The 115343-nt window shown below is 59.2% G+C and carries 98 protein-coding genes and 1 tRNA gene (1 of these 99 only partly in view); 50 read left to right on the plus strand and 49 right to left on the minus strand.

Annotation, left to right across the window (positions count from 1 at the left end; genetic code table 11):
• Positions 1-73: 73 nt before the first annotated feature.
• The 15 genes from BMZ66_RS12885 to BMZ66_RS12950 all read right to left on the minus strand — a co-directional run bounded on the left by BMZ66_RS12885 (position 74) and on the right by BMZ66_RS12950 (position 15940).
• Positions 74-1951 carry a VapE domain-containing protein gene (locus tag BMZ66_RS12885; protein WP_177204713.1) on the minus strand — a complete coding sequence of 626 codons (1878 nt, stop codon included), beginning with the start codon at positions 1949-1951 and terminating at the stop codon, positions 74-76.
• A gap of 5 nt (positions 1952-1956) precedes the next feature.
• Positions 1957-2583 (minus strand): BT4734/BF3469 family protein, encoded by a 627-nt coding sequence (locus BMZ66_RS12890; RefSeq protein WP_177204714.1) that lies wholly within the window; start codon positions 2581-2583, stop codon positions 1957-1959.
• Positions 2576-2797 (minus strand): hypothetical protein, encoded by a 222-nt coding sequence (locus BMZ66_RS25555; RefSeq protein ID WP_177204715.1) that lies wholly within the window; start codon positions 2795-2797, stop codon positions 2576-2578. The genes BMZ66_RS12890 and BMZ66_RS25555 overlap by 8 nt, the downstream gene beginning before the upstream one ends.
• A gap of 4 nt (positions 2798-2801) precedes the next feature.
• On the minus strand, positions 2802-3098 hold the full coding sequence (locus tag BMZ66_RS12895) for a helix-turn-helix domain-containing protein (RefSeq protein WP_092673774.1): 297 nt from the start codon (positions 3096-3098) through the stop codon (positions 2802-2804).
• A gap of 138 nt (positions 3099-3236) precedes the next feature.
• Positions 3237-4079 (minus strand): hypothetical protein, encoded by an 843-nt coding sequence (locus tag BMZ66_RS12900; protein ID WP_092673777.1) that lies wholly within the window; start codon positions 4077-4079, stop codon positions 3237-3239.
• Complete coding sequence (locus BMZ66_RS12905; RefSeq protein ID WP_092673780.1) at positions 4076-4594, minus strand: tyrosine-type recombinase/integrase; 519 nt, start codon at positions 4592-4594, stop codon at positions 4076-4078. Before BMZ66_RS12905 ends, BMZ66_RS12900 begins: the two co-directional genes overlap by 4 nt.
• Before the next feature lie 3 nt (positions 4595-4597).
• A complete protein-coding gene (locus BMZ66_RS12910) occupies positions 4598-5332 on the minus strand; it encodes a phage integrase SAM-like domain and Arm DNA-binding domain-containing protein (RefSeq protein WP_092673783.1) in 735 nt (244 codons plus the stop codon).
• A 442-nt stretch (positions 5333-5774) separates the two neighbouring features.
• The gene (locus BMZ66_RS12915) at positions 5775-6719 is read right to left on the minus strand and encodes a Rossmann-fold NAD(P)-binding domain-containing protein (RefSeq protein WP_092673786.1); all 945 of its coding nucleotides are present in this window, start codon (positions 6717-6719) and stop codon (positions 5775-5777) included.
• A gap of 27 nt (positions 6720-6746) precedes the next feature.
• Positions 6747-7214 carry a hypothetical protein gene (locus BMZ66_RS12920; protein WP_143080191.1) on the minus strand — a complete coding sequence of 156 codons (468 nt, stop codon included), beginning with the start codon at positions 7212-7214 and terminating at the stop codon, positions 6747-6749.
• A gap of 55 nt (positions 7215-7269) precedes the next feature.
• Positions 7270-10500 (minus strand): carbamoyl-phosphate synthase (glutamine-hydrolyzing) large subunit, encoded by a 3231-nt coding sequence (gene carB, locus BMZ66_RS12925; protein ID WP_092673792.1) that lies wholly within the window; start codon positions 10498-10500, stop codon positions 7270-7272.
• 159 nt (positions 10501-10659) lie between these two features.
• Positions 10660-11745: a glutamine-hydrolyzing carbamoyl-phosphate synthase small subunit gene (carA, locus tag BMZ66_RS12930; protein ID WP_092673795.1), complete on the minus strand. Its 1086-nt coding sequence runs from the start codon at positions 11743-11745 to the stop codon at positions 10660-10662.
• A 138-nt stretch (positions 11746-11883) separates the two neighbouring features.
• Complete coding sequence (locus tag BMZ66_RS12935) at positions 11884-13026, minus strand: aspartate aminotransferase family protein (protein WP_092673798.1); 1143 nt, start codon at positions 13024-13026, stop codon at positions 11884-11886.
• Between the two features lie 154 nt (positions 13027-13180).
• A complete protein-coding gene (gene argC / locus BMZ66_RS12940) occupies positions 13181-14161 on the minus strand; it encodes an N-acetyl-gamma-glutamyl-phosphate reductase (RefSeq protein WP_092673801.1) in 981 nt (326 codons plus the stop codon).
• A complete protein-coding gene (gene argG, locus BMZ66_RS12945; protein WP_092673804.1) occupies positions 14151-15341 on the minus strand; it encodes an argininosuccinate synthase in 1191 nt (396 codons plus the stop codon). The genes argC and argG overlap by 11 nt, the downstream gene beginning before the upstream one ends.
• Positions 15338-15940 (minus strand): GNAT family N-acetyltransferase, encoded by a 603-nt coding sequence (locus BMZ66_RS12950; RefSeq protein ID WP_214606996.1) that lies wholly within the window; start codon positions 15938-15940, stop codon positions 15338-15340. Before BMZ66_RS12950 ends, argG begins: the two co-directional genes overlap by 4 nt.
• Before the next feature lie 372 nt (positions 15941-16312).
• On the opposite strand from BMZ66_RS12950, the gene argB reads away from it, so the two are divergent.
• The 3 genes from argB to argH all read left to right on the plus strand — a co-directional run bounded on the left by argB (position 16313) and on the right by argH (position 19653).
• Positions 16313-17143, plus strand: coding sequence for an acetylglutamate kinase (gene argB / locus BMZ66_RS12955; protein ID WP_234795083.1), 831 nt, complete (start codon positions 16313-16315; stop codon positions 17141-17143).
• Positions 17131-18240: a M20 family metallo-hydrolase gene (locus BMZ66_RS12960; protein ID WP_092673806.1), complete on the plus strand. Its 1110-nt coding sequence runs from the start codon at positions 17131-17133 to the stop codon at positions 18238-18240. Before argB ends, BMZ66_RS12960 begins: the two co-directional genes overlap by 13 nt.
• 99 nt (positions 18241-18339) lie before the next feature.
• Entirely contained in the window at positions 18340-19653 is a 1314-nt protein-coding gene (gene argH, locus BMZ66_RS12965; protein ID WP_092673809.1) for an argininosuccinate lyase, read from the plus strand.
• 80 nt (positions 19654-19733) lie between these two features.
• Here argH and BMZ66_RS12970 read toward each other — a convergent pair whose 3' ends face one another.
• Complete coding sequence (locus BMZ66_RS12970) at positions 19734-20156, minus strand: EamA family transporter (RefSeq protein ID WP_092673812.1); 423 nt, start codon at positions 20154-20156, stop codon at positions 19734-19736.
• 138 nt (positions 20157-20294) lie between these two features.
• Here BMZ66_RS12970 and BMZ66_RS12975 point away from each other — a divergent pair, with 138 nt between their 5' ends.
• From BMZ66_RS12975 to BMZ66_RS12985, 3 genes are all read left to right on the plus strand, one after another.
• The gene (locus BMZ66_RS12975; protein WP_092673815.1) at positions 20295-21017 is read left to right on the plus strand and encodes a PD-(D/E)XK nuclease-like domain-containing protein; all 723 of its coding nucleotides are present in this window, start codon (positions 20295-20297) and stop codon (positions 21015-21017) included.
• A 111-nt stretch (positions 21018-21128) separates the two neighbouring features.
• Positions 21129-21722 carry a TetR/AcrR family transcriptional regulator gene (locus BMZ66_RS12980; protein ID WP_092673818.1) on the plus strand — a complete coding sequence of 198 codons (594 nt, stop codon included), beginning with the start codon at positions 21129-21131 and terminating at the stop codon, positions 21720-21722.
• A gap of 45 nt (positions 21723-21767) precedes the next feature.
• Positions 21768-22694 (plus strand): alpha/beta fold hydrolase, encoded by a 927-nt coding sequence (locus BMZ66_RS12985; protein WP_092673821.1) that lies wholly within the window; start codon positions 21768-21770, stop codon positions 22692-22694.
• Positions 22695-22879: 185 nt separating this feature from the next.
• On the opposite strand, the gene BMZ66_RS12990 is transcribed toward BMZ66_RS12985, so the two are convergent.
• Positions 22880-23896 carry a J domain-containing protein gene (locus tag BMZ66_RS12990; RefSeq protein WP_092673824.1) on the minus strand — a complete coding sequence of 339 codons (1017 nt, stop codon included), beginning with the start codon at positions 23894-23896 and terminating at the stop codon, positions 22880-22882.
• 25 nt (positions 23897-23921) lie between these two features.
• Positions 23922-24824 (minus strand): histone deacetylase family protein, encoded by a 903-nt coding sequence (locus tag BMZ66_RS12995; protein ID WP_092673827.1) that lies wholly within the window; start codon positions 24822-24824, stop codon positions 23922-23924.
• Between the two features lie 908 nt (positions 24825-25732).
• On the opposite strand from BMZ66_RS12995, the gene BMZ66_RS13000 reads away from it, so the two are divergent.
• The 3 genes from BMZ66_RS13000 to BMZ66_RS13010 all read left to right on the plus strand — a co-directional run bounded on the left by BMZ66_RS13000 (position 25733) and on the right by BMZ66_RS13010 (position 30951).
• Positions 25733-27256 (plus strand): TROVE domain-containing protein, encoded by a 1524-nt coding sequence (locus BMZ66_RS13000; RefSeq protein ID WP_092673830.1) that lies wholly within the window; start codon positions 25733-25735, stop codon positions 27254-27256.
• 1250 nt (positions 27257-28506) lie between these two features.
• Positions 28507-29907, plus strand: a complete 1401-nt coding sequence (locus tag BMZ66_RS13005) for an RtcB family protein (RefSeq protein ID WP_092673833.1) — start codon at positions 28507-28509, stop codon at positions 29905-29907.
• 789 nt (positions 29908-30696) lie between these two features.
• Positions 30697-30951 carry a hypothetical protein gene (locus BMZ66_RS13010; protein WP_092673836.1) on the plus strand — a complete coding sequence of 85 codons (255 nt, stop codon included), beginning with the start codon at positions 30697-30699 and terminating at the stop codon, positions 30949-30951.
• An 88-nt stretch (positions 30952-31039) separates the two neighbouring features.
• Here BMZ66_RS13010 and BMZ66_RS13015 read toward each other — a convergent pair whose 3' ends face one another.
• Positions 31040-31315, minus strand: coding sequence for a hypothetical protein (locus tag BMZ66_RS13015; RefSeq protein WP_092673839.1), 276 nt, complete (start codon positions 31313-31315; stop codon positions 31040-31042).
• A gap of 321 nt (positions 31316-31636) precedes the next feature.
• Positions 31637-31996, minus strand: a complete 360-nt coding sequence (locus tag BMZ66_RS13020; RefSeq protein ID WP_177204716.1) for a substrate-binding domain-containing protein — start codon at positions 31994-31996, stop codon at positions 31637-31639.
• Between the two features lie 33 nt (positions 31997-32029).
• Between BMZ66_RS13020 and BMZ66_RS25560 the strand changes: the two genes are divergently transcribed.
• Together BMZ66_RS25560 and BMZ66_RS13025 are read left to right on the plus strand one after the other, a co-directional pair.
• A complete protein-coding gene (locus tag BMZ66_RS25560) occupies positions 32030-32242 on the plus strand; it encodes a hypothetical protein (protein ID WP_262507586.1) in 213 nt (70 codons plus the stop codon).
• A gap of 93 nt (positions 32243-32335) precedes the next feature.
• Positions 32336-33736: an RtcB family protein gene (locus BMZ66_RS13025; RefSeq protein WP_092673845.1), complete on the plus strand. Its 1401-nt coding sequence runs from the start codon at positions 32336-32338 to the stop codon at positions 33734-33736.
• Between the two features lie 341 nt (positions 33737-34077).
• Here the strand turns inward: BMZ66_RS13025 and BMZ66_RS13030 are convergent, their stop codons facing one another.
• From BMZ66_RS13030 to BMZ66_RS13045, 4 genes are all read right to left on the minus strand, one after another.
• The gene (locus tag BMZ66_RS13030; RefSeq protein WP_092673848.1) at positions 34078-37794 is read right to left on the minus strand and encodes a DUF4394 domain-containing protein; all 3717 of its coding nucleotides are present in this window, start codon (positions 37792-37794) and stop codon (positions 34078-34080) included.
• A 260-nt stretch (positions 37795-38054) separates the two neighbouring features.
• Positions 38055-42344: a choice-of-anchor Z repeating domain-containing protein gene (locus BMZ66_RS13035; RefSeq protein ID WP_092673851.1), complete on the minus strand. Its 4290-nt coding sequence runs from the start codon at positions 42342-42344 to the stop codon at positions 38055-38057.
• A 145-nt stretch (positions 42345-42489) separates the two neighbouring features.
• The gene (locus tag BMZ66_RS13040; RefSeq protein ID WP_092673854.1) at positions 42490-43026 is read right to left on the minus strand and encodes an MOSC domain-containing protein; all 537 of its coding nucleotides are present in this window, start codon (positions 43024-43026) and stop codon (positions 42490-42492) included.
• 101 nt (positions 43027-43127) lie between these two features.
• Entirely contained in the window at positions 43128-43592 is a 465-nt protein-coding gene (locus BMZ66_RS13045) for a hypothetical protein (protein WP_092673857.1), read from the minus strand.
• 378 nt (positions 43593-43970) lie between these two features.
• Here BMZ66_RS13045 and BMZ66_RS13050 point away from each other — a divergent pair, with 378 nt between their 5' ends.
• The 3 genes from BMZ66_RS13050 to mutM all read left to right on the plus strand — a co-directional run bounded on the left by BMZ66_RS13050 (position 43971) and on the right by mutM (position 47257).
• Positions 43971-44921 carry a M48 family metalloprotease gene (locus BMZ66_RS13050; RefSeq protein ID WP_092673860.1) on the plus strand — a complete coding sequence of 317 codons (951 nt, stop codon included), beginning with the start codon at positions 43971-43973 and terminating at the stop codon, positions 44919-44921.
• 299 nt (positions 44922-45220) lie between these two features.
• On the plus strand, positions 45221-46135 hold the full coding sequence (locus tag BMZ66_RS13055; protein ID WP_092673863.1) for a PhzF family phenazine biosynthesis protein: 915 nt from the start codon (positions 45221-45223) through the stop codon (positions 46133-46135).
• Positions 46136-46417: 282 nt separating this feature from the next.
• The gene (gene mutM, locus BMZ66_RS13060) at positions 46418-47257 is read left to right on the plus strand and encodes a DNA-formamidopyrimidine glycosylase (protein WP_092673866.1); all 840 of its coding nucleotides are present in this window, start codon (positions 46418-46420) and stop codon (positions 47255-47257) included.
• A 103-nt stretch (positions 47258-47360) separates the two neighbouring features.
• On the opposite strand, the gene BMZ66_RS13065 is transcribed toward mutM, so the two are convergent.
• The 4 genes from BMZ66_RS13065 to BMZ66_RS13080 all read right to left on the minus strand — a co-directional run bounded on the left by BMZ66_RS13065 (position 47361) and on the right by BMZ66_RS13080 (position 50040).
• Entirely contained in the window at positions 47361-48227 is an 867-nt protein-coding gene (locus BMZ66_RS13065; protein ID WP_092673869.1) for a tetratricopeptide repeat protein, read from the minus strand.
• Positions 48199-48714 (minus strand): hypothetical protein, encoded by a 516-nt coding sequence (locus BMZ66_RS13070; RefSeq protein ID WP_092673871.1) that lies wholly within the window; start codon positions 48712-48714, stop codon positions 48199-48201. The genes BMZ66_RS13065 and BMZ66_RS13070 overlap by 29 nt, the downstream gene beginning before the upstream one ends.
• Positions 48715-48947: 233 nt before the next feature.
• On the minus strand, positions 48948-49685 hold the full coding sequence (locus BMZ66_RS13075; RefSeq protein ID WP_092673874.1) for a hypothetical protein: 738 nt from the start codon (positions 49683-49685) through the stop codon (positions 48948-48950).
• A 58-nt stretch (positions 49686-49743) separates the two neighbouring features.
• The gene (locus BMZ66_RS13080) at positions 49744-50040 is read right to left on the minus strand and encodes a hypothetical protein (RefSeq protein ID WP_143080192.1); all 297 of its coding nucleotides are present in this window, start codon (positions 50038-50040) and stop codon (positions 49744-49746) included.
• Positions 50041-50390: 350 nt separating this feature from the next.
• Between BMZ66_RS13080 and BMZ66_RS13085 the strand changes: the two genes are divergently transcribed.
• The 3 genes from BMZ66_RS13085 to BMZ66_RS25135 all read left to right on the plus strand — a co-directional run bounded on the left by BMZ66_RS13085 (position 50391) and on the right by BMZ66_RS25135 (position 54061).
• Complete coding sequence (locus BMZ66_RS13085) at positions 50391-52085, plus strand: hypothetical protein (RefSeq protein ID WP_143080193.1); 1695 nt, start codon at positions 50391-50393, stop codon at positions 52083-52085.
• Positions 52086-52090: 5 nt separating this feature from the next.
• Complete coding sequence (locus BMZ66_RS13090; protein ID WP_092673883.1) at positions 52091-53317, plus strand: radical SAM protein; 1227 nt, start codon at positions 52091-52093, stop codon at positions 53315-53317.
• Positions 53318-53809: 492 nt separating this feature from the next.
• Positions 53810-54061 carry a hypothetical protein gene (locus BMZ66_RS25135; RefSeq protein ID WP_143080194.1) on the plus strand — a complete coding sequence of 84 codons (252 nt, stop codon included), beginning with the start codon at positions 53810-53812 and terminating at the stop codon, positions 54059-54061.
• An 82-nt stretch (positions 54062-54143) separates the two neighbouring features.
• Here the strand turns inward: BMZ66_RS25135 and BMZ66_RS13095 are convergent, their stop codons facing one another.
• Positions 54144-55187 (minus strand): SDR family NAD(P)-dependent oxidoreductase, encoded by a 1044-nt coding sequence (locus BMZ66_RS13095; RefSeq protein ID WP_092673886.1) that lies wholly within the window; start codon positions 55185-55187, stop codon positions 54144-54146.
• 188 nt (positions 55188-55375) lie between these two features.
• Here BMZ66_RS13095 and BMZ66_RS13100 point away from each other — a divergent pair, with 188 nt between their 5' ends.
• Together BMZ66_RS13100 and BMZ66_RS13105 are read left to right on the plus strand one after the other, a co-directional pair.
• Positions 55376-55885 carry a hypothetical protein gene (locus tag BMZ66_RS13100; RefSeq protein WP_092673889.1) on the plus strand — a complete coding sequence of 170 codons (510 nt, stop codon included), beginning with the start codon at positions 55376-55378 and terminating at the stop codon, positions 55883-55885.
• 155 nt (positions 55886-56040) lie between these two features.
• Complete coding sequence (locus BMZ66_RS13105; RefSeq protein ID WP_092673892.1) at positions 56041-57078, plus strand: bile acid:sodium symporter family protein; 1038 nt, start codon at positions 56041-56043, stop codon at positions 57076-57078.
• A gap of 256 nt (positions 57079-57334) precedes the next feature.
• Here the strand turns inward: BMZ66_RS13105 and BMZ66_RS13110 are convergent, their stop codons facing one another.
• Positions 57335-58042 carry a dienelactone hydrolase family protein gene (locus BMZ66_RS13110; RefSeq protein ID WP_092673895.1) on the minus strand — a complete coding sequence of 236 codons (708 nt, stop codon included), beginning with the start codon at positions 58040-58042 and terminating at the stop codon, positions 57335-57337.
• Between the two features lie 141 nt (positions 58043-58183).
• Between BMZ66_RS13110 and BMZ66_RS13115 the strand changes: the two genes are divergently transcribed.
• The 7 genes from BMZ66_RS13115 (at position 58184) to BMZ66_RS13145 (ending at position 67463) form a co-directional block, all read left to right on the plus strand.
• Complete coding sequence (locus tag BMZ66_RS13115; protein WP_092673898.1) at positions 58184-59242, plus strand: LLM class flavin-dependent oxidoreductase; 1059 nt, start codon at positions 58184-58186, stop codon at positions 59240-59242.
• A gap of 155 nt (positions 59243-59397) precedes the next feature.
• Positions 59398-60567 (plus strand): DUF4856 domain-containing protein, encoded by a 1170-nt coding sequence (locus BMZ66_RS13120; RefSeq protein ID WP_092673901.1) that lies wholly within the window; start codon positions 59398-59400, stop codon positions 60565-60567.
• A gap of 142 nt (positions 60568-60709) precedes the next feature.
• Positions 60710-61831: an imelysin family protein gene (locus BMZ66_RS13125; RefSeq protein WP_092673904.1), complete on the plus strand. Its 1122-nt coding sequence runs from the start codon at positions 60710-60712 to the stop codon at positions 61829-61831.
• On the plus strand, positions 61831-63186 hold the full coding sequence (locus BMZ66_RS13130) for an HTTM domain-containing protein (protein ID WP_092673907.1): 1356 nt from the start codon (positions 61831-61833) through the stop codon (positions 63184-63186). Before BMZ66_RS13125 ends, BMZ66_RS13130 begins: the two co-directional genes overlap by 1 nt.
• A gap of 1 nt (position 63187) precedes the next feature.
• Positions 63188-65617, plus strand: coding sequence for a TonB-dependent receptor (locus BMZ66_RS13135; RefSeq protein WP_234795085.1), 2430 nt, complete (start codon positions 63188-63190; stop codon positions 65615-65617).
• Positions 65618-65869: 252 nt separating this feature from the next.
• Entirely contained in the window at positions 65870-66052 is a 183-nt protein-coding gene (locus BMZ66_RS13140; protein WP_092673913.1) for a hypothetical protein, read from the plus strand.
• A gap of 166 nt (positions 66053-66218) precedes the next feature.
• Positions 66219-67463: a PepSY-associated TM helix domain-containing protein gene (locus tag BMZ66_RS13145; RefSeq protein WP_092673916.1), complete on the plus strand. Its 1245-nt coding sequence runs from the start codon at positions 66219-66221 to the stop codon at positions 67461-67463.
• Positions 67464-67612: 149 nt separating this feature from the next.
• Here BMZ66_RS13145 and BMZ66_RS13150 read toward each other — a convergent pair whose 3' ends face one another.
• The 3 genes from BMZ66_RS13150 to dnaB all read right to left on the minus strand — a co-directional run bounded on the left by BMZ66_RS13150 (position 67613) and on the right by dnaB (position 73299).
• Positions 67613-68383: a sulfite exporter TauE/SafE family protein gene (locus BMZ66_RS13150; protein ID WP_092673919.1), complete on the minus strand. Its 771-nt coding sequence runs from the start codon at positions 68381-68383 to the stop codon at positions 67613-67615.
• Positions 68384-68689: 306 nt separating this feature from the next.
• Entirely contained in the window at positions 68690-71509 is a 2820-nt protein-coding gene (locus BMZ66_RS13155) for a S9 family peptidase (RefSeq protein WP_092673921.1), read from the minus strand.
• A gap of 257 nt (positions 71510-71766) precedes the next feature.
• Positions 71767-73299, minus strand: a complete 1533-nt coding sequence (dnaB, locus tag BMZ66_RS13160; RefSeq protein WP_177204731.1) for a replicative DNA helicase — start codon at positions 73297-73299, stop codon at positions 71767-71769.
• Positions 73300-73659: 360 nt separating this feature from the next.
• Between dnaB and BMZ66_RS13165 the strand changes: the two genes are divergently transcribed.
• Entirely contained in the window at positions 73660-75051 is a 1392-nt protein-coding gene (locus BMZ66_RS13165) for a UDP-N-acetylmuramate--L-alanine ligase (RefSeq protein WP_262507578.1), read from the plus strand.
• Positions 75051-75752: an alpha/beta fold hydrolase gene (locus BMZ66_RS13170; protein WP_092673927.1), complete on the plus strand. Its 702-nt coding sequence runs from the start codon at positions 75051-75053 to the stop codon at positions 75750-75752. Before BMZ66_RS13165 ends, BMZ66_RS13170 begins: the two co-directional genes overlap by 1 nt.
• Before the next feature lie 132 nt (positions 75753-75884).
• On the opposite strand, the gene BMZ66_RS26260 is transcribed toward BMZ66_RS13170, so the two are convergent.
• From BMZ66_RS26260 to BMZ66_RS13180, 3 genes are all read right to left on the minus strand, one after another.
• Positions 75885-76007 (minus strand): hypothetical protein, encoded by a 123-nt coding sequence (locus tag BMZ66_RS26260; protein WP_262507579.1) that lies wholly within the window; start codon positions 76005-76007, stop codon positions 75885-75887.
• Complete coding sequence (locus BMZ66_RS13175) at positions 76004-76558, minus strand: hypothetical protein (protein ID WP_092673930.1); 555 nt, start codon at positions 76556-76558, stop codon at positions 76004-76006. Before BMZ66_RS13175 ends, BMZ66_RS26260 begins: the two co-directional genes overlap by 4 nt.
• A 92-nt stretch (positions 76559-76650) precedes the next feature.
• Entirely contained in the window at positions 76651-77445 is a 795-nt protein-coding gene (locus tag BMZ66_RS13180; RefSeq protein WP_092673933.1) for a M48 family metallopeptidase, read from the minus strand.
• Positions 77446-77665: 220 nt separating this feature from the next.
• On the opposite strand from BMZ66_RS13180, the gene BMZ66_RS13185 reads away from it, so the two are divergent.
• The 7 genes from BMZ66_RS13185 to BMZ66_RS13215 all read left to right on the plus strand — a co-directional run bounded on the left by BMZ66_RS13185 (position 77666) and on the right by BMZ66_RS13215 (position 85148).
• Positions 77666-78280 carry a fumarylacetoacetate hydrolase family protein gene (locus BMZ66_RS13185; RefSeq protein WP_092673936.1) on the plus strand — a complete coding sequence of 205 codons (615 nt, stop codon included), beginning with the start codon at positions 77666-77668 and terminating at the stop codon, positions 78278-78280.
• 201 nt (positions 78281-78481) lie between these two features.
• A complete protein-coding gene (locus tag BMZ66_RS13190; protein ID WP_092673939.1) occupies positions 78482-80503 on the plus strand; it encodes a M23 family metallopeptidase in 2022 nt (673 codons plus the stop codon).
• Between the two features lie 104 nt (positions 80504-80607).
• Complete coding sequence (gene bcp / locus BMZ66_RS13195; protein WP_092673942.1) at positions 80608-81054, plus strand: thioredoxin-dependent thiol peroxidase; 447 nt, start codon at positions 80608-80610, stop codon at positions 81052-81054.
• A gap of 202 nt (positions 81055-81256) precedes the next feature.
• Complete coding sequence (locus tag BMZ66_RS13200; protein ID WP_092673945.1) at positions 81257-82120, plus strand: transketolase; 864 nt, start codon at positions 81257-81259, stop codon at positions 82118-82120.
• Between the two features lie 135 nt (positions 82121-82255).
• Positions 82256-83623 (plus strand): vWA domain-containing protein, encoded by a 1368-nt coding sequence (locus BMZ66_RS13205; protein WP_234795086.1) that lies wholly within the window; start codon positions 82256-82258, stop codon positions 83621-83623.
• Positions 83624-83721: 98 nt separating this feature from the next.
• On the plus strand, positions 83722-84084 hold the full coding sequence (locus BMZ66_RS13210; protein WP_092673951.1) for an endonuclease domain-containing protein: 363 nt from the start codon (positions 83722-83724) through the stop codon (positions 84082-84084).
• A gap of 107 nt (positions 84085-84191) precedes the next feature.
• Positions 84192-85148 (plus strand): transketolase family protein, encoded by a 957-nt coding sequence (locus BMZ66_RS13215; protein ID WP_092673955.1) that lies wholly within the window; start codon positions 84192-84194, stop codon positions 85146-85148.
• A gap of 73 nt (positions 85149-85221) precedes the next feature.
• On the opposite strand, the gene BMZ66_RS13220 is transcribed toward BMZ66_RS13215, so the two are convergent.
• The 4 genes from BMZ66_RS13220 to BMZ66_RS13235 form a co-directional block, all read right to left on the minus strand.
• Positions 85222-85869 (minus strand): hypothetical protein, encoded by a 648-nt coding sequence (locus BMZ66_RS13220; RefSeq protein WP_092673958.1) that lies wholly within the window; start codon positions 85867-85869, stop codon positions 85222-85224.
• Positions 85870-86134: 265 nt separating this feature from the next.
• Positions 86135-86431 carry an HPF/RaiA family ribosome-associated protein gene (locus tag BMZ66_RS13225; protein WP_092673961.1) on the minus strand — a complete coding sequence of 99 codons (297 nt, stop codon included), beginning with the start codon at positions 86429-86431 and terminating at the stop codon, positions 86135-86137.
• Between the two features lie 355 nt (positions 86432-86786).
• A complete protein-coding gene (locus BMZ66_RS13230; RefSeq protein ID WP_092673964.1) occupies positions 86787-87152 on the minus strand; it encodes a DoxX family protein in 366 nt (121 codons plus the stop codon).
• 2 nt (positions 87153-87154) lie between these two features.
• On the minus strand, positions 87155-87499 hold the full coding sequence (locus BMZ66_RS13235; protein ID WP_092673967.1) for a DoxX family protein: 345 nt from the start codon (positions 87497-87499) through the stop codon (positions 87155-87157).
• A gap of 240 nt (positions 87500-87739) precedes the next feature.
• On the opposite strand from BMZ66_RS13235, the gene BMZ66_RS13240 reads away from it, so the two are divergent.
• From BMZ66_RS13240 to BMZ66_RS13255, 4 genes are all read left to right on the plus strand, one after another.
• Positions 87740-88288, plus strand: a complete 549-nt coding sequence (locus tag BMZ66_RS13240) for an RNA polymerase sigma factor (RefSeq protein WP_092673970.1) — start codon at positions 87740-87742, stop codon at positions 88286-88288.
• Between the two features lie 63 nt (positions 88289-88351).
• Positions 88352-88819, plus strand: coding sequence for a hypothetical protein (locus BMZ66_RS13245; protein ID WP_092673973.1), 468 nt, complete (start codon positions 88352-88354; stop codon positions 88817-88819).
• Positions 88820-88850: 31 nt separating this feature from the next.
• Positions 88851-89321, plus strand: coding sequence for a hypothetical protein (locus BMZ66_RS13250; protein ID WP_143080197.1), 471 nt, complete (start codon positions 88851-88853; stop codon positions 89319-89321).
• A 221-nt stretch (positions 89322-89542) separates the two neighbouring features.
• Positions 89543-90751: an aspartate aminotransferase family protein gene (locus BMZ66_RS13255; protein ID WP_092674838.1), complete on the plus strand. Its 1209-nt coding sequence runs from the start codon at positions 89543-89545 to the stop codon at positions 90749-90751.
• 86 nt (positions 90752-90837) lie between these two features.
• On the opposite strand, the gene BMZ66_RS13260 is transcribed toward BMZ66_RS13255, so the two are convergent.
• Positions 90838-91296 carry a tellurite resistance TerB family protein gene (locus BMZ66_RS13260; RefSeq protein ID WP_092673979.1) on the minus strand — a complete coding sequence of 153 codons (459 nt, stop codon included), beginning with the start codon at positions 91294-91296 and terminating at the stop codon, positions 90838-90840.
• Positions 91297-91529: 233 nt separating this feature from the next.
• On the opposite strand from BMZ66_RS13260, the gene pfkA reads away from it, so the two are divergent.
• Positions 91530-92501, plus strand: a complete 972-nt coding sequence (pfkA, locus tag BMZ66_RS13265; RefSeq protein ID WP_092674841.1) for a 6-phosphofructokinase — start codon at positions 91530-91532, stop codon at positions 92499-92501.
• A gap of 93 nt (positions 92502-92594) precedes the next feature.
• Here the strand turns inward: pfkA and miaA are convergent, their stop codons facing one another.
• The 3 genes from miaA to BMZ66_RS13280 form a co-directional block, all read right to left on the minus strand.
• Positions 92595-93509: a tRNA (adenosine(37)-N6)-dimethylallyltransferase MiaA gene (gene miaA, locus BMZ66_RS13270; RefSeq protein ID WP_234795087.1), complete on the minus strand. Its 915-nt coding sequence runs from the start codon at positions 93507-93509 to the stop codon at positions 92595-92597.
• 234 nt (positions 93510-93743) lie between these two features.
• On the minus strand, positions 93744-95420 hold the full coding sequence (locus BMZ66_RS13275) for an amidase (RefSeq protein WP_092673983.1): 1677 nt from the start codon (positions 95418-95420) through the stop codon (positions 93744-93746).
• 31 nt (positions 95421-95451) lie between these two features.
• On the minus strand, positions 95452-96600 hold the full coding sequence (locus BMZ66_RS13280) for a glycosyltransferase (RefSeq protein WP_092673986.1): 1149 nt from the start codon (positions 96598-96600) through the stop codon (positions 95452-95454).
• A 122-nt stretch (positions 96601-96722) separates the two neighbouring features.
• On the opposite strand from BMZ66_RS13280, the gene BMZ66_RS13285 reads away from it, so the two are divergent.
• From BMZ66_RS13285 to BMZ66_RS13305, 5 genes are all read left to right on the plus strand, one after another.
• Entirely contained in the window at positions 96723-100430 is a 3708-nt protein-coding gene (locus tag BMZ66_RS13285) for a PAS domain S-box protein (RefSeq protein ID WP_092673989.1), read from the plus strand.
• A 57-nt stretch (positions 100431-100487) separates the two neighbouring features.
• Complete coding sequence (locus BMZ66_RS13290; RefSeq protein WP_092673992.1) at positions 100488-100874, plus strand: response regulator; 387 nt, start codon at positions 100488-100490, stop codon at positions 100872-100874.
• Positions 100875-100963: 89 nt separating this feature from the next.
• A complete protein-coding gene (locus BMZ66_RS13295; protein ID WP_092673995.1) occupies positions 100964-101731 on the plus strand; it encodes an MBL fold metallo-hydrolase in 768 nt (255 codons plus the stop codon).
• A 38-nt stretch (positions 101732-101769) separates the two neighbouring features.
• A complete protein-coding gene (locus tag BMZ66_RS13300) occupies positions 101770-102129 on the plus strand; it encodes a cupin domain-containing protein (protein WP_092673998.1) in 360 nt (119 codons plus the stop codon).
• A gap of 9 nt (positions 102130-102138) precedes the next feature.
• Positions 102139-103734 (plus strand): NFACT RNA binding domain-containing protein, encoded by a 1596-nt coding sequence (locus BMZ66_RS13305; RefSeq protein WP_092674001.1) that lies wholly within the window; start codon positions 102139-102141, stop codon positions 103732-103734.
• Between the two features lie 176 nt (positions 103735-103910).
• Here the strand turns inward: BMZ66_RS13305 and BMZ66_RS13310 are convergent.
• Both BMZ66_RS13310 and BMZ66_RS13315 read right to left on the minus strand, forming a co-directional pair.
• Positions 103911-103992: transfer RNA gene (locus BMZ66_RS13310), tRNA-Leu, on the minus strand.
• Between the two features lie 184 nt (positions 103993-104176).
• Entirely contained in the window at positions 104177-104875 is a 699-nt protein-coding gene (locus BMZ66_RS13315; protein WP_214606997.1) for a Dps family protein, read from the minus strand.
• 334 nt (positions 104876-105209) lie between these two features.
• Between BMZ66_RS13315 and BMZ66_RS13320 the strand changes: the two genes are divergently transcribed.
• Positions 105210-106040: a polyphosphate kinase 2 family protein gene (locus tag BMZ66_RS13320; protein ID WP_092674004.1), complete on the plus strand. Its 831-nt coding sequence runs from the start codon at positions 105210-105212 to the stop codon at positions 106038-106040.
• Positions 106041-106087: 47 nt separating this feature from the next.
• Here the strand turns inward: BMZ66_RS13320 and BMZ66_RS13325 are convergent, their stop codons facing one another.
• On the minus strand, positions 106088-107878 hold the full coding sequence (locus BMZ66_RS13325; RefSeq protein ID WP_092674008.1) for an ABC transporter ATP-binding protein: 1791 nt from the start codon (positions 107876-107878) through the stop codon (positions 106088-106090).
• Positions 107879-108285: 407 nt separating this feature from the next.
• Here BMZ66_RS13325 and BMZ66_RS13330 point away from each other — a divergent pair, with 407 nt between their 5' ends.
• A complete protein-coding gene (locus BMZ66_RS13330; RefSeq protein ID WP_092674011.1) occupies positions 108286-110436 on the plus strand; it encodes a T9SS type A sorting domain-containing protein in 2151 nt (716 codons plus the stop codon).
• A gap of 134 nt (positions 110437-110570) precedes the next feature.
• On the opposite strand, the gene BMZ66_RS13335 is transcribed toward BMZ66_RS13330, so the two are convergent.
• Complete coding sequence (locus BMZ66_RS13335; RefSeq protein ID WP_092674014.1) at positions 110571-110942, minus strand: DoxX family protein; 372 nt, start codon at positions 110940-110942, stop codon at positions 110571-110573.
• A 748-nt stretch (positions 110943-111690) separates the two neighbouring features.
• Between BMZ66_RS13335 and BMZ66_RS13340 the strand changes: the two genes are divergently transcribed.
• Positions 111691-112047, plus strand: a complete 357-nt coding sequence (locus BMZ66_RS13340; RefSeq protein WP_092674017.1) for a hypothetical protein — start codon at positions 111691-111693, stop codon at positions 112045-112047.
• Between the two features lie 50 nt (positions 112048-112097).
• Complete coding sequence (locus tag BMZ66_RS13345) at positions 112098-112364, plus strand: antitoxin VbhA family protein (RefSeq protein ID WP_143080198.1); 267 nt, start codon at positions 112098-112100, stop codon at positions 112362-112364.
• A gap of 115 nt (positions 112365-112479) precedes the next feature.
• On the opposite strand, the gene BMZ66_RS13350 is transcribed toward BMZ66_RS13345, so the two are convergent.
• On the minus strand, positions 112480-113511 hold the full coding sequence (locus BMZ66_RS13350; RefSeq protein ID WP_143080199.1) for a chemotaxis protein CheB: 1032 nt from the start codon (positions 113509-113511) through the stop codon (positions 112480-112482).
• 329 nt (positions 113512-113840) lie between these two features.
• On the opposite strand from BMZ66_RS13350, the gene BMZ66_RS13355 reads away from it, so the two are divergent.
• Positions 113841-115343 carry the 5' portion of a CheR family methyltransferase gene (locus tag BMZ66_RS13355; RefSeq protein ID WP_177204718.1) on the plus strand. Its footprint extends 1530 nt past the window's final position, so 1503 of the gene's 3033 nt are visible here — the first part of the coding sequence; it begins with the start codon at positions 113841-113843; its stop codon lies beyond the right edge, outside the window.

The raw sequence follows: 115343 nt of genomic DNA on the forward strand, positions 1-115343 counted from the left end.
CTGCCCCACGTGCTGGAAAAGGCGTTTTGCCCGTTCCAACGGTGGGGAGAGCCGGTGGAACACCCCTGCTAGCCTACATCATGCCCCACTTCAGCTGAACCCCTGCCAATCCGTTCAGCGGCTTGGCTCCCGCTATGCGCCTTTTATCGCGCTTCACACCCGGCATTTGCAGGAGCTTTTTGCGCACTTCTTCCATGCGGTAGAACCCTTGGCCCTTGCGATGGTCTTTGTACTTGTCCAGTTCCAGGGATATCTCGACCGTGGTCACAAAGTGCTGGGCATTGCCTGTAATTCGTAGGCACTCGGCGATGAACGCATCCTCGGGAGTGTCGGCGGTGAACTGTTCGTCGTTGCGGGCGTTGAAGTTTGTTTTTTCTTCGTCGGTAAAGCGGTAGTCGGCGCCGGTCTTGTACTCGGCTACCACTTGGCCCCATAGCTGGGCTTTGACCACTGCGTCGTAGGCTGCGAAGTTCAGCGGTTCCAGCATGGTAAAGGGCAGGAAACGGCGGCTGCCGGTGGCATCCTTTAAAAATTCGTCGGTGTTCGTGCTCCCACAAAAAGAAGCCGTGCGGGGGTATTGGGCCGTGTTTTGGAACTTCTTATCGGCCTTAATCACGCTTTGGCTCAGCGATGCCTTCATCACGTCCATCTCGGCTTTGCGGTACTGCCCCATCTCATCAAAACATATCAGCAGGTTCTCGCTCATCATCAGCAAGTGCTCCTTGTTGGCAAAGTCAAAGTTTGGCGGCGCGGCAAAGAACTGGTCGTCCCACAGCAGGTTCTGAAAAAAGAAGGTTTTGCCAATCCCCTGCTGGGGCGACACCAGGATAAGGGCATTCTCATTGCGGCAGGTTGAAGAATTGCAATAGGCTTGCGCGACGGTGTTCAGGAGCCACTTCTTGAAGGCAACGGCAAATAGGGGGTCGTTATCGGTCTTTATGCATTTCAGCAGGGCGGCAATGTGGTCCTCCCCATCCTCTTTTTTGTACTGGCTTTCAAGGTAGTCTAGGTGGGTAGTGAGGTAGTTAATTTCGGTATAGCAGTGCGGATTGAATACCGCCTCTATCAGCTTGCGCTTGTCCGTCTTTGTCCCGCCTCGTTCTAAGTCGGACAGGAGCCGGTTCAGGAAAGTCGAACGCTCGTCAAACTCCTTGAGGTCTTTTGGGTCGTCGCTGCCCACCGGGCGGTAATAGTAGGTCCGTTTGCCGGGGTCGTGATAGAAATTCCAGTCCATCGATAAGGCGTCCCGAATATCGTCTTGGGTGGCAGTGCGGCGGTCGTCCTGAATTACCATATTGGAGTTGCCCTGCACGTGGTCCACCACCGTGCGGGCTACCTCTGGGTATTGGGCCAACGGGCCGCTGGGGTGGGTCAGGTTGCTTAATCCTCCGTCCTTTCGTGAGGGGTCTTTCTTGGCTTGCATTACCACCACTGCGGCATTCTCTAGCGCTTCGGTTGGTACGTTGTGCCCCTTGGCCGCTAGCGTCTCCTGTAGCGCTTTAAACCCCTCTTGCCGCCCCTTCTTGCTGGGGCGTCCCCGTTTGGGTTTCGCGGGCAGGGTTATCCCGGCGTCTTTGCACAGTTTGAAGAACGAGGCAATGGTAACGCTGCCGTTCTTCGTTTTTAGGGCGTTCGTGAACTTCTTATCGGCTTCGGCTGGGTCATAGGTGGGATAGCCGCTGCTCATGCGGTGGAAAAGGTCCCGACCGGCTTCCCCCTGGGTAGCTAGGGCAAGGGCCATTTTAAGCCAATCAGGATAAGCTACGGCAATCCGGTGGGGTGTTGCTTCAGCAGCGACAACCAGTTGCTGCACGTCGTCCAGCACGTCGGTAGCAGGGGCGGGGGCTGAAGGTGCAGCAGAGCGTGGCGCAGTGGCCAGCGTGGGAGCCGGGGAGGCCTGTTGAGGTGTAAGGGCGGCAGTTGCGGCCTGTATTTTAGCTAGCTTTCCCATAATCGTTATTGAGTAATCCAGGCGCTCGTGTAGGAAGGATGCAGGTAGGCGGTCGGGTCGTAGGGGATGAAGCATAGCCGGGCCAGATTCTTGCCGGATTCGTCGGCTACCAATCCTAGAACTGGGTACTTGCTGGACAGGTAGTCAGCGTAGATGCGGAAGTTGGTCAGGTAGTCTCCATCGGGGTCAGTCCGTAGAAATGCCTTCACCCCGTTGCCAGTAGGGCTGGTAAACATTAGCATCACATCGTCTCCTATTACCTCATCGGCCGGTAGGGCAGCGCGGGCTTCTCGGACGCTTGGCACCTTGTCGAAGTCCAGCACCACCAAGCCCGAGGGGGCGATTAGGTCGGCATCCCGGCGCGGGTAGTTGAAGCAGCCGACCGGGGTCACGAAGGGCAGCCCGGCTTTGAGCTTTTTCCGTTCGGTTGGGTCGGTGGTAGTGCGTAGGCGTTCGGTCAAAGGGCGGTGCTGCTCCGACGTTATTTCGTCCCACAGTTCGGCCAGCTCCACCGTCTTCGCGGGGCGCGTGTTGGTGATGGGCGGGTTGAAGTAGCTCAGCAGGTGTTCCGGTTGAGCCTGCTGCTGGGCAGTCAAGAACCCTCGGATATCGGCGGGGGTCGCGCTATTCACGGCCGGCCTCCTTCCCGTGGCGTGCGCGGTATTCTGCCAAGGCGTCCGCAATGGCCTTATCAATCAGGGGGAGCGCCCACGGGTGGTGCTCCTTCAGCCAAGCGTTTTGCTCTTCCTCCGTAGGGCCTTTCAGCAAGCCCCTGAAGTAGTTGTATGTATCTTTGGCGTAGCGTCCTGCCACACGCAAAGCGTGGGGCCGTTGGTCTGTTTGCATCAGACTAGCGGCCCTTTTTTGTGCGCTGGAACCCCTGTAGGGCGGTCATCACGTCGGACCGCTTCACGTAGGAGCGGCCCCCCAGCTTGTGGTACTTCAGCAGCCCCAGGCGCTTCCATTCGTGTACCGTTTGCACGGTAACCCCCAGCATGGAGGCAGCTTCCCGAATACTCAGGGGGTCGTCGGTCGGGGGCGCGGCGGCGGGGGTAGGGGCGTTAAGCAGTTCGTGCCGGATTACGGCCCGCACATCGTCAAGCAATTGGGCGTAGGCGACGCCAATCGGAATAATGGCACTATCCATTGTTGTGCAAGTGTGCCAAACCTAAGAGGCCCGGTGCGTTCCGGTCTCTTGTTCAGCATCTTGCACAACGTTACGGAAGGGTGTAGCCCATAGCCAGCGCGGGGCTCTAACTGATGCTATTGGGCTGTAACTGATGCCCTAATGGGTCGGGGCTGCGTCTTTCAGGGCGCGATTGGTGAGCGTATAGAAGTGCTCGGCTATGTCTGTGCTCGTTTTACGAACCTTCGTAACCACTCCGAAATGCAAGGCGACAACGGACACAACCGCTTCCAGCCCCCCTGCCGCCTTAGGTATTGTCTTATCCTGTAACGCTCGGCAAAAACCTGCAAAGGCTCCTTTATCGCCAGCGCAGAACTTTCCGGCAGCGTCAGTCAGTCCCACGGCGCGAGCAAGGACGTTCAGGTTTTCGACGGTAAAGCCCTCGCCTAACACTTGCTCCAACGGGCTCAGGGCGGTAATCTTAACAGGCTTCACGGCCGGGGCTACGGCGCGGCCCTCAAACGCTGCTAAGCAATGCTGGAACCAGTCAATCATTCCCAGCACCCTGCCCACATGGGCCGGAGTGCGGTCTCCGCCGGTTATAACCTCTTCTACAGTCCAATCGAGTTCCCACTTGGTTTCCCCGCCAATAGTGCTGCCGAAGTGTCTATATGAGCCCAACACCTGGCTAATGAGGCCGAGACGTTGCGCTTTGTAGGCGCGGGGGCTAATGGCTTTGGGTTCTTGTACTGCATCTTGCTGGGCGTAGCAGTTATACACAAAGCGACGCATCCACTCTAACTCCAGCAGGGCGCGGCGGGCGCGCCTTTCCCGATTGGCTACAGGACGGTTCGCCCCTCTCAGGCGGTGAAATTTCCTAGCCACATCGGCAACCTGTTGCGTGATGCGGTCCAAATGCTGGTCTTCTAGTTTGTCAATTAGCGGGGCTACGTAAGCATCCCATTGGGCCAGGGTCCGGTATTGGTCGCTCTGATTGCTCATAGGGGCATGGTGTTAAACTTGGCAAATTCTTCCATTACCCGTCCTGCCGACAGGTTCACGTACCGTTGAAAGGATTGGGCCGTGCGGTGGCCGGTAATCATCATCACAAAGCGTTCGGACATGCCCCGGCTCAGGCTGAGGGTAACGAAGGTGCGGCGGGCGGTATGGACGCTCAGCCGCTCGTATTTGGGTGCCGTGGTAACGTCGGCAATGCCGCCCCGGTAGCGTACCACCTCAACCGGGCTATCAATCCCGGCTAGCTGCCCCAGTTCTTTCAGGAAGCGGTTCAGGACCGGATTGGAAATGGGCTGCCCCTTGATGCTGGACAGTTCCCCGGCCAGCACTCGGTTCACCAGGCCCAGGGCGGCGGCGCTCAGCGGTACGTTCACCACGTCGCGGGTCTTCTGGGAGGTAAGGCGCAAATGGGCCGGAACCTTGGCCGTAGCGGGACGCAAATGCCGGGGGTTGATACTGGTTAGGTCGGAGTAGCGCAGGCCCGTGTAGCAAGCCAGCAGGAACTAGGCGCGGGCCTTTTCCAGCCGGGAGCCCACGGGAAGGGGCAACGATTCCAAGGCCAGTAGTTCGGCCTCGCTCAGGGTCAGCACGTCGGGTGGGCGCTGCTTCCACGTTACCTGCCCCAGCGCCGTGCTGGTGGTGTAGCCGCGCTTGGTGGCCCACTTCATAAAAGACTTAAGGCGGGCTAAGTTCTTATTGATGGTGTTGTCCGTTAGCCCGACCTTGTTTAGCAGGTAGTCGGTCCAGCGGTCCCCCACGGTGGGCGTCAGGGTGTCGAAGTCGATGGCGTACCCACTCAAATCGGCAAAGTCCCGCAGGTGCCGGCCGGTAGTGGCGTAGGTACGAGCCGTGCCGGGAACCCCTGACGCTTTGGTATAGGCTACCCATTCGGCGTAGCGGTCCCAGAACGTGGGAACTAGACTGGGGCCTGGCTCGGCTCCGGTTTCCGGCACCGCTAGTGCCCGTAGTTCGTCGGGCGTGGGCAGCGTCCCGGCTCCGGCGTGGGTGTCGTAGCAGGCTTCCAGCCGCTTCGCCAGCAGGTCCAGCCAATCGTTGATTGCCCCGTTACGGGGGTAGCCCCTTGTTAATGCCCGCTGTTCAGTCTTGTCCCATTGCCGGGGGTGAATGGAACGGCCAGCGTAGACCTTCACGCGCTTGCCGGCGAAGCTGAGAAAGGCGAAAATGGGGGTGGGCTTATCAGCAGCCGGGGCCGATAGCAGGAAGGAGGTTTTGGCCATTGGGGAGTGTCCTAAGTAGGACGCAATCTAGGACAAAAAACCCGATTAATCCCGATTGGTCCCGTAGCTATGTTGGCTGGTTAGGGAATTAATAGCCGTTTGGAGGCCATTAAGCGTATATTTGTATCGGAGTGCATACTGTACTTAATAGTAGGTTCGAATCCCAGCGGGATCACAGCAAAAAGCCCCAATCTGGAAACAGGTTGGGGCTTTTTCTTTGGCTTGCGTGGGCTCCAGTTCCGCCTATTAGCGGAAAAAAGCAAAACGTTTTATCATTACTCTTCCTTAGGACTTGCCACTTGATTTTGTATCTGGAAGTATTTGTAGAAGCTACTTGAGGACTTCTGAGCCTGATGATGCCAACCACAGCCCCATACCAACGCACCGCGGCCCTGCAGAAGCTAATTCTGCAGGGCCGCGGTGTTCTATTTAAGAAGCGGTGTTACTTCAGCAGTTCGTGCAACACGGTCTGCATGGATGTGGTACGGTTGCCAGCTTCTTGGATGATGAGCGAACCCGGCGCGTCGAGCACGGCATCTGACACTTCCACGTTGCGGCGTACGGGCAGGCAGTGCAAGAACTTGGCGCCATCCGTCAAAGCCATGTGCTCGGGGGTGAGCATCCAAGTCGGGTCATTGGCTAGCACCTGGCCGTAGTTGCGGTAGCTGCTCCAGTTTTTGGCTTGCACGTAGTCGGCACCTTCCAAAGCCTTTTTCTGGTCGTACTCGATGCGGGCGCCCTTCGTGAATTTGGGGTCCAGTTCATAGCCCTCGGGGTGGGTGATGACGAAGTCGACCCAGTCGATTTCCGAAAACCAATCGCAAAACGAATTGGGCACGCACTGGGGCAGGGCGCGCACGTGCGGGGCCCAGGTGAGCACCACTTTCACCCGTTCTTTCTGCTTGGTCTCGGCTACTGTAATCAGGTCAGCAAATGACTGCAGGGGGTGCAGGGTAGCGCTTTCCAAGCTGATGACAGGCACGGTGGCATATTGCAGAATCTTGTTGAATACCACCTCCTCGTAGTCTTCAGCTTTATCCTTGAGGGTAGGGAAGGTCCTCACGCCCAGCACGTCGCAATACTGGCTCATCACCGCGATGGCGTCTTTGATGTGCTCTTGGGTACCGCCGTTCATCACTGCGCCATCGGCCATTTCCAGGGTCCAGGAATCGGCGCCGGCGTTGAGCACCCAGGCTTGCGCGCCCAGGTTGTAAGCCGCTTTCACGGAGCTGAGGCGGGTTCGCAGGCTGGGGTTAAAAAAGATGAGGCCGACGGTTTTATTGCGCCCGATGTGCTGGTAGCCGTAAGGGTTGGCTTTGATTTCCAACGCTTGTTGGAGCAGGGCTTTGTAATCGCCGGCATCGGCGAAGGAGGTGAAGTTTTTCATTAAATGAATTTTGACAGTTACAGACGGTCAGTGCTGTTCAACCCAGTACTCTCCAACTGTGCCATTGCCAGTCAGCTTAACGACCAAGAAATTGGGGTCAATTGTAGACCAACCAACAGGATACAGCATAATTGTATCTGGTTGGGAATACAAGCGATAAAACTCATTGATACCATCAACAGCTTTCTGTTGATTCTCTCGCTTAAGGTTATCAGAATTAGTAAATGACAGCGAATCTGGAATTACAACGCCTTTGGGAAGCCTTTTCTCGATTCCATCTTTATAAGGTTTGCCGAGCAGGTTTAGAACAGCTTCACGCGACATGCCGGTCTTAAGATGATTTTGCATCAAATCTCCCACCATCTTAGCTCGTGGGTTTCTGGTATCACTCATTTCAGGATTGTCAATCCATACTTCTTGGTTAAACGAAGAGGAGTAATGACAAGCAGTTGTAAAGCACAATATCAGATAGAGAGAGTAGGTAAGTCCGCGCATGAGGTAGATTTTTATTGAGTACTGGAAAATCATACGCGGACTCACAGAGTCCGCGCTACATGGCCTTGTACTCGTTCCAGCTCTTAATTTTCAGGTCCTGCAGCTCCAGGGTGCAGAAGGCTTGAATGAAGGCCTTGGCCAGCCGCGCATTGGTCAGCAGCCCGACGCCGAAATCCACGGCCGTGCGCCGGATTCGGTAGTCGTTATCCAACTCGCCTTTCGAGAGGTTCTTGGGGATGTTGATGACCAGGTCGATTTTCTTCTCCTTCAGGTACGTGAGCACGTTGGGCTCCTGCAGCTCGTCGGGCCAGAACACGAGGCGGCTGGGCAGGCCGTTGTCGGCGAAGAAGCGGTGCGTGCCCTGCGTGGCGTAAATGGTGTAGCCCTTCTTGACCAGCAGCGCGGCGGGCGCGAGCAGCGCCACCTTGGAGAGAATGGGGCCGCCGGAAATCAGCACCGACTGCTGCGGGATTTTATAGCCCACGCTCAGCATCGCTTTCAGCAGCGCTTCCTCGGCCGTGTCGCCCAGGCAGCCGACTTCGCCGGTGCTCACCATGTCCACGCGCAGCACCGGGTCGGCGCCGGGCAGGCGGGTGAAGGAGAACTGCGGGGCCTTCACCCCCACGAAGGGCAGGTCGTAGACCCGCTCGCTCTCGTCGCGCGCCACCAGCTTGCCAAGCAGCACCTGCGTGGCCTTCTGGACGAGGTTGTGGCCCGAGACCTTCGAGACGAAGGGGAAGCTGCGCGAGGCCCGGATGTTGCACTCAATCACGCGGATGACGCCGTTCTTTTCCAGGAACTGGATATTGAACGGGCCGCTGATGGCAAAGCGCCGGGCAATCTGCTCGGCGATGATTTTCAGCTTGCGGATGGTGCCCACGTACACCCGCTGGGGCGGGTAGTACATGGTGGCGTCGCCGGAGTGCACGCCGGCAAACTCCACGTGCTCGGAAATGGCGTAGCTCACGATGTCCCCCTTGTTGGCCACGGCGTCGAGTTCGATTTCCTTGGCTTCCTGGATGAACTCGGACACGACCACGGGGTAGTCGTCGCTCACGCGCACGGCGGTTTGCAGGAAGGCTTCCAGCTCGGCCTCGTTGGACACCACGTTCATGGCGGCGCCCGAGAGCACGTAGCTCGGGCGGATGAGCACGGGGAACCCGACGTCCTGGACAAAGGCGAACATGGCCTCGAGCGAGGTCAATTCTTTCCAGCGCGGCTGGGCGATGCCCAGCTCGTCGAGGATGCGGGAGAACTTGTGGCGGTTTTCGGCCTCGTCGATGCGGGCCGGGGCGGTGCCCAGGACGGGGGCCTGGGCGGCGGCCAGGCGCGTGGCCAGGTTGTTGGGAATCTGCCCGCCGGTGGAGAGCACCACGCCGGTGGGCTGCTCGAACTCGAGGATGTCCAGCACCCGCTCGAAGCTCAGCTCCTCGAAATACAAGCGGTCCGAGACGTCGTAGTCGGTCGAGACGGTTTCGGGGTTGTAGTTGATGATAATCGTTTTGTAGCCTTCGGCGGCGGCCGTCTGCACGGCCTGCACGCCGCACCAGTCGAACTCGACCGAGGAGCCGATGCGGTACACGCCCGAGCCGAGCACCACCACCGACTGGGCGGGTTCGGGCGCCAGGTCGTGCTCGGTGCCGTGGTAGGTGGTGTAGAGGTAGTTGGTCTGGGCCGGAAACTCGGCCGCCAGCGTGTCGATTTGCTTGACGACGGGCACGACGCCCAGGGCCTGGCGGCGGGCGCGCACGAGCAGCTCGTCGGCCTTCACGTCGCCCTCGCCGAGCAGCTTCACCGCAATTTGCTGGTCCGAGAAGCCAGCTTTCTTGGCCTCGCGCAGCAGGGCCGTTTCCAACCCGGCCAAGCCATTGGGGCGGCCGGTGGCGAGCTGATTGCCCAGTTGAAAAATGGTGTACAGGCGCTGCAAAAACCAGTGGTCGATGCGCGTGAGGGCGTGCACTTGCTGGATGGTGTAGCCCGCTTCGAACGCGTCGTTGATGGCGAAGATGCGCTCCTCGTTGGGCTCGTTGAGCAACTGGTCGAGGGTGGCGGCGTCGACGGGTTCGGGCCGGTTGGCCACGAAGCCGCGCTTGCCGGTGTCGAGCATGCGCAGGCCCTTTTGCAGGGCTTCCTCGAAGGACTTGCCGATGGCCATCACCTCGCCCACGCTCTTCATGGCCGAGCCAATTTGCCGGTTCACGCCCGCGAACTTGCCCAGGTCCCAGCGCGGCAGCTTGACCACGACGTAGTCCAGGGCCGGCTCGAAAAAGGCCGAGGTGGTCTGCGTGACGCTGTTTTTCAGCTCCGACAACGCGTAGCCCAAACTCAGCTTGGCGGCCACGAAGGCCAGCGGGTAGCCCGTGGCCTTCGAGGCCAGGGCCGAGGAGCGCGAGAGGCGCGCGTTGACCTCAATCACGCGGTAGTCCTCGGAGTGCGGGTCGAGCGCGTACTGGATGTTGCACTCGCCGACGATGCCCAGGTGGCGGATGGTCTCGATGCCGAGGCGGCGCAGCTTATGGTACTCGCGGTTGCTCAGCGTCTGCGAGGGGGCCACCACGATGCTCTCGCCGGTGTGGATGCCGATGGGGTCGAAGTTCTCCATGTTGCAGACCGTGATGCAGTTGTCGTACTGGTCGCGCACCACCTCGTACTCCACTTCCTTCCAGCCCTTGAGCGACTCTTCCACCAGAATCTGGTCGGAGGTCGTGAAGGACTGCTGGGCCAGGGCCCGCAGCTCCTCCCGGTTATTGGCGAAGCCGCTGCCCAGCCCGCCGAGGGCAAACGCGGCCCGCACGATGATGGGGAAGCCGATGGTCTCGCCCGCGGCCAGGGCGGCGTCCAGCGTCGTCACGGCCACGCTGCGGGCCGTGAGCACGCCAATCTGGGCGAGCTTGTCCTTGAAGATGTCCCGGTCCTCGGTGTCGATGATGCTCTGCACGGGCGTGCCGAGCACCCGCACCCCGTATTGCTCAAAGACGCCGGCGCGGAACAGGGCCACGGCGCAGTTCAGGGCCGTCTGCCCGCCGAAGGCCACCAGGATGCCGTCGGGCCGCTCCTTTTTGATGACTTCCTCCACGAAGTAGGGCGTCACGGGCAGGAAGTACACCTCGTCGGCCAGGCCCTCCGAGGTCTGCACGGTGGCGATGTTGGGGTTGATGAGGACGGTGCGGATGCCTTCCTCTTTCAGGGCCTTGAGCGCTTGGGAGCCGGAGTAGTCGAACTCGCCGGCTTCGCCGATTTTCAGGGCCCCGGAACCGAGGACGAGCACGTTGGTGGGTTTGGTCATGCTAAGGATTGGGTAACCGGCCGGTTGGGCCGTGTTCAAAAGCGAGTTGGTTCAATCACCTGTCCTGCAGGGCGCCGCGCCGCGCGTGCTGCTACTATTCCAGCAGAGGGAGGCCGCATTGCCCGCGCGAGGCGGCGCGGCGCCCTGCAGGACCGTTGTTTACTTCGAATGAGTGGCTTTGTACTGAGCCACCGCCGCCAAAAAATCATCGAAGAGAAACTCCGTGTCCTGCGGCCCGCCGGCGGCCTCGGGGTGAAATTGCGTCGAAAAGAACGGCTTGGTCTGGTGCTTAATACCCTCACAAGTGCCGTCATTTAAATTCTCAAAGAGCACGGTCCACTCGGCGGGCAGCGTGGCCGGGTCCACCGCGAAGCCGTGGTTCTGGCTGGTGATGTAGCAGCGCGGGGTGCCGGTGAGCCGCACGGGCTGGTTGTGGCTGCGGTGGCCGTACTTGAGCTTGAACGTGTCGCCGCCCGCCGCCAGGCCCATGAGCTGGGAGCCGAGGCAGATGCCGAAGATGGGCTTGTCCTGCTGCAAGGCCGTTTGCAGGTGGCCGATGGTGGCCGCGCACCGCTTCGGGTCGCCGGGGCCGTTGCTCAAAAACAGGCCGTCGTAGTCCAGGGTGTTAAAATCGTAGTCCCAGGGCACGCGGATGAGTTCGACGTCGCGCTCCAGGAAGCAGCGGATGATATTGGTTTTGGTGCCGCAGTCCACCAGCACGATTTTGTGCTGGCCGGTGCCGTAGTGCCGCACGCCGGGCGGGCTAACCTGCGCCACCAGGTTGTCCTGGTTGGGGTCGTGGAAAGGCACGTCGTCGGCGGCCACGATTTTGCCCAGCAGGGCGCCTTTTTCGCGCAGCTTCTTGGTGAGCAGGCGGGTATCGACGTTGAAAATGCCGGGGATGTTGTACTCCTTGAGCCAGTCGCCGAGGCTTTTGGCCGCGTTCCAGTGGCTGTGCTCCTCGGAATAGTACGTGACGACGAGGCCGGCAATGTGCACCTGGTCGGACTCGAAAATCTTGGAAATCGACTCGTAGAGCTCCTCGCCGGGCACGCCGTAGTTGCCCACCATGGGGGTGGTGAGCACCAGAATCTGGCCGGCGAAGGACGGGTCCGTCAGGTTTTCGGGGTAGCCGGTCATGGCCGTGCTGAACACGACTTCGCCCGCGACCGAAGTATAGGCCCCGAAGGAAGTGCCCTCGATTTCGGTGCCGTCTTCGAGGATGAGTTTTGCTGTTTGGGTCATGTTCTGTTTCTGTTAGGATGTAGAGACGCGACACTTGGCTACGCCGACCTGCGGTTCGCGTCTGAATCGTTGCTGACGTTGTTTTGACCCCGTTTTCTGGTAGGGTCGTTCAACGTAGAGACGCGAGGTGTCGCGTCTCTACACCGTTCTGGCTTCGGTGGCTACCAGTGCATACAGCGCCTGCAAAAACCGGTCGACTTCGGCCCGCGTGATATTCAGCGGTGGCAGTAGCCGGAGCACCGTAGGGTCGGAGGCATTGCCCACGAAAATATGGTGCTCGTTCAGCAGCTTGTCGCGGATTTCCTTGATGGGAAAGTCGTATTTGATGCCCACCATCAGTCCACGGCCGCGAATTTCTTCAGCGCCGGCGTTGGCTTCCAGTTCGGTGCGGAGGTACTGGCCCAGCTCGGTAGCATGCGTCAGCAGGCTCTCGTGTTCAATAACCTCCAGCACTGCCAAGGCTGCGGCGCAGGCCAGGTGGTTGCCGCCAAAGGTGGTGCCCAAGAGGCCATAAGAGGCTTTTAAAGCCGGCGAAATCAGGATGCCGCCAATTGGGAAGCCATTGCCCATGCCTTTGGCCACTGAGATGACATCGGGCCGGATGCCGGCGTGCTGGTGCGCGAAGAACTTGCCGCTCCGGCCGTAGCCGCTCTGCACTTCATCGGCAATCAGGAGCACGTTGTGGGCCCCGCACAGCAGGGATAGGCCCACCAGAAAATCATCGGAGGGCATAATGATGCCGCCCACGCCCTGAATCGGCTCCACAATAACGGCGCACACGTCGCCGCCCTGCAGGATTTTGGCTACCGCTTTCAGGTCGTAATCGACGAAAGAGATGGCGTGGCCGGCATTAAAGGGAGCTACAATTTTGGGGTTGTCCGTGGCTGCTACTGCGCCGGAGGTACGGCCGTGAAAAGCGCCTCTGAACGCCACCACCCGGGTTTTGCCGGTGTGGAAGGAAGCCAGCTTCAGCGCATTTTCGTTGGCCTCGGCACCCGAGTTGCACAGAAACAAAGTGTAGTCCTCGTAGCCCGAAACCTGGCCCAGCTTGTGCGCCAGCTCCTGCTGAATCGGAATTTGCACCGAGTTGGAGTAGAAGCCGATGTTCTGCAGCTGCTCGGTGAGGCGATGCACGTAGTGCGGGTGGCTGTGGCCGATGGAAATAACGGCGTGGCCGCCGTAGAAGTCCAGGTATTCCTGGCCCTGGTCGTCCCACAGCTTGGCGCCAAGGGCCTTTACCGGCGTGATGTTGACGAGCGGATAAACGTTGAAAAGCTCCATTGTTTTTTTGAGCTACTTAAGCTGAAGTAAAACGTCATGCCGAGCGCAGCCGAGGCATCTCGCGTGCATTACTAAATCAATTGTTGAAACGAGTTTGATTGCTACCACAAGCGAGATGCCTCGGCTACGCTCGGCATGACGGTCAGATAGTGGATTACAAAAGCCCGGCCTTCAAATGCAAGCCCGTTGTCTCCGGCAATCCAAAAATCAAATTCATGTTCTGCACCGCTTGGCCGGACGCACCCTTCACCAGGTTGTCGATAGCCGAGGTGATGAGTAGCTGCTTGCCGAATTTCTGCACGTGCAGCAAGCATTTGTTGGTGTTCACCACTTGCTTCAGGTGAATTTCCTTGTCTGATACCGTCGTGAACGGGGCGTCGGCGTAGAAATCTTTGTACAGCTGACGGGCTTCGTCCTGCGTCAAATCCGACGGCGTGTAGACGCTGGCGAAAATGCCCCGCGAGAAATTGCCGCGGTAGGGCACGAAGTGGATGTCGCCATCTAGTTGCGGCTGCAGCTGCGCCAGGCTCTCGCCGATTTCGCCGAGGTGCTGGTGCGTGAAGGGCTTGTAGATGGACACGTTGTTGGTGCGCCACGAAAAGTGCACCGTCTCCGACAAGCTCTGACCCGCGCCAGTCGAGCCAGTGATGGCCGATACGTGCACGTCTTCCGTCAGCTTGTTTGCTTGCGCCAGCGGCAGCAACGCCAGTTGAATGGCCGTGGCAAAGCAGCCCGGGTTGGCAATGTGCTGGGCCTGCTGGATGCGGCGCTTGTTCAATTCCGGTAGGCCGTACACGAATTCGCGTTCATCAAATTCCCGGTCAGCTTCCAAGCGGAAATCGTTGCTCAGGTCGATGATGTGCGTGGTGGCGGGCAAGGCATTCTTCTGCAGGAACGCGCTGGAGTTGCCGTGGCCGAGGCACAGGAATACCACGTCCTCGTCGCCGGCCAGCTCGGAAGCAAACACCAGCTCGGTGTCGCCCACTAGGTCGTCGTGCACCTGGTGCACGGGGTTGCCCGCGTTGGAAGAGCTGACAATAGCGCCCAGCTCGGCGAACTCGTGGTGTAGCAGAATGCGGATGAGCTCGCCCGCCGTATAACCGGCGCCGCCGACGATGCCGACCTTAATTTTCATCGTGGAGGCTGGCGCTAATTTTCAGCTGGTTGCCGAAAATCTTGATGAAACCCTTGGCGTCGCGCGAATCCCAGGCGTTGTTTTCCTCGCCGTAAGTCGCCACTTTCGACTGCATCATGTCGTACTTCGACTCAATGCCCAGCAGCTCGAACTGATACGGCTTGAGATTGACGAAAACGGTGCCCGACACGTGGTTTTGCGACGATTCCAGGAAGGCTTCCATGTCACGCATCACCGGGTCGAGGTACTGGGCCTCGTGCAGCAGCGTGCCGTACCAGTTGGCGATGTAGTCTTTGTGCAGCAATTGCCAGCGGGTGCTGGTGTGCTTCTCCAGCAAATGGTGCGCTTTGATGAGGATGAGCGGCGCCGGTGCCTCGAAGCCCACGCGGCCCTTGATGCCCAGAATGGTGTCGCCCACGTGCGTGTCGCGGCCAATGGCGAAGGCCGAGCCCAGCTCATTTAGCTTTTGAATCAGCTCCACGGGAGGCAGCGTTTCGCCGTTCAGCGCCACGGGCTCGCCTTTTTCGAAGGTGATTTCCACACGCTCCGAATCGTGGCGCTGCAGCTGCGATGGATAGGCGCTTTCAGGCAAGGCTTCGTGCGAGGTCAGCGTTTCGACGCCGCCCACGCTAGTACCCCAGATGCCTTTATTAATAGAATAACGCGCCTTTTCCCAGCTCATTTCGAAGCCCTGCTTTTGCAGGTATTCAATCTCGGCTTGGCGCGACAATTTAAGGTCGCGGATGGGCGTCAGAATCTCCGTTTTGGGCGAGATAACCGAAAAAGCCACGTCGAAACGCACCTGGTCGTTGCCAGCGCCGGTGCTACCGTGCACGATGTAATCGGCCTCGTTGGCGCGGGCGTATTCGGCTATGGCCAGCGACTGAAACATGCGCTCCGCACTCACCGAAAGGGGATAGGTGTCGTTTTTCAACACGTTGCCAAACAGTAGGTAGCGCAGGCAGTCCTGGTAAAACCGGTCGGTCACGTCAATGACTTCGTGCTTCACTGAGCCCAGCTCGTAGGCGCGCTTCTCGATGCCAGTCAGCTCCTCGGCCGAGAAGCCGCCGGAGTTGACAATGACGGTGTGCACTTCGAGGTTTAGCTCACGCGACAAATACACTGCGCAAAACGACGTGTCGAGGCCGCCGCTGTAGGCTAGGATGGCTTTTTTCTTCATGATGCAGAATCGGGAGAAACGGGTAATTGGTCTTGGGTAACGGCGGCAAAGTCGGGCACCTGAATTTGAACCAGCGGTGCGTTGGCGTCGAACACCATGCCCGTGCACAAGCACATTTTACGCTCATTTTCCATCAGGATGCCGTAGTTCTTGCAGCTTTTGCAGCCTTTCCAGAAATCTTCGCTGCTGGTCAGCTCCGAGAACGTGACCGGCTTGTAGCCGAGCTCGGTATTAATTTTCATTACCGCCAAGCTGGTGGTAATGCCGAAGATTTTGGCGTTGGGGTATTTCGAGCGCGAGAGGTTGAATACGCCTTGCTTAATAGCCCGGCCCACACCGCTCTTCCGAATTTCAGCATTTACCACGAGGCCGGAGTTCACCACAAACGTGTTGTCCTCGAACGTCTCGATGTAACAGAAACCCGCCAGCTCGCCGTCGACGAAAGCGATGATGCTGTCGCCGTTGGCCATTTTTTTGGCCACGTAGGCTGGCTCGCGCTTGGCGATGCCCGTGCCGCGCGTTTTAGCCGACTCGATGTACCACTGACATAATTGGTCAGCGTACTGAGCGTCCGCTGCCGTTGCAACCCGAATTATCATTGTTGATTAAGGACTTAGGGATAGATGCGCGGCTGTCCGGACACACGCTTCCGGCGTGTGATTCCTGCTAAAGCCCAAACCTGTCTGTAAGTGGTGAGCGGATACTTGCCCGGCTCAAAAGGGCTGGCCAAGGGGCCAACATGCGGCTGCTGAAGCCGCTAGGGTCGTCGCACCAATGCACAGGCGGTTTTGCACACACCAGCCACGCCCGGCCATGCGGCGGGAACGAGCGAAGTAGGCAAACAAACCGAGACGGTCATGGCGGAAAAATATTGGTTTGGACGCTTTAACGAGGGTCCGTACCAAGTGGTTCAATTCTGCCGCAAATGTAAAAGCCCCTACTTTTGCGTGCAACGTTTCCCATATTAATTTTTGAATCAGCCGCTCGCCACGCCGGGCTTGAGCGCAGACCAAGCACCCATGAAGCCCCAGCTGAAAATATTTAAAATAGGTGGCGGTATTATCGACCACGCACCGGATTTGCTGGAGTTTCTGCGGCTATTTGCCAAAGTAAGCGGGCCGAAAATACTGGTCCACGGCGGCGGCAAAGGCGCCAGCGACATGATGGCCAGCTTAGGCATTACCCCGCGCATGCTCAACGGCCGACGCATCACCGACGAAGTCACCCTCGACATCGTAACGATGTTCTACGCCGGCAAAACCAACAAGCAGATAGTGGCCGTGCTGCAAAGCCTAGGGGTTAACGCGCTGGGCCTCACCGGCGCCGATGGCAACGTGATTCTGGCCACCAAACGCCCCGTGCGAGAAGTGGATTATGGGTTTGTGGGCGACCTGAATGAGGAAAGCATCAACGTGGGCCTGATTCATCAGCTGTTGACTCTGGGAATAACGCCGGTCTTTTGCCCCATCAACCACGACGGGAAGGGCCAGTTATTAAATACCAACGCCGATACCATTGCGGCCTCAGTAGCCAAGGCGCTGAGTAGGCAGTATGCCGTGGAGCTGCATTTTTGCTTTGAGAAGCGCGGAGTATTGACTGATGTAGCGGATGAAAAATCGGTTATTTCTAAAATTAACCTGTTCGATTACGCCGAATTAAAAGAAAGCGGAATTATTGCCGACGGCATGCTTCCCAAATTAGAAAATGCTTTTGATGCCTTACAATTTGGGGTCGATAAAGTAATTATTGAGCACGCGCTTTTTATTGATGAAGCGTTAAAAACGGAATTATGCCTGACGTAATTAGCCAGCTCAGCGATGACGCCATAGCGCTATTGATTCGGCTAATTCAGACGCCTTCTTTTTCGCGGGAAGAAGCCGACACAGCCACGCTGATTCAGGAGTTTCTGACGGCCCATGGCGTGTTGGCAAACCGCCAAGACAACAACGTATGGGCTGTTTCGCAGCATTTCGACGCGGATAAGCCAACGGTTTTGCTCAATTCACATCACGACACCGTGAAGGCCGGGGCCGGGTGGAATTATCCACCTTTTGGTGCCGTATTGGAAGGTGATAAACTGATAGGATTAGGTAGCAACGACGCGGGTGCTTCGGCAGTGAGTTTATTGGCCGTGTTTTGCTATTTCTACAACAAGCACAATGCATTTAATTTAATTTGCGCCATTACTGCAGAAGAGGAAATATCGGGCGCGAAAGGCATCAGAAGCGTGCTGCCACAATTCGGCAAAATTGACGTGGGAATAGTAGGCGAACCTACTGGAATGAACCTCGCCATTGCCGAAAAAGGCCTAATTGTGCTGGATGCAACTGCCCATGGCAAAACCGGTCACGCCGCCCGCGAGGAAGGCGAAAACGCCCTTTACAAAGCACTGGATGACATTGCTTGGTTGCGGCAATACCAGTTTCCGGAAGTGTCACCGCTGCTGGGCCCGGTGAAGATGACGGTCACGCAGATTACGGCCGGCCAGCAACACAACGTGGTGCCCGACCGCTGTCAGTTTGTGGTGGACGTGCGCACCAATGAGCTGTACCAAAACCAGGAAATTGTCGATATCATTCGGGCTAATGTGCAGTCCGAAATAGTGCCCCGCTCCACCCATCTTAATTCTTCCAGCATCAGCGAAAACCACCCGCTAGTGCGCAAAGGAGTGGCTATGGGCAAGCAAGTGTACGGCTCGCCCACACTGTCGGACCAGTCGATGATGCCCTTTGAAACCCTGAAAATGGGACCGGGGGAAAGCGCCCGTTCGCACACGCCGGATGAATTTATTCTGGTAAGTGAAATACGGGCTGCTATCCAGGATTATATCACGTTACTCACTGACCTCGACGCGCAAAGTTTCGCAACGTTTGGAAAGCAAGTCTCGCAAGGTTTTTAATTCTGGAATACAGTCTTCTTCGTTGACTTTAATTAATAAAAGGTGCTCGCTGAACCACACTTGGCGAGACTTGATTTACACTTTGCGAGACTTTGCGCTATGAAGATTTGGGAAAAAGGATTTTCTGTTAACGAAACCATCGAAAAATTCACGGTGGGGCAGGACCGGGAATTGGATATGCACCTCGCGCAATTCGACATGCTCGCCTCCAAGGCCCAAGCTAATATGCTGGCCAAAGTAGGTTTGCTGTCGGAAGAAGAGCGGGTGCAGCTGATAACGGGGCTTGACGAGCTGCTTGGGCAGGTGGCCGCCGGAACGTTTCAAATTGAAGCCGATTTTGAGGACGTGCACTCCAAAATTGAGCATTACCTGACCGAGAAATTTGGCGATGCTGGCAAGAAAATCCACACGGCCCGCTCGCGCAACGACCAAGTGCTTACCGCCATTCAGCTGTTTCTTAAAGACTACACGGAGCAGATTGCCGCCAAAATGCTGGCGCTGACTGAAGTGCTGCTGCAGAAGGCAGAAGTGCACCAGGGCGATTTATTGCCCGGCTACACGCATTTCCAGGCGGCCATGCCGAGCAGCTTTGGCCTGTGGTTTACGGCCTACGCCGAACATCTGCTGCTGGACTTGAGCTTGTTTGAAGCCGCACACCAAGTTGCCGACCAAAACCCGCTGGGTTCGGGGGCAGGCTTTGGCAGCAGCTTCCCCATCGACCGTGAGATGACGACTTGGGAAATGGGCTTCGGCAACGTGGCCGTGAGCGCCGTGGGCGCCCAAATGCTGCGCGGTAAAACCGAAAAAACGCTCGCCTTTGCCATTGCCGGCGCGGCTGGCACGCTGGGCAAGCTGGCGTATGACTTGGTGCTCTACAACAGCCAGGACCTGGGCTTTGTGACTTTGCCAAAGGAGTTCACGACGGGCTCCAGCATCATGCCGCACAAGAAAAACCCGGACGTGTTTGAGCTGGTGCGGGCCCACGCCAACCGCCTGCAGGCGCTGCCCAACGACATTATTCTGGCCACCAGCAACCTGCCCAGCGGCTACCACCGCGACTTTCAGCTACTGAAGGAGCTGCTCTTCGGGCCCATGATGCAGTTTGCCAACCTGCTCGATATTCTGCTGTTTGCCCTGCCCGAAATCAAGATTAAATCAGGGGTAATTGACCAGGCCAAATACGACCCGATTTTCTCGGTTGAGAACATCAACCAATTAATTATTGCCGGGGTGCCGTTTCGAGATGCGTATCAGCAAGTGGGGCGGGCCGTGGAGGACGGCAGCTACGTGCCACACCGGGAATTTCAAACCACTCACCTTGGTAGTATTCATAATCCGGGGTTGAAAGAGGTGGCCGATAAAATCGCGCGTGTGAGGAATCACAGTGTCTTATTTGCGGGGAGCCAGCGGTAGCTGTTAAATGCTGGAAAGGCTGCTGCTAAGAAGCAGGGGAGGTGCGTAGCTAAGGTTATTGGGGCCGATACGCCCAGGCCTTAAGACCACACCAGCACAAGTGTGCCCGTTAGGATGAGGCCAGCGCCTAGCAGCCCCCGGGCAGAGATTGACTCGCCTAGAAACACGAAAGCCATTACCAGCGCCAATGCCACACTCAGCTTGTCGACGGGCGCTACTTTGCTTACCGGGCCAAGCTTGAGGGCCCGAAAATAACACAGCCACGAAGCGCCGGTGGCCAACCCCGAAAGGACCAGAAAAAGCCAGGCGCGGCCCGAAAGGTCCGGCAAGCCTGCTGTGGCTCCTCGGGCAAAGGCGATGCCCCAGGCCAGCACCAAAATAACGACGGTGCGAATGGCCGTGGCCAAGTCAGAGTCAACGCCCTTGATGCCAATTTTGGCGAAAATGGCCGTGAGGGCAGCAAACAAGGCTGCTAGCAGAGCGTAGGGAATCCAGGGAGCCATGGCGGAAAAATTAATGAAACAGCCAAACGCGCAACGCGCTGTGGGGGAGTACGCACCCCGCTGCAAAACTGCCGGCTGGTGGTGTTCGTAGCCTCTAAGCGGAGCCTTTATGTGCTTTTATCTGTTACCTTTTCATCTATGCCCGACTCTGCTCTTCCGTTCCGCCGCCCCGACCTACTGCGCCTTGACTACGACACTTACCGTGCTCTGCCGGCCATCGCCAACTCCGACCTCTCGCGCCTGCGCGATGCCTTGGATGGCCGGCCGCCGCGCCCCCACACCAGTTCCAACGAAGGCGCCTTGAGCTTCGGCACCGCGTTTCATACGGCCCTGCTCGAACCCGACGACTACGTAGCAGGCCAGCCCGGTTTGAACGATACGCTGGTGTGGTGGCTGGTGGAAGGCGTTAAGATGAACACCCAACTGGCCGAGCTGCTGACCCTGGGTGTTCCCGAAATCAGCGTGCTGTTCACGGAGCCCGAAACCGACACCCTGTGCAAGCTGCGCGCCGACCTGGTGGTGGACCAGCCGGACCAGCCATTTACTATCATCGATTTCAAAACCACCATGGCCCGTGACGCCGACCACTTCCTGTGGCAGTGCTCGGCTTATGACTACGACCGGCAGGCCGCCTTCTATACCGATGCCCTTCGGGCCGAGCGTTTCCTGCTGGTGGGCGTGCAGAAAGTGGAGCCCTTCAGCGTGTTTACTATTGAAGTGAGCGAACAAATGCTGGCGGAAGGCCGCACCAAATACCACCGGCTGCTGCGCTTGCTGAAGGCGCCGGCCACCGCGCCGACCTACCGGGCCGAGGCTGTGCAGGCCGCCGTCGACGCTTTGGGACTGCAGTCGGAAGAATAATTTCCGGCTAGCTTTTGAAATAATTTGCCCTTCTCCACCCCGAGAAGGGCTTTTTTGTGTCAAAGGAATAAAGCTTACTTATTAGTTAGTAAGTAGTATCTTTGTCGCATTATGATGAGCCAAGCTACGACAGTTTCTGTTGCCCCCGACACCCGCACGCGCATTCTCGACCTGGCCGAAAACCTGTTGCTGGAGCGGGGGTACAATGCATTCAGCTACCAACATATTGCCCGCGAGCTGGGCGTGAAGCCGGCTGCCATTCACTATCACTTCCCTAGCAAAGACGACTTGGGCACGGCCGTTGTGGCGCGTCAACTCAGGCGCCTGCGCAAGTGGCGCGACTTGCCCCGCGTGGCCGACTTGCCCCCGACGGAGCAGCTGGAAGCCATTTTTAAGGTATATGACAGCCACGTGCGCCAGGAGCGCCGCGTGTGCTTGTTTGGCGCGCTGGCCGCCGATTTCCTAACGCTGCCAACCCCGATGCAAGCCGAGCTCCGCACCTTCAACGGGGAGTTGACGGCGTGGCTGGCCCAGGTGCTGGCTGTTGGGAAGGCCACCGGAGCGTTGCGGTTTATGGGCAGTCCGTCGGCCAAGGCGGTGCAGGTGCTCACCACGCTGGCGGGCGCTCTGCAGGTGGCTCGCGTGCACGACGAGACCCATTTCCATACCATAGTGGGACAGCTACGGCTGGAACTGCTGGTGTGAAACAAGCATATCAGAAGCCCTTGGTAAATTTTATGCTCAGTAGCTATGATAAATACCTTCTCACCCGCTCACGACTATTTCATGGCTGACGAACCGGCTGTTTCCGCTGCGCCGCGCATGCGCTACCCCTCGCCGCCGCCTGCCTTGCGCTGGCTGCGGCTGCAACTCAAGGTGCTGTCGGCGGTGGCACCGGAGCTGGCTTTCAAGCAGGCTTGGAAGCTGTTTATTTCGCCTCGCCGGCTGCCGGCCAAGGCTTGGGAAGCACCCGCTTTGGTAGATGCCCGCAGGCGCGTGGTGACCTGCCAGCCGGGCGCGGTGGCGGTGTATGAGTGGGGCCCAGAAGCCGCGCCAGCCGTGGTGCTGGTGCACGGCTGGGAGCACCGGGCTAGTTTTTGGCGTGCCTGGGTGGGGCCGCTGCTGGCCGCGGGCTACCGGGTGGTGGCGCTGGATGGGCCCGCGCACGGCGCATCGGGCGGCAAGCAAGCCACGCTGGTGGCCTTTGGCGGAGCGGTGCAGGCGGTGGTGCAAACGGTGGGCGAGGTGCGGGCCATCGTGGCGCATTCGTTTGGGGCAGCGTCGGTGGCGGGGCTGCCGGTGCGGCTGCCGAATGGGGTGCCACTGCCACGGCTGGTACTGCTGAGTGCCCCTGTTGGCCCTCGGGCAGTAGCGGGGCGCTTCGCCGACTTCCTGTACCTATCCAATGACTTTGTGGCGCGGTTTGCCCAATACGTGGAGCAGGCCACCGGCCGGTCAGCCGATTCGTTCGGGGTGGCCGTGTCTGGTCCCGGCACGGGAGCCGAGCAGGTGCTAATAATGCACGACGAGGAGGACGAGATAATTCCGTTTTCGGAGGGTCGGGAGATTGCCGCGGGTTGGCCCGGCGCTATGCTGCACGCCACGCGTGGCCTGGGGCACAACCGAATTCTGCGCGATGCGGAGGTAGTGCAAGCGGCGGTACGGTTTATCGGGTAAGACTAGGCCTGCTTCTGCCGATGCTGTTCAGCTTTGGGTCTAGTCCTCTATAACTGAGATGGCAGGAATCCTTGTTCAGGAAGGCCAAGAAGAGAAATTTTCAGCCCTGCATTGCCTGTCATGCTTCGCAGGCTCAGCATGACAGGCGTTATCATTTCGGCTCCTTGGCGGACTGCTTGGATAGGTTAGATAGTGCTCATTCCCTCAGCAGCCAACTGCCGCAGCACGTCGCGCAGGCCATCTGGCTCGCGTAGGAGCACCCCTACGTGCTGCACGTACTCGGCTTCGGCCCGCAGGTCGCGCTTGAGCTGCCGTAGCTCCGCTTCCTGCTTTTTAGCCGAAGCTCCCTGGAAGCCGCTGGGGCCGTACTTCACCTCGTTCATCTCCTGCTTCAACGTGATTTGCTGTTGCAGCAGGGCGCGGGTGTAGCGGGCCAGCACATCGTCCGATTCCGCATCGGCCGGGCCTGATTCGGATAGTAGCTGCAACAGCGTGTAGAGGTCGTCGGCTTCGTAGGCCTCCGTGATGCGCTGCATCTGGGCGGTTTTGTCGGCTTGCTTTTCGGGGTCGCGCTCCAAGTCGGGGTGGTGGGTGCGGGCCAGCTGGCGGTAGATGGTTTTGGCGTTTGATTCAAGCTGCTTTTGGTCGGCTTGTTCGGCAGCTTCTTTGGCTCGCTGGGCTTTGGTTTGGCGGCGGGCGCGGGCGGCAGCGGCAGCTTGCTCGTGCGGGGGCAAGCTGGGGTCGGGGATGTATTCCTTGGGTATCTGGGAGCTGGCGCTGCTATCGGGTTTGGTCTTGGTATCGGAACTGCTGCGACGGCCCGCTGGGGTGTACTTGCGAATTATCGCGCTTTCATCCTCACCAAACCGCTCTTCTAATGACCGGGCGTTGCCCAGTATCAGCTCCGTAATCTGCTCTTCTTCTAAGCGACTGAAATAGCCGAGGAGCAAGGCTTCTTCCAGGGATGGAAACAGGCTGCGGCGGGCCGATACCACGGCCGTAGCCGCGGGGCCTACCTGCTGCCAGTAGCGGCGGCGGGCTTCGGCCTGCTCAGCGCGGAGGTCGCGCAGACGCTCACGCAGGTTCTCAACGTCCAGAATGGCTTGCCGAAAAGCCTGTTGGGCGGGAGTGCCCGCCGGCTGTTCGTCGAGCCGCACGGGTACGGTTACTGGTGCAGGATGCGTGGAGGCAGCTTTTTTCATGAGGTGCAAAGGTAGGGGTGTGGTCCTACGGCCACAGCTCAAACGCCACCCGAAACGTGTTGCAATGCGCATCTACAATGTCTGCGAGCCGCTCGGAGTAGCCGCCGCCCATGCTCACCGCTACCGGAAGCTGGCGCTCATGGCACAGGCCTAGCACAAATTCATCGCGCTGACGGCAGCCGGCCGGCGTAAGGGCCAGCTTGCCGAGCTTGTCGGTGGCTAGCACATCAACCCCGGCTTGGTAAAAGATGAAATCGGGCTGTACTTGGGTCAATAGTCTCGGCAGCGTCTCTTTAAGCAACTGAAGGTATAGCTCGTCACCGGTGCCTAATTCCAGCGCAATGTCCAAATCGGATTTCTCCTTGCGCAAGGGATAGTTGGCCCCGGCGTGCATGGAAAACGTGAACACGTGCGGCTCGTGTTCGAAAATGGCGGCGGTGCCATCGCCCTGATGCACGTCCAGGTCCACAATTAAAATTTGGCTGGCCAGACCGTGTGCCAGTAAGTAAGCGGCGGCAATGGCCTGGTCATTTAGCACGCAAAAGCCCTCGCCACGGTCGGCAAAGGCGTGGTGGGTGCCACCGGCCAAATTCAGGCCCACGCCGTCGCGCAGGGCTTTCAGGGCCGATTGCAAGGTGCCGGCGCTGCTACTGAGCGAGCGTCGCACTAGCTGCGGGCTTTGCGGCAGGCCCAAGCGGCGCACTTCGGCGGGGCTGAGGTTCAGGTCGCGCACTTTGTGCCAGTATTCCTCGGTGTGCACGCGCAGCACGTCCTCTTCTGCGCACAGGCCGGGCTCGTAGAAGTCTTCGGCCGCTGCGATGCCCTGCCACAGCAGCTGCTCCCGAATCAGCGCATATTTGGCAATGGGAAATCGGTGCCCTTCGGGAAGATTGAGCGTATAGTGGTCGGAAGTTGCGAGGCATGGCATGGGGCCATAATACCTAGAAGTGGAAGCTTAGGTTTATTGAAATGGCGCTTCGGAAGAAATTAATAATTATTAAAAACTGCGTTTATGAATTGAATTCGCAGTTTGAAGAAAATATTTAATAATTAATTTTAAAATAATTTGCCGCTTAAAAATTAATTATGAACCTTTGTCGCACCAAAAGCAAACAACTATGTACCGCCACGAACTATTCACCAGCAATTCGGATAAGATGCAGCCAGGTCGGCTGCTTCCGCTCGGTACGTTTGCCTGATTTTAGCACCCGCTAAAACTTGACACCGCCCGAGCCCATAACGCTCGGGTTTTTTGTTGTTAGCCGGTTTACAGCCGCTTACCCATTCAATTCATGCACAATATCCGCCCCGAACACCTGCCCCTGCAGCCCCAGCGCCGGCCCGATTGCGGCTCGCTGAAACGGTGCGGCCGTGCTTTTCTTCTTTGTTGGCTACGTCGATAATATCGGCGTAAATCACGCGAAGTAGAAAAGCCCGGCCCGCAAAAGCCGGGCTTTTTCGTGTTATTAATTCCCAAATAAAAACGAGTTTTTATTTGAATGGAAGAGGTGTGTCTAATTGAAATTAATAATTAATTAGTCCGCTTCGAATTTAACAATGCAATACAATATTGAACGTCATGCTTCATCTGGTGTCTGCTTGTCGAAGCATCTCTACCACGCCGTCTGTCATGCTGAGCCTGCGAAGCACCTTATCAGGTTACAACAACTTGTTCGAAGGTGATAAGATGCTTCGCAGGCTCAGCATGACAGGAAATTTACATGACAGGAGATTAGTACGAGCATTAGATAAAAAGTCTCAACTCAGCTCCCCGTGACCAAATGGCTTTGCCAAATACCACCAAAACCACCACTCACCTTCCAACACACCCACGTTATGCGCTTCAACTTCTTCTCTCGAAATACCGCTACGGTGGTAAACCACGAAGACGCAGCTTCCTTCACGCTCACGCCCCAAATGGAGCTGTATGCTGCCGTAGCCACGGCTGCGCTCAGCGACCAGTTCTACGAAAAGGCCGATACTCGCCTGGAGCGTTTGCGTGAGTTGGTGGGCAAAAACGAGCCCCTGTTTGTAGCCCAGCTGGCGGTATATGCTCGTGAAAGCCTGCATTTGCGCTCGGTGCCCTTGGTGTTGTGCGTGGAGCTGGCCCGCTTGCACCGCGGCGACAACCTCCTGAGCCGCTTGGTGGCCCGGGTAGTGCAGCGCCCCGACGAAATCACGGAATTGCTGGCTTACTACGCCCGGGCCAACGGCCGGAATGGGACCAAAATCCTTAACCGCGTGTCCAAGCAGCTGCAAAAAGGCCTGGCGCTAAGCTTCAACAAGTTCGACGGCTACCAGCTGGCGAAGTACGACCGAGACGGTGCGGTGCGCTTGCGCGATGCCTTGTTTCTGGTGCACCCTACGGCCCGCGATGCAGCCCAGCAAGCCTTGTTCGACCAATTGGTGCGCGGCGAATTGCCCACGCCCTACACTTGGGAAACTGAGTTGTCGGCGGTAGGGCAGGCACCCTACGCCACGCCGGCTGAGCGCACCGCCGCGGTGACTCGCACCTGGGAAACGCTTGTTGCCAGCGGCAAACTGGGCTACATGGCCTTGTTGCGCAACCTGCGCAACATTCTCGAAGCCAACGTGTCGGCCGAAACCATCACGCAGGTGTGCGCTACGCTGGCCAATCGGGCCGCGGTGGCGCGCAGCAAGCAGCTGCCTTTCCGCTTCCTGGCGGCCTTCCGCGAGGTGAAAGCCTTGCAGAGCGGCCACGTGGCGGCGGTGCTCACGGCCCTGGAAGATGCCATCGCCCACAGCGCGGCCAATTTGCGCGGCTTCGGCCCCGAAACCCGCGTGGTGGTGGCGTGCGACGTGTCTAGCTCCATGCAGCAACCCATTTCGGCGCGCAGCAAAGTGCTGCTCTACGACGTGAGCCTGGTGCTGGGCATGTTGCTCCAGAGCCGCAGCCAGAACGTCACGGCCGGCATGTTCGGCGATACGTGGAAGCGCATCAGCCTGCCCCGTGGGCCGGTGCTCCGCAACGTGGAGGAGTTCTACCGCCGCGAAGGCGAGGTGGGCTACAGCACCAACGGCTACCTGGTGGTTCAGGACTTGCGCCAGCGCCGCGAGGTGGTCGACAAGGTGATGATGTTCACGGACGTGCAGTTGTGGAACAGCCGCGGCGACGGCGGCACCCTGGCCCTGGAATGGGCCGAGTACCGCCGCACTGTAGCCCCCAATGCCCGCCTCTACCTCTTCGACCTGGCCGGGCACGGCACCGTCCCGCTGGAGGTGCGCCCCGAAACGGGCGTGGCCCTCATCGCCGGCTGGTCCGACAAAATTTTTGACGTGCTCACGGCGCTCGACAATGGCGGCTCCGCGCTCACTGAAATCGAAGCAATTTCCTTTTAACAAGCGGCCCCGGGAATGACATTTTTAACCTGAACAAAGCGGCCGTCATTCCCGGGTTATGGCCCATTCATGCAATAAAACCACCTTTTATGATGTTCTAAACATATCCTGAGACGAGGAAGACGGCTGCCCACTTGGGGCAGTTGCCGACCGGGACGGCGCCACCACCGCGGTGGCCCGTCCCAACCCGGCTCACTCCGCTCACGTCAGGTGCCGTAGGCAGGCGATACTTCGCTGGTTAGGAGCTGCTTCTTCGGAGGTAGTTTATGGGTTCGAATCCCCGGTTGTGGCCTCGGCCGCAGCTGACGCGCCGGCCGCTTGTTGCCCTGATGTTCGGAGAGAGCTAACTTATCATGTTTCCGGGTGGGTGCCGTAGCCGGGCCTTCCTTCGCTCCAAATTAGGGGCGGTCGCGGGTTCGACTCCCGAAGTGCTGCCGTAAGGCAGGGCGACTGCAAATTGGTAGGGCCGCACCAGCTGGCCGGGCGCCTGTTGCCCCACTTGGAAACAAAAGCAGTGTATTGGGTGCCGTAGGTGGGCGATACTTCGTTATCTTATTCCGAGAGGAGCCGGGGGTTCGAATCCCTCTTTTAGTTGGACACAACTGAAATGGCTGAGTGGTCAAAAGCGTAATACCGTAAAGGCGCCCTCCGCTTGTTGCCCCAGTACACCAATGCCAATCCCTGTCCGGGTGTCGTAGCCCGGCCATACTTCGCATTCTTACTGCCCAGGACGCGGGTTCAAGTCCCGCCGATGGCTGCCGCGAGGCCGCTGCCGTAGCTCAGTTGGTTAGAGCAGGACTAGGAGGCCGGGCGCTTGTTGCCCCGGGCAGGGAACGGTTTTGTAGAGACGCGACACTTCGCGTCTCGGCGTCCGCGCCCTTCCCCGGTGGTCGTTCGTCTAAATCGTTCAACGTGGAGACGCGAAGTGTCGCGTCTCTACAGATTACAACCGGATGCCGTAGGCTCGCGCTACTCCGACCTGTCACGTCGGGCTTTGTGCCCGTTGCGTGGGCCGTGTGTTGCTCCGGTTTTGTGGTAATAAAAACGGGCTGGTGCCGTAGCACCGCCATACTTCGCTTTGGTCGATGGGGTCGCTGGTTCGAGTCCGGCTTGTGGGTTTTGGCTCACGGTAGCTCAGTTGGTTAGAGCACATATGTAGGCGATGCGCCTGTTGCCCGGTCCGTTTTTATCTTTTTTCATCAACGATTGAGACGCAAATATGCGTCTCTACCTCGTGCAACAACCATTTTATGGCCAATCTTTTACGCGGCAACGACCTTCGCACCCTCGGGTTTCCGGAAGGCCGCGCCATTGGGCTTGCTCTTGCGCAATTGCAGCGCAAGCACCTCAAAAAACTCTCGCAAACCGACCAGCTAGCCTTGCTGGGTCAAATCCTCAACAACCCCAAAGAATACCTCACCCACCTCGACTGGAGCCACACCGCGGCGGCCTTGCTGCCGGCCCCCTCGCGGCACATTGCCTTGGTCGAGCGCAAGCCCTACGTCACGTTCGGCGCCGAGCACATCGACCCCAGCGCGGTGCACCAGATGGAAACGGCCATGAAACTGCCCGTGACCGTGGCCGGAGCCCTAATGCCCGACGCCCACCACGGCTACGGCCTGCCCATCGGCGGCGTGCTGGCGACCGAAAACGCCGTGATTCCCTACGCCGTGGGCGTCGACATCGGCTGCCGGATGGCGCTATCGGTGTTCGACCTGCCGCCCAAGTACCTCACGCAGCGCGTGCAGGAGTTGCGGAAAATTCTGCTCGACAACACCCGTTTCGGCTCCGGCCGCGGGTGGGAGCGGGGCTACCGCATGGCCAGCGCCGTGCTGGAGCGGGATGAGTTCGTGGAAATACCGTTCCTCAAAAACAAGCGCGACCGAGCTGCCGAACAAGTAGGCACCTCAGGTTCGGGTAACCACTTCGTGGAGTTCGGCATTGTCGACATCACCGAAGCGGGAAACGAGCTTGGCGTGCCGGTAGGGCAGTATTTGGGCGTGCTTTCTCACTCCGGCTCGCGGGGCTTGGGCGCGGGCATTGCCGAGCACTACACCCGCCTTGCCAAAGACGTGTGCCAGCTGCCCACCGAAGCCCAGCACCTCGCCTGGCTCGGCCTCGACACCGAAGCCGGCCAGGAGTACTGGGCCGCCATGAACTTGGCGGGTGACTATGCCTCGGCCTGCCACGCCCAGATTCACCAGCGCTTGGCTAAAGCCTTGGGCGAGCGGCCCGTGGCGAAGGTGGAAAACCACCACAACTTCGCTTGGAAAGAGCGGCTGGCCGATGGCCGTGAGGTGGTGGTGCACCGCAAGGGCGCCACGCCGGCCGGCGCGGGCGTGCTTGGCATCATCCCCGGCTCCATGACGGCGCCCGGCTTCATTGTGCGGGGCAAGGGCTTGGCTGAATCCTTGTCTTCGGCCTCGCACGGCGCTGGCCGGCTCATGTCGCGGACTCGCGCCAAGGCAGAACTCACGGAGTCGGAGGTGCGCAAGCACTTGGCTGAGCACGGCATCGAGCTAATCGGTGGTGGACTCGACGAAGCGCCCATGGCATACAAGGACATCCACACTGTAATGGCCAGCCAGCGCGAGCTAGTGGATGTATTGGGTTCGTTCACGCCTAAAATCGTGCGGATGGACGGGGCGTAGAACGGGTTTACTCCGTTGCACTCCCGCCCATCGTGCTGAGCTTGTCGAAGTATCTCGCTCGCTCCGTTGCTATCGTTTTGTCATGCTGAGGCACGAAGCATCTTATCACGCCTCTGCGATTTTTCAGAGCGTGAGAAGATGCTAAGCAGGCTTAGCTTGACGGGCGATGGGTTACTGCTGCAAGCGAGATGCTTGTCTACCTTGACCGAAGGTTCGACAAGCTCAGCATAACAATTCTCTTGGGTCAGACTTCGGTAAAAAAGCCTCAACCGTTATGGTTGGGGCTTTTTTAGTCGGCTCAAATCTATGCGGAATGGGTTGGGCACTGAGCGCGCGAATGCGCCGCTCAATAGGAGTGCTTCAGCACCTGGGCGAGTACCTCTTCTTCACACCAGTAGCGGGGCCACTGGTCAGTTTGGTTTGCAAGCGCTGACTAGCAGAGAGGGGCACTGCGGATTCCTTCGGTGAGGCAGAGCCCTTGCCCTGCAAACGAACAAGCTCAGTTCGCTCGCCGGGCTGGTATAGGAGCTCTGGCTTAGCTAGTTGCTCCTGTCCGGTCAGCTGCAAATGCTTGTAGTAACAAGCTGGAGCGGCTAATTTTTTCTGAAAATAGGAGGTGCAATTTTATTTGGTTAATGGAATGGTATTCAGTATTTTAGTGTGTAAATGAAGAATAATTCATCTTAAACATTAAAATGATTTAATTTACCAACAACGACCATTCTGCAAAGCGCTACGTATCGTAGCAATTGAAATTTGTCAATATATAACTGTCTTTCCTGCTCTGCTATGAAAAATGCTTTACAAAGCCTGGAAGCCTTCCGGGGCAACGACTATCACGGCCGGCTCGTGCAGAGCGTCGAGCCTTGGGAGATTGCCGTGCTGCGGGCTGGCCAAACGGTGGCATCGGTGCCCCTGACTCCTACTGAGGGCACCTACCTCACCCAAGCCATTGCTGGCCTCGACCAGCGGCGGCCGCTGGTGCTTTTCCGCTGCGCCCTGCGGCAGGGAGACTGGGCCCAGGGCAACAGCATGCAGGCCTAGCCATGAGCCCGGCGCGGTGCATGGCACCGCACCCGAAACGTAGCTAAGCCTGGCTTACAAGGCCGCAAAAAGAGCCGCAAGCAGGCCCCTAGCGCAGAAACCGCGCCTGTGTGACCGTGGTGGCTAGCACCCGTGTAGCCGGTTCCGACGGACAGCTGAGGGCTTCGAGCTGGTCTACGGTAAGCTCGCCCACGATGTAGCCGTGCAGGTAAGCCCGCACCTGAGGGTCGAGGGGAGTATGCCCCAGGCGGGCGGCAGCAATGCCCCAAGCCACGTGGTGGCGGCGCTGCCGTTCGGCTTGGAGTTCTGCTTCAGACTGCTCGGACATGGCAGAGTCGGAGGACTCACTGGTATTTTCAAGCATGATTCCGGGAAAAAAAATAATAATACCGGTGGGAGGACCATGCATACGCAGAGTTCGGGTGTGGGGTTGGCTTCGGCTAGCTTGCTATGGGCCGAGCTTAGTTTGCACTGGCTTTCGCACCGGGCACCGCTTTATTCCGGTTTCGGGCAGCGCTGGTTAACAGAGTCGTAGGAGCTTAACGGTGCTGTTTCAGCCAATACGCCATAAAGTAGCTCATTGTGGGTGTTTGGCACTACCGTTGGGTGGCTCGGGCCTGACTAAGCAGCCATGGTAGATATAGCCCTTGAGCCGGTTGGTTTTATGTAATGAAATTAGGCATAATTAGATGGACAAGCTAAGCAGCTCGCCCTTGCCTTTGAGCGAGGAGCCGCGAATCACTAGCTCGCCGGTGATGACGAAGGTGCGGGACTGGAAATATTGTTTCTGTTGCACTTGCTCCAGAAACAAGCAGGTGGCCAGCTGGCCGATGCGGTAGGGGTGCAGGTTGACGGTGGTGAGGCCAGGCGCTATCATAGACGCCATGAACTCATTGCCGAAGCCGACCACGTCAATGTCGTCGGGCACGCACAGGCCGCGCTCTTTCAGGGGCACCAGCAGGTCGAAGGCGTTGGTGTAGTTGAACGCCGGCTCCGTGACCTGGAAGCGCCTGCCCGACCTAGGCCGCACGCTGGGCCCGGTCACAACATTCCCCGTTACGACTAAGCGCCGCAAATCATCAACCTGCACAACGGGCTGAACTCCGACAATGGCAACCGGCCCTGGGAGCAAGCCGTGGCCGACAACATCATCAAAACTTCGCAGCACAAGGTGACTGCTGTCGGCCCGCACGTGCTAAAGTTCTGGCGCGTGGACCCCGGCGTGGTACTGGAGAAGCTGGGGTTGAGTAGTGGAGAGCTGCCCGCTAGCTACCTCGGCCCGCCGGCGTAGTTCACCAGCAAGGTAAAGTAGACGGCTCAGCCGCACAGAACATCACTCCACACGCCTCGTACACGGGTTTATCCCTCCCATAAACTGCGTGCTATGGCTAACCAACTTCGCGGCAACGACCTCCGCAAAATCGGCTTCCCCGAAGGCCCCGCCATTGGCCGGGCCCTCGACGTACTGACTCAAAAGGAGTTCAAGAAAATGGACAAGGGCAGTGCGCTGGCGCTGCTCAAGCAAATCAAAGAAGACCCGTTCAAGTACGTGCGCGACGAAAACTGGCGCGCAGTGGCCGAAGAGCTGGTGCCCCAGCCCTCCCGCGACGTGGCCCTGAACCCCACCATCAAAGACTACCGCCGCTACGGCGAAGACTTCATCGAGGATGGTGCCCGCAAGCAGATGGACGTGGCCATGCAGCTGCCCATCACCCTCGACGGTGCGCTCATGCCCGACGCCCACCAGGGCTACGGCCTACCCATTGGCGGCGTGCTGGCGGCCGACAACGCTGTGATTCCCTACGGCGTGGGCATGGACATCGGCTGCCGTATGGCGCTGTCGGTGTTCGAGTTGCCCCCCGAATACCTGGAGCAACGGCGCCAGGAGCTGCGCAAAATGCTGCTGCACCATACCAAGTTTGGCAACAAGGAGGTGTTCAAAACCGTGAACACCGACGACCCCATTTTCGACCGCCCCGAGTTTCGGGAGATTGCCGTGGCGCGCCAGAAGCGGGAATCTGCCGTAAAACAGTTGGGCTCGTCGGGCTCCGGTAACCACTTTGTGGAGTTTGGAGTGGTCGACCTCACCGACCCCGACAACGACCTGAAGCTGCCCGTGGGCCAGTACCTGGGCCTGCTCTCGCACTCTGGCTCGCGGGGCCTGGGCGCGGCCATTGCCCAGCACTACACCAAAGTGGCCATGGACAAGTGCCCCCTGCCACCCGAAGCGCGGCACCTGGCGTGGCTCTCGCTCGACTCGCAGGAAGGGCAAGAATACTGGGCCGCCATGAACCTGGCCGGCGACTACGCCTCGGCCTGCCACCACGACATTCACCGGCGTCTCAGCAAGGCCCTCGGTGAGCAGCCGCTGGCGCAGGTAGAAAACCACCACAACTTCGCCTGGAAAGAAACGCTGGGCGACGGCCGCACGGCCATTGTGCACCGCAAGGGCGCTACCCCGGCGGGCCAGGGCGTGCTCGGCATTATTCCGGGCTCGATGACGGCGCCGGGCTTCATTGTGCGCGGGCGCGGCGAGCGGGACTCGATAAACTCCGCTTCGCACGGGGCCGGCCGGCGCCTCTCGCGCACCCAGGCAAAGGTGAAAATCACCGAAGGCGAGCTGCGCCGCGAGCTCAAAGACCACGGGGTAGAACTCATGGGCGGGGGCCTCGACGAAGCACCGGCTGCCTACAAAGACATCCGCCAGGTGATGGCCCACCAGCGCGATTTGGTGGACGTACTGGGTTCGTTCACGCCCAAAATTGTGCGCATGGACGGAGCCTGAGCTCAGCCGCCATCAGCAGAAAAATACCGAAATCTGCTGCCTGGGCGCTTGCAGCAATCCGAAGCAGTGGCCCTGGCGTAGGTTTAAGCAATGCCCTTACAGGCAGTTGTCTCCATAGCTCGGAAAGCCCCTCGCTGCTGGCGAGGGGCTTTTTTATTAGCGAAGCCGCAGCCCAAGCGCTGGTCCTGGCCTAATGAGGCACCGGCCCATCGGCCCGAGATGAGTCTGATTTATCTCTTCTCTGACGTGTGATTGCCTACTGACGACCAACAAAAAAGCCCCAGCTGATATAGCTGGAGCTTTTGCATGAGTACCAAGAAGCAGAAGCTTCCGTGGCAGCGCTATTCGATAACGAGTCGCTTGGCGACGAGACCGTGGGCGGTGCGGGCGAGCACGGCGTACACGCCCGGGGCCAGGCCGGCCAGCGGCAACTCCACGGTTTCGGTGGCGCCGGCGCCCAGCGTGCGGCGGAGCACCACGCGGCCCAGGTTGTCCACAACGGTGACGGCCGTGGCCTGGGTGCCGCGCAGGGCCGCGGGCACGAGCAGCGTGGCCATGCCGCGGGCCGGGTTGGGGTACACGCTGGCCAAGCGGGCCAAGGCAGCCGGGGCCGTGCCCAGCACGCGGGCCTGCGTGGTGAAGAGCACGGCGTAGCGCCCGCCAGCCGCGGCGTTGGCCGCCAGCTCTAGGTTCACCGCGGTGGCGGCGGTCAGCTCGGTGTCGGTGCCGGTGAGGGCGTCGCGCAGGTAGGCGCGGTAGTTGGCGGGCAGGTTGCGCACCTGGTCCACGGTGAGGGCGTAGGTGCCGGCGGTGCGGGCAGCCACGCGCAGGGGCAGGGTGAGGTCGGCGCCGGTCAGGGCGGGCAGGCCGCTGATGGCCAAGGGCTCGGCGGCGGCAGTTTCAAAGGCCAGGGTCAGGCCGTTGGGGGCGGGCAGGGCGTGGGCGTCGAAGGCGGCGTCGAAACCGGCCGTGGCGCCGGGCTCGAAGTACGCCAGCGCTTGCGTGCGGGCCGAAGTACCAGCCAGCGAGAGCGTCAGCTGCGGCCGCGCGTCGGCCGTGCCGCGCTCAAACGGTGCGTTTTCCGACGTAAGGCGTGCGGCATTGGTAAAGTTGATGCTGCCCGTCTGGCCAGCTGCGGTGCGGACAAAGAAGCCTTGAGCTACGGGCAGCACGTTGGTGCCACCGTTTACGCCCACCCGGTTGATGTAGCTGGCGTAGCTGCCGGTGTACTGGCCGCTGCTTTTGAACACGTACAAACCATCTTCCAAACCGTTTCTGCCCACGGCGTTCCAGTCGAGGGGCGCAGGGTAGGGGTTGCCGCGCAAGTGCCAGCCGCTCTGGGCTTGGCTGCCGCGGGTCAAGCCCGAGGCGTTGTAGTTGCCGTTGTTGAGGTTGCCTACAAAGTCCACGTTGGCCTGGGCCGGCACGTTCACGGTGTAGCCACGCGTTACTACCATGGCATCGGCAGTGCTGGCCGGCGAGAAGAAGCCCTTGTCGAACTCTGGCGAGCTAGAAGGAGTGCCGCTTACGACGGTGGGGTTCACGCGGGATTCTTCGTAGCCAAACACGTTGGGGAAGGGCGTCACGGTGTTGCCCACCGTGTTGTAGGCGGGGTTCACCACGGGCGCGAAGACGCCGGGCACGGCCAGGTCGGCCACGGTGGTGTTGGCCACGGGCGCGCTGTAGTGGCGGTAGCCCAGCCCGGGGTTGGTGGGGGCGATGTAGCGCTGCACCACAACCGGCGCGTTCGGGCTGCCGATGCCCGTTACCACGGCCAGGCCGTTCTGGCCGTTCACCACGTAGGCCGTGCCCGTGCTGTTGGAAAGCAGCGTCAGGGTGGCATTAGCGTCTTTCTGCAAGCTGCCCGTAAGCACCAGGGCGCGCTGCACCGAGGCATTGCTCAGCAGGTTCACCGTGGCACCGCCCACCGTGAGGTTGGTGAAGCAGGTGAGGGCCGTGCCGCTGAAAGTCTGCGCGTTGGTGCCCGTGGTTTCGAAGATGCCGGGGCCCGTGATGCCGGAGCAGGCCGTGGCGCTGCTGCCGGAATTGTTCGTGAAGTTGCCACGCACAATGAGGGTGCCCACCAAGGTAAGCTGGGCCCCTGCTTCCAGGGTCAGGGCCCGGGTAATTTGATTGGTGGTGACGGTGGGTTGGTTGGGGGTGCCGCCGGGAATGACGGTGTCGTTGATGTTGGTTGGCACAACGCTGGGCGTCCAGTTGGCGGCCGTGCCCCAGTCGGAGCTTACGCTGCCGTTCCAGGTCAGCACGGTTGCCGTCTGAATAACCACGGCAATGCCCGTAACATTCGTACCCCGGCCAATCTGACCGATGTCGAGCACACTGCCATTGTCCAGGTTCAGGTTATAAAGCCGGTCGTTGGTAGTGGTGCCGTTTGGCGCCACGGCCAGGAAAGCAGTATTGTTGACGGTGCCGGGCTGGCTGTAGATGTCCAAGTCCGCGCCTTCGGCCGAAGCACTCAGGCCCGAGGGCGCCACTGCGTCCATGGCGCCGGTGTTGGGGTTCGGCGACTTGTAAAGCGTGTTGGTGATAGAGTTGTAGTAGGCCAGCACGGTCAGGCCATTGTTGTTAGCCGTTTGGTTGCTAGTGTAGGCGGCGGCGGAAATGCCGGTCCGGTCTAGGTTGCCATCCTTGGCCGTGATGCTGCCGTCAACGGGGTTGAGGCGGTAGTTGGCCGTGTTGGTGCTCACCACCCGAATGCGGTCGACGGTGGGGTTGAAGTCAAACCCAATGCGCTCGGTAGGGCCGCCTAGTTCAAGGGTGATGGGGCCGGAACCCACCGGCGTCAGGGCGCCTGTGCTCACGTTCACCGTGTAGATACGGGCGTTGTTAGCGCTTAGCGAAGCGTCGTAACCCAGGGCATACATCTGTGCGTTAGCGGGACGGTAATCTATCCCGACCACGGTCTGGCCCGCTGCGAGGCCGGCGCCGAAGTTCACGGCCGAGCGAATGTTGCCGGGCACGTTGGAGTCAAACGAAATCAGGTTGCCGGCCGCCACGGCATATACCAGCTGCCCAACCAAATTAGGCGTGGTAGGTGCTGGGGTAGGAATGGCAATGTCCCGAATGTCGAACGGGGCACCGGTGGTGAAGGGCGCTACCGCCGCTTGAATGATGGGCCGCCGTACCGTGGCGGCGCCGGTGGTCAGGTTGAGGTTGTAAAGGTTGCTAGCCGAGGTGCCGGCTGCGCCGGGCTTGGTCACCTCCATCACATACGCCTCGTTGGCGGTGCCGGTGAAGAAGATGTCCACGCTGAGAATGGCCTCGGGGTCGATGGGGCTACCGTCGAGCGTGAGGGCGCCTACCGTGTTCAGGCTGCCATCGTTCGGCGGGATTTGCGTGGCCAGAATGCCTGGCCCCACCGTTGGGCGCGTGTCAATGTCGTAGAGCGTGGTGCTGGTGCTGCCGATGTAGGAGTTGGTGTAAGCCACCGCGCTCACCAACGGGTCTTTGCCCAGGTTGGCGTCGCCGGCTGTCCGGTAGGCCAGGGCGCCGTCTTGGGCAGCAACGCCGCCGGTGTTCGGGTTGAGGCGGTAGTTGGCATTGTTGGAGCTCACCACCCGAATGCGGTCGACGGTGGGGTTGAAGTCGAAGCCGATGCGCTCGGTAGGGCCGCCCAGGGCCAGGGTAACCGGGCCGGTGCCCACGGCGGTGCTCACGCCGGTGGTGGGGTTGAGCCGGTAGAGCCGCGCCTCGCCGTTGGTGGCGTTATAGCCCAGGGCATACAGCTCTCCCGTATTGGGGCGGTAGTCCATGCCCACCAGCCGCTGGCCAGCTGCTACCCCGGAAATGGGCGTGGCCACTGGCCCAATCGTGCTCAAGGCCCGGTCGATGGCAACAATAGCCTGGTCGCCCACGGCAGCCCCGGGGAAAAAGGCATTGCTAGTAGGAATGGCTTGGCTCACAGTGCCCAGGCCATAAATCGTAGTTTGGGCCTGAGCGGCCGACCCTCCAAGTACCAGGGCCGCTCCCAGCGCAGTACCTAATAAGTGGTGAAGCCGCTGGCCAGAAGGCAGCAGTGAAAGTAGGTGTGTTAACATAAATGGGTGGGTAAATAGGTGAGCGAAAAGACGCGGCAATACCGTAGCGCTTAGCCAGTGATGGCGTCACTACGTCTATTTTCAATTTGCGGCTAGAAAATCCTGAAAAAAACTGCCAAGAAGCCAAATCCTGTTCTCTTAGCCCGTTTGGTAACTTAAACATACTTGGCTTAGGAGCAAAAAAAATCCCCCACTAGTACAGCGGGGGATTTTTTTGCTACCTAAATCACGGCCGATAAAAAGCCGTTGCCAAAGCAGGTTTATTCAACCACGAGTCGCTTGGCGACGAGACCGTGGGCGGTACGGGCGAGCACGGCGTACACGCCCGGGGCCAGGCCGGCCAGCGGCAGCTCCAGGGTCTCGGTGGCGCCGGCGCCCAGCGTGCGGGCCAGCACCACGCGGCCCAGGTTGTCGACAACGGTGACGGCCGTGGCCTGGGTGCCGCGCAGGGCGGCGGGCACGAGCAGCGTGGCCGCGCCGCGGGCCGGGTTGGGGTACACGCTGGCCAAGCGGGCCAAGGCGGCCGGGGCCGTGCCCAGCACGCGGGCCTGCGTGGTGAAGAGCACGGCGTAGCGCCCGCCGGCCGCGGCATTGGCCGCCAGGTCCAAGCTAACCGAGCGGTTGGCTGCCAGGTCGGTGAACGTGCCGGTGAGCGCATCGCGCAGGTAGGCGCGGTAGTTGGCGGGCAGGTTGCGCACCTGGTCCACGGTGAGGGCGTAGGTGCCGGCCGTGCGGGCGGCCACGCGCAGGGGCAGGGTGAGGTCGGCGCCGGTCAGGGCGGGCAGGCCGCTGATGGCCAGGGGCTCGGCGGCGGCGGTTTCAAAGGCCAGGGTCAGGCCGTTGGGCGCGGGCAGGGCGTGGGCGTCGAAGGCGGCGTCGAAGCCGGCCGTGGCGCCGGGCTCGAAGTACGCCAGCGCCTGCGTGCTAGCTGCGGCGCTGGTCAGGCCTAGGGTTAGGCGTGGGCGGGTGTCGGCAGTGCCGCGCTGGAAGGGAGTAGCATCGGGGGTGTTTACTCGGGCGGCGTTGGTGAAAGACAGACTGCCTGCCTGGCCAGCCGCGGCCCGTACAAAGAAGCCCTGGGCTACGGGCAATATGTTGGTGCCACCATTCACGCCCACAAAATTGATGTAGCTGGCGTAGCTGCCGGTGTACTGGCCGCTGCTCTTAAACACGTATAAGGCATTCTCCACGCCGGTCTTGCCCACCAGGTTCCAGTTGAGGGGCGAGGGGTAGGGGTTGCCGCGCAGGTGCCAACCGCTTTCGGCCTGGCTGCCACGGGTGAGGTTGCTGGCTGCGATGGTGCCATTGTTGAGGGTGCCTACAAAGTCCACATTAGCTTGGGCCGGGATGTTGACGGTGTAGCCACGCGTTACCTCCATGGGGTCGGCAGTGCTGGCGGGCGAGAAGAAGCCCTTGTCGAAATCAATGGAGCCAGCACCGCCGCTGGTGTTCACGCGGACCTCATCGTAGCCAAACACGTTGGGGAAAGGCGACACGTTGTTAGGTACGCCAGCGGTGTTGTAGGCAGGGTTGACAATGGGCGTAAAGCCGGCCGTGTTCAGGTCGGCCACGGTGGTGTTGGCCACGGGTGCGCTGTAGTGGCGGTAGCCCACCCCGCCGTTGCGGCTCGGGTCGATGTAGCGCTGCACTGTGGCTGTGCCCACTACTACGCCGCCGCGGTTGTCGACCAGCGCAGTGCCCGCGGCCGATGACAGCAGCGTCAGGCTTTGTCCGGTGGTGGCTAGGTTGCCGTTTTCGAGGCGCAACACCTGAGTCACGCTCAAAGCCTGGCTCAGGCTTAGGCCAGTGGCATTGCTCACACCTAAGTTAAGCACCCGGCTGGGCAAGCCCGGACCGGTCACCTGGGCCACGGTGCCGTTGTAAGCATAGTTGGCATCGATGCTAAACGAGCGGCTGCCCGTTACTCGCACGGCGCCCACTGCGCCCGTAGTGGCAATGCCAGCCGGGTCGCAGATGGCCAGGTTAGCGCCTGGCAATAGCACAAAGGAGCCCGGGCCGTCAATTACCTGGCAGGCTTGCACCAGTGCCCCGCCCGACTGTACCGTCAGGGTGCCGTTCACGGTGAGGGTACCGGTAAGGGTAGCCACGCCCGTGCCCGTAATGGTTACGTTGTTGTAGCTGCCCGAAACAGGTTGCGGGCTGCTCACCACCAGGTCGGTCAGCGGAGCAGCGGTAGTAGTAAAGGAGACCGTGACGGCCAGCGAAGTAGCGCTGCTACCGCAGTTGCGCACAATGCTTGCAGTATAGGACGTGCTAGCAATCAAACCAGTCAAGTTTATGCCTCCAACAACAAAGTACACCTGTGGTGTCCCACCCCCAGTTGGGGTAAGGGTAAGGGTGTAGAAGTCAGTAGTGCCATCGGTTGTAAAGCTCACCGTGGCCGAGTTGCTGGTGATGCCGCTCACTGATAAGCCTGTGGGCGCAAGACAAGCCACCGGTGCCGGATTTACAGTGAACACAGCCGGAGCCGAGGTTCCGCCGCCCGGCGCAGGGTTGGTCACGGTCACGTTGTAGGAACCGGCCGTGGCCTGGTCAGCCGCGGTCAGCGCTATGGTCAGCTGAGTAGCCGACACAAACGTGGTCGAACGCGAAGTGCCGTTGAAGCTTACCGTGGACGAGGCCAGAAAGTTGGTGCCGTTCACGGTCAAGGTCTGGGCCGCGGCGCCAGCCGTAACCGTTGCCGGCGACAGGCTGGTGATGGTAGGAGCAGGGTTGTTTACCACCACCGGGTTCACCGTAAACACGGCCGGGGCCGAGGTGCCGCCTCCGGGGGCTGCGTTGGTTACGGTCACGTTGTAAGAACCAGCCGTGGCAATATCCGAGGCCGGAATGGCTGCCGTTACCTGTGTGGCCGACACAAACGTGGTGGGCCGTGTCGTTCCATTGAAGCTAACCGTGGAGCCGCTGACGAAGCCCGTGCCCGTAACGGTAAGGGTGAAGGCCGCACCGCCTGCCGTGGCCGAATTCGGCGACAAGCTGGTGATGGTAGGCGCTGGGTTGGGCGCGGCTGTGGTAGTAAAAGTGGTTGTAGCCGCTGCCGAAGTCGTGTTGCCAGTGCAGTTGCTCACAATGCTCACGGTGTAGGCCGTGCCGGGCGTCAGGCCCGTAAGGGCGACTGGTGAGGTAGTGGCTGTTAGGGTGGTGGCTGTCCCGCCAGCAGGGGTCACAGTCACAGTGTAGTTGGTGGCCGTTGCGCTGGCCGTGAAGCTTATCGAAGCCGAGTTGCTGGTGATGCTGTTGGCAGCCGGATTGGTGGGGGCGTCGCACGGTGGCGGGGTAGTGGTTACAGTAAAAGGAAGCGAATTCGTAATGCCGCCTGGTACAGGTGGGTTGGCTACGGAAACCTGAACAACACCCGGAGATTGGAAATTCGTGGCCGGAATAACGGCAGTAAGTTGCGTAGGAGACACATACGTAGTCGTAAGATTGGCCGTGCCGTACCTTACTATCGCGCCATTAAAGAAGCCAGTACCTGTAGCGGTAATAGTCAAAGCAGGGGCCCCAACTACAGCTGTATTTGGGGCAATGCTGATAAGCGTAGGAACCGGAGGTACCGCAATGTCAAAAATATCAATTGGCGAATCCACACTGGTTGATATCAGGTTAGCTATCCTGACGGCCGCCCCCGTGTTTAAATCGAGCGTATAAAGGTTGGCTCTGGCGGTGCCAGCAGGCAACCTTTCCCCTAGCTCAAGTAAGAAAGCGTTGTTCGAGGAGGGATTGCCAGCGTAATTGGAAATATCAAGATTTAGTGCTTGTGCCGCGCCTATTCCGAAACCTTGTAAGCTAATAGTGCCTACATTGGTCAACAACCCGCTGCTGGGCAGAGCTTGAGTATTTAACAAGCCTGCGTTGAGAAAGTCAATGTTATAAAGAGTGGTGGAGGTGCTGCCGATAAAAGCATTGCTGTAAGCTGCTGCTGTAACTCCCGGATTTGGTGTACCACCAGCATAAGCCAATGGGGTATCCGTTGCCACAATACTACCGGTTGCGGGGTCCAGCCGGTAGTTGGAGTCAGTAGTGCTCACTACCCTAATTTGCTCGTTTACAGGATTGAAGTCAAAACCAACCTGATAAGGAGCAGAACTAAGTGCTAGCGTAATATTACTGGTTCCTACAGGTGTGGCTACTCCCGTAATTGCGTTTAGAGTGTACAGTCTGGCATTGCTAGCTGAGGCGGAAGAATTATAGCCTAACGCATAAAGCTGGCCTGTACTGGTTCGAAAGTCCATCCCTACCAGCCTCTGCCCCGGCTCTAAGCCTGAAATAGGCACTGGCAGCGAGGCGATGGGAAATACGCTTTGAACAGTTTTGAAGGCTATAATGCCTTGGTCACCCACACTAGCTCCTTGAGGGTAGATGGGATTAGTGCCAGGTAGTACAGTTCCGTTAACAGTGCCCAGGGCGTAAACGATGTCTTGGGCACGGCCAGTTAAACTGCCAAGCAGTAAAGTCATCAACAGCAAAAAAGCTGTTAACTTCTGCAACTGCCGTCCCACAGACGGCAGCAAAAGTAGGTGTGTCAACATAGTTAGATGAAAAAGGATTAAGAAAAGAATTAAAACAGAACAGTTGCTATATAGTCAGCGACCATGGCGGCAAGTACGGATTTTTAAGACCAACAGCTATCCAAACGCTACCGAAAAGTGCGTTGAATAGAGAAACGGGCGCGGTTCAATTGTCTCCGGCAGGGGAGGTATCGACCACCCGTACCACGTCGCCAACCCGAATGATGCCGCCTTGCGCAATGTGTGCCGTGAGGCCGCCGTGGCCCCGCATGGCGTTGTAGCCGCCGGGCCCCAGCTCCTCCTCCATGCGGGAGCAGGGGTGGCACTCGCCGGTGATGTCGAGAATCACATGCTCCCCAATGCGGACTTGCCGGTTTTTAAGCGCCAGCAGGTTCAGGCCGCTCACCGCCAGGTTGCGGCGCAGGCGGCCGGGCTCAATGGGGGCATCGAGCCCCAGGAAGCTGGCCACCGCAGCCATCGATTCGTGCTGAATAAGGGTGAGTTGGCGCTTGCCGCCCGACTTGGGGCGGGCGTGGTCGCCGAGCATGTGCGAATCGGTTTTTAGCTCCGCCTCCTGCACCGACACAAGCGGCTCGCGCCGCACCGGTCGCTGGCCAATCCACTCCACGCGGCCGGTCTGGGGTAGGGTAGCCAGCAGGCGCGCCACGGTTGATTTTTCGTCGCCAAAGAAAGGAAAAGGCATTTTTCAGTTGTTAAAAGTTCAGCAGAAAAACGTTGGTGCACTGGTTCAGAGTCGGGGCACCGCACCTGAACCAGCCACTTCCGCCAGCTCACTTATATAAGTTACAACTCGTCGGGCGTACCAAAGCCCTCGCGGATTTCGGTGTGCATAATCTGTCCGCCGAGGTTGCCGGCCCGTGCCAGCAGCCCAAAGCTGAGCACTGCGGTCAGCAGCGTCAACAAAGCCAGCAGCCGGGCCCGCGGCGAAGCGTTCTTAAGCAAGAGCAGCGAAAACAGTGCCAGGGCGGCGGCACCTTGCAATACCCAAAAGCCAAGTTCGGCTGCCGTTTCATGATTTTGAATAAGGGCCCGGCTTACCCGGGGCAGGTCCCGGACCACGGCTTCTGCGCCTTCGCCCGTGAGTTGAGCCGGCAGGCACAGTACGCCCGCGGCCAGCACCGCCACCAGCCCGGCGCGGGTGAGCGTGTTGTTTTTTCCAAACAAGCCAACGCCCAGTAGCACCGCGGCAAAGAGGCTGCCCAGAATAGGCACATGGTTGACGAGGAGGTGCAGGTGGGCTTGGTTCATTTGCTAAAAAAGGCAGCTGGGTGAGGGGCCCGGGCCGCTGCCGAAGCAAAGCTACCCCCGCCCCGCCAAGCCGCTGGTAAACGCAACCGTTTCGGGCCCACCACGACTCTTATTAAATGAACTGCAATCACCTATAAATCGTTATTAAACCAGCAACCGATGCTCTTCAGCACGCGGCTTTTTCGGGCCGATTCACAATGAAAATCGGGCCGGCCCGTTGGTTAGCGCTGCCGCTGTCGGATTGTCACCAAAGTGCCTGCTAGACTGCCTAATAGTCTTGCTTGGAACCTCGATAATCGAGCTGCTTGCCAAGGAAAATATCTGGCATTGCGCTTGCCATAGTTCGCTTACTAGTCATTCACCTTCGCCTCCTTAGCTATGACTTTCCTCCCTCGTTTCATTAGCCGCCTCGCCGCTCCGCTGCTGCTGGCGTTGCCCCTAGCTTTTTCTACTCCGGCCCAGGCTCAGAATGCCCCGGCAACCACGGACGTAATCCGCGAAATCACCGACGCCGTGGGCCTCAAAGCTCGTTTTGAGCTGCGTGCCACCCGCGAAATCGACAACGCTGCAGCGGTGGTGTACAACGGCAAGCGCTTCCTGCTCTACAATCCCGACTTCCTGAACGCCGTGAACCAGGCCGGGCACACCGACTGGGCCGGCATCAGCATTCTGGCGCACGAGATGGGCCACCACCTCAACGGCCACACCCTGCGCGCCGGTGGCTCGCAACCCGCCGACGAGCTCGAAGCCGATGAGTTTTCGGGCTTCGTGCTCCGCAAGCTGGGTGCCAGCCTGGCACAGTCGCAGGCCGCCATGGCCACCGTTTCCGACGACCAGGGTTCGGCCACGCACCCCGGCCGCACGCCGCGCCTTGCCGCCATCAGCCAGGGCTGGCAGCGGGCCAACGGCCAGATTGTGGCCAGCTCCCGCGCCGCGGCTCCTTCGGCCGCCCCGGCAGTAGTGGCCGCGCGGCCCCAGCAGTCGGCTAACACCCAGCTGGAGCGGCGCTTCCCCACGGCGCAGGTGCGCGAAGACGATGAGGACCTCATTGCCAGCAGCCAGAACACGGCCGGTGCCGTGCGCCTCGTGGGCCAACTCACCTTCCGCAACGACCCCAGCCAGCGCTACTATCTCACCAACGCCCTGAAAGTGGTGCGCGTAGACGGGGACGATAATGCCGAGGTTGTAGGCAAAATCTCTCGCACCACCAGCGGCACCTTTCCCTACGTGCTCACCGATGGCCGGCAGCGCCGCCTCTTCATCACCGCCCGCGGCGATGTGTACGACAAGGAAGGCCAGCGCGTAGCCAAGCTGCACGACCCTTCGTAGATTAATTAAAACCGAGGAATCAAAAATGCCCGCCTGACAATTCAGGCGGGCATTTTTGATTCCTCGGTTTTAATTAATCTATTTAGGAGATGTCATCCTGAGCTTGCGAAGGACCTTATCAGGGCAGAACAAATGGCAGTAATCCCTACTACGGCTCCTTCTCTCGTGATAAGGTCCTTCGCGAGCTCAGGATAACAGTAGGGTTGAGGTACTAGACAGCTTCTTTATAGTTGTTATAGAAAGCGCATCCGTCGTTCCTTCGTGGCTCCACTCATGCCGCTCACCTCACCACGCGCCCCATGCCCCAGCTGCCGTTTCTTCTTGTTGATGCCTTCACCACCGAGCCGCTCAGCGGCAACCCTTGCGCCGTGGTGCTCGATGCCGAAACCCTTACGCTCGAAACCCGGCAGCGGCTGGCCCGGGAGTTCAATCAGTCGGAAACGGCATTTGTCGACCACACGCCGCCCGGCAGCACGGAGTTTACCGTTCGCTTTTTCACGCCGGCCGAAGAAATCCCCCTGGCCGGCCATCCCACCATTGCCACCGTCACGGCCTTGCTGCACGCCGGCCGGGTCACCTTGCCCACCGATGGCACTTCGCTTGTGCTTACTCTGCACCTGCTCCACGGCCCGATTCGGGTCGATGTGTTGGCGGGAGAAGGCGGAGCGCCCCCACTGATATGGATGACCCAGCGCCGGCCCGTATTCGGAGCCGTACACGCGCCCGAAGTGGTGCTGCCCCTCTTCGGCCTCACGCCCGACGACCTGCTGCCCGGCGCGCCCATCCAAACCGTGAGCACCGGCACGCCCCAGCTCATGATATTGCTGCGCGACCACGCCGCCCTGCGCCGCGCCCACGTGGCCGACGCCGCGGGCCTGGGCCGCTACCGCGCCGAGAGCGACTTTTTCAGCCCCCACCTTTTCTGCCTGGGCGGCGCTACCCCAGCTGGTGCCACCTTTGCCCGCCACTTCGGCACCCCGCCCGACATCTCGGAAGACCCCGTCACGGGTTCGGCCACAGGCGGCATGGCTGCGTATTTGTGGCATCACGGCTACCTTAAGTCGCCCGATTTTATTGCCGAACAAGGCTACGACATGGGCCGGGCCGGCACCGTGCAAGTGCGCGTGAGCGGCCCGCCCGAAGCCATCGAAGCAGTACAGATTGGCGGCACGGGCGTGGTGGTGCTTGAAGGCAGCCTGCGCGGAGATTTATAGAGGAGGTCTTGCAACTTGAGGCGCGTTCGGGCTGTTGGTTTGACAGGTTTGCAAAGCGCGTGAGCGCGTCACGCACAGCACAGCCAAGCATCTCGCTTGCTTCGTTTCAATCGTCTGTCATGCTGAGCTTGCGAAGCACCTTATCAGGTTCGAACAATTCGTTCAGCCGTGAGAAGGTGCTTCGCAAGCTCAGCATGACAGGCGAGTAGGTTTATCGAGGTAAACAACAGGCTGCTTCCTGTCCGACCAATCTTTACTCTTCCTTTCCCCAGCCATTTCTCTGTGCCCGAATTACCCGAAGTCGAAACCTACCGTCGCTTTATTGATGAACTGGCCGTGGGCCAAACCATTGCCGCCGTGCAGGTAAACGATGCCCACGTGCTGGCCACACCCGAAGACCAGCTCCGCGCCGGCTTGGTGGGCCGCACTATCACGGGCACCTCACGCCTGGGCAAAAACTGCTTTCTGGAACTAGACAACGGTCAGGTGCTGGTGCTGCACTTCGGCATGACCGGCGACGTGGGCGCCTACCGCGACGAGCCCGATGCCCCGCGCTTCACCCGCGTGGCCCTGCACCTCGACGATTCTGGCCTGCGCCTGGCTTTCATCGACCCGCGCAAATTCGGCCGCATTCGCCTCGCCGAGAGCGCCGCCGCCCACCAGAAAGCCAAGAAAATCGGCCCCGATGCCCTCGACATCACCGCCGCTGAGCTGCATCAGAAGCTAACCCGCCGCAAAACGTTGCTCAAGCCGCTTCTGCTCGACCAAAGCATCACCGCCGGCCTCGGCAACTGGATAGTGGACGAGGTGTTGTTCCAAGCCAAAATTCACCCTGAGCGCCTAGGCACCTCCCTCACCGAAAAAGAAGGCCGGGCCCTGCACGGCGCCGTGCAGCTAGTGCTTACCACGGCCATCAATCAGGAAGCCAACTACCGGCATTTTCCGGCCTCATTCCTCATTCATGCCCGCGAGTGGGACACCTCGGCCACGCCCACCAGCGACGATGCCCACACCTTCTGTCCGCGCCACCCCAAGGTAAAAATTGATAAATATTACGTGGGCGGCCGTGCCACTTACACCTGCCCCAAGTGCCAGCCGGCGCCGGTGCTACAACCGAATTGAAGCGCCACCCGCGCAGACGCCAAAGCTGACTAGCAATGCCAAGAGAAGGCTACAAGATTCTTCTAGCCGCCCGCATAGCGAAAGGGTGGGCCCATTGCTCGCGTCAGTCCGCCAGCTTCTTCTGGGCCTGTATCACCTCAAACTCGGTTATCTGCCCCGGATAATTAGCGTAATAAATATTGTCTTCGTTCAGCCGATAGCCGCCAATCAGGGCGCGCTGCGAGGCCGCTAAATGCTGCCGTGCCAAAGCCGGCTTTCCTTGGGCCTGATAGGCCAGGGCCAGGTAGTAGTTGGCTTCTGGGTGCTGCGAGTAGGCTTTCAGGCAGCGTTCCAGATGCGTTTGGGCCTGCGGATACTGCTTCTTTTTGAGCGCCAGCACTCCGGCGTAGAGCAGCGTATTGAAGTGGATTTCGCCCCGGCCGTCGGCCCCAAGCTGCAGGCGCATGTCTTCGGCAAAATCGGCCTCGGCATCCTTGTACTTGCCCATTTCCAGGTTGCAGAGGCCCATGAAAAACGCGTAGGTGTGGTCCATTTCCCGACCCTGGGGCTTGAGCTGAGCCACGCGCCGGAAGTCGGTGAGCGCCCCAGCGTAGTCCTTGGTAAAAATGCACTTGAGGAATCCCCGATAGGCCAGCCAGCGGTTCACATCCAGGGCAACTGCTTGGTCTATCAAAGGAAAAGCCTTGGCATAATCGCCGCACTTGATGAGCGGCATGGCTTTCTGCTGGTAGGCGTAAGCAATGGTGGGGCACGCCGCAATCAGGCTGTCGCAATACTGGGCCCACTGCGGGCTCAGGTAGCTCACGCGGTGCGCTCCACGGTCTAGGTAGCGGGCCACAAGGCTGTCCTGATACACTTTGTTGCTGCAGTCTTTGGCCAGAGCGGCCTGGTCCTGAGCGGGCTGCTGCTGGGCGTGGCCCACCTGCGCCACGCCCAGCAGGCTAAGGAATAACGGCCACCACTTTCCCATTGCTGATTTTGAAGGTTAAATAAGTGAAATAATTCACCTGCATGCCATTGGGGGCCGTGACGGTCCGCCAGTTCTTCAACGACTGCACAAACGCATACAGCTCATTGATTAGCTCTTTGGAAAAATGCGTTTTTTGGTAAGCGGCATCAGTCTGAAGCACCTGCGTCATGGGCTGCCGAAAGCCCGCGCAGTCCACCACAAATCGGAACGTAACATAGCCGGTGACCTTGTGATGCTGATTGCTGCGCTGCAGGAAACTATTGGCCTCGGCCGCCAGGGTTTCTGAGCTGCGCGGATACTTAGCGTCCACGCTGAAATAGGGAGCCACTGGAGCCTTTGCGCAAGCCGGGTTGCGCGTCATAACCGTATCCATGTATTCCCCTCCTTTAAGCACAAAGTTTTGACTGCTGGCCGGGATGTAGAATAGCAGAAAGAGGAGCGCAGCGGTGAGCCTCATTTGTAGTTGCTGCTTGATTAAATCAGGCATTGTGGATGGAAGCTGAGGCTAAAATCATAGTAGGGTTAAGGACGTTCAGGCAATAATTGCGCTTTTGGAGTCAAATTCGGCTAGAAAGGAATGTAGCGGTGCTGGTAGTTAAGCTTTCTAAGCCTTGGCCACTGCTTGCATGGATATTGCTAAAATTTATTTCGGGTTGAAAGAAAATGTATTGTTGCACAACGCATAGTTTTCCCCCCAAGTATTCTCAATTGAGAATACTCTTACTTTTCCTTCTCATCAGCCACTGGCGTAGGCTCGAGCTTATTCTCCACCACAAGCCTACTGGCGCCGGCCCGGTTGGCAATGACTTGCTCGCCAAGTTTCTCTAGGTTCTTCGAGCTGTAGATTTTCATGGCAGTAGCCACGTCCACTGCTTGGGCAGTCTGCTCGTCGTAGACGGGCACTAGGGAGAGGAAATTGACTGTGACACCGCGGGGCTGCAGCAGCTTGTTGACTTCCGGTAACAGTAAATCTTCGAAGTCTGATGGGCTGAAGGTTACCACGTCCTCCTTCGACAAGCGGCCGCGCACCGCGTCTTTGATGCGCTTGTCAATCACTGTATTTTCGGCAGCTTCAAATTGAGTGCTGACTTCGGTAGTGTTAGTTTTACCCAGGTATTTTGCTTCTTGAATGAAGCTCATCGGATTGGTGATGGTATAGTCATAGCTCACATCGAGTGAAGCCAACACATTCTCTGCAAATACCACTTTGAAGTGGCTGTCACCTTGCATAGGGTAGTCGGGGATGGTGACTTTGTAAAAGCATGGATTGCCCACGCCTTTTGGTACTGACTTGCCGGCTTCAATCAGGCTCCAATTCACGCCACAGTCGTCGGTTACCAGAGTATTCACGTTGGCTTTGGCGTAGTCGCAGCTGGAGAGGCTGACAGGCAATAGGCAGGCGAAAAGGCCAACGAACGTGAGGGACTTCAATTGGGTGCGTAAAAACGTCTTTTTCATACGATGCAGAAGAGGTGTAAGGGTATTTTGCTATTTAATCGCCGAGCGGTTATTTGCATTACTGGCGCTTGGGTAAAAATTTTGCAATGAAAAGCTGCTGGCCAGATAGCCAAACATAATACCCCAGCCCCGCCACGCACGCCCACTGAATAGCTGTGTGCCCCAGCCCCGGCAATGCAATAGTGGGTTTAATAAACTTCACCAGCAGCCGCGAGCCGAGCAGGGCACCGGCCGCCGCGCCCACAAAAATCCACTGGCGATGCGCACTTCTGATGGGGTCGGCGGCGCGGGTGCGCAAGTGAGAATAAAGCCAGTAGCCCAGGGTGTAGGCCAGCACCTCGCACAGCAGGTGCACCGGCAATCGAGCAGGGCCCTTAGGGCTAACTCGACAGGGAATTGCATGAGGCGAATATGGCGGGTTTGCGCTTAGGGCGCAGCATCATATTTTGGAAGAGAGGCCAAGAACGGAGCATAGAAAACAGCAGAAGCATAAGCGAGCCCGCAGCCTGCCCAAAAAGTGCCTTTTCTGGCAATACTATATAATTGTAATGTCCAATTTTTTGCTAATTATGTCACTGTTTATTATTGACTTATCTGTGGAGTAAGTCCAAAAGCAAAGTCCTGAAATGATAAGAATTTAATTTATGCAGCTAGCGTACGGCGCTACTTTAGAGCACTTGTTGTACCTGCCTCATTCACTGCACTATGAAACAGATTTCTATTGTTCCGTTTAATAATCCGGGGGTGTTGGGGCTGCTGCGGCGCCGGGCCGTGGCTCGCGTTGTGGCGTGGGCGTTGCTGTTGGCGGTTGGGCCGTTGCTCACAGGGTGCCAGCGCTTCTACCGCGCCGAAGAGAAGGCCGTGAGCCGGGATACTGTGAGCCTACTGGCCGAGTCAAAAACCTTTGTGGTGCACCAGGGGGCGTCGGTGTGGGAACTGCGCAGTCCGCGGCTGAACGGGGAAGTGCTGGAAGGAACAAAAGCGCCGCTCAGTGCCGCGGTTAGTCCGTTTCAGCAGGTGCCGGCGAAGGGTAAATCGCCGCGTTACAACAAGCCCGATGCTCCCGTCGTGCTCAACATCGTGCATGTCTACATCGCCGATGCGCAGAGTGGGGCCGAGGACCAGGTAAGCATCCCTTTTGCCGACATCAGGCAGATTGATTTAATTGAAAAAGACTCGGATAAAACCACTGCATCCTACCTCTTGGGAGGCTTGGGCATTACGGTGGGCGCCATGGCCATTCTATTGGTGATTGTGGCCCTCACCAAGAGCTCCTGCCCGTTTGTGTATGCGTATGATGGCAAGGAGTACCGCTTTGTGGGCGAGGCCTACGGTGGAGCCATTTTTGCCCCCGCCGAGCGCAACGACTACCTTCCGCTGCCCGCCCTGCAACCCGAAAACAACCAGTACCGCCTCAAAATCAGCAACGAGCTCAAAGAGCGCCAGTACACCAACCTCGCCGAGCTGTGGGTGGTGCAGCACCCCGCCACCACCCAAGTGCTGCTCGACCAGCGCGGCCGGGTGCAAACCCTGGCCAGCTTGCAGCCGCCCACCGAAGTCCGCTCGCTGGCCGGGCACGACTACACCGCTCAGCTGCAGGCCACCGACCACAGCGCCGTGCTGTTCAACGAAGACTCGCCCGGCAGCGCCCCCAACGAGGTGGTAATGACCTTTGCCAAACCCGCTGGTGCCCGCCAGGGCAAGCTGGTGCTGCACGCCCAGAATTCGCTGTGGCTCGATTACCTCTACGGCGCCTTTATTGAGAAATTCGGGGCTTACTACAACACCTGGGCCGGGCAGCAGCGCACCCAGCCCGCCGCCATCAACCAGCAGTGGAGCCTCGACCAGGGCATTCCGCTGAAGGTGTACGTGGAAACGGCGCAGGGCTGGCAGCTGGCCGAAACCATTCCGACCATCGGCCCGCTGGCCTCCCGCGATTTGGTGGTGCCGCTGGCTTTCGCGGCCAACGACACCCACCACCTGCGCGTGAAGCTGGAGTGTGGGTTTATGTTTTGGGAAGTCGATTATGCGGCCCTGGACTGCAGTCCCAACGCCCCGGTGCAGCTCGACAACTGCCGCCTGATAAGCGCCACCACCGAGCGCGGCGCCGATGCCAAAGCGGCCCTGGCCGCCGATGATGCCAACTACCTCCAGCAATTTCGGCCCGGCACAGCAGTCAGCCTCGCCTACGAAACCAAGCTCCCGGCGCCCGATGCCCAAACCCGCCGCACTACGTTTTTGCGCACCAAAGGCTACTACGAGCACATCCGCGACTTTAAGGGCCTGCCCAACCTGCCCGAGCTATACGCCTTCAAAAAACCGGGCCGCTTCATCGAGTTCTCGAAGGAACGGTACCAAGAAGCCACCCAGGCCATGAGGCCCGCCACCGCCAGCCGCTAACGCCCATGGAAACCACCCTCATCACCGACCTGACTTACGTAGAAGCGCCGGCGGCCCCCGTTGCGCCACCGCACCTGCCGGCCACCATGCTTACCACGCGGCTGAAGCGCGCCTGCATAACGGCCGTTTTCTACTTGGTAGAAGCCCGCTTGCTGTGGCGCTACCTGCGCACGCCGGCCCGCATCAAGCTGGCCGCGGAGCGAATTAAGGACCTGAAGCGCGCGTACTATGGCGAGCTCGCGGTGCGCAAAATTGCCTGCGTGGCCGGCCGGTATTACCGCGAATACCAAACGCCCGGCTGGCCCAGCCCCGCCTACGATACCTACGTGGCCACCACCGTGAACCGCCTCGTGCCCTTCCGCGCCGATACCGACACGCTGAACCTGGTGTTTCTGGCCATCACCAAAAAGTGCCCGCTGGCCTGCGACCACTGTTTTGAGTGGGACGCCCTAAACCAAAAAGAAACCCTGACGCGGGCCCACATCCACGAAATGGTGGCCACGTTCCAGGCCCGGCACGTGAGCCAGATTTTCTTTAGCGGCGGCGAGCCCATGCTGCGGGTCAACGACCTAGTGGCCGTGGTAGAGGCTGCCCAACCTGGCACCGATTTCTGGGTAATTACCTCGGGCTTCAACTTCACCCGCGAAAACGCCGGCCGACTGAAGCAAGCCGGTTTCACGGGCGTCACCATCAGCCTCGACCACCACGACGCGGCCCGGCACAACGCCTTTCGCGGTTCGCCCCAGGCCTACAACAATGCCGTGCAAGCAGCGGCCTACGCCAGCGAGGTTGGCCTGGTCGTCAACCTGTCGCTGTGTGCCACCCAAGAATTCACCACCGAAGCTAACCTGATGGCCTACGCCCGCCTGGCCCGGCAGCTGGGCGTGGCCTTCATTCAGGTGCTGGAGCCGCGGGCCGTGGGCCACTACGCCGGCAAGGCCGTGGACCCCAGCCCCGCCCAGATTGCCCTGCTCGAGGCCTTTTACCTAAAGCTCAACTACGGCTCCGAGTACCTCGACTGGCCCATGGTGCACTACTACGGCTACCACCAGCGCCGCATGGGCTGCGGGGGCGCCGCCGACCGGTTTCTGTACGTCGACACCGATGGCGACTTGCACGCCTGCCCATTCTGCCAGAAGAAGAGCGGCAGCGCCCTCTGCGGCTCCCTCGACGACTCGCTGGCAGCCCTCAAAACCCGCGGTTGCCATCCCTTTAAATCAACCAGTATATGAGTAGCAGGTCCAGCACCCAATTTGCGGGGGCCGGATACTTTAAAACGTGGCTTTGGCTACCAGCCTGCCGCTTCGCCGTGGCTTGACGTTTTACTCAGCAACATAGATTATCTATTCGAAAAATTCAATTTAAAGTTTATGTAAATAATTGTAAGGGAGAAGTATGTTTGATTAATATGATGATTTAATTAAAATATAAAGTGTCGTTCAAAAACAATTTATTTTGCTTGAAATTTTTTATTAATGGTTTAGTAATATTCTGGTTCGGCTAAGAATTGTGTGCAATAAAATCATAAGTAATTGATTTTCATCTTTAGCCAGAGTAGATTATATGTTAAATATACAATATGACATCCTCGGGCGCATTCTGCTGTGTTATTAAAGTGCAATAAAGTAAATGGGCTCAGGCAATAATTTGGCTACAGATTTGGTTAATTGGGCAATCAGAAAGCTTAGAGTTTCCACAATTAGCCACTCAATCACAGTCATTATATGCTGCGTTCATTCATTCTTTTCGTAAGTCTTTTAGGGTTCTTCGCCACGGCCGAAGCAGTAGCTGCTCCAACGAGCGCCACAAAATCGCCTTATGACAAAATTTTGCCAGGTGACCACCGTCCAAATTATAAGCGCTACGGACACCATGGCCTTTTCGAGCGGGGTGGTTTATTCAGTTTCCGCAGCAGCCGTGGATTTGGCAAGCCGTCTGGTACTCGCTCGACTAGCAAGCGCCGGGGCACGCTTTAAGCATTGCTTTTACACGCGAAAGCCGCGCTACCTTACTGTCTTTCGGCAGTTTGGTAGCGCGGCTTTGTTGTAGAGAAACAGCTTATACTTCGTTATTCTTCACCGCGGCCTTGCGGTTGAGGGCCGTGAGGGGCGATTTGGTGAGCGCGCTCTCGCTTTCGTAGCCTTTGCGCCGCACGTTGGCCGCTGGGCTTTCGCCGGTGGCGGGCAGGGCGCGGTTGAGCCAACTCAGGATGTCGGTGGTGGTGCCGGGCAGCAGGCCGTGGAAGGCCGACAGCAGCTTGGCCGGCAGGGAGAGAATGACTTCGCCATCGCCGCGGCGGCAGGCGTTCCAGATTTGGCGGGAGGCCTGCTCGGCGCTCATGGTAAGGCCGGGCAATGAGTCGGCGATGCTGAACCAGGCAAACTCTTTTTTGTGCTGGCCCTTCACCATGGCGTGGCCGGGGCTGCCGGTGCGCAGCAAGCCGGGGCACACCGTGGTGACGCTGATGCCGTGCTGCCGCATTTCGGCCCGAAAGCCTTCGGACAAACCCACCAAGGCGAATTTGCTGGCGCTGTAGGGCGTCATGTGGGGCATGGCCACCTTGCCGCCCAGCGAAGAGATGTTGACGATGCGGCCCTCGCCGCGGCCGCGCATGCCCGGCAGCACGGCCTGCATGGCGTGCAGCGGCGCCCAGAAGTGAATGGCCATGGAGTCTTCGTAGTCGCGCAGGTCCATGTTGTCGAGTGGGCCGCCTACAATGATGCCGGCGTTATTAATAAGCACATCGACCGCACCGAAGCGCTTCTCGACTTCGGCCACCATGGCGCGCACTTCGGCTTCGTTGGTGATGTCGTGGGCCAGGGTGAGCACGTCGTCCTCGGCGGCACCGGCCATGAGCAGGTCTTGGCGGGCGCGGGCCAGCTCGGCTTCGTCGCGAGCACAAATGGCCACCCGGGCGCCCTCAGCCACGGCCTGGCGGGCCAGCACGAGGCCCAGTCCGCGCGAGCCGCCGGTGATGAGCACGACGCGGCCGTTCAAATCGTAGGAGCCGCGGCGGTTGCCCCAGAGGGTGGCGGCCATGGCGGCGGCGCCCAGGCCGGCGGCCAGCAGCCAGTTCTTGTTGGTGCGTTTGTCGTGTTTCATAGTTGGTTGTATGCCAAAAGGGGCCGAAAGGTTGCAGTGAGGAGATTAGCGCGGCGTTTTTTCGCGGCGCTCTGGCACGAAACGTGGATGCAGCCGCGTTGGGACGGTAGCGGCCGATGATTTAGCCCGATATTTACCCGGCCATTGTGCCCTTGTTTTTCAGTGTTTTGATATCAATGCCTTACCGTATGAAACTGTTGCTGCTCTCGTCGTTGCTGGTGCTGGCCACCGCGCCCGCCGTGCTGGCGCAAGCCCCAGCCGCGGCCACCGTAAAAACCAAGGTGAAGCCTGCGGGCCAACCCAGCGTGAAAACCAAAACCACCCAGGCGCCCGAAGCCGCACCCGCGGTAGCCGGCCCGTCCGACGCTGAAATTGACGCCAAGGCCAACGCGCTGACGGCCAACATGCAGAAGAACCTGGCCCTGAACCCTCAGCAAACCGAGAAAGTACGCGTCATCAACCGTCGCGCCATTGATAATGTTGAGACGGCCCGCGCCCGCTACCGGACTGACCCGCGCAAGCTGGCCGGCATTGTGGAAAGCGTGAGCAGTTCGCGGCTTTCGGCCATTAAAGACGTGCTGACGCCTGCCCAATTCGATAAATACCAGCGCAAGCGCGAAGAGAAGATGGGCGTGCCCAACGTGCAGGGCGTGCAGGGCACCCCGCCTCCCGGCCTGGGCGGCGGCAGCGACCAGTAAGCAGCTTAGCTGCGCTCAGTCAGGGCTAAGTAAGCTTTCACGTAACGGCTGAAGCCCCAATGAAACTCCCACAGCGCCAGGCTCCCCGAGCCTGGCGTTTTTTATTTCTGCCCCCGAAATGCCACCGTAGCCCAGCCATTGGCGTAATCTGGCTCATGAACCAACCCATTGCCCCCGCACCTGTTCCCAACCGTTTTGCTGCACTTCTGGCCCGGGCCGGGCTCGATTGGTTTCTGCTAGCCCTGTTTGGCGTGGTGGCGTTGGCGTATTTCCTGCCAGACCTGGGCAGCAAAGCCAGCCCCGTGCCATGGAAGCTCATCACGACCGTTGGGGTAGCGCTGGTGTTTTTCTTTTATGGGCTGAAGCTCAGCCTGGAGAAGCTGCGGGCGGGCATGCGCAACTGGAAGTTGCACTTGCTGGTGCAAGCCACCACGTTTGTGTTGTTTCCATTGTTGGCCTTGCTGGTACGGCCCTTCTTCGGCCCCGAAAAAGGCGAATTGCTCTGGCAGAGCATCTTCTTTCTGTGCGCCTTGCCAAGTACGGTTTCTACGTCGGTGGTGATGGTGAGCATCGCCAGGGGCAACATGCCGGCCGCTATTTTCAACGCCAGCATTTCCAGCTTGCTGGGCATCGTGCTCACGCCCTTGCTGGCCAGCCTGTTTTTGCACCTCAGTGCCGACAGCAGCCAGCTGTGGGGGCTGGCGGTGCAGCTGCTGTGGCAGGTGGTGCTGCCGGTAGGGGCGGGGGTACTGCTCAACTCCCGTTTCAATGCCTTCGCCGAGCGACACAAATCCAAGCTGCGCACGTTCGACCAGGTCACGATTTTGCTTATCGTCTTCACGGCCTTTTGCGAGTCCTTCGCCGAGGGCATCTTCAGCAGCTACCGCCCGGCCGACGTTTTCAAGTTGGGCGCAGGCATGGTGGGTTTATACATTATAATAGTCGCCCTCATTTGGGCATTAAGTCGGGTGCTGAACTTTCCTCGCGCCGATAAAATCGTGGCGGTGTTCTGCGGCTCCAAAAAGTCTTTGGTGCACGGCAGCGTAATGGCAAGCCTGCTGTTTCCGGCCAGCGCGGCCACGGGGCTCATTTTGCTGCCGCTGATGCTTTATCATGCCTTGCAGATAGTACTGGCCAGCAGCATGGCGCAGTGGCTGGGGCGGCAGCCGGAGGCGCAAGTAGCTGCGGCATAGTTAATGGAGCTTGGAGCGGCGGAACCGCACGCCCGGGCTAAAACTCACCCCCGGCCCTGCCGGGTACGACCCCTCTCCAAAAGAGAGGGGAGCCTGGCGATTAACAAGAAAGCCTCACTGCAATTTGCAGTGAGGCTTTCTATTTGAAAAGCTACTTTGTTCTTGTGCCGTGGCTCCCCTCTTTTTCGGAGAGGGGTCGTACCCGGCAGGGCCGGGGGTGAGGTTCCAAGGGGCTGAGGCTCTGTTGCCTCTACACCTACCCCAGCTTCTCCTTAAAGAAAGCCAGCGTCATCCCCCAAGCCTCCGCGGCGGCTTCCGGGTGGTAGCTCGGCCGCTCGTCGCAATGAAAGCCGTGGTCGGCGTAGGAAATAACGGTGTTGATGAACGGCTTGCCCGCGGCTTCCACGGCTTCCGTCACCTCGGCAATGTGCTCCTTGCTGATGTGCGCATCCAGTCCGCCCCAGAAAAACAGGTGCGGGGCGTGCAGGTCGGTGGCCCGGTCTTTCAGCAGGTGCGTGCCACCGCCGTAGTAGGAAACGGCCGCGGCGAGCGGCAGCACGGCATTGGCCAGAAACGACACCCTGCCGCCCACGCAGAAGCCGATGCTGCCAATCTTATCGCCCAATATCAGGGCCTGCGATTGCAGCCAGGCGTGCGCGGCTGTCAAGTCGGCTGTCAGGTCTTCAGGGTTGAGGGCGTTGTAGTGGGGTAAGGCGCTGCCGAAGTCGGAATAGGGAACTTCCAGGCCCGGCGCGGCGGTGCGGTGGAATAGCTCGGGGGCGATAACAGCGTAGCCCGCCTGGGCCAGGCGGTCGGCCACGCTGCGAATGTGGTGGTTCACACCAAAGGCTTCCTGTAGTAAGATGATGCCCGGCACCGGGCCCGTGCTGCTGGGAAAAGCCGAGTAGGCGTGCATTTCGGTGCCGTCGGCTACTTGAATGATGACGTTGTTTTGGTCGCTCATAGGGGAGGTGAAGTGAATAGTTGGGTGCTTAACAGCTGAGTTGGGAATTGTTCGCTAGGCGGCCATACGGCTTCCGAGGTAGCCGCGTCGAACCGGAAGCGCTAGTAAACGGTTGTGGAACCCAATTTCCCCTTCCCGATAATGACCCCCTCCCCCAAACTTCGCCTCAACGTGCTCGACCAGTCTCCCATTCGTCCGGGAGCCACTGCCCGGCAAGCCCTGCTCGAAACCGTAGAGCTGGCCCAGCTGGCCGACCGCCTCGGCTATTCCCGCTTCTGGGTATCGGAGCACCACAACACCAACACCCTGGCCGGCTCGGCGCCCGAGGTGCTCATTGCCCACCTGGGCAGCCAAACCAAGCGCATCCGGCTGGGGTCGGGCGGCGTGATGCTGCCCCACTACAGCGCCTTGAAAGTGGCCGAAAACTTCCGCCTGCTCGAAAGCCTGTTTCCCGGCCGCATCGACCTGGGCATGGGCCGCGCTCCCGGTGGCGACCGCCTCACGGCCCACGCCCTCAACCCCAGCAATACTTTCAGCGAGCAGGACTTCGTGGAGCAGCTCATGGACCTGCAAGCTTACCTGCGCGACGACCGGGTGCCCGAAACCATTCACGAGCGGGTAATGGCCATTCCGCAAGCGGCCACCGTGCCCGAGCTGTGGCTGCTCAGCTCCAGCGGCCAAAGCGGGCTCTTTGCCGCGCACCTGGGCATGGCGTTTTCCTTCGCGCAGTTCATCAATGGCAACGGCGGCCCGCAGGCCGTGCGCACCTACCGCGAGCGGTTCCGCCCTTCGGCCGAGCTGGCGGCGCCGCTGGCCAACATGGCCGTGTTCGTGCTCTGCGCCGAAACCGAAGAAAAAGCCCACGACCTGCGCGCCGCCATGGACCTCATGCTGCTGCGCTTTGGCAAGGGCGAGCGCGGCAGCTTCCCCACCACCGAGGAAGTGCGCAGCTACCGCTTCACGGCCGAAGACCAGTTTCACCTCGCCCAAAACCGGGGCCGCGTGGTAAGCGGCACGCCCGAGCAGGTGCACCAGCAGCTCACGCAGCTGGCCGCCGACTACGGCGTGGACGAAGTGGCAGCTGTCACGATTACCGCCACATTCGAGGACCGGCTGCGCTCCTACGAGTTGCTGGCCAAAGTTTTTGAATTGGTAACACCCGAAGAAGAGCTTGTGAAACAAGTAGTTGAGCAAGTATAGCCGGAGGCCGCTGGCGCGAAGAAGCTAGAAGAATAGAATTGTTGTTTTTCTATTTGGAACGATTCTAAATAGACCCTACTTTTGTGAAAGTTTAGAACGATTCTAAACAAGGCCCGCTTTTCTCGCTGTTTGCAAAGCGCTACTTAACTTCCTTTATGACCACCTTTAGCCGTACTTCCTCGTTCGCACTGCTCGCCCTTACGCTTGGCTTGGCTTCCTGCAGCAAAGACGACACCGTGACCCCGTCTGCTCCCACGCTGCGTGCCAAAATGGACTACGCAACTCTCACGGGTACTACGCCTTACACCACTTCGTTTAAGGATGCGAACGGGGCTTCGACCGTAGACTTGGGTACGGCGGCGGTACGGCTCGACATGTTCACTGAGTTCAACAACTACATGGCCACGGTGGCTGTAGCTGCGCCTGCCACGCCGGCCATGCTGGACCTCACCAAGCTCCGCAACCTCTACGCTGGTACCAACGCGCCGTTTGCCTCAGCTGCCCTGAACACTGCCGCCGCAACGGGCGTGTCGCTGCGCGAAAAGACGGCTGCTTCTTTCTCGGAAGCCAACGCCAACGTGGTTCGCAGTTACATGGACCGTCAACTGACTGACTTAGAAATGGCTAGCCGGTCAGTAAATCAGACGGCTACTCCCGGCAATGCCGGCCGCCTGGGCCGCTACCTCGTCGATGCCAAAGGCTTCGAAGTGAACCAGGTTATTCAGAAAGCCCTGCTGGGTGCCCTGCTGCTCGACCAGATTAACAACGTGCTGCTAACGCCCGCTTCGCTGGCCGCCGAGAACACCAAAGCAGTGGCCGGCAAAACCTACACCGAGCGCGAGCACATCTGGGACATGGCCTACGGCTACATGACCTCCAATGCCACCATGGTAACCGACATCGCCATCATGCCCCGCGAGCGTTTCCTGGCTGGCTACCTCAACGAGAAGAATGGCCCGGCTTCGCCTGGTGTGTACATGGCTTTCCTGAAAGGCCGCGCCGCCATTGTGAACAACGACGACGCCACGCTCAAAGCGCAGGCCGATATCATTCGCACCGAGCTGGAAAAAACCATTGCTAAATCGGCCGTGTCGTACCTGGCCAGCTGGAAATCCAACGCCGCCCTCGACGCTAAAGCCCACGCGCTGGCCGAAGGCATCGGCTTTATCTACTCCCTGCGCTTCTGCACCAAAACGAACGTCGACACTGCCTGGGCCGACTCTGTGCTGAACGGCATCACTTCGGGCACCGACGGCGCCTGGAGCCTGACCAACCCCCAGGCCGATGCTGGCATCAACGCCATCAACACCAAGTTCGGGCTCTAAAATCAACGGAAAGAACCTTTCGGGGTTCTTTCCTATTTACACCTCGACTTGAGCGTTACCCCAGCAGTAGCTCGGTAGCGCTCAACTCAATTAATAAGGTTTCCTACTCTTCCCAGAAGTAAGCCCCTTTTATCATTCCAAAATGAAGAAGTCGATTCTGCTCTTTTCGTTGTCGGTAATTCTTGCCGCAGGCGGTATTACCAGTTGCAAGGACGTAATCGCTGACGCGGAAAACCCCACGGCGGGCGCCTCCGAGCTGGACCGCAAAGCGGTGCTCACGCAGTGGGCCGACACCCTGGTGATTCCCGGCTACCAGCGCTTCAGCAGCAAGCTCACGGCCATGAAAACCCAATCGACGGCTTTCACGGCGGCGCCCACTGTGGCGGGCCTGCAGTCGCTGCGCCAGTCCTGGCGCGAGGCCTACTTGGAGTGGCAGAAGGTGGAAGTGTTTGAATTTGGCCCCGCGGCCGATGTTTCGCTCGCCAACCGCTTCAACATTTATCCGGCTGATGCGGCCGGCATTCGTCGCAACATCAACTCGGGCACCTACAATTTTGAGTTGGCCACGGCCATTCCGCAGCAGGGCTTTCCGGCCCTCGACTTTCTGCTGAATGGCATCGCCGCCGACGACGCGGCCATCGTGCAGTCGTACGTGGCCACCGCCAACCAGCGCCGCTACCTCACCGACGTGGTAAACACCATGGACCAGCTCCTGACCACCGTGCGCGGCCAGTGGAACGGCCCGTACCGCGCCACCTTCGTCAACAGCACTGGCACCAACGCCGGCAGCTCGCTCTCGCTGCTGGTCAATTCCTACGTTCGCTACTACGAGCAGGCCCTGCGCTCGGGCAAGATTGGCATTCCCGCGGGCGTGATGTCGGGGGTAGCAGCGCCCGACAAGATAGAGGCCTATTACCACCGGGGCGCGCTGCCGCTGCAGCTGGCCCAAACGGCCCACGCCACGGTGCAAAACGCGTTTAATGGCCGTGCCGGGCAGCCTTCGCTCAAGTCGTATACCGATGCGCTGGGCGCCAAAGACAGCCGCACCGGCCAGTCGCTCACCAAGCTCATCAACGACCAGTTTAGCCTGTCGTCCCAGCAGCTGGTTTCCTTGGGCCCCGATTTGTTTTCCACGCTGCAAACCCGCAATGCCGCCGCTGTGCAGTCTTACAACGAGATGCAGAAGGCCGTGCGCATGCTGAAGGTTGACATGACGTCGGCCATGAGCGTGAGCGTAACCTACGTCGACAACGACGGCGACTAGTGCGCCCGAGCTACTTCCAAACCTATACCCCGGCAGCGCCGCTGGCTGTATTCCGCGTGGCCTTTGGCCTGCTGATACTGGCCAGCGTCGTTCGCTTTTGGGCCAAAGGCTGGATAGACGAGCTTTATCTGCAGCCCAGGTTCTTCTTTCCTTACTACGGGTTCGAATTCATCAAGCCGCTAGGCCCGTACACGTACGGGCTTTTTGCGGTTTGCGGCGTGTGTGCGCTGCTGGTGGCCCTGGGCTGGCACTACCGCCTGGCCGCCATGGGCCTGTTCCTCAGCTTCACCTACACCGAGCTAATGGACAAAAGCACCTACCTGAACCACTATTATTTTGTGAGTCTGGCGGCGCTGCTGCTCGTTTTCCTGCCAGCCGGCAACTACTTCTCCCTCGATGCCCAGCGCCAGCCCGCGCGCGAGCACACCCACGTGCCCCGCTGGACCGTGGACGCCCTGCGCCTGCTCGTGGGCATCGTGTATTTCTACGCCGGCCTGGCCAAGCTGAATTCTGACTGGCTGCTGGCGGCCCAGCCGCTGCGCATCTGGCTGCCGGCCAAAAACGACCTGCCGCTGGTGGGCTCCCTGTTCAACTACCCCATCACGGCGTTTGTGTTCAGCTGGTTTGGCGCCATTTATGACCTCACGGTGCCGTTTTTTCTGCTGAATCGCCTCACCCGACCCTTTGCCTACGCGGCGGTGGTGGTGTTCCATGTGCTCACGGCCATCCTGTTTCCCATCGGCATGTTTCCGTATGTGATGATAGTGGCGGCGCTCATATTCTTCCCGCCCGAATGGCACGAGCGGCTGCTGGAGCGGGTGCGGGCAGTGTTCAAGCGGCCTTCAGCAGCTCAGCAGCCCGCTACGCCGCTGGTGTACCGGCCGCGGGTGCAGCTGGCCCTGGTCACGGGGCTGGCGCTGTTCTTTGTGGTGCAGCTGCTGGTACCGTTCCGCTACGCGCTATACCCCCGCGAGCTGTTCTGGACCGAGGAAGGCTACCGATTTTCCTGGCGCGTGATGCTGATGGAAAAAATGGGCCAGGTGGAATTTAAAGTGGTCGACTCCGCTACCGGCCGCACCCGGCGCGTCAACAATTCCGACCACCTCAGTGTGCTGCAGGAAAAGATGATGGCCACCCAGGCCGACATGATACTGCAATTTGCCCACTACCTGCGCGACTACTACGCCGCCCAGGGCGTGCACCAACCCCAGATTTACGCCGATACCTACGTGAGCCTAAATGGTCGCATGGGCAGAGCCTACATTGACCCCACCGTGGACCTGGCCCGCCAAGCCGAAAGCTTTGCGCCCAAGCCGTGGATTTTACCTTTTGATGATGAGATTTCAGGTTTATAGAATGCTGCTTTTCGCGGCCCTGCTACTTAGTGTGGCAGAGGTTCGGGCGCAGGAAACACTGCGTGGCCGCGTGCTGGCCGCCGGCACGGGCCAGCCCGTGGTGGGTGCCGAAGTGTACGTGAGCAGCGCCGCCCGCGCCGTGCTCACCGACAGCACCGGCCGGTTTGTGTTTGGGGGCTTGGCTTCCGGATTGCAGCAGGTGCAGGTGTCGGCCCTGGGCTACCAGCCTTACAAAATTGCCGTGAGTCTGCCCGCCGACGGCTTCCTTTTCGAGCTCACCAGCCGCGACCGCACCCTGGGCGAAGTAGTGGTGGCCGCACCCCAAACCACCTTCGGCCAAACGCGACTGCGCGAGGTGGAAGGCACGGCCATTTTCGCCGCTAAAAAGTCGGAGGTCATCGTGCCCGAAAACCTGGTGGCCAACCTTGCCACCAACAATGCCCGCCAGGTATACGCCCGCGTGCCGGGCCTCAACATTTGGGAAAACGACGGCGGCGGCCTGCAGCTGAGCATCGGCGGCCGGGGCCTCGACCCCAACCGCACCAGCAACTTCAACGTCCGGCAGAACGGCTACGACATTTCCGCCGATGCCCTGGGCTACCCTGAAAGCTACTATACGCCGCCTACCGAGGCTGTGAAGCGCATTCAATTGGTGCGGGGCGCGGCGTCGCTGCAATACGGCACCCAGTTTGGCGGCCTGCTCAACTTCGAGATGCGCGGCCCCGACCCCGACCGCAAAGCGGCCATAACCTCGCGCCAAACGGTGGGCTCCTTTGGTTTCTTCAACTCTTTCAACAGTGTAGGCGGCACGGTGGGCAAGCTCAGCTACTACACTTTCGTGCAATACAAGCGTGGCAACGGCTGGCGGCCCAACTCCAATTTCGAGAGCAAAACTGCCTATGCCGACGTGCGCTACCAGGCCACCGAAAACGTGAAAGTGGGCCTGCAGGTGACCCACATGGACTACCTGGCCCAGCAGCCCGGTGGCCTCAGCGACGCCCAGTTTTTACGGAACCCCCGGCAGTCGAACCGCGAGCGCAACTGGTTCGATGTCAATTGGAATCTGTTCAATGCCAACGCCGACTGGAAACTAAACGCCCGCTCCAATATCAACCTCATTGCCTTTGGCTTGGTGGCGTCGCGCAAGTCGCTGGGCTTCCGGCCCAACGATGTAACCCGCCCCGATGATGAAGCCAACAGCCGTGACCTCATCAGCGGCGATTTTCGCAACTACGGCCTCGAAGCCCGCTACCTCAACCGCTATCAGGTTGCGGGCAAAGACGCCGTTGTGCTTTTGGGCACGCGCTATTACCGGGGCACCACCCACAGCACCCAGGGGTTCGGCCCCACGGGCCGCGGGGCCGATTTCCGGTTCGTGTCGCCCGAAAATGAGGTTTCTGGAGCCCTCGGCAGTTCGGACTACCGTTTTCCTAACCACAACGTCGCCTTCTTCGTCGAGAACATTCTGTACCTGACCGATAAACTATCGGTCACGCCAGGCTTTCGCTACGAGTACATCCGCACCCAAGCCAACGGAGTGCTCAATATCATTGACCGGGACCGGGCCGGCAACATCATTCAAATCAGACAGCAGAACGAGGCGCGCACAAGCGGCCGGGGCTTGTTGCTGGGCGGCATTGGTGTGAGCTATAAGCCGAAAGAGCAAGTGGAAATCTACTCCAACATCTCGCAGAATTACCGTTCCATTACGTTCAGCGACATGCAGATTGTCAATCCCTCGGCCGTTATTGACCCCAACCTGCAAGACGAGCGTGGCTACTCTTTCGATGTGGGCGTGCGCGGCGAGAAAGCAGGTTTTCTCACGTACGACGTGAGCGTGTTTGCGCTTAACTACAACAATCGCATTGGCGAAATCACGGAGTTCGACGCTTTGGACCGCATTTTCCGCCGCCGCACTAACATTGGCCGTGCCTTCATTGTCGGGGTCGAATCTTACGGGGAAGTAGAGTTCCTGAACCAGGAATCTACCGAGGCGGGCCGCTGGCAATTATCCGCTTTTGGCAACGTAGCCCTGATTCGAGGGCGTTATCTTAAGAGTCAACTCACGGGTGTAGAGGGTAGCAGGGTCGAATTTGTGCCTGATGTGAACCTCAAGCTGGGCACTCGGGCAGGCTACGGTCCTTTCAAAGCTTCCCTACAGTACTTGTACTTATCGCGGCAGTTTTCCGATGCCACGAACGTTGGCAAAAAACAAGGCGCCATATCAACGCCCGTAGTCGGTCCCATTCCGGCCTACCAAATTCTCGACGCTTCCGTGTCGTGGGAGCACCGCTGGCTCAAGCTGGAAGGCAGCGTGAACAACCTGGCCGATGCGCGCTATTTCACGCGTCGCGCTACTGGTTATCCGGGGCCTGGCATCCTGCCTTCGGATGGGCGCAGCTACTTCCTCACGGTAGGAGTGAAGCTCTGACGCGACTGGTTCCGTTGGCTCAGCTCAATCTGCTTGGTAGAAGTGTTGAGCCTAGCCAAAATGGGCTATTAGATTTTGGAAAAAAGCCCAGCTGAGATGCTGGGCTTTTTCTTTCAGTTTTGTATGAAACCCAATTGAGCATGCTGTGAAAACAGAGAGTAGTGCAGCTTTATAAAGACAAAGTTTTTATTTGGAATCATTCTAAATAACATCCACCTTTGTAATACAATTAAAATAGTTCATAAGAAGTCCGTGAGGATTTGCGCAGTTATTCCTGCTACCACCTTCGAAGCCGGCAGCCGCCTGCGTCACAACCCAGCGCACCCCGCTGGCCTGAGCTCGCTCTATAACTTCAGCTATGCATTCAGCAAAACCAACCTCCAACAAGGCCTGAGTGCTAGCATAACCGGCTACTGTGTGGGCTACAAGCTGTAATTAGCTGTTTGCGTGAGCGAAAAGGCCGTCAGAACGGCGTGAAGAAGCATCGTTGCTTCTCCTTCTTGAACGATGGTCAGAACAGAACCCAAACGGCGCGCCCAACCAGACGCAAGATGTTCTGACGGCCCAACACCTGCCCCAAACCAACAAATCGCGAAATCCCATGAGCCCGATTAAATCCGTGATACGGGACCTCCACCTCTACCTCGGCCTAGTTTCAGGATTAGTCATCGTTTTCGTCTGCCTCACCGGCTGCATCCTGGCTTTTGAGAAGGAGATAGAACAGACCTGGTATTCGGAGCGGTACTTCGTGGCGCCCGCCCCCACGGCGCCCCTGCCACTGGCGCGCTTGGCCGATGCCGTGCGCGCCCAAAAGCCCAAGGCCAAAATCGCCAGCTTCAAAGTCTACGCCGACCCCACCCGCACTGTGGAAATAAGCCTAGCCGGTGGGCCAAACGGACCAGAAAAGGGCTCCATCCCAACCGAAGCCAAGCAGGAAGGCCGGGGTGCCGAGCGCCCAGCCGAAAAGCCCGCCGGCAAAGCAGAAGGCCCGGGCAGGGGTAAAGGCGATGGGGGAGGCCCGCGCCTCTACGTGAACCCCTACACGGCAGCTATCGTGGGCGAAATCAACCCCCGCGACACCTTCTTCCATACCGTGGAGCAACTGCACCGCGGCCTGGTAGCTGGCAAAATCGGCAAGCTGGTTATGGGCATTAGCTCCTCGATATTTCTGTTTATTCTGGGTACGGGCCTAGTGCTGTGGTGGCCGGCCGCCCGCAAGTCGCTTACGCAGCGGCTGCAAGTGAAGTGGGGCAGCAGCTGGAAGCGCCTCAACCACGACTTTCACGTAGTGCTGGGTTTCTACGCTTCACTGTTTCTATTTGTATTGGCCATCACCGGCGTGGGCATGTCATTCGACTGGGTGAGCCAGGGCATCAACCAACTCACCAACTCCCCCCTAAAGCGACCCGAGCCACCGGTCTCGGCTGCCCCTGCGGTAGCCGGTGCTGCTCCCTTTGCCCCCGATGCGGTTTTGGCCTTGGCTCGTCAGCAGGCCCCCGGTGCTATTTCTTACTCAGTGCAACTGCCCAAGGAGGCCGATGGCAGCATCAAAGTAGCCATTTTGCCCGCCGGCGCCATTGCTGAAAACGCAACCAACGAAGTGTTTCTCGACCAATATTCTGGTCAGGTAATCAGCGGGCAAACGTATGAGCAGCGGCCGGTGGGACACCGCATTCGTGGGTTGTTCAAGCCCGTACACACAGGGGCTATATTCGGCTGGCCCACCAAAACGCTGGCCTTGATAATAAGCCTGCTCGGTGCCACTTTCCCGGTCACGGGCACCATCATGTGGCTGAGCCGGCGTCGCAAAAACCGCAAGAAGATGCGCCAACTGCAGACGGTGTAACTGTAGAGGTAAGGCACTTCAATCATAAAACGCCTGTCATGCTGAGCTTGCGAAGCATCGTATCACGTCAGAACTAATCGTGCGGCGGAGAGCAGATGCTTCGCAAGCTCAGCATGACAGGCGTTTTGTTAGACGTCCGTAAATTCAGACTAAGCGAAAGTGTCCCACCCAATTTTGCAGATAAACGCGCTCACCACCGTCAGAAACAGCACCCGCACGAAGCCCGTGCCGTGCCGCTGCGCCATGCGGGCACCCAGCGTAGAGCCCAATATATTGCAGGCCGCCATGGGCAACGCCACCTTATAAAGCACCTGCCCCGTGCTGGCGAAATAGAACAAGCTGGCTAGGTTAGTCGCCACGTTCACCAGCTTAGCTGAGGCCGAGGAGGCAATAAAGTCGTAGCCAAATAGCCCCACGAACGCAAACAGCAGCAAGCTGCCCGTGCCCGGCCCAAAAAAACCGTCGTAGAACCCAATAGCTGCGCCCAGCACCACGCCGGTTATCACCTCGCGGCTGCCCTTGAGCCGGGGCGCGTGCAAGCTGCCAAAATCCTTGCGCCAAAAGGTGTAAATGGCCATCACCACCAGCAGCCCCAGCACCAGTGGTCGCACAGCTTCTTTGTGCAGCATGCTCACGGCCCGCGAGCCCAGCAGCGCAAATACCCCCGCCACCAGCGCCGTAATGGCCACCGTGCGCCAGCGCACCTCCAGCTTTTCGGGCCCGCTTAGGTAGCGGCGCAGTGCAGCCAGCGTGCCCGCCAGGCTCGATACTTTGCCCGTGCCAAACACCGTGGGCACCGGCACGCCCGGTAGCAAAATGAGCATAGCCGGCAGCTGAATCAGGCCGCCCCCGCCGACAATCGAATCAATAAAACCTGCCAGAAAAGCGAACAGGCACAATAAAAGCAGGGCAAGCGTCATGAATCACGAAAAGCCAGCGGGTGGGCTGCAAAAGCTCAAAAGTAAGCCCGCTGCTGGCATGTATTATACCCTGTTCAAGAAGTTGGTCATGCTGAGCTTGCCGAAGTATCTCGCCCGCGGGGAACCTGACCCTTGTCAGGCACGGTCCCTCTCCGCGGGAGAGGGGGCACCGGTTTTGCCCTTGCGTTAGGCTCCCCTCTCCGCGGGAGAGGGGTCGGGGGTGAGGTTCAACGAAGCGAGCGAGATGCTTCGACAAGCTCAGCATGACTGTTCTTGTCTCAACCTAGCTGGATAGGCTCAAAGTGATTATTGCTGAGAAACCTGCAGGCCCCAGTCGCGGCCTTTGTCTACAGCCGGTACGCCTTTCACCATCCAGGCTGGTGCTGGCGCTCCCTTCAGGTAGTGGTCGAAAAACTGCAGCTCGCGCACTGAAATGTCTTTGCGGTTTTCGCGCTTCACCAGGTTATGGGCCTCGCCGTTGTACTGTAGCAGCCACACGGGCTTGTTCAGGCGCCGCAGGTCGGTAAACATCTCGATGCCTTGGTACCACGGCACGGCGCCGTCGGCATCGTTCGACATGATGACCACCGGCGTTTGCACCTTGGGTAGGTGAAACAGCGGCGAGTTGCGGATATACAAGTCCTGCTTTTCCCACAAGGTGCCGCCGATGCGGCTTTGCGTGTGCTCGTACTGGAACTGCCGGCTCATGCCCGACTCCCAGCGGATGCCCCCGTAGGCCGATGTCATGTTCACAACCGGGGCACCGGCCCAGGCAGCTGCGTAGCGGTTGGTTTGGGTGATGAGGTAGGCCACCTGGTAGCCGCCCCAGCTCTGGCCCTGCAGGCCGAGGCGCGTGGCGTCGACCCAGCTATTTTTGGTCAGCGCTTCCACGCCCGAGTCAATAAACTCCATCGCCGAAGGGCCCGGCTCGCCAATGGTGTAGCTGATGTCGGGCGTGAACACGAGGTAGCCGTTGCTGGCAAACATGGTAATGTCCAGCCGCGACGGGGTAGGAGCGGGGGCCTGGTATTTGTACAGTCCTTCCGACAGTTTCTCATAGAAATACGCCACCATCGGGTACTTCTTGGCGGGGTCAAAGTTCTCGGGCTTGTACAGGATGCCGGTGGCCTTAAACCCTTTGGGCGTGGTCCAGTGTACCAGCTCAGCCGTAAACCAGTTGTAGTCCTTTTGCTGCGGGTTGATGCTGCTGAGCTGGGTTTCCTTTTTCAGGTCGCGGCTCACGTACACGTCGGCCGGCTGGCTTACGCTGGTTTTGGTATACAGGAAAGTGTCGGCATTGCGGGCTTTGGTAAGCGTCGAGTACCCCTGCGGGGCCAGCACCACGCGCTCGGGTGCTTTGGTGCTGGCGAGGCTTTTCCGGTAGTAGCCCCACTGCTTGCTGTCGTCCTCCTGCACCTGCAGCCACAGGTCGTCTTTAGGGTCGATAAACTTCTGTTTGTCCTCCGGCAGGCGGTAGCGGAAGCGCATTTTGTTTTTCCGCCCCAAGCCATTGGTGAAGTTTGTAGCAGCGCCGGTGCTGGGGTCAATTTTCCAGATGTCGTAGCGGTCAAAGAGCAGCACTGCGGCGTCGTCCTTGCTCCAGGCGGCAACGCCGTAGGGGTCCGGCTCGGTGGGCGAGTCGTTTTCTTCGTCGGTAAAGGAAACGCCTGTTTTGGCCGTCAGGTTGGTGGTCTTGCGCGTGGCGGCCGAGAAGGAAAACCAGTTCTTAGCGTCAAAGTCGTACCAAATGGCATACTTGCCCTGGGGCGACAGCTCGAACCGGCTTTTGTTGGCCCGCGGGTTTACGGCAATGCGCGCCCCGGTCTTGGTCGAAACCAGGTAGGCCTGCTTGCGGGTGGCGCCTTCCCACTGCAGCGAAATGCGCTTGGCCGTGTCGGTCACCGCCAGCACGTACTCGGCGTTCTTAACCTCGGCCAGGTACGAATCGCGCAGGTACTCGTCTTCGAGCTGAACAAACTTGTTCCCCTGCTTGGGGTAGATAACTGCCAGGTAGTTGCGCTGCAGGTCCTTCTTTAGGTTCTTCAGCTGCATAGGCTGCAGGTAGTCGTCCTTGTAGTTCCAGATGTCCAGCTTTGCGTGCTCAAACTCGACCAGCGTGGTATCCTGCGGGATGGGGTTGGGAGCAGTGCCGAAGAACAGCTTCTCGCCGTTTTCACTAAACATTACTTTGCCAAAGCCGCTCGGCGCCCAGCCCGTTTTCAGCGCCTTGCCGCCGGGCTGCACAATAGCCGCAGCGCTATCGCCGCTGAAGTTGAAGTAGTAGAGCGTGAAAGGCTTCTCCAGGGCCTTCTCCGGATGCTTCTCAGCTGTGAAGGCCAGCTGCTTGCCGGCATCGTCGAAAGCCAGGTTCTTGTACACGCCCTTACCAATGCTCACCCGCTTCGATTTCCCCGAAACCACATCTTGCACAAAAAGCCCGGATTGCACGTCTTTGCTGCCCTTCGGCGCCGAAACCGCAAAAGCCACCTTGTTGCCCGGCTTGCTTATCTGATAATCGGTTACCGCCTCAAACTGGCTGACCTTGCCCGTGGGCAGGTTCACGACTGTGAGGGTCGCACCTTCCTTCTTGGTTTCCAGCAGCTGGTCGGTGATTTTCTTGAGCGTGTCGGCCGGCGCCTTTTTGGCCGCTTCCTTCACCGGCGCTTTCACTTCCAGAAAAGCCAGAACAGAGGCTTCTTCTGCCAATTTGTATGATTTGACGTCGGCGTACTTGGTCAGCTTGCCGGTCTCAAACGAATAAATGCCCAGCGAATCCTTGGGCATCTGTTCGGGCTTTTTCTTCTTGATTTTTGCCTGCCGAACGTCCTGGTACAACGGCTTAATCCGGAATACCACAAACTTAGAGTCCGCCGAAAACAAGGCCGAGTCGCCGCGGCTGATGGTTCTCAGCGTCTTATTCTCCGGCGTTTTGAGGTACAGCGTGCCATCGCCCTGCTGGGGCTGCACCTGAAACAGCACGTACTTGCCGTTGTTGCTAATCTTCTGATTGGTAACACTCTGCCACTGGTCGTACACCGTGTGGTCGAGGGGCTTTTTGGGGGCTTGTTGTGCCAGCAAGGGCGATGCGCCCGCCAGGCCAGCCAAAATCAATAGAAGCTTTTGCATACAGTAATGCAGTGTGAGAAAGTGGGAGAAAAAAACTCCCCTCCTTTTTTAAGGAGGGGACATTTTCGCGCAGCGAAAATTGGGGTGGTTGCGCTCGTTGAACGATGGCCGGACGACTCGCAGTAGTATCGTTCGGGTGTCGTTGGCTACGCCGACCTTCGGTGCAACGAGTGCCACCACCCCCGTCCGAGCCTACGGCTCGAACATCCCCTCCTTAAAAAAGGAGGGGAGTTGGTCGTTCTAACGGCCCCATTGCCCTAGAAGGGCGGGTCTTCGTGCTTGTTCATATTCCCTTTTGGGAACGGCACCGGTGATTCGTTAATTTTCGAGCCCAAACGAATGGTGTTTGGAGTGAAGCTGCTCGGCTCCGAATCGAAGTTGCTGGCGGGCAGGCCCATGGGCTGATACCCGCTGGTGTCGAAGCCGCCCACCCCGTCGAGGTCAGCGAACTTGGTGTACTTGCCAATAAACTTCAGCTGCACAGTTTCCAGCGAGCCGTTTCGGTGCTTGGCAATGATGACTTCGCCCACGCCCTGGGTTGAGTTGCCTTCGGCGTCCTGGTCGAGGCCGTAGTACTCGGGGCGATAGAGGAAGATTACCATGTCGGCATCCTGCTCGATAGAGCCCGATTCGCGAAGGTCACTTAGCTGCGGCTTCTTGTCGCCGCCGCGGGTTTCCACCGAGCGCGAGAGCTGCGACAGCGCCAGCACGGGCACGTTTAGCTCTTTGGCAATGCCCTTGAGCGCCCGCGAGATGCTGGCAATTTCCTGTTCACGGTTGCCGCCGCGGCCGTCGGTGTTGCCACTCATTAGCTGCAGGTAGTCGACGATAATCATCTGCACGTCCTTCTGCGAGCGCAGGCGGCGGCACTTGGTGCGCAGCTCCCGGATGCTCAGGCCCGGCGTGTCATCGATGTAGATGGGCGCGGCCGAAAGGGCCGTGATTTTGTGGTTGAGCTGCTGCCACTCGTGGTCGGCGAGGCTGCCCTTCTTGATTTTCTCCGAGTCCAGCTCCGCCTCGGCCGAAATCAGACGATTGACGAGCTGCAGCGACGACATTTCCAGCGAGAAGATGGCCACGGCTTTCTTAAAGTCTACCGCCGCGTTGCGCATAGCCGAGACTACGAAAGCCGTTTTGCCCATGCCGGGCCGAGCTGCAATAATCACAAGGTCAGAAGGTTGCCAACCACTCGTAACGCGGTCCAGGGCCGTGAAGCCGGTGGGCACGCCCGTCAGACCATCGGCTTGGTTTTTCTTCTCTTCCAGCTCCTTGATGGCCTTGCCCATCAGGCTGCGCATGTCGTCGAAGTTCTTGCGAATGTTCGATTCCGATACCTCGAACAGCGCCGATTCGGTGTCATCAAGGAGCTTAAAAACGTCGGTGGTGTCCTCGAAGGCATCCTTCTGAATCTCACTCGAAATGCGAATCAGCTCGCGCTTGATGGCGGTTTCGGTGATGATGCGGGCGTGGTATTCCACGTTGGCCGCCGAGTTCACTTTCAGCGTGAGGTTGGCCACGTAGAAGGGGCCGCCGCAGGCTTCGAGCTCGCCCATTTCGCGCAGCTCATGCACCACGGTGAGCTGGTCGATGGGCTCGGACTTGTCGAACAACCGGATAACGGCGCGGTAAATCCGCTGGTGCGCGTCCTTGTAAAAGCTCTCGGGCTTGAGTAGGTCAATAACCGATGTAAGGGCGTCCTTTTCCAGCATCAGAGCACCGAGCACGGCCATTTCGAGCTCGGGGGCCTGGGGGGGCAGCTTGCCAGCGGCGCCCGAGTTGAAGGGGACCATCCCCGAGGCACCGCGGGGCGCCAAAGCCGCTTTGGCTCGGGCTGCGGATTGCTTCAGGCGGTCGTCCATCCGGTCTTGCATAGAATCGTGGGGTATTAGGGCAGCAGGGAATCAGTATGTAGCTTTTTTCTATTAAAACCGAGCTGCACACTATCTACACAAAGCTAACCCCGGAGGCGGGGAAAAAGATAGATGGGAAATCGATTCTTTTGGTTATGGAAGAGCTGCGGCAGCCGACGGTTTGTACTTTCGCGGTCCTTTCCTTTCGTTGTCGGTTGGTGTTTGTCAGTTGTCGGTTGCTGCATCAATAATCAACTGGAAACTGACGACCAACAATCCCAACTGACCTCCTCCCAAGCTTTGGAACCAGAAACGCACAACGAGCCCTCCGAAAAGATTCATTTGATTGCCGTAGGCGGCAGCATCATGCACAATCTGGCGCTGGCCCTGCACCGGCGCGGCGCCCAGGTCACGGGCTCCGACGACGAAATATTTGAGCCCGCCAAAGGCCGTCTTGCCGCGGCCGGCCTGCTGCCCGACCAGGAAGGCTGGGACGCCGCCAGCATCACGCCCGACCTCGACGCCGTGATTGTGGGCATGCACGCTCGCCCCGACAACCCCGAATTGCTCCGGGCCCAGGAGTTGGGCCTGAAAATCTATTCCTTCCCCGAGTACATCTATGAAGCCAGCCGCGACAAGCAGCGCATCGTAATCGGCGGCTCGCATGGCAAAACCAGCATCACGGCCTGCATCCTGCACGTGCTGCGCTACCACGGCCGCAAGTTTGACTTCGCGGTGGGCGCCCAGCTGGCCGGGTTCGACCTCATGGTGCAACTCACCGACGACGCCCCCATCATCATCATCGAGGGCGACGAATACCTGTCGTCGCCGGTCGACCGCCGGCCCAAGTTCCACCTCTACCAGCACCACATCGGCGTGATTTCCGGCATCAGCTGGGACCACATCAACGTGTTTCCGACCGAAGAAAATTACCGCGAGCAGTTCCGCATTTTCGCTGACATGACGCCCAAAGCCGGCGTGCTCATCTACGACAAAGACGACGAGCAAACCCAGCTCATCGCCGTGCCCACCAACCCCGATGTGACCTACATCGGCTACGGGCCGCACGAGAACGTGATTCGCGACGGCCGCACCTTCCTGCTTAATAAGAAGGACGAGGAAGTGGCCATTCAGGTATTTGGCGAGCACAACCTGCGCAACATCTCGGCGGCGAAGGAAGTCTGCAAGCAGCTCGGCATCAAAGGCAAAGACTTTTTCAAAGCAATTGCTTCGTTCCCCGGTGCCGCCCGGCGTTTGGAGCTAGTGAAGGAGGGCAGCACGTCGGTGGTCTACAAGGACTTTGCCCACGCGCCCAGCAAGCTCAAAGCTACGGCCACGGCCCTGAAAAAGCAGTTTCCGCAACGGCGCCTGGTGGCCTGCCTGGAGCTGCACACCTTCAGCAGCCTCAACCCGGCGTTTCTGCCGCAGTACGCGCACTGCTTCGATGCGCCCGATGTGGCCGTGGTGTACTTTAACCCCCACGTGCTGGAGCACAAGCGTCTGCCGCCGCTGCCCGCGGCCACCGTGGCCGAGGCTTTCCAGCGCCCCGACATCAAGGTGATTACCGATAGCGCCGAGCTGGCGGCCTTCCTGCGCGAGCAGGAGTGGGCCAACGCTAACCTGCTGCTAATGTCGTCGGGCACGTTCGATGGCATGAACCTAACCACCCTGGCCACCGAAATCACTGGCTGATGCCCAAGCCCACGCTGCTCTTGCTACACGGGGCCTTGGGTAGCCCCAGCACCCTGCAGCCACTGGCGGAGCGGCTGCAATCGGACTTTACCATCAAAACCTTTGCCTTCGCCGGGCACGGTGGGGGAGAGGTACGCCCCGACACCTTTACGCTGCCGCATTTCGGCGCTGAGGTGCTGGGTTTCCTGAAGGAGCATGAAACAGCACCAGTCCACGTATTCGGCTACAGCATGGGCGGCTACGCGGCACTACTAGCCGCCAGCCAGGAGCCGGCGCGGTTTGCTAGCATCACCACGCTGGGCACCAAACTCGATTGGTCGGTTGAATCTGCAGCGGCCGAAACTCGGTTCCTTGACCCGGACAAGATGCTGGCGAAGGTGCCGGCCTTTGCCGAACAACTACGGCAGCGCCACACGCCCGCCGACTGGGTTAACGTGGTGCGGGCTACGTCTGCCCTCATGCAGGCTGCGGGTGCTAATCCGCCGCTTACGGCTACTGCGCTCGCTGGCATTCCGGTTCCTGTGCAAGTGCTAGTTGGCGATGCCGACCACACGGCAGGCAACGAAGTGGGAGTGGTAATGGCGGCTCAGCTGCCGAAGGGCTGCTACGAGGTGCTGGCCGCTACGCCGCACCCACTGGAGCGAGTAGAATTGGATATGCTGAGTTTAAAAATTCGTGAGTTTGCGCTAAGAACGCATTGAGGCCTCACCTCTTCTGTCATACTGAGCTTGCGAAGCATCTTATTGCTGCCGAACGACTTATTTAGCCGTGATAAGATGCTTCGCAAGCTCAGCATGACAGGTGACAAATAAAAGCGCTAACTAAAAAGCCCGCTATTCAGCGGGCTTTTTTGGTGCTTTGGGTGCGGGTTTGCGCGGCCGATTAGTATCGGTGGTAATCAGCAGCGCCAGGGCGGTGAGGGCGGCGCGCAGCAGCCATTTGCCGGAGGTGCTCATCGTTTGGTGAAGAGGGTATTGGCCGGAACAACTTTTAGGTCGCAGTGGCTGCCAGGAGAATTCTCGGAGCAGCTGGTGCTCACAATGCGGCTGTTTTCAAAGTTGAAAAAGCAGGAGGTGCAGCCGGCGCTGGTGATGATGTAGCTCTCGGCCGAGGGACGGAGGTAGTAGGTGTTGTCGCCGCCACTAACGAGGGGCAGGGCCATGGCGCGGAAGCTGCCGCTGCGCAACCCCATGCCAATGAGGTAGTATTTAACCGGTTCGCCGGTCCGTGCCGGGGCTTTGCGCACCTGAATTTTATCGACCACGGTGCCGTCGCCAAACTCCCGGATAAAGGCCGTGGCCAATTCGCTGCGCGAAGTGGTGTACTCCGCCGTGCTGTCGGTGAACCGCACGATTTGCCGGCTTTCGGGTTTGGCAATTACTTCGCCTTCAATGGGATTGGGGCTGCCAAACTCGTTGGTAGTACGCCGGGCGGTATCGCAGGAGATGACCAGGAACACCAGCAAGCTGAGCAGGCCTAATCCAATCAGGCGGGGAATGAAATTCATGAGCAACAGCGACTAGCTAACGGGTGGGGCTGATATTGGGTAGAAGGAAAGAAGGCTGGCTGCCGGGCGCTAACCACTAACCATTATAAATGCTAGCGCGGCTTGTAGTACTTACGAGCCTCGGGCAACTCGCGTTGGATGTTGGCAATGCGAGTGCCGCTGGAGGGGTGAGTGGACAGGAACTCGGGCGGAGAGGCTCCGCCTTTGGCTTCCATGCGCTGCCAGAACGGAATAGCGCTTTCGGGATTGTATCCGGCCATGGCCATAAATATCAGGCCGAGGTGGTCGGCCTCGGTTTCCTGATTGCGGCCGTACCGAAGCAAGCCCAGCTGCGAGCCCACGCCAAACGCCTGAAGGGCCAGTTGCTGCGTGCCCGGGGCGTTGGTGGAGAGGGCCGTGGACAGGGCCTGGCCCCCAAACTGCTGCACCAGTCCCTGGCTCATACGCTCGGAGCCGTGCTTGGCCACGGCGTGGGCCACTTCGTGGGCCATTACCACGGCCAGGCCGTTTTCGTCCTGTGTGATGGGCAGAATGCCGGTGTACACGGCCACTTTGCCGCCGGGCATGCACCAGGCGTTCTGCTGCTTGTCGTCCTGAATGAGGTTGAACTCCCACTGGTAGCCGGCCAGCTGGTCGGCGGCGTTTTGCTGCCGGAAGTAGCTATCAACGGCGGTTCGGATGCGTTGGCCCACGTTGCGAACCATGGCAACTTGCGAGGAATTAGTCGATAGAGGGCCCTTGGCGATGATTTCGCGGTACTGCGTGGTGGCCATGGCGTTAATTTCGCTATCGCTGACAAGGCTGAGCTGGCGGCGGCCCGTGATGGGCACCGTAGAGCAAGCGGACAGCAACGCGACGCCGGCCCAAAGGGTGAGTTTCTTAAACATGGCAATGGTAATAAAAGGGTGATGGAGCTACGAGTAGCCGCCCGTGCCAATAGCACGTTTTGAGCCAAACCCAGCTCCTCAGTCCTTAACTATACGGCAGCCGACTCGGTAAATGTTCGCTGGCAGCGGGGCTGGGAGTGGAAAAACCAGTGCTGCGGTTGCCGTAAGCCATGGTCGGGGCGTAGTTTTGACATCCCGCTCTCCTGCCAGGATTCCCTTTATGAAAATTATCTGCATCGGCCGCAACTATGCCGACCACATTGCCGAGCTGCACAACGAAGTGCCCGCTGCGCCCGTCATTTTCCTCAAGCCCGAAACGGCGCTGCTGCAGCGCGGCCAGCCCTTTTTCATCCCCGAGTTTTCGCAGGACATTCACCACGAGCTGGAGTTGGTGCTGCGCGTGTGCAAAAACGGTCGGCACATCGACGAGCAGTTTGCGCACAGCTACTTCGACGGCGTGGGCCTGGGCATCGACTTCACCGCCCGCGACCTGCAAAGTGAGCTGAAAAAAAAGGGCCTGCCTTGGGAGCTCGCCAAAGCCTTCGACAGCTCGGCGCCCGTTTCCCCAACCTTCAAGCCCGTGGCCGAAATCGCAGATTTGGGCAATATCAACTTCCATCTGGAAGTGAACGGCGAAACCCGTCAGACGGGAAATTCCAGCCTGATGCTGCACCCGTTCGCAAAAATCATCAGCTTTGTATCGAAATACATTTCCCTGAAAATGGGCGATTTGATATTCACCGGGACCCCGGCCGGCGTAGGCCCCGTGAAAATGGGCGACCAACTGCAGGGGTTTCTGGAAGGGGAGAAAATGATTGAGTTGAACGTTCGATAAGTAAATACGGAAAGGGCAGCCTTGCTGAGTAGTCCGTTCTGCTGCCCACGAAACCGAAGGCCGGCAGAGCCAGGCATATTATCTGGCTACAACGGTTCGTTCAGGCGTGGAAAGTGTTCCGCTTGGCAAGAACAAACCGGTGCCGCAGGGCAGTGCCCAGGGCGCGGGCAGCCGAGAAAATTGAAGATTGATTTTGTGAGAATGGTAAAGTTGAAAGTGAGCTTTGTTAAAAAGGTAGCCTTGGGGCTGGGGGTGGTAGCGGCGTCGGTGGTGGCCTGGCCTGGGTCAGTAGACGGGCAGGATGTTGATTCGGTGCGCCCGGGCCGCACCATCAGCGAGGTGCTATCTACGGGCAAGCTCGTGGTGCCCAATGGGTATTTTCTGTTTCCCATTGCGCCGGGCAAGCCTGGCTTGCTGGCCGGCAGCATGGGCGAGCTGCGCCCCAACCACTTCCACGGCGGGCTCGACATCAAGACCGGGGGCGGCGTGAACCAGCCCGTGTACGCCTCGGCCGACGGCTACATTTCGCGCCTCAAGCAGTCGTCGTTTGGCTACGGCAACGTGCTCTACATCACGCACCCCAACGGCCTGACCACCGTGTACGGCCACCTCAACGACTTCCGTGGCCCCGTGGCGGCCGAGCTGCTGCGCCGCCAATACGAGAAGCAGAGCTACGAGCTGGAAGCCTTTTTCGAGAAAGACCAGTTTCCGGTGAAGCGCGGCGAGGTGGTGGCGCTTTCGGGCAATACCGGCGGCTCGGCGGGCCCGCACCTGCACTGGGAAGTGCGCGACAGCCAGGACCGGCAGTACAACCCGCTGCAGTGGGGCGGCTTCCCCGAAATTCAGGACCACGTGGCGCCCACGCTGCAAGCGCTGGCGCTGGAGCCCCTCGGCATTGAGGCGCGGGTAAAAAACGTGTTTGCCAAAGCCGTGCTGGTGCCGGCCGTGCAGCCCGCCCCCGGCACGGCCACCGTGTGGCCCGACACCATCGGTTGCTTTGGCAGCGTGGGGCTGCTGGTGCAGGGGTTTGACCGGTTCGATAATGCCTGGAACAAGAACGGCATCCAGCGCGTGACGGTGAAGGTGAACGGCGAGCCGTTCTATCAGCACGTTATCGACGCCATTCCCTTTCCCACGGGCACTCGCCAGATTAGCAATTTCCTCGACTTCACCTACCAGCAAACCCAGGGCCGCACCCTGCAAAAGCTGTGGGTTGACGAAGGCAACGACCTAGCCATGTACACCACCGGCTCCAGCAAAGGCCGCCTCAACGTGGAAGCCGGCAAGGTGTACACCGTCGATATTGCCCTAGCCGATTCCTACAACAACCAGACGCCCGTGCGCCTGGTGCTGCGCGGCGAACAGCCGACGTACTTTAAAACCCGCTCGGCCGCGGCCAAGCGCCCCGACCTGCGCTACGAAGTAACCCGCAACCTGCTCAAGGCCGTTGCCACCGACCCCAGCCCCGATTCCGTGGCCGGCAACCTGGTGCTGCTGCGCGGCAACCGTCGCAAAGAAATTCGTCCCAGCTACACCCAGAACAGTCAAAATGTGTACCTCTACGACCTGCGCGCCGGCCTACCCGACTCCTTGCAGTTTGGCGGCATCACCAAGAAGTTTGACCGCCAGGCAATGGTGCCCGCGGGCAAGGAAACCACCTACGCCACGTCTCACCTCAGCGTGGTATTCGGCCCCGAAACACTGTTCGACAACCTGTACCTGGGCACCTCTTACCGACCCGAGCCTACCGGCAGCGGCTTCTGGACGGTGGGCAGCCCGCTCATTCCGTTCTACAAAACCGCGCAGCTGACCCTACGCCCCGCCACCCCGCCCGCCGACCCGCGGCGCACCGCCATCTATTCGGCCACGCTAAACGGGGGCAAGGCCTACCTGGGCGGCAAGTGGGACGACAATGGCCACATCACGACTCCCATCCGGCAGTTTGGCTCCTACCGCATTCTCACCGATAACACGGCGCCCACCGGCAGCCTGGCTGGCCGGACCGGTGGGCAACTGTTGTTTCGGGTGGGCGACGACCTTTCGGGCCTCGCCAGCTACCGGCTGCTCGTTGGTGGGCAGTTTCGCCTGCTGCGTTTCGAGCACAAGAACTCCACGCTCTTCACCGTGCCCACCGACACGCTGGGCCCCCGGCTGCGCGGCCCCGCCCAACTGTTCCTGACCGACCAGGCCGGCAACGAGCGAGTGTTGAGCTTAAGTTTGTAGGAGGCAGTAGCCACCGCACCGCAAAGTCCCTGCCTTGGAAAGGCGGGGACTTTGTCGTTATTGCGTCCCTGTTTTTTTCTTAATTACCTCCTCACTCTCTCAACATGAGCCTCGAGCCCGGCCAGCCCGCCCCCGATTTCACCGCCAACGACCAGGACGGCAACCTCATCCGTCTTGCGGACCTGCGTGGGCAGCGCGTGGCGCTTTATTTCTACCCCAAGGATGATACCCCCGGCTGCACGGCTCAAGCCTGCAACCTGCGCGACCACCAGGAGGAGCTCACCGCCAAAAATATTAAGGTGATTGGCGTGAGTGCCGACAGCGAAGCGGCCCACAAAAAGTTTGTGCTCAAATACGAGCTGCCCTTTCCGCTGCTGGTCGACTCCGACAAGAAAATAGTGCAGGACTACGGCGTGTGGCAGGAAAAGAAGAACTACGGCAAGACCTACATGGGCATTGTGCGCACCACGTTTTTGCTTGATGAAAACGGGATAATCAATAAGATTATCAAGAAGGTTGACACCAAGGAGCATGCTGCTCAGCTGCTGTAGTCCCGCCCAACGCCCCTTGTGCCGCCTGCCGAAATAGGCAGGCCCAGGCCCGCCAGAGCCAAACTGACCAAAAATGAGCCACGTAACTAACGCGGCTCATTTTCAGTTGATAATCGTTTTACACAACCGATTGTGTAGCGGTAATTTCAGTTCTCCAGCCTATCCGATTACCTTTACCCAACTGAAACAAAACTTAACCGACATGCCCCAGACTGCCGAAATAGCCACCGCCGACCTTAAAGAAATTGCCGCCCAGGTGCGGCGCGACATCGTGCGCATGGTGCACGCCGTGAACTCGGGCCACCCCGGCGGCTCGCTGGGCTGCACCGATTTGCTTGTGGCGCTCTACTTCAAAGTAATGAAGCACAACCCCGAACAGTTCAGCATGGACGGAATCGGGGAGGACCTGTTTTTCCTCTCGAACGGCCACATTTCGGCCACGCTGTACTCGGTGCTGGCCCGCTCAGGCTACTTCCCCGTTAGTGAGCTCGCCACGTTCCGCAAGCTCAACTCGCGGCTGCAGGGCCACCCCACCACCCACGAGGGCCTGCCCGGCATTCGCGTGGCTTCGGGCTCGCTAGGCCAGGGCCTGAGCGTGGCCTGCGGCGCTGCCCAAGCCAAAAAGATGAACGGCGACGACCGTCGCGTGTTCGTGCTCATGGGCGATGGCGAGCTGCAGGAAGGCCAAAACTGGGAGGCCCTGCTCTACGCCGCCCACCACAAAATCGACAACCTCATCGCCATCATCGACCACAACGGCCAGCAGATTGACGGACCCACGGCCCAAATCGGTGGCCTTGGCGACCTGCGCGCCAAGTTCGAAGCTTTCGACTGGCACGTGCTCCAGGCCGATGGCAACAACTACGACACCCTGCTCCCCGCCCTCGAAGAGGCACAGGCCGCTTCCGGCCAGGGCAAGCCCGTCATGTTCATCATGGATACCCGCATGGGCTTCGGCGTCGACTTTATGATGGAAGGCCACAAGTGGCACGGTGTAGCTCCCAACGATGTGCAGCTGGCCACCGCCCTTCAGCAGCTAGCAGTAGGTACCGAAGCCGACTACTAGGCTTCGATGCGGGCCTGCCTAACGGAACCTCACCCCCCGGCCCCCTCTCCAAAAAAGAGGGGGAGTCTGACGAATACTTTTCTGGCTCCCCCTCTTTTTTGGAGAGGGGGCCGGGGGGTGAGGTTCCACTGGGCGGTGCTACTCCTTTTGCTGCTGGCACTGCAGGCCCAGGCCCAGAACGCCGCTCCAGAAAAACCCAAAGTCACCCGTATTCTCTTCCTGCTCGATGCCTCGGGCTCGATGATGGCCCCCTGGGAAGGGCAACCCCGTTGGAACGTAGCCAAGCGCATGCTCAGCAAAATGGTCGATTCGCTCAATGCCTATCCCAACCTGGAGTTGGGCTTGCGCGTGTACGGCCACCAGTTTCCCAACAGCGAGAAAAACTGCCAGGATTCGCGCCTGGAAGTGCCTTTCGCGCCCCGCAATGCCAAGGCCATCAAGGACAAGCTCACCACGCTCAAGGCCCAGGGCAACACGCCCATCACCTATTCGCTGGAACAGTCGGCCAACGACTTCCCCATCGATAAGGCCTCGCGCAACGTGCTGCTGCTCATTACCGACGGCCTGGAGTCCTGCGCGGCCGACCCTTGCAAATCATCACTGGCCTTACAGCGCAAGCACATCTTCCTGAAGCCGTTCATCATTGGCATCGGGGCCGAAAAGGACTTTGGCCGGCAGCTGGAGTGCCTGGGTAACTACTACAACGCCGCCGATGTGAAGACCTTCCGCACGGTGATGGACGACGTGATTGCCCAAACGCTGAGCAAAACCACCGTCATGGTAAATCTGACCGACGAAGCTGGTCGCCCCGTGGAAACGAACGTGAACATGACCTTTGTGAACAACGTGACCGGACAGCCCGAGTACAACTACGTGCACTACCGCGACGCCCAAGGCAAAGCCGACGTGCTCGAAATCGACGCCCTGCAGAGCTACGATTTGGTGATAAATACCGTGCCCCCGGTGCGGCAGGCCAACCTAGCCATCCGACCCGGCAAGGCCAACGTGCTCACCTTCAAAACGCCCCAAGGCACGCTCTGGCTGCAAAACCCACAGCTCACGCCCAATCCCTACGGCACGGTGCAAGCCGTAGTGCGCGACCCCCAGCGAAACACCGTGGCCAGCTTTCCCTTCGGCACCAAGCAAAAGCTGCTGGCCGGCAACTACGAGGTGGAGCTGCTCACGTTGCCGCGCATCACCCGCCGCGTCACCGTGAAGCAGGGGCAGGAGCTAACGGTAACATACTCAGCACCCGGCACGCTCAATGTTACCTCCGACCTGAAAGGCCACGGCAGCATTTACCAGCTCAATGACGACGAATCACAAACCTGGATTTACAACTTACCGGACGGTGGCAGCAGTAAAATGAATTTGCCCATGCAGGCTGGAGCCTACCGCTTGGTGTTTCGCACGAGCAATAGCACCAGCAGTAAGTTTACCGACGTGCGCAACTTCAGCATTCGGAGTGGGCAAACGACTTCGGTAGCCATTTTTGGAAAGTAGAACATCAAACTCCCCTCCTTACCAAGGAGGGGACATTTTCACGAAGTGAAAATTGGGGTGGTTGTAGGCGTTGAACGAACTTAATTGAACGATAAGGCATGACAACGCTCAACAACCTCCCTCACAAAAAAGAAGACCGACGAACCCTACGCAACAACCTCACTCCCGCCGAAGCCGTGCTGTGGAATAACTTAAAAAGCGGCCAGCTGAATGGCCGTAAATTCCGTCGTCAGCACAGCATCGGTGAATTTATTCTTGATTTCTACTGCCCGCAGGAAAAGCTTGCGGTTGAGTTAGATGGCGCGGGGCATTTCACTGCCTCGGGCAATTTGCACGATGCGGCGCGAACCGACTATTTAAATGCTGCAGGCATTCGCGTAATCAGATTTGAGAACAAAGTGATTTGGTCTGATTTGGAAAGCGTACTGCATTCGATTGAAAATAATTTTAGTGCGCGCTGACGCCACCCGTTCAACGCCCACAACCACCCCCGTTTCAGCTTTGCTGAAACATCCCCTCCTTGGTAAGGAGGGGAGTTTGACCGCCTTAATCTTCCCTTACATACCCCATGAAAGACTTCCCCTACACCGAATCGAAAGACACCCGCAGCGGCTTTGGCGCCGGCCTGCACGAGCTGGGCAAAACCAACCCCAACGTAGTGGCCCTCTGCGCCGACCTCACCGGCTCGCTTAAGATGGACGCCTTCAAGAAGGACTTCCCCGAGCGTTTTTTCCAGGTGGGCATTGCCGAGGCCAACATGATGGGCGTAGCCGCCGGCATGACCATTGGCGGCAAGATTCCCTTCACGGGCACCTTCGCCAACTTTAGCACCGGCCGCGTCTACGACCAGATTCGCCAGAGCATTGCTTACTCCGATAAGAACGTGAAAATCTGCGCCTCGCACGCCGGCCTCACGCTGGGCGAAGACGGTGCCACCCACCAGATTCTGGAAGACCTGGGCATGATGAAAATGCTGCCCGGCATGACCGTCATCAACCCCTGCGACTACAACCAGACCAAAGCCGCCACCATCGCCATCGCCGACCACGAAGGCCCGGTGTACCTACGCTTTGGCCGCCCCGTAGTGCCCAACTTCACGCCCGCCGACCAGAACTTTGTCATTGGCGAAGCCGTGATGCTGAACGAAGGCACCGACGTGAGCATCTTCGCCACCGGCCACCTCGTGTGGAAAGCCGTGCTGGCCGGCAAGCTCCTCGCCGAAAAAGGCATCAACGCCGAAATCATTAACATCCACACCATCAAGCCGCTCGACGCCCAAGCCATCCTGGCCTCGGCCCGCAAAACGCGCTGCGTAGTGACGGCCGAAGAGCACCAGATGAACGGCGGCCTCGGCGACAGCATCGCCCAGCTGCTGGCCCGCGAGGAGCCCCTGCCCCTGGAGATGGTGGCCGTGAACGACAGCTTCGGCGAAAGCGCCACCCCCGACCAGCTGATGGAGAAGTACAAGCTCAACGAAGCCGCCATTGTGGCTGCTGTGGAAGCGGTGATGAAGCGCCGGAAGTAAATAGCAGTTTTGTATTGATACTAAAAAAGCCCTGGCATCAGTCAGGGCTTTTTTAGTGCTTATATGGACGTTGCTACATCGGCTCAGCCAATAAGGCCGTCTCTTCGCTTCGCAGCTGCTTGGCTGCTTTAATGCCACGAAAAACCATTACACAGATAAAAAATCGAAGGAATATGCCTCCTATTCCTGGGGAGTTGCCGCTACCTATACCCATCGCAAACCCCGCTACGCCCTCCACTACCAGCAGCGCAAATGCCGCCGTGAAAGCGGGAGCCGAGCGCCGGTTATGGCCAAACCAACCAAGCGCTAAATAGATTACTCCTTCCACGGCCGAGCCCCACCCAACGCCAATCTGTTGAAGAAAATCGACCTGGAACATATCGGCAATCAGCCCAATAATAACATTAAGCACCCCGACCACTAGCAGGGTATACCACGCCGCTTTGAGCTGCTCTATGGGGTGGGTGGCACTACCCGGAACGGGCTGCTTGTCTATCAATAATTGGAGTTGCTGAAGTCCTTGGCTGCGGACGAGCTGAGCCGTGACTACGCGACCATCGGGCAGGGGGTAACGGGTGCCATTGGGTTGGCTGTTTAAATTGGGCACCATGCCCAATGAATCTCCATTGTATAGTATTTCAAACTTGCGAAAGAAAAGCCCCCATTTGGCCGTCAGGACTTCAGATTGGGCATCGTTTAGGTAGAAATTTTTAGAAGGCATCAGGAGCTTGGCGTGAATAAATGTGGCGTAAAAAATCTAGCTATAAAAATGAGGATTATTTCTCTATTGCCCAATTAAATTTCAGCCTGTTGGCTCCATTATATTATGAGGCAAACAAAGATGCCGGTTTGGAATAGTAGAAGGCTGAAAATCTGCACAAAAAAAGCTCCCTGGGAGTACCAGGAAGCTTTTTTATTTGGTTGCAGGACTGCCAAAGACAGTCGGCTTATTTAACCCAATAGGGTTGTATTGTTTTTCTCGACGACTAGTCTACAAACTGCCGCTTCAGCTTTTCGCTGGCGTCGCGCAGGCCAGCGGCCCACGATGCACCTGTGCCTTCGGCAAACAGGTCTTTGCCGGGGATGCCCAAGCGCCAGCGCACTTGCTTGTTATTTTCGGGGTTGGTGCCTTCTTCGCGCAGGTACACGTCGGCGGCCACAATGTCTTTGCGGAAATGCATTACGCGGCGCAGCTCGCTTTCTACTTGCTGGAGCAGGGCGGGGCTCTCCGAGAAGCCCACGGTCTGCAGGTCCATTTTAATGTTATCGATGTTGTAGGTCATAGCGGAAAGGAAAAAAGTGAAAGAACCCCCAACCAGCAACTTGCCGGCAGTGGCCTTTTAAATACGGGAATAGCGGAAGGCGGTTATCGGGCGCAGGCCGCGCTAAGCTGAACAGGCGTGTGGCAACTCAATGAGCGGCACCTTCAGGGCTTGATGGGCAGCGACTTACTCTTGGCTTCAGGATATTCTCCCTTGGCGTTTGAAAGTTGGCTGGCCGTCATGTTGAGCTTCTCCAATTAGTGAGGCAGCTGACTCTACTGCTTCAATAAAGTTGGCTGTCATGCTTTCCATGGTCAGCATGGGAATTGGGTGAGGTCGGCTCTCAAATTGCTGCATTCAAGAACGGCCTTACTCCCTAAGCAGCTTCTATTCCTGATTGAGCAATCTGGATAGCCTGATAAAAAATGTAGGCATTCACCACCATGAAAAAGGCTGCCGGCAGGGATACCAAAAAGCTGTCTTTCACCTTGATTCTTACCAATACACCCAAAAACATTAGCGCCGCTAGGCCGCCCGAAGCAATTAATAGAATGGGGTTGCTTATCAACCCAACGAGCAACCCCAACGCTCCAATTATTTCCAGAATAATGGTAAACGTTGCTACTCTCTCCAGTCCAAAGCGCTTGAACTCATTCTTCATGTGGGGAGATTTGAAATAAGAAACGGCATACCCCAAGAAAGAAAGGCTGGAAAAATAGATAAGCAGGTGGAGTAGGCTCATTATTACAAAAGGTTGAGGGAGGCAGAAGCTATGTACACGCACAGCAAAAGCAGCACCAGCGACGGCACGCGTTTCGGCCAGGGGCTGTTTGCTTTAAAGTGGAAAAACTGGGCTGCCACCATGAACAGGCCCATGAGCACGGCCGGAATGAGCACCAATGCCGGATACCAAATGCCAACCACCAGCAGGGTCGCCAACGCTACTTTGGTGGCACCCACCAAGCTGCGCGTTAAGTCAGACAAGCCGAAGTGGTTGAATTCTTTCACGACGTTATGGAAGCGAAACGTCCAGACAAACCACACGGAAACCGCGACAACTATTTGGGCAAGGGCGGAGAAGCTGTTCATAAGGCAGGCTGGTTAATGGATGATTGCAGTTTCAGAGCGAGCGGCAACGGGCCAACAACGACGGTACTGCTTTGATAAGCCCGGCAATGGCGACAATGTTATCGCCTTAGCTTTCGCGCAGTTGGGAGCTTTGCCGAATGGGAGCGGGGGAGGCCGAAAATTTCTCCCGTTGCATTAAACGCGGCTGTTACTTTGCCATCCAACCCCCGACTTTGCCGCCCTGGCGAACTCCCGTGCCGTTTGGAAGACCACGAAATCCTTCTCAAGTTCCAAGACCCCGCCAGCCGCAACCTGGCGTTCAACCAGCTCGTGCGCAAGTACCAGAGCAAGGTGTACTGGCACGTACGCAAGATGGTGGTGGACCACGACGACGCCGACGACCTCACCCAGGACGTGTTTGTGAAGGTGTGGAAGCACCTGGAGAATTTCCGGCAGGACGCCCAACTCTTCACCTGGATTTACCGCATCGCTACCAACGAATGCTTGAACTTCCTGAGCAGCAAGCGACGCAAGTTTCTGCTGCCGCTCACGGATGTGGGCGCCGAGCTGGCTGCCAAAATGGAAGCCGACCCGGCCCTGGCCGGCGATGAAATCGAGCTCAAGCTGCAAAAAGCCATCCTGACCCTACCCGACAAGCAGCGCCTCGTGTTCAACCTGCGCTACTACGACGAGATGCCCTACGAGCAGATGGCCGAAGTAACGGGCACCAGCGTAGGCGCGTTGAAAGCCAGCTACCACCACGCCGTGAAAAAAGTGGAAGAATACGTCACGCGCCACACCGCCGATTAACTAAAACACACAATTTTTTACCGGCTGATTTAAACGCTGGCCCCGATTCTCCATCCAACTGCCATGAAAACGCCCTTCAAGCTAGACGCGCACCCTCGGCGGACCCACCCGCCGCTGAGCAGCCCGCCCGCTGGCTATTTCGACCAGCTTCCGGCGCAGGTAATGGCCCGGCTGCCCCGTGCCGACGCGCCAGAATCGGCCGCGGGCTGGCGCTGGCTGGCGCTGCTGTCGCCGGCGTTGCGCACCGGCCTGGCCTCGGTGGCGGTACTGGGCGGCTTTGCAGTTTCGTTCTTCCTGAGCGGTCCCCCGGCAGTCAGCCCCGCGGTGGCGTCGGCAGCTTCCCTCGATGCGGTGCCGCATACCGAGCTCATTGCCTATTTGCTCACCAGTGGAGCCCGCGTCGAAAGCTCCGACCTGGCCGCGCTCACCGACGCCAACCCCGGCATTGCCAAGCAGTTCTTGGCGGCCACCGACGCCGAGCTAACAGAAGCGCTAGATGCCCAGCCCTCCGAAGACCTCCTTTATTTATAATGTCCTGACTATCATGTCTTATTGCTCCTCTGTGTTTCGATTGCTTGGCCTGCTGGCATTGTTGCTGGCGTTGGCCCCTGACGCCGCTGCCCAAGGCGGCCGGCGCGGTGGCCAGCGCCTAGGGCAGCTCGAAAACGCCAAAATTGCCTTCATCACCAACCGCGTCTCCCTGACCCAGGACCAGGCCCAGAAGTTCTGGCCGGTCTACAACGAGTTCTCGACCCGCCGGCGCGAGCTCAACCGCAGCAGCCGAGTGCTGCGCCGCGACGTGTCGGAAAACATGAGCGACCAGCAAATCCGCGACAACCTCAACCAGTCCTTCGCCCTGCGCCAGCAGGAGCTGAACCTGGAGAAAGAATATTTCGAGAAATTTCAAAAAGTCATTTCGCTTCGGCAGGTGGCCCAGCTGTTTGTGGCCGAGCGCGACTTCACCCGAGAGGTCATCAAACGCGTATCGGGAGCGCCCGGGCAGGCGAGCCAGGCCATTCCGGGCGACGACTAAACCCGCCCGGTAGACCCTTTTGTGCTGGCTCATGTTGTCGAGGCCGCTGCCCCCGCAGCGGCCTCGTTATTTTTGCGGAATAATCAAAACGAGAGGCCAGTGGTTGCAAAGCCCCACCGAAAGCCGTCTGTCATCCTTCGCAAGCTCAGGATGACAGCAGCAAGTAGGTGCGCACAGCAACAAAATCCGTGAAATCTGCTAAATCTGATAAATCCGTGGTCCTGACACCCCGCCAATTATTCTTGCGCCACCAGGCCCAAACCTCCGACTTTCCGCTGCTGCTGGAAATCGAACGGGCCGAAGGCGTGTACATGTACGCCCCCGACGGCCGCCGCTACCTCGACCTGATTTCGGGCATCGGCGTGAGCAACGTGGGCCACCGCCACCCGCACGTGCTGGCCGGCATTCAGGCCCAACTCGACAAATACCTGCACCTGATGGTGTACGGCGAGCTGGTGCAAGCCGTGCCCGCCCAGCTGGCCGAGGCCATCCACAGAACATTGCCTGCCCACCTCGATTCGGTGTTCTTCACCAACTCCGGTACCGAGGCTATTGAAGGCGCCCTCAAGCTGGCCAAACGCCACACCGGCCGCACCGAGCTTATTTCCTGCCTCAACGCCTACCACGGCTCCACGCACGGCGCCCTGTCCATCACAGGTTCTGAGGGCTTTAAAAATAGCTTCCGGCCGTTGCTGCCCGATGTGCGCCACATTCGTCACAACGACTTCTCGGACCTATACCTCATCACCGAGCGCACGGCCGCTGTGGTCATCGAAACGGTGCAAGGCGAAGCCGGCGTGCGTGTGCCTTCGCCTTACTACCTGCCCGCCCTGCGCCGTCGTTGCCGGGAAGTGGGCGCTCTGCTCATCCTCGACGAAATTCAGTGCGGCTACGGGCGCACCGGCACCATGTGGGCTTTCGAGCAGTTCGGTATCGAGCCCGATATTCTGGTCTGTGCCAAGGGCATGGGCGGCGGCATGCCCATCGGTGCCTTTATTTCCAGCACGGAAATCATGAGCGGTTTCAAAACCAACCCGATTTTGGGGCACTGCACCACCTTTGGTGGGCACCCGGTGAGCTGCGCGGCGGCGCTCGCCACCCTGCAGGTGGTGCAGCAGGAAAACCTGGTGGCGGGCGTAGCCGAGAAAGCCGCTCGGTTTCGGGCGCAGCTGCGGCACCCGGCCATTCGGGCGGTGCGGGGCTGTGGCCTGCTCATGGCCGTGGAGTTCGAGTCCTTCGCCGTGCTCAAGCCCATCATCGACCACGCCCTGGCGCACGAAGGCGTCCTGACCGATTGGTTTTTGTTCTGCGATAATTCCCTGCGCCTGGCCCCGCCGCTCATCATCACCGATGCCGAGATTGACGAAGCCTGCGCAGCCCTGCTCCGGGCCATAGAGCACGTGGTGGGCGCGGGGCAGGAGAAGGCTTAAACCTAGGGCAGAAAGGAGCGGCCCCGCGGGGGCAACCCACTTCTGGGTTGCCCCCGCGGGGCCGCTCCTTTTCAGTCGTGCTGCAGCTACACGGCGATGTTGGGGCGAGGCAACTCGTTATAGTTTAAAAAGCTAGTGCTTTCCTCTTTAATTCTTTCGCGCGGAACCCCGTCTTTCACGCCTTGGGAGATTTTGCGTACCAGCACGCCTACAATGGCTTTGCGGAAACCGAGCTTTTCGGCCATCATGATGCAGAAGTCCATTTCGGTTTCGTCCACCACACCGTCGGCGAGCATCATGTCGACAAGATCAAAAATCTGGTCAAACCGTTCGGAATCGTTGCTGGGCAACTCGGTGCTGGCCCCTTTGGCCCCGGACACCAGCGCCTGCACCTCCGATGAGCTAATGCCGTTTTTCTTGCCTACCGCCACAATGAAGTTCATTTCCCGGGCGTCGATGTGGCCGTCGGCTTTTGCCAGGGCCGCAAGATTCAGCAAATGGCCTTTGATTTTCTTGGCCTGCTCATTTTCGAAGAAACCGAACATATAACGTGGGAATTAAGTGGTGAGAAATGAGTTAGCGGCTGCAGGGCCGATTGAAAAGGTAAGGTAGCCGGAAAATCAGCGAGTTGCTACTAGCCCCCTACGCTAAATATAAAAAAAAGATAACCGCCTTCCGACAGCATTTCGCTAGGCAGGCACGAGGGTTTGTTTTCCTTTCGCCAACTTTGCGGGGTTTGGGCGCCATTCACGTGCCCACTTGTTTCCAGAAAGTTCAGATGAAGAGAATTGGAGTATTTACCAGCGGGGGCGATTCGCCGGGCATGAACGCTGCTATCCGGGCCGTGGTGCGGACGGCCACCTACCACGGAATCGAAGTCTACGGCATCATGCGCGGTTACAGTGGTATGATTAAGGGCGAGTTTGTACGCTTGGATTCGGCCTCGGTTTCAAATACGGTGCAAAAGGGCGGTACTATTTTAAAATCGGCTCGCAGCCAGAAGTTTATGACCAAAGAAGGCCGGCAGCTGGCCTTCGACCAGCTGGTGAATAACGGCATCGAGGGCCTGGTGGCCATCGGCGGCAACGGCACCTTCACCGGCGCCATGATTTTCGAAGAAGAATTTGGCATTCCTACCGTGGGCGCGCCCGGCACCATCGACAACGACCTCTACGGCACCGACTACACCATTGGCTACGACACAGCCGTGAACACGGCCCTGGACTGCATCGACAAAATCCGCGACACCGCCGACTCGCACGACCGGTGCTTCTTTGTGGAAGTAATGGGCCGCGACTCCGGCTACATCGCTATTCCCTGCGCCATTGGGGGCGGGGCCGAAATTGTGATGATTCCCGAAACCAAAATGAGCGTCGACGTCGTGATTGACACCCTGCAAACGGGCTGGAAGCGTTCCAAAACGTCATTTATTGTCATCGTGGCCGAAGGCGACGAGGAAGGCAACGCCACCCAAGTGGCAGCCCGGGTGAAAGAAGCCATTCCGCAGCTCGACACCCGCGTGTCGGTCATCGGCCACATTCAGCGCGGGGGCTCGCCCACAGCCGCCGACCGGCTCCTGGCCTCCCAAATCGGCATTGCCGCCGTGGAAGGCCTGATGAACGGCATGCGCAACGTAATGGCCGGTATTGTTGATAAAAAGCTAGTCTACACGCCTTTCAATGATACCATCAATAAAAAGAAGCTTATAAACCAGAGCTTCATGCGGATGGTGGAAATTTTGAGCGTCTAGGTTTTAGGGTAAGAGGGTGTGGGGGTAGGAGGGTATGAGTTTTGTCGATGCGCAACAACTCCTGCCCTCCTACCCCCACACCCTCTTACCCTCCTACCCTAAATCCACCCACTGATACGCCGCATCGCGCCGCAACCACGTGAGCTGGCGCTTGGCGTAGCGCCGGGTATTGCGCTGGAGCAGACGCACGGCTTCTTCCCAATCGTATTCGCCATCCAGAAAGCCGAAAATTTCTTGGTAGCCCACGGTTTGCAGGGCGTGGTGGTGGCGATAGGGGAGGAGGCCCCGCACTTCGTCGAGCAAGCCCGCTGCCAGCATGTGTTCCACCCGCAGGTTAATGCGCTGATACAGCGCTTCCCGCTCGCGGGTGAGGGCCACTTTCACGTTGCGAAACAGTGGGTTTTCCTCCGGTGGGCTTTGGGTGTGGAAGCTGGAAAAAGGCCGGCCGGTAGCGCGGGTGATTTCCAGGGCCCGCACCACGCGTTGCGGGTTTTGGCGGTCGATGCGGCCGTGGGCTATGGGGTCGGTTTCAGCTAGCTCGGCCACTAGGTAGGGAAGGCCGTGGGCCGCCAGCTCAGCGTGGAGTTGGGCCCGCACTTCTGGCGGCACAGTGGGTAGCTCGTCAAGCCCATCGGTCACGGCTTGCACGTAAAGGCCGGAGCCGCCGGTCAGAATCACCAGCGGGTATTTCTGAAACAGCTTGGTGAGGACTTGCTGGCAATCGGTGGCGAAACGCCCGGCACTGTAATCCTCCGCTATGCTGTGGCTGTCGATGAAGTGGTGCGGAACGCCTTGCATCTCTTCCGACGTAGGCTTAGCCGTGCCGATGCTCAGCTCCCGAAAAAACTGCCGTGAATCGGCCGACACAATTTCGGTTTGAAACTGCTGGGCCAGTTGCACGCACAGCGCGGTTTTGCCCACCGCCGTTGGTCCGGCAATGGTTAGCAGCACCGGCCGCGGGTCAGTCGGCGTGGGGGCAAGCTGGGCGAGAATGTGAGGAGGAAGCAAAGACGCTGAACTGATGAAATATCAAGAACAAAAACTCCCCTCCTCAGCTGAGGAGGGGACGCTGGCGCGAAGCGCCAGCTGGGGTGGTTGACCTCGTTGAACGATGGTGGAACGACTCGCAGTAGTATCGTTCGGGTGTCGTGCAACGAGCGCAACCACCCCCGTTCGAGCCCTTGGCTCGAACATCCCCTCCTTAAAAAAGGAGGGAAGTTGTGGGTTGTCCTGGTTTGGTGGTTATAAATTCGGGTGTTTCTCGTCAAAGTCGGTGGCATCCTGGTAGGCTTTGGCCAGGGCCAGGAGCTTGCCTTCTTCATAGAGCTGGCCCATGAACGTGATGGTGGTGGGCAGGCCCGCAGAGGTAAAGCCGTTCGGAATCGCCACGGCTGGTTGCCCAGTGAGGTTGGTCAGCGTGAGGTTGGCGCTGAACGACGGGGCGATGTAGGCATCGAGCCCTTTCAGCTGCGTGTCCATCTGCTCGATGAGCAGGCTGCGCACGCGCTGGGCCTGCAAGTATTCCACGGCCGGAATAAAGCGGGAGGAACGGAAGGTGTTGGGCCAGGCAAAGCGGTTTTGTAGCACCATCTGGGTGTCGCGGCCCGAGCGGGTAAGGTCGTCGAAGGCCGCGGCGCCTTCGGCCGTGAGCACAAAGCGCATCGAGCCCGGCGCAATGGCCGGCAGCTCTATCGGCACCAGCTCCACGCCCAGCTTGCGGAGGACTTCCAGCGTGGCCTGGTCGTTGGCTTTGGTGGGGTAGCTCTGGTCGAAGCTGGCTTTCACGTAGCCCACGCGCATCTTCTTGATATTGGCATCAAAGGCGTAGCGGAAGGTATTAGGCGCTAGCATAGTGGCGGGGTCGCGGGCATCGGGGCCGGCGGCGGTGAGGGCTGCCAGCACGATGGCGCAGTCTTCGGCGGTACGGGCCAGGGGGCCGGCTTTGTCCATGGTCCAGCTCAGGGCCATGGCGCCGGCGCGGCTCACGCGGCCGTAGGTGGGGCGCAGGCCCGTGACGCCGCAGGCCGTGCTGGGGCTGATGATGGAGCCCAGCGTTTCGGTGCCGATGGCATACGGCAGCAGCCCCGCCGCCACTGCCGACGCCGACCCGGCCGACGAACCACTGGAGCCCTTGGTCACGTCCCAGGGCGTGCGCGTTTTCTCGCCAAACCACACGTCGCCCTGCGCCAGCTCGCCCAAGGTCAGCTTGGCCAGCAGCACGCCACCGGCTTCGCGCAGGCGCTCCACCACGGCCGCGTCTTCATCCAGCGTTTGGTCTTTGTAGGGCACCGAGCCCCAGGTGGTTTTATAGCCCTTGGCGCTGAACAAATCCTTCACGCCAAAGGGAATGCCGTGCAGCGGCCCGCGGTACTTGCCGGCTTTTATCTCCTGGTCGGCCTGCCGGGCTTGCTGCATCGCCAGCTCCTCGGTGAGGGTAATGACGCAGTGCAGTTGAGTATCGTACTTCTGCAGGCGGGCCAGGAAGAATTTGGTCAGCTCCTCGGAGGAAATTTGCTTGGTGCGCAGCAGCTCGCCCAGCTGGCGCACGGTGTAAAAAGCCAAGTCGTTGCGGTTGGCGGGTAGCTTGATTTTGGGCGTCTGGGGCAGTTTGCCGGCGTTTTCTTTGGGAGTGGCCAGCATGGCTTGCCGCATGCGCAGCGGCCGCGGGTCGAACCCCACGGAAGGGGCCACGCTGTTGGGCAGTGGAATTTTGCGCAGTGCCTCGTAGCTGTCGCGGTAGCCAGTGAGGTTGCGGCGGGTAGAATCCAACTGCGCGTCGCTAAAGCTGAGGCCAAACAGCTGCTGCGCTGCGCGGGCAATAGGCACGGTAATCTCATCGGGCGCCGTGGGGCGGGCCACGAAGGCGCCGCCGGCAAAGCATGCACCGCCCAGGAGGAGCGCCGGTAATATCTTCTTCATGCGGGAGGGAGGCTAAAGCAACACAACAAAGCTACTGCGGCCGGGGCGCGATTGGCGCGAGGGGCACCACGGCCGCGTATAGCTCCAGCAACACCCGCTCTTCGTGCTGCCAGCTGAGCTGCGGCGCGGCTTGGCGGCAGTTGTGGGCCAGGTGCTGGTAGCGGGCTGGGTCGTCGCGCAGCAGGCGGTTGAGCGCAGTAGCCAGGGTGGTGGGGTGCAGGTCGGCCACCAGCTCGGCCACGTCGAACTGCTCATTAAGGGCGCGGTATTCGGGGAAGTCGATGAGCACCTGTGGAATGCCGGCGTGCACGTAGTCGAAGAATTTATTGGCCAGGGAGTAGTAGTAGCTCAGGCCAATATTCTCGAGCAGCATGATGCCCACGGCGGCGTGGCGCGTGACTTCGCGCAGGGCTTCGGGCAGCACATAGCCGCGAAACTCAACCTTTCCCGAAGCCAGCAACCCGAGCTTATCGGCCCGGGCGCGCAGGGCGGCTGAGAGGTCGCCTTCGCCGCAGATTACTAGGCGGCCCGCCACCTGGGGCATGGCGTCGAGCAGGGCCTCCAGGCCTCGGCCCACATTCAGAGCACCTTGGTAAAGGATGTAGCTGGTAGGAGGGACGGAAGCCGGTAGGGGCAGCTCGTCGCGCAGCCGGCTCACGTTGCGCACCACCGCGAAGGGCCGCCCGTAGCGCTGCTCAAACACGCGGGCCAGGGCGGGCCCCACGGTGTAAGCCTGCTGGGCCCGCTGCACAATGAAGCCTTCTACCCAACGCCAGATGCGCTGCACGGCCGGCCGGGCCACCACCTCGGGCACTTCCGTAAACAGCTCGTGGGCGTCGTACACAAAGGGCTGCCCTCCCAGCCGGGCGCGCAGCCACACGGGCAACGCCGTGTCGAGGTCGGCGGCACACCAGGCAGCGGCGCGCTGGCTCAGCAAGTAGAAAAACAGCCGCAGGTTGTATTCCAGGTAGAATAGCTTGCCTTGTTGAAACCAGCCCTGCAGGCGGTGCTGCGCGTAGGGCTGGGGCGTGAGCGGGGGCGAGCCCGGCCGCTGCCAGCCCACTAGCTGCACCCGGTAGCCGGCGGCGGCCAGGCTGCTGCAAATGCGCTGCATCCGCTGGTCGAAGCACAGGTCGGTGGTGACGGCAAAGAGCAGCAGCGGTGCGGGTTGGGAGGGCAAGAGGCGGGAACGGGAGCGCGCTTGTGCGGGCAAACGGTATATTTTGGCCAAATTTACGCTCGGGCTCGCCGGTCCGGTGGCTATCTTAGCAGGAAATATTCGCAGGCATTACGCTTCGGTTCATGAGTTCGATTCCGGTTGTTTCCTCTTCCCAGCCAGTGGCGCCGCCCACCAGCGCGCTATTCGACCAGTTGGGGCAGATGTACTTGATGCTCGACACCCAGGGCATTATTGTGGAAACCAACGAGGCCTTTCTGGCCATGGTGGGCTACCCCCGCGAGCGGGTTATCGGACAAGTGTGCCACCACATGTTTGCCCCGCCCGCCGAGCGGAAATCGCGCCTGAAGGAGTTTCTGGAGAGCGTGGCCACCGAGTCGTTGGCGCCCAGCTACGAGCGGCCCATTCTCACGCGCGGCGGCCAGCTGCGGCAGGTGCATTGGCGGGGCGGCTTCACGCGCTCCGAGACTGGCGCCGTCACGGGCGTGTGGATGGCGGGCCAGGAACCCAGCGACCGCCGCATGGCCAGCGCCGGGCTATCCGGCGACAGCACTCACCTGCAGGACTTCCTCGACAACGCCCAGGACTTGGTGCAGCACCTCAGCGCCGACAACAGCTTCCTGTTTGTGAACAAGGCCTGGAAGGAAAAGCTGGGCTACACCGACGCCGAGCTCGCGACCCGCACCCTGGCCGACGTGGTGCACCCCTACTACAAGGCCAAGCTGCTCTACCAGCTGCGCAACCTCTACGACGGCGAGCCTGTGAACAAGGTCGAAACCGTGTTTTTGACCAACGCGGGCAAACCGGTGCACCTCATTGGCAGCATGAGCGTGGTGCGCGAGGAAGGCCAGCCGGTAAGCAGCCGCGCCATTCTGCACGACATCACCGACCGTATTAAGGCCGAGCGCCTCCAGAAAGTCTACTACAGCATTGCCAACCTGGCCATCAGCGCCAAGGACTTGCCCAGCCTCTACGGGGCTATTCACCGCGAGCTGAGCAAGATTATTGAAACCAGCAACCTGTTCATTGCCCTCTGCGACGACGCCCGCACGCAGCTGCAGTTTGCCTACCACGTCGACCAGCACCCCCAGCACCGCCCCCAAGGCGCCATGCCGTTTACTTCGGGTGTGTCGGAGTACATCATCGGCGGCGGACAGCCCCGCTACCTCACCCACACCGACTTTCAGCAGCTCATCCGCAACGGCACCATCACGGCCTATGGGCTGGTGCCGGAAGTGATGCTGGCGTCGCCCCTGAGCATCGGCGACCGCATCATCGGCGTGCTGGCCGTGCAGGACTACAACCGCGCCGACGCCTACACGCCCGGCGACCTCGACGTGCTGCACTTCATCTCGAACCAAGTGGCTCTGGCCATTGAGCGCAAGCGCAACGAAGAGCAGATTGGCAAGCAGACCGCCCGCCTCAACGCCATTTTCGAGAGTGGCTCGCACGTGATGTGGACCGTGGACACCCGCGCCCACCTCATGAACTACAACCGCAACTACGCGGCCCTGTTTCTGCGGCGCAACGGTACCTACCCCGTGCGGGGCCTCGACCTCTGGGAAGCCGACCTGGCCCACATGCCCGAGGGGGAGCGCAACGTTTTTGTGAAGCACTACGAGGCCGCCGCTAAGGGCCAGGCGCAGCGCTTTGAGATGGGCCTGCGCGACTCCCGTGGCAACGAGGTGTGGACCGATATCTACCTCAACCCGATTTACCTGGGCGATGGCTCCTTTGAGGAGATTTCGGCCATTGCCCACGACATCACCGAGCAAAAACGGGCCCAGCTGGCCCTGGAGGCGCAGGAAGAGAAGTTTCGCACCATCTTCGAGTCGTTTCAGGACATCTACTACCGTACCGATGAGCACGGCGTGGTCACCATCGTCAGCCCCTCGGTGCAAGAGGTGCTGGGCTACAAGCCGGAGGAAGTGATTGGTAAGCTGGTGAAAGGCTATTACGTCGACCCGCAGGACCTGCCGCGCGCCAGTACCGAAATTGACCGCAACGGCAGCCTGCGCAACTTCGAAACCCAGATGTGGCACAAGGAAGGCTACCCCGTGAGCCTGCTCGTGAACGCCCGCATGGTGGAATCGACCGGCTATGCCACCGAAGGCATTGCCCGCGACGTTACTGAAATCCGGCAGATGCAGGACGACCTGCACCAGGCCAAAGACGAGGCCGAAGCCGCCCTGGAAGCCAAAACGCAGTTCCTGGCCAACATGAGCCACGAGCTGCGCACGCCCATGAACGGCATCATTGGCATGATTGACCTGCTCGACCAGACCGTGGAAACCGACGAGCAACTCGACTACGTCGACACGCTGCGCAAGAGCTCCGACGCCCTGCTCACCATCCTCAACGACATCCTGGATTTGTCGAAAATTCAGGCCGGCAAGCTGCAGGTGCACGAAAGCGCCCTGGAATTACAGGCCGTGATGGAGCGCATTCGCGCCCTGTTTATCTACCGGGCCGAGCAAAAGCACATTCGCTTCACCTACCACATCACCCCGCACACGCCGCGCTACGTGATGACGGACGAAGTGCGGCTGCTGCAAATCCTGTCCAACCTGGTGGCCAACGCCATCAAGTTCACCAACGAGGGCACCGTGGCCATCATCGTGTCGAGTGTGAGCACCGACGGCGAGCACCACACGCTGCGCTTTGCGGTGCAGGACTCCGGCATTGGCATCTCCAGCGACAACGCCAGCCTGCTCTTCACCAACTTCACCCAGCTCGACACCACGCCCAGCAAAGCCTACGGCGGCACGGGCCTGGGCCTGAGCATCAGCCGGCAGTTGGCCGAGCTGCTGGGCGGCGAAATCGGGGTGCTGTCGGATGAGGGCGAGGGCAGCGTGTTCTGGTTCACCATTGCGGCCCGCGAAGCCCGCATTGAAGACATGCCGGAGGTGGTGCAGGTGCGCGAGGCCGTGTACCAGCCTTTCGTGGCCGCGCCGCGCGTGCTGCTGGTCGACGACAACGCCATCAACCAGAAGGTGGGCCAGCGCTTGCTCACCAAGTTGGGCTGCGAGGTGGTCGTGGCCGGAGGCGGCCCCGAGGCCATTGCCCTGGCCACCGCAGACGGCGCCGACTACAATATTATTTTTATGGACATCCAGATGCCGGACATGGACGGGGTGGCGGCCACGGCCGAAATCCGCCGCCTGTTGGGCAAAGCCTGTCCGCCCGTGGTGGCCATGACGGCCTACTCCATGCAGGAAGATGCCGGCCGCTTCATGCGCCAGGGCCTCGACGACTACGTGGGCAAGCCCGTGAAAAGCCGCCACCTCTACGAGGTGTTGCACCGCTGGCTGCGCCCGAGCCAGGTGCGCGCCATTGCCGAGCTCGACGTGAACCTCGACACCGAACCGGAGCTCGACGAGGCCGAGGTTGTTGTGCCTGATACCATGGCGGCTACTCCGCCCATTGTGTCGGCTGCTGCCACCCTAGCCCCAGCCGCTGGCGGAGCCAACGAGCTAACCCTGGACGAAGCCATTGTGCGCCAGCTGCTCGAATTGGGCGGCGCCGAATTCACAACCGAGCTCTACCAGGAGTTCGAACAGGAAGCCGGCGAGCTCCTGCGCGAGGCCGCCCCGGTGGTTGCTGCAGCCAACTTCAAAGAGCTCCTGCCCATGCTCCACCAGCTCAAAGGCACGGCGGCTACTTTGGGCGGGGTAGCCCTGGCAGCCCAGGCCCGCCACCTCGAACACGAGCTGAAACATGACCGCATAGAAGAGTGCGCTGCCGGATTTCAACTTTTGGAACATTACTTTGCACAGTTCGTTTCGGAATATCCCAGCGCCGTTGAGCGCGTGGCCAGCGCCGCGAACGTATAATTGCCCTTACCCTTCCTTACTTCTCTACCCTAAGAACCAACCCCAAACCCTAAGCTCATGTCAGCAGATTCTCCTAACAAAACCATTTTGATTGCTGAGGATAGCTCGGTAATTCTCAATCTTACCCGCAAAATCCTGGAGCTGCAGAAATATAAAATTGTGCTGGCCAAGAACGGGGGGGAAGTGATGAAGCAGCTCGAAAGCAACTCCATCGACTGCGTGCTCATGGACATCAACATTCCAGTGAAAGACGGAATGCAGTGCACCCGCGAAATCCGGGCCCACGCCGACCCCGCCATCAACAAGCTGCCGGTCATTGCCATCACCGGCAACGCCAACAACTACTCGATGGACCAGTTCCGCGAGGCCGGCGTAACCGACTACCTGCCCAAACCCCTCGACTTTGATGCCCTGGTGCGTGTGGTGAAACAGTACGTAGGCTAATTGTAGGCTGTTAGCTAATAGCAGTTGGCCGTTAGCTCTCGTTTAACGAAATAGCTAATGGCCAACTGCTATTAGCTAACAGCTCAAAAATGACCGTTACTTTCCTCGGCACTGGCACTTCCTCCGGCGTGCCCATGATAGGCTGCACCTGCGAGGTGTGCTGCTCGCTAGACCACCGCGACCAGCGCCTGCGGGTGTCGGTGCACCTGGCCATTGGCGACCAGAGCATCGTGATTGATTCGGGCCCCGACTTCCGCCAGCAAATGCTGCGCGCCCGCGTCACCCACCTCGATGCCCTGCTCTTTACCCACGAGCACAAGGACCACACCGCCGGCCTCGACGATATCCGGGCCTTCAATTTTCGGCAGCAAACCGACATGCCGGTCTTTGGCGAGCCCCGCGTGCTACGCCAGCTGCAACAGGAGTTTGCCTACATTTTTGCCGAGCACAAGTACCCCGGCGTGCCGCGCGTGCGCCTGCACCCCATTGAGCGCGACGATGAGCCGTTCGACATGCTCGGCATATCGGTGCAGCCCCTGCGGGCCCTGCACCACAAGCTGCCCGTGTTGGGCTTCCGCATCGGCGGCTTCTGCTACCTCACCGATGCCAACCACATCGGGCCCGAAACCAGGGCTCACCTGCGCGATGCCGACGTCATCGTGCTCAACGCCTTGCGCCGCGAGCAGCACATCTCGCATTTCACCCTGGCCCAGGCCATCGAGATTTTAGAAGAGGCAAAACCCAGGCGGGCTTACCTCACGCACATCAGCCACCAGCTGGGCCGCCACCTCGACGTAGAAGCCGAGCTGCCGCCGTGGATACGGCTGGCCTATGATGGGCTGAAGGTGGAGGTGTGATTTAGGTAAGGTAGCTGCCCTTTTTCTCAAATTTGGCCATGGACGTTATCAACCTCGAAGAAAAATTCGCCCGATTTACTGACCCCTGGCACCCGCACGTAGTGGCCGACTTAAACGACCAACATGTTAAGCTGGCCAAGGTGCAGGGCGAATTTGTCTGGCACAGCCATGAAGCCGAAGACGAGCTGTTTGTGGTGGTGAAGGGTCAGCTGCACATCGAGTTCCGCGACCACACTGCTACTATAAATCCGGGCGAGATGCTGGTGGTGCCGCGGGGATTAGAGCACCGTCCGCACGCGAGCGAAGAAACCTGGATTATGTTGGTTGAGCCCCAGGCCACCCGCCACACCGGCGATGTGGAGCACAAGCTGACTCGCCACGAGCTACCCCGAATTTAATCCCTCCCTTTGCATACCAACTATTATTTCCTGCGTCAGCTGGCCCCTGCGCTCACCGACCGCCTGCGGGGCTACCGCGTGGCCGTGTGCTTCTCGCAGGAAAAGGACGAGTTGGTGGTGGGCCTAACCAACGGCACCCAGGAGTTCTGGCTGAAGGCCCAGCTAGGGGCCAACTTACCCGCCCTGGCCCTGCCCGAAACCTTTCAGCGGGCCCGCTCCAACTCCGTCGACTTGTTCCCCGACCTGTTGGGTGAGCAGGTTGAAACCGTTGTGCCCTGGCCGCAAGACCGAGTGCTGCAAGTGAATTTCCGCAGCGGCGCCCGCTTGGTGTTCAAGCTCTACGGCCCGCGTCCCAACGCTATATTCCGCGCCGCTCCGGATGCCCCGGCCCAACTGTTCCAGCAGAAGCTACTGGCCGACGCCGACCTGCGCCCGCAAACCGCTCCACCTGCTTCGTCCTCGAAATCCGACCTTTCCACTGAATCCGATAAATCCGCGGTTCAGACTAAGCTGCCGCCCCCGCTCGCAGACCTGCCTGCCCGCTACCTCCGCCAAAATGGCTACGATGCTGCCTCGCCGGAAACTAAGACGCGCATGGTGCACCAGGTACTGGCCCAGCTGGAAAAGCCCGCGCATTACTACCTCATTCAGCTCGACGGCCGCACCCGCCTGAGCTTGTTGCCCTTGGGCGATGTGCTCGAAACGCTGCCCGGCGATGACCCCGTTGCAGCCCTGCGGCGCTTCGTGCCCATGGCCCTGGGCCGACGCGCCCTGGAAATGGAAACCAAGCAGCTGCGCCAGTTGCTGGAGCGCCGCGCCGACGAAGCCAGTGCCGCCGCCACTCACGCCCGCCAGCGCCTGCACGCCCTGGCCCACGAGGCCGGCTACCGCCACACGGCTGACCTCATCATGGCCAATCTGCACGATATTCCGGCCGGCGCCACCCAAATTGAAGTGGTTGATTTTTATACCAATCAGCCCAAGCTCATTAAGCTAAAGCGCACCGAGAAACCGCAGCACACCGCCGAGAACCTCTACCGCAAAGGCAAAAACCAGCAAATTGAGGAACGGCAGCTGGCCGAGCGCATTGCGCGCCGCGAAGCCGAAGCCCTCGCGGCCATGGAGCGCCTCGAAGAGATGGATACCGTGCCTGGCCTGGCGGAGCTGCGGGGCCTGCGCGCCTGGCGCAAGCAGCACGGCCTCGACCCCACGCCGGCCGCTGCCAAAGCGCCTACCGAATTGCCGTTTAAGGTATTTGAAGACCGGGGCTTCACCATACTGGTCGGGCGCAACGCCACCAACAACGACCTGCTGACCCAGAAATATGCTCACAAAGACGACCTCTGGCTGCACGCCAAGGATGTAACGGGTTCGCACGTCGTCATCCGCCACAAGGCGGGCCAGCCGGTGCCGGAACCGGTAATAGAGCATGCTGCCCAGCTGGCCGGCTGGTACTCCCGCCGTCAGCACGATTCGCTGTGCCCCGTGACGGTGACCCCCAAAAAATTTGTGCGCAAGCCCAAAGGTGCCTTGCCCGGCCAGGTAGTAGTGGAACGGGAGCGAGTGGTGCTGGTGAAGCCTGGCAACCCCTTTGACGGGCAGTAGCCCCGTTGCCGTGTAGCGCGACCGTACCCGGCAGGGACTTTGTAGTTCGCGTCTCCACGCCGTTTGCAAATCATTTGGTTGTCGTCCGGAGACACGGACTAGAGTCCCTGCCGGGCACGGCTGCGCTACAGCAAAAAGGCCCGTTCTGAGTTAACAGAACGGGCCTTTTGTTTGCGTGCGCGCGGGGAGATTCGAACTCCCACACCCGAAGGCACCACCCCCTCAAGATGGCGTGTCTACCAGTTTCACCACGTGCGCAAAGAGAGCAACTAAACCTGGGCAACTCGGCCGAAACCGGCTTCGCTGAGGCGGCGAAGCGGGTGCAAAGATAGCCGGCCGGTGGTGCCCCCGCAACCTGCGGCAATCAATTTTCCCAAAAAAGGCCGCTCATTCTGGAATGAGCGGCCTTTCGAGCTGAATCCGAGTTGGATAGGAAACGAAATTACTCGGCTTGGGTGAGGGGCGAGTCGACTACGTGCTCGGCCACGAACCACACTTGCATCTCGTTGGTGCGCACCAGTTGGCTCACAATGAGGTCGTTGGTGCCATCGTCGCCGCACTCATCGGCTTTGTCGGCGTAGTCGTGGCAGTTCTTGAGGATGCGCTGGTGGCCATCGAGCAGGCGCGATACCTGAATGGGAGCTTCTTCGCGGTCGCGGGGCACGCGGGGAATGGTGCTGAGCTCGGCCACGTCGTGGGCCATGGCAATAGCCACGCCGCCCAGAATCTGAATACGCTCGGCAATGGCGTCTACCAGCACCGACTGCTCTTCGTAGTGCTTGTCGAACAGCAGGTGCAGCTGGTAGAAAGTGGGGCCCACTACCTGCCAATGGTGCTTTTTGTACATGTCGCGCAGCGTGATGGTGTCGGCCAGCAGCTGGTTGAGCATGGTTACGCTTTCCTGGCGGGTGCTTTCGCTCAGGCCAATGGGCAGGCGCTGGCTTACGGTGCCGTAGCGCTGGGTGGGCATGGGGGCATTCTGCTGCTGGTTGAGGCGGGGCTGAATGTCGACAGCGGCATTGCTGCCAGCGCCTTTGCCAGCGTTGGCGCCCGAAGCGAGGGCCGACTCATTCTTCTTGGGAGCAGCGGTTTTTTTAGCGACAGCGGCTTTGGGAGCAGCGGCTTTGGCGGGTGATGCCATAATTCTGGAAACTAGTGAGGTGAAAGAAATAGCCGAAGTAATTCGGGGCAGATTATGCTATTCTAGCGTACGTAAAGCACTACCAGGAGTTAGTGTTTCGCTGGCTTTCGCCCTGATTTTGTTGTATCTCAAGTTACGCCTTCACTTAGCCGGACTTAGCCTTGCAAGGTGGGTCGGCTCTGCACGCGGTAGCTGGCGCGATAGCCGTTTTGCCGCTCGCGCCGTTTGATAAGGGACGAGGTTTGGTGCCTGCAACTATTAAGGTTGATGCGGATGTGCCCGCAGGTCCGTGCTTTTTCTTCTAAAAGTTTGCTTTCTCCTTCCAAATTCCACCATGAAACTTACCCTACCAAAAACAGCGGCCGTGCAGGTCATCGGTAAAAGCCTGAAGCTGGCCGACATCGACACCAACGGCAAAGTGTTCTTTGCCAAGCAAGACATTGACAAGGAGGGGGCGGAGACCCGCTTACAGGAGCTACGTCAGCGACTGAACGCCCTGCAGGAGCTTCTGTATGCCGAGCATTCGCGCAGTGTGCTGCTGGTGTTTCAGGCCATGGACACAGGCGGCAAGGACGGCGCCATCGAGAAGCTTATGACGGGCGTAAACCCGGCTGGGGTGCACGTAGCGCCGTTCAAAGCCCCTTCGACCAAGGAGCTGAACCACGATTTTCTGTGGCGCATTCACCCGCACACGCCCGGCAAGGGCCACATCACCGTATTCAACCGCTCGCACTACGAAGACGTGCTCATCACCCGCGTGCACGGCCTGATTGACGAGAAAACCTGGCTGCAGCGCTACGAGGACATCAACAACTTCGAATCGCTGTTGACCAATAACGGCACCGTCGTCCTCAAATTCTTCCTGCATATCTCTAAAGAGGAGCAGGCCGAGCGACTGCAAGCCCGCCTCGACGACCCCGCCAAGCACTGGAAATTTGCCCCAAGCGACTTGAAAGAACGGGCACGCTGGGCCGACTACCAGGCGGCCTACGAAGATGCCTTAACCCATTGCTCTCCCGCTGAGGCGCCGTGGTTTGTAGTTCCCGCCGACCAAAAGTGGGCCCGCGACCTGGCCATTGCGGAAATAGTGGTGGCGACCTTGGAGGCAATGAACCCGCAGCCGCCAAAGGTTGATTTCGACCCGAAGCAGATAGTAATAGAGTAACAGTGGCCCTGCAGGGGCACCGCCCCATCTTATAAGCGCTGCCCTGCTTAAACCACTACGGCTTCTGTAGCCGCCGTTTCCTTGCGCTCGCCAATTTGCTGGCGCCACATGGCGTAGTACAGGCCTTTTTGCTGCAACAACTCGGCGTGGCGCCCTTGCTCGGCAATGTGGCCGCGCTCGAGCACGAAAATGCGGTCGGCGTGGAGGATGGTGCTGAGGCGGTGAGCAATGAGGATGGTCATGTGCTGGCGCGAGCCGGACAGTTCGCGCACCGTCTTGCCGATTTCTTCTTCGGTGAGAGAGTCGAGGGCCGAGGTGGCTTCGTCGAACACCATGAGCGTGGGCTTGCGCAGCAGGGCCCGGGCAATGCTGAGGCGCTGCTTTTCGCCGCCCGATACCTTCACGCCGCCTTCGCCGATAACCGAATCCAGGCCTTTGGGGGCGCGGGCCAGCAGGGAGGTCGCCGCCGCTTGGTGCAGGGCACGCAGGCATTCTTCATCCGTCGCGTTGGGCGCCACAAAGCGCAGGTTCTCGCGAATGGTGCCGGAAAACAACTGCGTGTCTTGCGTTACAAAACCTATTTGCTCGCGCAACTCGTCCAGGTCGATTTCAGCGCCGGGAATGCCATTGTATAGAATCTGGCCGGAAAGGGGAGGGTAGAGGCCTACCAGTAGTTTCACCAGCGTGGTTTTGCCGGAGCCCGAAGGACCTACAAACGCAATGGTTTCGCCCAGCTTGGTACTAAATGAAATGCCGGATAGCGCCGGGGCGTTGGCGGTGAGGTGCTTAAAACTCACTTGCTCAAACGCCAGATTCTCAATGTGGGCTACTGACTTGGGCTGGGCCGGCTTCACGTCTTTGGGCGTGTCGAGAATCTGCTGGAAGTTGGCCAGGGAGATTTCAGTTTCGCGGTAGATGCCGATGATGTTTCCCAACTCCTGCAAGGGCCCGAAGATGGAAAACGAGTAGATGAAGAACGAGAAAAACTCGCCTAAGCTGATGTGATTTTGCACCCGCAAGTACAGCAGCAGCAGAATGATGACATTGCGCAGCAGGTTTACGAAGGTGCCTTGCACGAAGGAAAGCGAGCGCACGTAGCGCACCTTGCGCAACTCCAGCTTCAGGATTTTGCTGGTGGTAGCATTCAGGCGCTCGGTTTCCTGTTGGGCCAGGCCCAGGCTCTTGATGAGCTCAATGTTGCGCAGGCTCTCGGTGGTGGAGCCGGCCAGGGCCGTGGTTTCGGCCACGATGGTTTTCTGAATCACCTTGATGCGCTTGCTCAGCACGTAGCTCAGAATGCCGAGCAGCGGAATGGTAAGGAAGTAGCCCGCCGCAATGGGCCAGTACACCGTGATGGCGTACCACATTACGAAAATGATGCCCACCAGCGCCGTAAACAGCACGTTCACGAAGCTCTGGATAAGCTTTTCTACGTCGATGCGCACCTTCTGCAGCTTGCCCAGGGTTTCGCCCGAGCGCTGGTCTTCAAACACCTGGTAAGGTAGTTCCAGCGAGTGGCGCAGGCCGTCGGAATACATCTTGGCCCCGAGTCGCTGGGTGATGACGTTGACGTAGTAGTCCTGGAAATTTTTGGCAATGCGCGACACCATGGCCACGCCCAGCATCATGCCGATGTAGGGAATGGCTTCCCGAAAGAACGGCCAGAACGGCACCAGCTGCAGGCCACTTATGTCGCCGTTTTTCGGCACAAAGTGGTCTACCAGCCTGCGGAAGAGGTAGGGGTCCAGCAGCGAGAACACTTGGTTGACGGTAGCCAGCACCAGGGCCAGTGCCAGCAGCCCCCAGTAGTTACGCAGGTAGCTATATAAAATCTTCATTCAACAAAAGTAAAGGCCTAGGCTACTGGTGCGGGCAAGGTCTATCAACCCGGTCAAGAACCAATGGTTTGGAAGCAGGCAGACGGATGAGGTGCATATTTATTTGGCTCTCCACATGAGTGAAGCAACTAGTAAGAAATAGGCTGTTAGATTTCTTTAAGTTATTCAATTCGGCCGCAAAGTGGTGAGTTGAAATTTTATCAAAATAATAATACAATTAATAAGTTAATAATTTATAATAAGTCTTTTGTTAAGGATTGTTATTTTATTATTAATAAGCTTATTAGGTTTCTATTAGTTGTTTTTATACAGAATACTGTTTTACTTTTGCAGCTGAGCCTAAATGCTATATTATAAGCAAAGTCTAACTATTATAAATCTACTCACCCTCTGAAAACACCTCTAGAATGATGAAAAAATCTACTTATGTTAATTTGAAACTGGCAGTGGCCGGTGCCGTATTAGCAGCCAATCTGGCGTCGCCGCAGGCGCACGCCGAGGGTTCTAAAAACCTGACTCCGGGCACGGGCACCCGTGGCACGGCTACAGGGGCAAACAATTTTGTGGGCTACCTGCAACACGACGATGGTGGCAACTCACAAATAAGCTCTAGCTCAAAAGGCTTTTTGAAGCCCGATTCAGACCTACTTGAGCGACTATACATTCACGTTCGGCCTGGCGAAACACTTTACTATGGCGTTCGCCGCATCAATGCTGGTAATAACAACACACGCTTGCGGCTGGAACTCAAACGAGGCAACGGGAATAATAATAATACAATTACCACCTATTTATCGCCAGCTTCGGGCACAAATCTTAACAACGCAACGCTCGCTGTCGCTGCTGGGGTGATTAATACGCCTGAAGAGGCTGCCATTGGCCCCAAATACCAAGGTGGCACGGCCCCAGCGGGCGGTTACACCCCCCTTACGTACACCAACACCACCAATGCTGCCCAGGATGTGTGGATTGAGTTTGAACAAGTAGAGCTGACTGGAAACAATCCGGCTGTTATTAGCAGCAAGTCATACTACGACTGCTGGGACTTCACCGTCCGCGACAGTGGCGGCGAAAAGCCCGGCCGTCTGTACTCGTCGGCCTGGTCTTTTTCTGCTGGGAGCTTTGCCAACCAGTTTGCTACCACCTTTGCGCTGTACCCGCTCATTCCCAACCCTAACTTCAACAACCAGAGCTTTTTCGTAAAGCAAGTGAGCTACGCACGCATGCGCCCGTTTGGCACCTTGCTCACAGCCAATAAGTTCGGTACCGGTGTGGATGGTACCGATTATAAGCTTCGCCGAAAGAGCCAGCCCACCAGCGCGCTCTCGTTGGGCTACGCCGAATACAAGATGTTTGTGAACGACCCGGACAATGCCGTATACCCGTCCACGATCCCTCCCAATTCGCCCACCATCACCACCACGTGCACGGGCACGGCGCCCAACCGCCGCACTGTCTTTAACCTAGCCGTCGACCAAGCTGGGTTCGGCCTTATCTTCATCGACGGCAACAACAGCGGGACCTACGAAGCTACGGCCGACCGGGTACTAGAAGGTACAACCAGAATTTCGAACACGGCAAACGTCTTCGAGTGGGACGGCACCACCGACTCGGGCGCGCGCGTGCCAGCCGGAAACATCAGCCTAGTTTTTTCGAGCGGGGTAGGGCCAGTGAACTTCCCCATGTACGACTGCGAAGCGGCCGATGAGGCCGGTATCACGGTGCGGTCGGTACGGCCCGGCAACAACAACGGCTTCATCGACTTCCTGTTCTACGACGATACCAACCTGGACCCCAATTTCTCGACGCCCATCCGCAATCCCATCGGCGACAATACCCCTTCGGGTTCGCATAAATGGGGCCGGCCAGGACTGGAGAGCGGTCCCTTGTCGGGCGATACCAAAACCATCAACTCCTACGCCGTGGGCCTGCTGGCGCAGGGCAAGGTATTGAACGTGGCGTACGACGGCAGCGGCTGTATTTTGACTACGCCCGTGGTGCTAGTGCAGCCGCTGCCCGTGTCGCTCACTCACTTCGGAGCCGCGCTGCAGAAGGACGGCGTGCGTTTGAACTGGGAAACCGCCACTGAGCGCAACAATGCCTACTTCGCCGTGGAGCGCAGTGCCGACGGCCGCAACTTTGAGGAAGTGACCCGAGTGGCCGGCAGCGGCACCAGCAGCCAGAACCGGCGCTACGCCACCCTCGACCCCGCTCCTTTGGCCGGTGCGTCGTACTACCGCCTGCGGCAAGTTGATACCGATGGTGCCTTCAACTACAGCCCGGTAGCGGCCGTGAGCAACGAAGGCCGCGGCGTAGCCACCCTGTTTCCGAACCCCGCTACTACGGAAGTCAAAATACTGTTTGCCAACCCCCTGAGCGGCCCCGTCGATATCCAGATTATGGACGCGGCCGGCCGGGTGGTGTGGCAGGAGCACCGCGAGCAGGCTGGCAACAACCGTCAGTTGGACGTGCCTACTGCTCAGTTGCCTGCTAATAGCCTGTACTTCGTGCAGGTGCGCAACGGCGGAGACGCCAAGGTATACCGCTTCAGCAAATAAGTTGGTGGCGCGGCTGGTAATAGCCCGCCCAGTGTACAAATGCAAAGCCCCCCGGCCTCTCACTTGGTGAGAAAGCCGGGGGGCTTTGTGATGTATGCGGCTGCCGGGAAAGCCGGGACTGTGGGCAGGAGGGGCTAGGCCAGCAGCTGGCGGGCCGGGCGGCGCAGCAGCAGCACAATAACCAGCCCCAGCAGCAGGGCGCCGGCAAAAGCGCCGCCTGCCAGGCCACCCGGAATCTTGGTGGCATGCATCACCAGTGCACCAATCATGATGATGATGAGCCCCGCGGCTGCCAGGCGCACCGTTTGGGGAATGAGCAGGCCGATGCCGCCCAGCAGCTCGCCCCCGCCCACGAGGTAGGCCATCCAACCAGGCAGGCCCATGCTGCCGAAAAAGCCAACGGTTTGAGAGGCATTGCTGAGTTTATCGAATCCGGACTTGATAAAGACGATGGCCAGCAGGATTTGGAGAATCCAAGCAATGACGTTGCGTACTGATGTGCTCATGGTGTGAAGTGGTTGAGATTTAAAAAAATGGTTGAGAAAGTGGCTGACGCCCGGCCAATCGTTGGTATCATGCCTGCTTTTCACGACGTGCCACAGGCCTATAATACTTTGAAATACTTCGATGGTTTCGCAGGTTGAAGCAGCGGCATTAGCAAATTCTCTTTTATAAAACCATCAGACAATCAATCAGCCTCTGGCTAGGGTGTTTGACTTACTATCGTTTGTAGAGGCATCTGCAAAATTCACAGTCTGGGTCGCTGTAAGGAAAATTGCCCTGGCGGCAGTGGTTTGAAGCTTTGCTTACAAACACGATGGGGAGCTTTGGGCTGGCGCCTGCAAGTCCGTGAGGTAGAACTTGTTTTACTGGTTTATTGAACATATATTCATGGTTGCGTGCAGTAATTGAATATTTACAATGCAACCCGAAGTGGCATGCCGTGGTCTTATCGGTACAATTGTTCTGTGCGAAGAGCGCTCGACATTGTAGTATTCTTAAAGTAGGGCTTGAAGGTATAGTAAAATGATTATTCGAATTAAACAATAAAATTATTGAAAAAGTACATTGAATAATACGTACTTATTCTGTGTTTTTCTTTCCTCAATTCAGTATTTTCCCTTTCGGTTTCGGGAATTTGAAAGTTGAACTTTGTATGGCCGTTGGTGCAACAAAGCATTGCCTGTAACTTAACGTAAACTACGATTAACTTAAAATCAGTGCATTATAAATTTTACCTCTTCACCCGCCGCTATGACAACTGTTTACCACGAATTGCTCCCCGAGAGCTACTTGCTTCTCCTGACCCCGGGTAGCCCCAACGCCCCCGAGTATGCACTCGACTACTCGCTGAAGTGTGCCTGCCGAAGCGGCAAACCTTCCGTTTGGGTCGACTGCGAGTTATTAGGTGATTTCCTGTCAGCTGAGGCCGCCCGAACCCTGTGGGATTTTCACCACATGCTGCAAGGGCAGCACAGGCAACTGGTGGTGGTGCACGCCTCCGACGGCGTGAAGCAGGCCCTGCTTAAGTGGCGGCTGACCCCCAGCATCTGTTTCGCCTCTACTTTGATTGACGCGGCCTGGCAAAGCGGCCTGCGCTTGGTGGCATGAGAGCCCGTTGGCTACTGTATTCGCTGATTAAAAATTACGTGCCCAAAGTTATGTCTACCCCTAACTTCAAGCCCATGCCGCAGCACCTGAACGACGACCAGCGCAAAGACTGGGCACGCCGGCAGCGCACGGCGGAGAGTACGCTAGCTATCCAGACCTTAGGTGGAACGGAGCCTAACGAGGAAACACTGGCTTATTTTCAGCGCTACGTGAGCGGCGAAATCACCCTGGCTCAAGCCATTGCGCAGGTGCGCGAGCAAATGGCGCAGGAGCACGCCGCCTTCCGGCAGTACCTCAACCGCGGCAGCATCACTTGATGTCTCCTGTGTGCATGGCTGGGGCAGCAGTGGCTGCTGGCCAGTGCGCGGCAGCGGAGCATTAGCCCCATGCCAAATTTGAAACAACCAACCACAACGCTTGGCGCCAAGGCTGCTAGTCGTAGTCTTCTTGGGGCGAGGCAGCGCTGCTGCTAGCCGCGTTGCCGTTCAGTAAGAACTCGCGCAAGCGGTTCACGTGCTTCTTCAATTCCTCGATTCGTTCGGTTTGGTGCGAGGCGTACACGCCGGGCTCGCGCGTGGCCATGGCGCTGAGCAGGTTACGGCGCTCTTCCATCATGCGCAGAGCCACCCATAGGGTTTCCTCCAGGTTGTGCTGGGTTTCGCGCAGCAGAAAATTGGCTGTGAAGGTGTGGCCGGTGTGGCAGCGGTAGCGCAGCACCTGGCCGTGTTCGAGCTCCCAGAGGTTGCCGCCACAGTCGGGACAGGTAAGGGGCACGATGTGCCCGATTTTTTCGACGTCTTCGGTATTGCCCACAACTCTTTCCGCAATGGCGGCCTCGTGTTTAAGGTCTTCGGGTATGTTGGTGGCGGTGGTGTCGGGAACCGTACCGCGCGTAATTTCTTCGAGCAGCGGCCCCAGCATGTTCAGGGGCACGACGTAATCGACGGCGACGTTGCGAAGGGCCGTTTCCGGCATGCTGGGAAACTCAGCATCTTGCGGGTCTTGCACCACGGCCACGCCGCCGCAGCGCTTGATAAATTCGAGCCCGGCGGTGCCGTCGTGCAGCATGCCGGTGAGCACCACGCCCACCACCGCTGGCCCGTAGGTAACGGCCGCTGACCGAAACAAGGCATCGACCGCGGGGCGGTAGTTGTTTTCGCGAGGGCCTTTGGTAACGAAGGTGTAGGGCTTTTGGCGGTCCTTCACCAGCAAGTGGCGGTCGGGAGGCGCGAGGTAGAGCGTGCCGGCTTCGATGGGGTCGCCGCTCACAGCCAGGCGGCAGTCAAGCTCGGTGTGGCGAGCCAGGCGCTTCACCAAGTGCTCACCGTCGGAGTCGGGTGCGAAGTGCTGCACTACCAGCACAGCGGCGGTCAGGGAAGCGGGCAGCTGCGCTACCAACTGCACCAGGGCCGGCATACCGCCGGCAGACGTACCAATAACAATTAAGTGAGAAGGCGCTGACACGGAAATATAAAAGCGAGGTTTCTTACTACTAAGGGGGGGATCCGAAAAAAGGGAGGCGATTCGACCCCTGCCGGTGCATCCAGCGTGGCTTCGAGTGCTTTTCAGATAAGCTCTTAATACGGCTTGGTAGTGCAAAAGGCCGGGGAGAGCCGCAATTTTCGGTTAATTTTGGAGAAGTGTCGCGGCGCGCTGGTCGCCGCCGCGATGCTAGCGGCAACGTAGCCACGCACTCCCGTGGGCGGCTCGTTGAGCTTACCAGTTTCCAGGGTGCTTGCATTAGCTCTGGCTTTCGTGAGGGTAGGCACTGCCTGCTCGCTTTTATTCATCCCATGACTCCTTCCTCGCCCGATTCCGTTGCTGACGAGCCTGTGCTCGTTGAAACCCCCATTGAGGACCTGCCCCGCGAGCTGCCCGTTTCGGCGGCTCAGCTGCGCATGGTTCAGCGCCAGGAAGAGCCCGAAGACAAGTTTCCCCTAGTGGGGCTGGGGGGCTCGGCGGGCTCGCTCAAGGCCTTCGAGCAGTTCTTCCTGAACATGCGCCCCGACAGCGGAATGGCCTTCGTGGTGATTACTCACCTCTCGCCCAGTCAGGGCTCGGAGCTGGTGGCGGTGCTGCAAAACTTTACGTCGATGCCGGTGCAGGAAGCGGCCGATGGCCTCAAGGTGCGGCCCAACAACGTGTACGTTATTCCGCCGAACCGCGACATGAGCATCCTGCACGGCACGCTGCTGCTGTTTGCGCCCACGCAGCCCGCGGCGCGCCGCCTGCCCATCGACCACTTCTTCCAGAGCATGGCCAAGGATGCCCGCGAGCGCGCCGTGTGCGTCATTTGCTCGGGCATGGGTTCCGACGGCACCATTGGCCTGAAGATGGTGATGGAAAACTTTGGGATGGTGATGGTGCAGTCGCCTGAAACGGCCGAGTACGACTCGATGCCGCGCTCGGCCCTGGCCACCGAGTTTGTCGACTACGTGCTGCCCGCCGAGCAGCTCCCGGCCAAGCTGCTGGAATACGTTCACAAGCCGCTGCTGGCGCGGCCCCGCCGCGAGGTGGCCGAGTCGGCGTCGAAGCCGGCCCACGCCCTGCAGAAAATCTTCATCCTCATCCGGGCCCAGACCGGGCACGACTTTTCCTTTTACAAGCGCAATACCGTGTTCCGGCGCATCGAGCGCCGCATGAATTCGCACCAGATTCACGAGTTTACGCACTACGTACGCTTGCTGCAGGAAAACCCCGCCGAGGTCGAGGCCTTGTTTAAGGAGCTGCTGATTGGGGTAACCAAGTTTTTCCGCGACAGGGAGGCCTTCGACAACCTAAAGGCGCGGCTGTTGCCCCTGTTGCGCCAGAAGCCCGCCGATAGCGTGATTCGCGTGTGGTCGCCGGGCTGCTCCACGGGCGAAGAGGCGTACACCCTGGCCATGACCTTGCTGGAATGCCTGGACGGGGTAGACCCAACGCGCTACCTGAAAATTCAGATTTTCGCCACCGACATCAACCCCGATGGCATCGACCAGGCCCGCGCCGGCATGTACCCCGAGAGCATCGAGGCCGACGTGAGCCCCGAGCGTCTGGCCCGCTTTTTCATCAAAGTAGACGGCTTCTACCAGATAAAGAAAGAAGTGCGCGACGTGGTGATTTTTGCCGTGCACAACCTCACCAAGGATGCGCCTTTCACCAAGCTTGACTTGCTGGTGTGCCGCAACCTGCTGATTTACCTGTCGTCCGAGCTGCAGAAAAGCATCTTGCCGGTGTTTCACTACGCCCTCAACCCCGGTGGCCTGCTGTTTTTGGGGCCAAGCGAAAACCTCACCGGCTTCCAGGACTTGTTTGCG

This window comes from Hymenobacter arizonensis (genome assembly GCF_900115775.1).
Taxonomy (GTDB): domain Bacteria; phylum Bacteroidota; class Bacteroidia; order Cytophagales; family Hymenobacteraceae; genus Hymenobacter; species Hymenobacter arizonensis.

Excerpts from the sequence above, each read along its gene's own strand:
- BMZ66_RS13055 (WP_092673863.1), top strand. The coding sequence starts at position 45,221 with ATGCCCCAGCTGCCGTTTCTTCTTGTTGATGCCTTCACCACCGAGCCG.
- BMZ66_RS13005 (WP_092673833.1), top strand. The coding sequence starts at position 28,507 with ATGGCCAATCTTTTACGCGGCAACGACCTTCGCACCCTCGGGTTTCCG.
- BMZ66_RS13200 (WP_092673945.1), top strand. The coding sequence starts at position 81,257 with ATGCCCCAGACTGCCGAAATAGCCACCGCCGACCTTAAAGAAATTGCC.
- BMZ66_RS12985 (WP_092673821.1), top strand. The coding sequence starts at position 21,768 with ATGATAAATACCTTCTCACCCGCTCACGACTATTTCATGGCTGACGAA.
- BMZ66_RS13295 (WP_092673995.1), top strand. The coding sequence starts at position 100,964 with ATGACCGTTACTTTCCTCGGCACTGGCACTTCCTCCGGCGTGCCCATG.
- BMZ66_RS13320 (WP_092674004.1), top strand. The coding sequence starts at position 105,210 with ATGAAACTTACCCTACCAAAAACAGCGGCCGTGCAGGTCATCGGTAAA.
- BMZ66_RS12990 (WP_092673824.1), bottom strand. The coding sequence starts at position 23,896 with ATGAAAAAAGCTGCCTCCACGCATCCTGCACCAGTAACCGTACCCGTG.
- BMZ66_RS12970 (WP_092673812.1), bottom strand. The coding sequence starts at position 20,156 with ATGGCTCCCTGGATTCCCTACGCTCTGCTAGCAGCCTTGTTTGCTGCC.
- carB (WP_092673792.1), bottom strand. The coding sequence starts at position 10,500 with ATGACCAAACCCACCAACGTGCTCGTCCTCGGTTCCGGGGCCCTGAAA.
- argG (WP_092673804.1), bottom strand. The coding sequence starts at position 15,341 with ATGAAGAAAAAAGCCATCCTAGCCTACAGCGGCGGCCTCGACACGTCG.
- BMZ66_RS13145 (WP_092673916.1), top strand. The coding sequence starts at position 66,219 with ATGAGCCCGATTAAATCCGTGATACGGGACCTCCACCTCTACCTCGGC.
- argC (WP_092673801.1), bottom strand. The coding sequence starts at position 14,161 with ATGAAAATTAAGGTCGGCATCGTCGGCGGCGCCGGTTATACGGCGGGC.
- BMZ66_RS13175 (WP_092673930.1), bottom strand. The coding sequence starts at position 76,558 with ATGAATTTCATTCCCCGCCTGATTGGATTAGGCCTGCTCAGCTTGCTG.
- BMZ66_RS13185 (WP_092673936.1), top strand. The coding sequence starts at position 77,666 with ATGAAAATTATCTGCATCGGCCGCAACTATGCCGACCACATTGCCGAG.
- BMZ66_RS13220 (WP_092673958.1), bottom strand. The coding sequence starts at position 85,869 with ATGCCTTCTAAAAATTTCTACCTAAACGATGCCCAATCTGAAGTCCTG.
- BMZ66_RS13115 (WP_092673898.1), top strand. The coding sequence starts at position 58,184 with ATGACCCCCTCCCCCAAACTTCGCCTCAACGTGCTCGACCAGTCTCCC.
- BMZ66_RS13300 (WP_092673998.1), top strand. The coding sequence starts at position 101,770 with ATGGACGTTATCAACCTCGAAGAAAAATTCGCCCGATTTACTGACCCC.
- BMZ66_RS13105 (WP_092673892.1), top strand. The coding sequence starts at position 56,041 with ATGAACCAACCCATTGCCCCCGCACCTGTTCCCAACCGTTTTGCTGCA.
- bcp (WP_092673942.1), top strand. The coding sequence starts at position 80,608 with ATGAGCCTCGAGCCCGGCCAGCCCGCCCCCGATTTCACCGCCAACGAC.
- BMZ66_RS13015 (WP_092673839.1), bottom strand. The coding sequence starts at position 31,315 with ATGCTTGAAAATACCAGTGAGTCCTCCGACTCTGCCATGTCCGAGCAG.
- BMZ66_RS12980 (WP_092673818.1), top strand. The coding sequence starts at position 21,129 with ATGATGAGCCAAGCTACGACAGTTTCTGTTGCCCCCGACACCCGCACG.
- BMZ66_RS13285 (WP_092673989.1), top strand. The coding sequence starts at position 96,723 with ATGAGTTCGATTCCGGTTGTTTCCTCTTCCCAGCCAGTGGCGCCGCCC.
- BMZ66_RS12900 (WP_092673777.1), bottom strand. The coding sequence starts at position 4,079 with ATGAGCAATCAGAGCGACCAATACCGGACCCTGGCCCAATGGGATGCT.
- BMZ66_RS13095 (WP_092673886.1), bottom strand. The coding sequence starts at position 55,187 with ATGAAACACGACAAACGCACCAACAAGAACTGGCTGCTGGCCGCCGGC.
- BMZ66_RS12975 (WP_092673815.1), top strand. The coding sequence starts at position 20,295 with ATGCCCGACTCTGCTCTTCCGTTCCGCCGCCCCGACCTACTGCGCCTT.
- BMZ66_RS13100 (WP_092673889.1), top strand. The coding sequence starts at position 55,376 with ATGAAACTGTTGCTGCTCTCGTCGTTGCTGGTGCTGGCCACCGCGCCC.
- BMZ66_RS12885 (WP_177204713.1), bottom strand. The coding sequence starts at position 1,951 with ATGGGAAAGCTAGCTAAAATACAGGCCGCAACTGCCGCCCTTACACCT.
- BMZ66_RS13110 (WP_092673895.1), bottom strand. The coding sequence starts at position 58,042 with ATGAGCGACCAAAACAACGTCATCATTCAAGTAGCCGACGGCACCGAA.
- BMZ66_RS12920 (WP_143080191.1), bottom strand. The coding sequence starts at position 7,214 with ATGCGCGGACTTACCTACTCTCTCTATCTGATATTGTGCTTTACAACT.
- BMZ66_RS13330 (WP_092674011.1), top strand. The coding sequence starts at position 108,286 with ATGATGAAAAAATCTACTTATGTTAATTTGAAACTGGCAGTGGCCGGT.
- BMZ66_RS13290 (WP_092673992.1), top strand. The coding sequence starts at position 100,488 with ATGTCAGCAGATTCTCCTAACAAAACCATTTTGATTGCTGAGGATAGC.
- BMZ66_RS13230 (WP_092673964.1), bottom strand. The coding sequence starts at position 87,152 with ATGAGCCTACTCCACCTGCTTATCTATTTTTCCAGCCTTTCTTTCTTG.
- BMZ66_RS25555 (WP_177204715.1), bottom strand. The coding sequence starts at position 2,797 with ATGCAAACAGACCAACGGCCCCACGCTTTGCGTGTGGCAGGACGCTAC.
- BMZ66_RS13065 (WP_092673869.1), bottom strand. The coding sequence starts at position 48,227 with ATGGGAAAGTGGTGGCCGTTATTCCTTAGCCTGCTGGGCGTGGCGCAG.
- BMZ66_RS13340 (WP_092674017.1), top strand. The coding sequence starts at position 111,691 with ATGACAACTGTTTACCACGAATTGCTCCCCGAGAGCTACTTGCTTCTC.
- BMZ66_RS13040 (WP_092673854.1), bottom strand. The coding sequence starts at position 43,026 with ATGCCTTTTCCTTTCTTTGGCGACGAAAAATCAACCGTGGCGCGCCTG.
- BMZ66_RS13075 (WP_092673874.1), bottom strand. The coding sequence starts at position 49,685 with ATGAAAAAGACGTTTTTACGCACCCAATTGAAGTCCCTCACGTTCGTT.
- BMZ66_RS26260 (WP_262507579.1), bottom strand. The coding sequence starts at position 76,007 with ATGAGCACCTCCGGCAAATGGCTGCTGCGCGCCGCCCTCACCGCCCTG.
- BMZ66_RS13070 (WP_092673871.1), bottom strand. The coding sequence starts at position 48,714 with ATGCCTGATTTAATCAAGCAGCAACTACAAATGAGGCTCACCGCTGCG.
- BMZ66_RS13010 (WP_092673836.1), top strand. The coding sequence starts at position 30,697 with ATGAAAAATGCTTTACAAAGCCTGGAAGCCTTCCGGGGCAACGACTAT.
- BMZ66_RS13260 (WP_092673979.1), bottom strand. The coding sequence starts at position 91,296 with ATGTTCGGTTTCTTCGAAAATGAGCAGGCCAAGAAAATCAAAGGCCAT.
- BMZ66_RS13215 (WP_092673955.1), top strand. The coding sequence starts at position 84,192 with ATGAAAGACTTCCCCTACACCGAATCGAAAGACACCCGCAGCGGCTTT.
- BMZ66_RS13275 (WP_092673983.1), bottom strand. The coding sequence starts at position 95,420 with ATGAAGAAGATATTACCGGCGCTCCTCCTGGGCGGTGCATGCTTTGCC.
- BMZ66_RS13050 (WP_092673860.1), top strand. The coding sequence starts at position 43,971 with ATGACTTTCCTCCCTCGTTTCATTAGCCGCCTCGCCGCTCCGCTGCTG.
- BMZ66_RS12995 (WP_092673827.1), bottom strand. The coding sequence starts at position 24,824 with ATGCCATGCCTCGCAACTTCCGACCACTATACGCTCAATCTTCCCGAA.
- BMZ66_RS13125 (WP_092673904.1), top strand. The coding sequence starts at position 60,710 with ATGAAGAAGTCGATTCTGCTCTTTTCGTTGTCGGTAATTCTTGCCGCA.
- dnaB (WP_177204731.1), bottom strand. The coding sequence starts at position 73,299 with ATGGTCCCCTTCAACTCGGGCGCCGCTGGCAAGCTGCCCCCCCAGGCC.
- carA (WP_092673795.1), bottom strand. The coding sequence starts at position 11,745 with ATGACCCAAACAGCAAAACTCATCCTCGAAGACGGCACCGAAATCGAG.
- BMZ66_RS12915 (WP_092673786.1), bottom strand. The coding sequence starts at position 6,719 with ATGAAAAACTTCACCTCCTTCGCCGATGCCGGCGATTACAAAGCCCTG.
- BMZ66_RS13190 (WP_092673939.1), top strand. The coding sequence starts at position 78,482 with ATGGTAAAGTTGAAAGTGAGCTTTGTTAAAAAGGTAGCCTTGGGGCTG.
- BMZ66_RS12895 (WP_092673774.1), bottom strand. The coding sequence starts at position 3,098 with ATGGATAGTGCCATTATTCCGATTGGCGTCGCCTACGCCCAATTGCTT.
- BMZ66_RS13045 (WP_092673857.1), bottom strand. The coding sequence starts at position 43,592 with ATGAACCAAGCCCACCTGCACCTCCTCGTCAACCATGTGCCTATTCTG.
- BMZ66_RS12935 (WP_092673798.1), bottom strand. The coding sequence starts at position 13,026 with ATGGAGCTTTTCAACGTTTATCCGCTCGTCAACATCACGCCGGTAAAG.
- BMZ66_RS13235 (WP_092673967.1), bottom strand. The coding sequence starts at position 87,499 with ATGAACAGCTTCTCCGCCCTTGCCCAAATAGTTGTCGCGGTTTCCGTG.
- BMZ66_RS13150 (WP_092673919.1), bottom strand. The coding sequence starts at position 68,383 with ATGACGCTTGCCCTGCTTTTATTGTGCCTGTTCGCTTTTCTGGCAGGT.
- BMZ66_RS13155 (WP_092673921.1), bottom strand. The coding sequence starts at position 71,509 with ATGCAAAAGCTTCTATTGATTTTGGCTGGCCTGGCGGGCGCATCGCCC.
- BMZ66_RS13315 (WP_214606997.1), bottom strand. The coding sequence starts at position 104,875 with ATGGCATCACCCGCCAAAGCCGCTGCTCCCAAAGCCGCTGTCGCTAAA.
- BMZ66_RS13225 (WP_092673961.1), bottom strand. The coding sequence starts at position 86,431 with ATGACCTACAACATCGATAACATTAAAATGGACCTGCAGACCGTGGGC.
- BMZ66_RS13345 (WP_143080198.1), top strand. The coding sequence starts at position 112,098 with ATGTCTACCCCTAACTTCAAGCCCATGCCGCAGCACCTGAACGACGAC.
- BMZ66_RS13120 (WP_092673901.1), top strand. The coding sequence starts at position 59,398 with ATGACCACCTTTAGCCGTACTTCCTCGTTCGCACTGCTCGCCCTTACG.
- BMZ66_RS13210 (WP_092673951.1), top strand. The coding sequence starts at position 83,722 with ATGACAACGCTCAACAACCTCCCTCACAAAAAAGAAGACCGACGAACC.
- BMZ66_RS13135 (WP_234795085.1), top strand. The coding sequence starts at position 63,188 with ATGCTGCTTTTCGCGGCCCTGCTACTTAGTGTGGCAGAGGTTCGGGCG.
- BMZ66_RS13030 (WP_092673848.1), bottom strand. The coding sequence starts at position 37,794 with ATGTTAACACACCTACTTTCACTGCTGCCTTCTGGCCAGCGGCTTCAC.
- BMZ66_RS13025 (WP_092673845.1), top strand. The coding sequence starts at position 32,336 with ATGGCTAACCAACTTCGCGGCAACGACCTCCGCAAAATCGGCTTCCCC.
- BMZ66_RS13245 (WP_092673973.1), top strand. The coding sequence starts at position 88,352 with ATGAAAACGCCCTTCAAGCTAGACGCGCACCCTCGGCGGACCCACCCG.
- BMZ66_RS13180 (WP_092673933.1), bottom strand. The coding sequence starts at position 77,445 with ATGTTTAAGAAACTCACCCTTTGGGCCGGCGTCGCGTTGCTGTCCGCT.
- BMZ66_RS12950 (WP_214606996.1), bottom strand. The coding sequence starts at position 15,940 with ATGATAATTCGGGTTGCAACGGCAGCGGACGCTCAGTACGCTGACCAA.
- BMZ66_RS13035 (WP_092673851.1), bottom strand. The coding sequence starts at position 42,344 with ATGTTGACACACCTACTTTTGCTGCCGTCTGTGGGACGGCAGTTGCAG.
- BMZ66_RS13000 (WP_092673830.1), top strand. The coding sequence starts at position 25,733 with ATGCGCTTCAACTTCTTCTCTCGAAATACCGCTACGGTGGTAAACCAC.
- BMZ66_RS13085 (WP_143080193.1), top strand. The coding sequence starts at position 50,391 with ATGAAACAGATTTCTATTGTTCCGTTTAATAATCCGGGGGTGTTGGGG.
- BMZ66_RS13090 (WP_092673883.1), top strand. The coding sequence starts at position 52,091 with ATGGAAACCACCCTCATCACCGACCTGACTTACGTAGAAGCGCCGGCG.
- argH (WP_092673809.1), top strand. The coding sequence starts at position 18,340 with ATGAAGATTTGGGAAAAAGGATTTTCTGTTAACGAAACCATCGAAAAA.
- BMZ66_RS13335 (WP_092674014.1), bottom strand. The coding sequence starts at position 110,942 with ATGAGCACATCAGTACGCAACGTCATTGCTTGGATTCTCCAAATCCTG.
- BMZ66_RS12960 (WP_092673806.1), top strand. The coding sequence starts at position 17,131 with ATGCCTGACGTAATTAGCCAGCTCAGCGATGACGCCATAGCGCTATTG.
- BMZ66_RS25135 (WP_143080194.1), top strand. The coding sequence starts at position 53,810 with ATGCTGCGTTCATTCATTCTTTTCGTAAGTCTTTTAGGGTTCTTCGCC.
- BMZ66_RS13325 (WP_092674008.1), bottom strand. The coding sequence starts at position 107,878 with ATGAAGATTTTATATAGCTACCTGCGTAACTACTGGGGGCTGCTGGCA.
- BMZ66_RS13170 (WP_092673927.1), top strand. The coding sequence starts at position 75,051 with ATGCCCAAGCCCACGCTGCTCTTGCTACACGGGGCCTTGGGTAGCCCC.
- pfkA (WP_092674841.1), top strand. The coding sequence starts at position 91,530 with ATGAAGAGAATTGGAGTATTTACCAGCGGGGGCGATTCGCCGGGCATG.
- BMZ66_RS12910 (WP_092673783.1), bottom strand. The coding sequence starts at position 5,332 with ATGGCCAAAACCTCCTTCCTGCTATCGGCCCCGGCTGCTGATAAGCCC.